General features: G+C 62.1%; 96 protein-coding genes and 2 pseudogenes (1 of these 98 only partly in view). 46 read left to right on the forward strand and 52 right to left on the reverse strand.

The genetic code is table 11. The annotated features are described in order from the left end of the window. From ACMUVN_RS19675 to ACMUVN_RS19700, 6 genes are all read right to left on the reverse strand, one after another. On the reverse strand, positions 1–1,096 hold the 5' portion of the coding sequence (locus ACMUVN_RS19675; protein WP_132575812.1) for a gamma-aminobutyraldehyde dehydrogenase. 332 nt of this gene lie to the left of the window's left edge; 1,096 of the gene's 1,428 nt are visible here — the first part of the coding sequence; its start codon is at positions 1,094–1,096; the stop codon falls past the left edge of the window. A 13-nt stretch (positions 1,097–1,109) separates the two neighbouring features. After that, entirely contained in the window at positions 1,110–1,922 is an 813-nt protein-coding gene (locus tag ACMUVN_RS19680) for an ABC transporter permease (RefSeq protein ID WP_132575814.1), read from the reverse strand. After that, positions 1,912–2,874 (reverse strand): ABC transporter permease, encoded by a 963-nt coding sequence (locus tag ACMUVN_RS19685; RefSeq protein WP_132575816.1) that lies wholly within the window; start codon positions 2,872–2,874, stop codon positions 1,912–1,914. Before ACMUVN_RS19685 ends, ACMUVN_RS19680 begins: the two co-directional genes overlap by 11 nt. Continuing rightward, positions 2,871–3,857 (reverse strand): ABC transporter ATP-binding protein, encoded by a 987-nt coding sequence (locus ACMUVN_RS19690; RefSeq protein WP_132575818.1) that lies wholly within the window; start codon positions 3,855–3,857, stop codon positions 2,871–2,873. Before ACMUVN_RS19690 ends, ACMUVN_RS19685 begins: the two co-directional genes overlap by 4 nt. Before the next feature lie 206 nt (positions 3,858–4,063). Next, positions 4,064–5,224, reverse strand: a complete 1,161-nt coding sequence (locus ACMUVN_RS19695) for an ABC transporter substrate-binding protein (RefSeq protein ID WP_414815401.1) — start codon at positions 5,222–5,224, stop codon at positions 4,064–4,066. 118 nt (positions 5,225–5,342) lie between these two features. After that, positions 5,343–6,251 carry a LysR family transcriptional regulator gene (locus tag ACMUVN_RS19700; protein WP_047616258.1) on the reverse strand — a complete coding sequence of 303 codons (909 nt, stop codon included), beginning with the start codon at positions 6,249–6,251 and terminating at the stop codon, positions 5,343–5,345. 179 nt (positions 6,252–6,430) lie between these two features. On the opposite strand from ACMUVN_RS19700, the gene ACMUVN_RS19705 reads away from it, so the two are divergent. Then, positions 6,431–7,180, forward strand: a complete 750-nt coding sequence (locus ACMUVN_RS19705; RefSeq protein WP_414815402.1) for a hypothetical protein — start codon at positions 6,431–6,433, stop codon at positions 7,178–7,180. An 83-nt stretch (positions 7,181–7,263) separates the two neighbouring features. Here ACMUVN_RS19705 and lysS read toward each other — a convergent pair whose 3' ends face one another. From lysS to ACMUVN_RS19730, 5 genes and pseudogenes are all read right to left on the reverse strand, one after another. Further along, positions 7,264–8,760 carry a lysine--tRNA ligase gene (gene lysS, locus ACMUVN_RS19710; RefSeq protein WP_097543071.1) on the reverse strand — a complete coding sequence of 499 codons (1,497 nt, stop codon included), beginning with the start codon at positions 8,758–8,760 and terminating at the stop codon, positions 7,264–7,266. 22 nt (positions 8,761–8,782) lie between these two features. Further along, the gene (gene gltX, locus ACMUVN_RS19715) at positions 8,783–10,249 is read right to left on the reverse strand and encodes a glutamate--tRNA ligase (protein WP_414815403.1); all 1,467 of its coding nucleotides are present in this window, start codon (positions 10,247–10,249) and stop codon (positions 8,783–8,785) included. 245 nt (positions 10,250–10,494) lie between these two features. Beyond that, a complete protein-coding gene (locus ACMUVN_RS19720; RefSeq protein WP_414815404.1) occupies positions 10,495–11,244 on the reverse strand; it encodes a TerC family protein in 750 nt (249 codons plus the stop codon). A gap of 106 nt (positions 11,245–11,350) precedes the next feature. After that, positions 11,351–12,189, reverse strand: a pseudogene (locus ACMUVN_RS19725) (AraC family transcriptional regulator). 104 nt (positions 12,190–12,293) lie between these two features. Continuing rightward, the gene (locus ACMUVN_RS19730) at positions 12,294–12,974 is read right to left on the reverse strand and encodes a TetR/AcrR family transcriptional regulator (protein ID WP_132575824.1); all 681 of its coding nucleotides are present in this window, start codon (positions 12,972–12,974) and stop codon (positions 12,294–12,296) included. Positions 12,975–13,126: 152 nt separating this feature from the next. On the opposite strand from ACMUVN_RS19730, the gene ACMUVN_RS19735 reads away from it, so the two are divergent. The 5 genes from ACMUVN_RS19735 to xylA all read left to right on the forward strand — a co-directional run bounded on the left by ACMUVN_RS19735 (position 13,127) and on the right by xylA (position 20,150). Then, positions 13,127–14,341, forward strand: coding sequence for an HlyD family secretion protein (locus tag ACMUVN_RS19735; protein WP_063475291.1), 1,215 nt, complete (start codon positions 13,127–13,129; stop codon positions 14,339–14,341). A 27-nt stretch (positions 14,342–14,368) separates the two neighbouring features. Continuing rightward, on the forward strand, positions 14,369–15,967 hold the full coding sequence (locus ACMUVN_RS19740) for a DHA2 family efflux MFS transporter permease subunit (RefSeq protein ID WP_047616274.1): 1,599 nt from the start codon (positions 14,369–14,371) through the stop codon (positions 15,965–15,967). Between the two features lie 208 nt (positions 15,968–16,175). Further along, entirely contained in the window at positions 16,176–17,201 is a 1,026-nt protein-coding gene (locus ACMUVN_RS19745; RefSeq protein ID WP_047616276.1) for a LacI family DNA-binding transcriptional regulator, read from the forward strand. A 21-nt stretch (positions 17,202–17,222) separates the two neighbouring features. Further along, positions 17,223–18,677, forward strand: coding sequence for a xylulokinase (gene xylB, locus ACMUVN_RS19750; RefSeq protein ID WP_132575828.1), 1,455 nt, complete (start codon positions 17,223–17,225; stop codon positions 18,675–18,677). Positions 18,678–18,839: 162 nt separating this feature from the next. Further along, on the forward strand, positions 18,840–20,150 hold the full coding sequence (gene xylA / locus ACMUVN_RS19755) for a xylose isomerase (protein ID WP_047616280.1): 1,311 nt from the start codon (positions 18,840–18,842) through the stop codon (positions 20,148–20,150). Between the two features lie 63 nt (positions 20,151–20,213). Here xylA and ACMUVN_RS19760 read toward each other — a convergent pair whose 3' ends face one another. Beyond that, positions 20,214–21,245: a LacI family DNA-binding transcriptional regulator gene (locus ACMUVN_RS19760; protein WP_047616282.1), complete on the reverse strand. Its 1,032-nt coding sequence runs from the start codon at positions 21,243–21,245 to the stop codon at positions 20,214–20,216. Between the two features lie 170 nt (positions 21,246–21,415). Between ACMUVN_RS19760 and ACMUVN_RS19765 the strand changes: the two genes are divergently transcribed. The 5 genes from ACMUVN_RS19765 (at position 21,416) to ACMUVN_RS19785 (ending at position 27,726) form a co-directional block, all read left to right on the forward strand. After that, entirely contained in the window at positions 21,416–22,942 is a 1,527-nt protein-coding gene (locus tag ACMUVN_RS19765) for a sugar ABC transporter ATP-binding protein (protein WP_063475292.1), read from the forward strand. 77 nt (positions 22,943–23,019) lie between these two features. After that, the gene (locus tag ACMUVN_RS19770; protein ID WP_047616285.1) at positions 23,020–24,024 is read left to right on the forward strand and encodes an ABC transporter permease; all 1,005 of its coding nucleotides are present in this window, start codon (positions 23,020–23,022) and stop codon (positions 24,022–24,024) included. Between the two features lie 69 nt (positions 24,025–24,093). After that, entirely contained in the window at positions 24,094–25,041 is a 948-nt protein-coding gene (locus tag ACMUVN_RS19775) for a substrate-binding domain-containing protein (RefSeq protein WP_063475293.1), read from the forward strand. A 250-nt stretch (positions 25,042–25,291) separates the two neighbouring features. Next, a complete protein-coding gene (locus ACMUVN_RS19780; RefSeq protein WP_414815405.1) occupies positions 25,292–26,347 on the forward strand; it encodes a sugar phosphate isomerase/epimerase family protein in 1,056 nt (351 codons plus the stop codon). A 191-nt stretch (positions 26,348–26,538) separates the two neighbouring features. After that, positions 26,539–27,726, forward strand: a complete 1,188-nt coding sequence (locus ACMUVN_RS19785) for a Gfo/Idh/MocA family protein (RefSeq protein WP_047616291.1) — start codon at positions 26,539–26,541, stop codon at positions 27,724–27,726. Between the two features lie 75 nt (positions 27,727–27,801). On the opposite strand, the gene ACMUVN_RS19790 is transcribed toward ACMUVN_RS19785, so the two are convergent. Next, entirely contained in the window at positions 27,802–28,206 is a 405-nt protein-coding gene (locus ACMUVN_RS19790) for a DoxX family protein (RefSeq protein WP_047616294.1), read from the reverse strand. A gap of 265 nt (positions 28,207–28,471) precedes the next feature. Here ACMUVN_RS19790 and ACMUVN_RS19795 point away from each other — a divergent pair, with 265 nt between their 5' ends. Continuing rightward, complete coding sequence (locus ACMUVN_RS19795; RefSeq protein WP_063475294.1) at positions 28,472–29,845, forward strand: GH1 family beta-glucosidase; 1,374 nt, start codon at positions 28,472–28,474, stop codon at positions 29,843–29,845. 201 nt (positions 29,846–30,046) lie between these two features. Next, a complete protein-coding gene (locus tag ACMUVN_RS19800; RefSeq protein WP_063475295.1) occupies positions 30,047–32,260 on the forward strand; it encodes a putative bifunctional diguanylate cyclase/phosphodiesterase in 2,214 nt (737 codons plus the stop codon). A gap of 49 nt (positions 32,261–32,309) precedes the next feature. Here the strand turns inward: ACMUVN_RS19800 and ACMUVN_RS19805 are convergent, their stop codons facing one another. The 4 genes from ACMUVN_RS19805 to ACMUVN_RS19820 form a co-directional block, all read right to left on the reverse strand. Further along, on the reverse strand, positions 32,310–33,239 hold the full coding sequence (locus tag ACMUVN_RS19805; protein ID WP_414815406.1) for a rhodanese-related sulfurtransferase: 930 nt from the start codon (positions 33,237–33,239) through the stop codon (positions 32,310–32,312). Between the two features lie 72 nt (positions 33,240–33,311). Then, positions 33,312–33,788 carry a VOC family protein gene (locus tag ACMUVN_RS19810; protein WP_047616302.1) on the reverse strand — a complete coding sequence of 159 codons (477 nt, stop codon included), beginning with the start codon at positions 33,786–33,788 and terminating at the stop codon, positions 33,312–33,314. A 150-nt stretch (positions 33,789–33,938) separates the two neighbouring features. Further along, positions 33,939–34,850, reverse strand: coding sequence for a CHAD domain-containing protein (locus ACMUVN_RS19815; RefSeq protein WP_047616304.1), 912 nt, complete (start codon positions 34,848–34,850; stop codon positions 33,939–33,941). After that, positions 34,828–35,316: a CYTH domain-containing protein gene (locus ACMUVN_RS19820; RefSeq protein WP_414815407.1), complete on the reverse strand. Its 489-nt coding sequence runs from the start codon at positions 35,314–35,316 to the stop codon at positions 34,828–34,830. Before ACMUVN_RS19820 ends, ACMUVN_RS19815 begins: the two co-directional genes overlap by 23 nt. Positions 35,317–35,470: 154 nt before the next feature. On the opposite strand from ACMUVN_RS19820, the gene ACMUVN_RS19825 reads away from it, so the two are divergent. The 4 genes from ACMUVN_RS19825 (at position 35,471) to ACMUVN_RS19840 (ending at position 37,903) form a co-directional block, all read left to right on the forward strand. Beyond that, positions 35,471–36,109, forward strand: coding sequence for a 2-dehydro-3-deoxy-phosphogluconate aldolase (locus ACMUVN_RS19825; protein WP_047616308.1), 639 nt, complete (start codon positions 35,471–35,473; stop codon positions 36,107–36,109). 112 nt (positions 36,110–36,221) lie between these two features. After that, a complete protein-coding gene (locus ACMUVN_RS19830; RefSeq protein WP_047616310.1) occupies positions 36,222–36,941 on the forward strand; it encodes a tellurite resistance TerB family protein in 720 nt (239 codons plus the stop codon). A gap of 63 nt (positions 36,942–37,004) precedes the next feature. Next, the gene (locus ACMUVN_RS19835; RefSeq protein WP_063475297.1) at positions 37,005–37,700 is read left to right on the forward strand and encodes a GNAT family N-acetyltransferase; all 696 of its coding nucleotides are present in this window, start codon (positions 37,005–37,007) and stop codon (positions 37,698–37,700) included. Next, on the forward strand, positions 37,697–37,903 hold the full coding sequence (locus ACMUVN_RS19840; RefSeq protein WP_047616314.1) for a hypothetical protein: 207 nt from the start codon (positions 37,697–37,699) through the stop codon (positions 37,901–37,903). The genes ACMUVN_RS19835 and ACMUVN_RS19840 overlap by 4 nt, the downstream gene beginning before the upstream one ends. A 10-nt stretch (positions 37,904–37,913) precedes the next feature. Here ACMUVN_RS19840 and ACMUVN_RS19845 read toward each other — a convergent pair whose 3' ends face one another. The 3 genes from ACMUVN_RS19845 to ACMUVN_RS19855 all read right to left on the reverse strand — a co-directional run bounded on the left by ACMUVN_RS19845 (position 37,914) and on the right by ACMUVN_RS19855 (position 40,626). Continuing rightward, positions 37,914–38,990, reverse strand: a complete 1,077-nt coding sequence (locus tag ACMUVN_RS19845) for a nickel/cobalt transporter (protein ID WP_063475298.1) — start codon at positions 38,988–38,990, stop codon at positions 37,914–37,916. Further along, on the reverse strand, positions 38,984–39,625 hold the full coding sequence (locus tag ACMUVN_RS19850) for a DUF1007 family protein (RefSeq protein ID WP_047616317.1): 642 nt from the start codon (positions 39,623–39,625) through the stop codon (positions 38,984–38,986). The genes ACMUVN_RS19845 and ACMUVN_RS19850 overlap by 7 nt, the downstream gene beginning before the upstream one ends. A gap of 107 nt (positions 39,626–39,732) precedes the next feature. Then, entirely contained in the window at positions 39,733–40,626 is an 894-nt protein-coding gene (locus ACMUVN_RS19855) for a LysR family transcriptional regulator (protein WP_047616318.1), read from the reverse strand. Between the two features lie 529 nt (positions 40,627–41,155). Between ACMUVN_RS19855 and odc2 the strand changes: the two genes are divergently transcribed. The 4 genes from odc2 to ACMUVN_RS19875 all read left to right on the forward strand — a co-directional run bounded on the left by odc2 (position 41,156) and on the right by ACMUVN_RS19875 (position 45,512). Further along, positions 41,156–42,289: an ornithine/lysine decarboxylase gene (gene odc2 / locus ACMUVN_RS19860; RefSeq protein ID WP_016737287.1), complete on the forward strand. Its 1,134-nt coding sequence runs from the start codon at positions 41,156–41,158 to the stop codon at positions 42,287–42,289. A 94-nt stretch (positions 42,290–42,383) separates the two neighbouring features. Then, a complete protein-coding gene (locus tag ACMUVN_RS19865) occupies positions 42,384–42,974 on the forward strand; it encodes a GNAT family N-acetyltransferase (protein ID WP_028757641.1) in 591 nt (196 codons plus the stop codon). A gap of 228 nt (positions 42,975–43,202) precedes the next feature. After that, positions 43,203–44,231 (forward strand): serine hydrolase domain-containing protein, encoded by a 1,029-nt coding sequence (locus ACMUVN_RS19870; RefSeq protein WP_063475379.1) that lies wholly within the window; start codon positions 43,203–43,205, stop codon positions 44,229–44,231. Positions 44,232–44,354: 123 nt separating this feature from the next. After that, positions 44,355–45,512 (forward strand): GGDEF domain-containing protein, encoded by a 1,158-nt coding sequence (locus ACMUVN_RS19875; protein ID WP_063475299.1) that lies wholly within the window; start codon positions 44,355–44,357, stop codon positions 45,510–45,512. Positions 45,513–45,543: 31 nt separating this feature from the next. Here ACMUVN_RS19875 and cysE read toward each other — a convergent pair whose 3' ends face one another. From cysE to ACMUVN_RS19900, 5 genes are all read right to left on the reverse strand, one after another. After that, positions 45,544–46,362, reverse strand: a complete 819-nt coding sequence (cysE, locus tag ACMUVN_RS19880) for a serine O-acetyltransferase (RefSeq protein WP_063475300.1) — start codon at positions 46,360–46,362, stop codon at positions 45,544–45,546. A gap of 89 nt (positions 46,363–46,451) precedes the next feature. Then, entirely contained in the window at positions 46,452–46,949 is a 498-nt protein-coding gene (locus ACMUVN_RS19885) for a GNAT family N-acetyltransferase (protein ID WP_063475301.1), read from the reverse strand. Between the two features lie 16 nt (positions 46,950–46,965). Further along, positions 46,966–47,955, reverse strand: a complete 990-nt coding sequence (locus tag ACMUVN_RS19890; protein WP_063475302.1) for a WD40 repeat domain-containing protein — start codon at positions 47,953–47,955, stop codon at positions 46,966–46,968. Further along, positions 47,955–49,049: a CobW family GTP-binding protein gene (locus tag ACMUVN_RS19895; RefSeq protein WP_047616331.1), complete on the reverse strand. Its 1,095-nt coding sequence runs from the start codon at positions 49,047–49,049 to the stop codon at positions 47,955–47,957. The genes ACMUVN_RS19890 and ACMUVN_RS19895 overlap by 1 nt, the downstream gene beginning before the upstream one ends. A gap of 147 nt (positions 49,050–49,196) precedes the next feature. Next, positions 49,197–49,985, reverse strand: a complete 789-nt coding sequence (locus tag ACMUVN_RS19900; RefSeq protein WP_063475303.1) for a creatininase family protein — start codon at positions 49,983–49,985, stop codon at positions 49,197–49,199. A gap of 85 nt (positions 49,986–50,070) precedes the next feature. Here ACMUVN_RS19900 and ACMUVN_RS19905 point away from each other — a divergent pair, with 85 nt between their 5' ends. The 3 genes from ACMUVN_RS19905 to ACMUVN_RS19915 all read left to right on the forward strand — a co-directional run bounded on the left by ACMUVN_RS19905 (position 50,071) and on the right by ACMUVN_RS19915 (position 52,710). Beyond that, positions 50,071–50,583 carry a MarR family winged helix-turn-helix transcriptional regulator gene (locus tag ACMUVN_RS19905; RefSeq protein ID WP_047616336.1) on the forward strand — a complete coding sequence of 171 codons (513 nt, stop codon included), beginning with the start codon at positions 50,071–50,073 and terminating at the stop codon, positions 50,581–50,583. Positions 50,584–50,701: 118 nt separating this feature from the next. Further along, positions 50,702–51,724: a LacI family DNA-binding transcriptional regulator gene (locus tag ACMUVN_RS19910; protein WP_003590238.1), complete on the forward strand. Its 1,023-nt coding sequence runs from the start codon at positions 50,702–50,704 to the stop codon at positions 51,722–51,724. A 29-nt stretch (positions 51,725–51,753) separates the two neighbouring features. Further along, on the forward strand, positions 51,754–52,710 hold the full coding sequence (locus ACMUVN_RS19915; protein ID WP_063475304.1) for a 2-hydroxyacid dehydrogenase: 957 nt from the start codon (positions 51,754–51,756) through the stop codon (positions 52,708–52,710). Between the two features lie 172 nt (positions 52,711–52,882). On the opposite strand, the gene ACMUVN_RS19920 is transcribed toward ACMUVN_RS19915, so the two are convergent. Next, a complete protein-coding gene (locus tag ACMUVN_RS19920; RefSeq protein WP_414815408.1) occupies positions 52,883–53,662 on the reverse strand; it encodes a gamma-glutamyl-gamma-aminobutyrate hydrolase family protein in 780 nt (259 codons plus the stop codon). Between the two features lie 292 nt (positions 53,663–53,954). Between ACMUVN_RS19920 and ACMUVN_RS19925 the strand changes: the two genes are divergently transcribed. Further along, a complete protein-coding gene (locus ACMUVN_RS19925) occupies positions 53,955–55,061 on the forward strand; it encodes a TRAP transporter substrate-binding protein (protein WP_063475305.1) in 1,107 nt (368 codons plus the stop codon). Positions 55,062–55,145: 84 nt separating this feature from the next. Here the strand turns inward: ACMUVN_RS19925 and ACMUVN_RS19930 are convergent, their stop codons facing one another. Then, complete coding sequence (locus ACMUVN_RS19930; protein WP_063475306.1) at positions 55,146–56,639, reverse strand: TRAP transporter large permease; 1,494 nt, start codon at positions 56,637–56,639, stop codon at positions 55,146–55,148. Positions 56,640–56,660: 21 nt separating this feature from the next. Continuing rightward, a complete protein-coding gene (locus ACMUVN_RS19935; RefSeq protein ID WP_047616344.1) occupies positions 56,661–57,200 on the reverse strand; it encodes a TRAP transporter small permease subunit in 540 nt (179 codons plus the stop codon). A gap of 326 nt (positions 57,201–57,526) precedes the next feature. Here ACMUVN_RS19935 and ACMUVN_RS19940 point away from each other — a divergent pair, with 326 nt between their 5' ends. The 6 genes from ACMUVN_RS19940 (at position 57,527) to ACMUVN_RS19965 (ending at position 64,298) form a co-directional block, all read left to right on the forward strand. Beyond that, positions 57,527–59,830, forward strand: coding sequence for a putative bifunctional diguanylate cyclase/phosphodiesterase (locus ACMUVN_RS19940; protein WP_047616347.1), 2,304 nt, complete (start codon positions 57,527–57,529; stop codon positions 59,828–59,830). 144 nt (positions 59,831–59,974) lie between these two features. Beyond that, a complete protein-coding gene (locus ACMUVN_RS19945; RefSeq protein ID WP_047616349.1) occupies positions 59,975–60,727 on the forward strand; it encodes an N-acyl amino acid synthase FeeM domain-containing protein in 753 nt (250 codons plus the stop codon). A 243-nt stretch (positions 60,728–60,970) separates the two neighbouring features. Then, positions 60,971–61,195 (forward strand): aa3-type cytochrome c oxidase subunit IV, encoded by a 225-nt coding sequence (locus ACMUVN_RS19950; RefSeq protein ID WP_047616350.1) that lies wholly within the window; start codon positions 60,971–60,973, stop codon positions 61,193–61,195. A gap of 154 nt (positions 61,196–61,349) precedes the next feature. After that, positions 61,350–62,498, forward strand: a complete 1,149-nt coding sequence (locus ACMUVN_RS19955; RefSeq protein WP_047616352.1) for a Re/Si-specific NAD(P)(+) transhydrogenase subunit alpha — start codon at positions 61,350–61,352, stop codon at positions 62,496–62,498. Then, entirely contained in the window at positions 62,498–62,896 is a 399-nt protein-coding gene (locus ACMUVN_RS19960; RefSeq protein ID WP_003542949.1) for a proton-translocating transhydrogenase family protein, read from the forward strand. The genes ACMUVN_RS19955 and ACMUVN_RS19960 overlap by 1 nt, the downstream gene beginning before the upstream one ends. 7 nt (positions 62,897–62,903) lie before the next feature. Further along, positions 62,904–64,298 carry an NAD(P)(+) transhydrogenase (Re/Si-specific) subunit beta gene (locus ACMUVN_RS19965; protein WP_097595173.1) on the forward strand — a complete coding sequence of 465 codons (1,395 nt, stop codon included), beginning with the start codon at positions 62,904–62,906 and terminating at the stop codon, positions 64,296–64,298. A gap of 63 nt (positions 64,299–64,361) precedes the next feature. Here ACMUVN_RS19965 and ACMUVN_RS19970 read toward each other — a convergent pair whose 3' ends face one another. The 5 genes from ACMUVN_RS19970 to ACMUVN_RS19990 all read right to left on the reverse strand — a co-directional run bounded on the left by ACMUVN_RS19970 (position 64,362) and on the right by ACMUVN_RS19990 (position 70,123). After that, the gene (locus ACMUVN_RS19970) at positions 64,362–64,844 is read right to left on the reverse strand and encodes a DUF992 domain-containing protein (RefSeq protein ID WP_047616357.1); all 483 of its coding nucleotides are present in this window, start codon (positions 64,842–64,844) and stop codon (positions 64,362–64,364) included. Between the two features lie 102 nt (positions 64,845–64,946). Beyond that, on the reverse strand, positions 64,947–66,599 hold the full coding sequence (locus ACMUVN_RS19975) for a sensor histidine kinase (RefSeq protein WP_097543080.1): 1,653 nt from the start codon (positions 66,597–66,599) through the stop codon (positions 64,947–64,949). Positions 66,600–67,127: 528 nt separating this feature from the next. Further along, positions 67,128–67,997 (reverse strand): tetratricopeptide repeat protein, encoded by an 870-nt coding sequence (locus ACMUVN_RS19980; protein ID WP_047616361.1) that lies wholly within the window; start codon positions 67,995–67,997, stop codon positions 67,128–67,130. A 134-nt stretch (positions 67,998–68,131) separates the two neighbouring features. Next, positions 68,132–68,344: a 30S ribosomal protein S21 gene (rpsU, locus tag ACMUVN_RS19985; RefSeq protein WP_003585885.1), complete on the reverse strand. Its 213-nt coding sequence runs from the start codon at positions 68,342–68,344 to the stop codon at positions 68,132–68,134. Between the two features lie 177 nt (positions 68,345–68,521). Next, entirely contained in the window at positions 68,522–70,123 is a 1,602-nt protein-coding gene (locus tag ACMUVN_RS19990; RefSeq protein WP_047616608.1) for an adenylate/guanylate cyclase domain-containing protein, read from the reverse strand. A 288-nt stretch (positions 70,124–70,411) separates the two neighbouring features. Here ACMUVN_RS19990 and ACMUVN_RS19995 point away from each other — a divergent pair, with 288 nt between their 5' ends. Continuing rightward, positions 70,412–72,583, forward strand: a complete 2,172-nt coding sequence (locus ACMUVN_RS19995) for an adenylate/guanylate cyclase domain-containing protein (RefSeq protein WP_132575861.1) — start codon at positions 70,412–70,414, stop codon at positions 72,581–72,583. A gap of 5 nt (positions 72,584–72,588) precedes the next feature. Here the strand turns inward: ACMUVN_RS19995 and ACMUVN_RS20000 are convergent, their stop codons facing one another. Next, positions 72,589–73,635 carry a FecR domain-containing protein gene (locus ACMUVN_RS20000; RefSeq protein WP_414815409.1) on the reverse strand — a complete coding sequence of 349 codons (1,047 nt, stop codon included), beginning with the start codon at positions 73,633–73,635 and terminating at the stop codon, positions 72,589–72,591. A 247-nt stretch (positions 73,636–73,882) separates the two neighbouring features. Between ACMUVN_RS20000 and ACMUVN_RS20005 the strand changes: the two genes are divergently transcribed. The 5 genes from ACMUVN_RS20005 (at position 73,883) to ACMUVN_RS20025 (ending at position 79,574) form a co-directional block, all read left to right on the forward strand. Further along, positions 73,883–75,136 carry a sarcosine oxidase subunit beta family protein gene (locus ACMUVN_RS20005; protein WP_028756873.1) on the forward strand — a complete coding sequence of 418 codons (1,254 nt, stop codon included), beginning with the start codon at positions 73,883–73,885 and terminating at the stop codon, positions 75,134–75,136. A gap of 115 nt (positions 75,137–75,251) precedes the next feature. Beyond that, the gene (locus ACMUVN_RS20010; RefSeq protein WP_028756872.1) at positions 75,252–75,593 is read left to right on the forward strand and encodes a sarcosine oxidase subunit delta; all 342 of its coding nucleotides are present in this window, start codon (positions 75,252–75,254) and stop codon (positions 75,591–75,593) included. Continuing rightward, positions 75,590–78,583 (forward strand): sarcosine oxidase subunit alpha, encoded by a 2,994-nt coding sequence (locus ACMUVN_RS20015; protein WP_132575838.1) that lies wholly within the window; start codon positions 75,590–75,592, stop codon positions 78,581–78,583. Before ACMUVN_RS20010 ends, ACMUVN_RS20015 begins: the two co-directional genes overlap by 4 nt. Further along, the gene (locus ACMUVN_RS20020) at positions 78,576–79,124 is read left to right on the forward strand and encodes a sarcosine oxidase subunit gamma (RefSeq protein WP_132575840.1); all 549 of its coding nucleotides are present in this window, start codon (positions 78,576–78,578) and stop codon (positions 79,122–79,124) included. The genes ACMUVN_RS20015 and ACMUVN_RS20020 overlap by 8 nt, the downstream gene beginning before the upstream one ends. Before the next feature lie 48 nt (positions 79,125–79,172). Further along, positions 79,173–79,574, forward strand: a complete 402-nt coding sequence (locus tag ACMUVN_RS20025) for a VOC family protein (RefSeq protein ID WP_047616370.1) — start codon at positions 79,173–79,175, stop codon at positions 79,572–79,574. A 302-nt stretch (positions 79,575–79,876) separates the two neighbouring features. Here ACMUVN_RS20025 and ACMUVN_RS20030 read toward each other — a convergent pair whose 3' ends face one another. From ACMUVN_RS20030 to ACMUVN_RS20095, 14 genes are all read right to left on the reverse strand, one after another. Then, positions 79,877–80,365: a MaoC family dehydratase gene (locus ACMUVN_RS20030; protein WP_047616372.1), complete on the reverse strand. Its 489-nt coding sequence runs from the start codon at positions 80,363–80,365 to the stop codon at positions 79,877–79,879. A gap of 90 nt (positions 80,366–80,455) precedes the next feature. After that, on the reverse strand, positions 80,456–82,435 hold the full coding sequence (gene glgX / locus ACMUVN_RS20035) for a glycogen debranching protein GlgX (protein ID WP_097543085.1): 1,980 nt from the start codon (positions 82,433–82,435) through the stop codon (positions 80,456–80,458). A 12-nt stretch (positions 82,436–82,447) separates the two neighbouring features. Then, positions 82,448–84,079 (reverse strand): alpha-D-glucose phosphate-specific phosphoglucomutase, encoded by a 1,632-nt coding sequence (locus ACMUVN_RS20040; RefSeq protein ID WP_028756866.1) that lies wholly within the window; start codon positions 84,077–84,079, stop codon positions 82,448–82,450. A gap of 6 nt (positions 84,080–84,085) precedes the next feature. Beyond that, positions 84,086–85,528, reverse strand: a complete 1,443-nt coding sequence (glgA, locus tag ACMUVN_RS20045; RefSeq protein ID WP_063475318.1) for a glycogen synthase GlgA — start codon at positions 85,526–85,528, stop codon at positions 84,086–84,088. A 3-nt stretch (positions 85,529–85,531) separates the two neighbouring features. Continuing rightward, a complete protein-coding gene (gene glgC / locus ACMUVN_RS20050) occupies positions 85,532–86,794 on the reverse strand; it encodes a glucose-1-phosphate adenylyltransferase (RefSeq protein ID WP_028756864.1) in 1,263 nt (420 codons plus the stop codon). A 19-nt stretch (positions 86,795–86,813) separates the two neighbouring features. Continuing rightward, positions 86,814–89,021: a 1,4-alpha-glucan branching protein GlgB gene (gene glgB, locus ACMUVN_RS20055; RefSeq protein ID WP_063475319.1), complete on the reverse strand. Its 2,208-nt coding sequence runs from the start codon at positions 89,019–89,021 to the stop codon at positions 86,814–86,816. Next, positions 89,018–91,480, reverse strand: a complete 2,463-nt coding sequence (locus ACMUVN_RS20060) for a glycogen/starch/alpha-glucan phosphorylase (protein ID WP_063475320.1) — start codon at positions 91,478–91,480, stop codon at positions 89,018–89,020. Before ACMUVN_RS20060 ends, glgB begins: the two co-directional genes overlap by 4 nt. Before the next feature lie 275 nt (positions 91,481–91,755). Continuing rightward, on the reverse strand, positions 91,756–92,976 hold the full coding sequence (locus tag ACMUVN_RS20065; protein ID WP_063475321.1) for a TadE/TadG family type IV pilus assembly protein: 1,221 nt from the start codon (positions 92,974–92,976) through the stop codon (positions 91,756–91,758). A gap of 115 nt (positions 92,977–93,091) precedes the next feature. Further along, on the reverse strand, positions 93,092–93,970 hold the full coding sequence (locus ACMUVN_RS20070) for a transglutaminase family protein (RefSeq protein ID WP_063475322.1): 879 nt from the start codon (positions 93,968–93,970) through the stop codon (positions 93,092–93,094). 5 nt (positions 93,971–93,975) lie between these two features. Further along, on the reverse strand, positions 93,976–96,390 hold the full coding sequence (locus ACMUVN_RS20075) for a circularly permuted type 2 ATP-grasp protein (protein ID WP_047616384.1): 2,415 nt from the start codon (positions 96,388–96,390) through the stop codon (positions 93,976–93,978). Positions 96,391–96,429: 39 nt separating this feature from the next. Continuing rightward, positions 96,430–99,756: a DUF2126 domain-containing protein gene (locus ACMUVN_RS20080; RefSeq protein ID WP_414815410.1), complete on the reverse strand. Its 3,327-nt coding sequence runs from the start codon at positions 99,754–99,756 to the stop codon at positions 96,430–96,432. A 112-nt stretch (positions 99,757–99,868) separates the two neighbouring features. Then, entirely contained in the window at positions 99,869–101,251 is a 1,383-nt protein-coding gene (locus ACMUVN_RS20085; protein WP_063475324.1) for a sensor histidine kinase, read from the reverse strand. Further along, positions 101,248–101,925, reverse strand: a complete 678-nt coding sequence (locus tag ACMUVN_RS20090; protein ID WP_025570656.1) for a response regulator transcription factor — start codon at positions 101,923–101,925, stop codon at positions 101,248–101,250. Before ACMUVN_RS20090 ends, ACMUVN_RS20085 begins: the two co-directional genes overlap by 4 nt. A 193-nt stretch (positions 101,926–102,118) precedes the next feature. Continuing rightward, the gene (locus ACMUVN_RS20095; RefSeq protein ID WP_025570654.1) at positions 102,119–103,987 is read right to left on the reverse strand and encodes an adenylate/guanylate cyclase domain-containing protein; all 1,869 of its coding nucleotides are present in this window, start codon (positions 103,985–103,987) and stop codon (positions 102,119–102,121) included. Between the two features lie 427 nt (positions 103,988–104,414). On the opposite strand from ACMUVN_RS20095, the pseudogene ACMUVN_RS20100 reads away from it, so the two are divergent. From ACMUVN_RS20100 to ACMUVN_RS20125, 6 genes and pseudogenes are all read left to right on the forward strand, one after another. Further along, positions 104,415–105,283, forward strand: a pseudogene (locus ACMUVN_RS20100) (ornithine carbamoyltransferase). Between the two features lie 62 nt (positions 105,284–105,345). Continuing rightward, positions 105,346–106,392 (forward strand): ABC transporter substrate-binding protein, encoded by a 1,047-nt coding sequence (locus tag ACMUVN_RS20105; protein WP_029868252.1) that lies wholly within the window; start codon positions 105,346–105,348, stop codon positions 106,390–106,392. A 286-nt stretch (positions 106,393–106,678) separates the two neighbouring features. After that, entirely contained in the window at positions 106,679–107,623 is a 945-nt protein-coding gene (locus ACMUVN_RS20110; protein WP_127430741.1) for a Bug family tripartite tricarboxylate transporter substrate binding protein, read from the forward strand. Beyond that, positions 107,620–108,111 (forward strand): tripartite tricarboxylate transporter TctB family protein, encoded by a 492-nt coding sequence (locus ACMUVN_RS20115; RefSeq protein ID WP_025570435.1) that lies wholly within the window; start codon positions 107,620–107,622, stop codon positions 108,109–108,111. Before ACMUVN_RS20110 ends, ACMUVN_RS20115 begins: the two co-directional genes overlap by 4 nt. A gap of 87 nt (positions 108,112–108,198) precedes the next feature. Continuing rightward, a complete protein-coding gene (locus ACMUVN_RS20120) occupies positions 108,199–109,716 on the forward strand; it encodes a tripartite tricarboxylate transporter permease (protein ID WP_025570437.1) in 1,518 nt (505 codons plus the stop codon). Between the two features lie 258 nt (positions 109,717–109,974). Next, complete coding sequence (locus ACMUVN_RS20125; RefSeq protein WP_088930351.1) at positions 109,975–110,145, forward strand: hypothetical protein; 171 nt, start codon at positions 109,975–109,977, stop codon at positions 110,143–110,145. A 99-nt stretch (positions 110,146–110,244) separates the two neighbouring features. Here ACMUVN_RS20125 and ACMUVN_RS20130 read toward each other — a convergent pair whose 3' ends face one another. Continuing rightward, complete coding sequence (locus ACMUVN_RS20130; RefSeq protein WP_183908540.1) at positions 110,245–111,336, reverse strand: DUF475 domain-containing protein; 1,092 nt, start codon at positions 111,334–111,336, stop codon at positions 110,245–110,247. A 353-nt stretch (positions 111,337–111,689) separates the two neighbouring features. Here ACMUVN_RS20130 and ACMUVN_RS20135 point away from each other — a divergent pair, with 353 nt between their 5' ends. Next, positions 111,690–111,920 (forward strand): hypothetical protein, encoded by a 231-nt coding sequence (locus tag ACMUVN_RS20135; RefSeq protein ID WP_025570441.1) that lies wholly within the window; start codon positions 111,690–111,692, stop codon positions 111,918–111,920. 58 nt (positions 111,921–111,978) lie between these two features. Next, positions 111,979–112,158, forward strand: a complete 180-nt coding sequence (locus tag ACMUVN_RS20140) for a hypothetical protein (protein ID WP_029868306.1) — start codon at positions 111,979–111,981, stop codon at positions 112,156–112,158. A gap of 53 nt (positions 112,159–112,211) precedes the next feature. Here ACMUVN_RS20140 and ACMUVN_RS20145 read toward each other — a convergent pair whose 3' ends face one another. Next, positions 112,212–112,724 (reverse strand): MgtC/SapB family protein, encoded by a 513-nt coding sequence (locus ACMUVN_RS20145; protein ID WP_029868307.1) that lies wholly within the window; start codon positions 112,722–112,724, stop codon positions 112,212–112,214. 231 nt (positions 112,725–112,955) lie between these two features. Between ACMUVN_RS20145 and ACMUVN_RS20150 the strand changes: the two genes are divergently transcribed. Then, positions 112,956–113,681, forward strand: coding sequence for a hypothetical protein (locus ACMUVN_RS20150; protein WP_029868308.1), 726 nt, complete (start codon positions 112,956–112,958; stop codon positions 113,679–113,681). Between the two features lie 104 nt (positions 113,682–113,785). On the opposite strand, the gene ACMUVN_RS20155 is transcribed toward ACMUVN_RS20150, so the two are convergent. Further along, a complete protein-coding gene (locus ACMUVN_RS20155; protein ID WP_244604806.1) occupies positions 113,786–114,277 on the reverse strand; it encodes a hypothetical protein in 492 nt (163 codons plus the stop codon). A gap of 122 nt (positions 114,278–114,399) precedes the next feature. Next, entirely contained in the window at positions 114,400–114,594 is a 195-nt protein-coding gene (locus ACMUVN_RS20160) for a hypothetical protein (protein WP_028755908.1), read from the reverse strand. Positions 114,595–114,754 lie beyond the last annotated feature (160 nt).

The raw sequence follows: 114,754 nt of genomic DNA on the forward strand, positions 1-114,754 counted from the left end.
CTATGACGGTCGGGGCGAAGAAGAAGCCTTTGTCGCCGGAAACCTTGCCGCCAGTGGTGATCTCCATATGCTTGTGTTCGGAAGCGCGGGCGACGAAGCTTTCGACACGGTCGCGCTGGCGCCTGGAGATCAGCGGCCCGATCTCATTTTCGGTATCGTCGGCCTGGTTGAAGCGGATGCTTCCGACGGCTGAGGAGAGATCGGCGACGAAATTGTCGTAGATCCTGGCATCGGCATAGATGCGGCAGGCCGCGGTACAGTCCTGACCGGCGTTGTAATAGCCGAAAGTGCGGATGCCGGCGACGACGGCATCGATATCGGCGTCGTCGAAGACGATGACCGGCGCCTTGCCGCCGAGTTCCAGATGGGTGCGCTTGACCGTCTTGGCGGCGGCCTGCAGCACCTTCTTGCCGGTGGCGACATCGCCTGTTATCGAGACCATGCCGATCTTGGCATGGTTGATCAGGGCGTTGCCGACGCTTTCGCCGCGCCCGAGGATGACGTTGACGACACCTTCGGGAAGGATTTCGGAGAGCAGTTTCGCCATTTTCAGCGACGTCAGCGGCGTCTGTTCCGATGGTTTGAAGACGACGGTGTTGCCGCCGGCGATCGCCGGCGCCAGCTTCCAGGCCATCATCATCAGCGGATAGTTCCATGGCGCGATGGAGCCGACGATGCCGATCGGATCGCGGCGGATCATCGAGGTGTGGCCAGGCAGATATTCGCCGGCGGCCGGGCCGTGCAGGTTGCGCACGGCGCCGGCGAAGAAGCGATAACAATCGACGATCGCCGGGATTTCGTCGTTCAGCACCGCATTGATCGGCTTGCCGCAGTTCAGCGCTTCCAGAGTCGCGAAGCCGACCGCATCCTTCTCGATGGCGTCGGCGATCTTCAGCAGGTAGCCGGAACGCTCGCCCGGCGTCGTCTGCGACCAGCTTGCGAAGGCCTTTTCAGCAGCGTCGACGGCGGCGTCGATCTGGGAAAGCGAGGCTTCGGGAAGGTCGATCACCGTCGCGCCCGTCTTCGGGTTCAGGATGTGCTCTTCCGTCTCCGTGCCTTTTTCGAAGCGGGAACCGATCAGCATTTGGGTATCCATGATGTTCTCCCTGTTATTTGCCGGCGCCGGCGATCTGGTCGCCGTCGCGGGTGAGGTAGTAGGCTGCCAGGATCGGCAGGAAGGTGACGAGCACCACGACCATGGCGACCACGTTGGTGACCGGGCGCTGGCGCGGGCGGATGAGTTCTTCGAGCATCCAGATCGGCAAGGTCGATTGCTGGCCGCCGGTGAAGGTGGTGACGATGACCTCGTCGAAAGACAGGGCGAAGGCAAGCATGCCGCCGGCAAGAAGAGCGGTGCCGATATTCGGCAGGATGACATGGCGGAAGGTCTGGAAGCCGTCGGCGCCGAGATCCATCGAAGCCTCGATCAGCGAGCCGGAGGTGCGGCGGAAGCGGGCGACCGCATTGTTGTAGACGACGACCACGCAGAAAGTGGCGTGGCCGAGCACGATGGTCCAGACCGAAAACGGGATGTCGAACAGGCTGAAGGCGGAGCGCAGCGCAATGCCGGTGATGATGCCGGGAAGGGCGATCGGCAGGATGACCAGCAGCGAGATCGCCTCGCGGCCGAAGAATTTCGTCTGACTGACGGCCGCCGCACAGAGCGTGCCGAGGACCAGCGCGATCGCCGTGGCGATGACGGCGACCTGTACGGAGAGGCTGAGCGCCGACCAGACGTCCGGCCGGTTCCAGGCAACGGCAAACCATTGCAGGGTCAGCCCGGGCGGCGGCCATTGATAGCTTTTTTCCTCGGTCGTGAAGGCATAGACGAAGATCAACAGGATCGGCAGGTGCAGGAAGAGCAGTCCGACGGCCGCGGCGATCTTCAAAGCCAGCGGCGATGTCTTGAGGTCAGAGCGCATCGAAGGCCCCCATCTTCTTGGCGAGCGACAGGTAGAGCGCCATGATGACGATCGGCACGATGGAGAAGGCGGCCGCCAGCGGCACGTTGCCGGCTGTCCCCTGCTGGGCATAGACGGCCTGGCCGATGAACAGCCTGGACGAGCCGATGATCTGCGGGATGATGTAATCGCCCAATGTCAGCGAGAAGGTGAAGATCGAACCGGCGACGATGCCGGGCAGTGCCAATGGCAGCAGCACGGTGCGGAAGGTCTGGCGCGGCGTGGCGCCGAGATCCGCCGAGGCCTCGATCAGGTTGCCGGGCACGCGCTCGAGGGCTGCCTGTGTCGGCAGGATCATATAGGGAAGCCAGATATAGACGAAGACGATGAAGGTGCCGAGGTAGCTCACCGACAGCGAATTGCCGCCGACGACGGGCAGGGTCAGGACGGCGTCGAGCAGCCAGGAGAAATGGAGTTTTTCGAAGATCCAGGTGAGGATGCCTTCCTTGGCGAGGATCAGCTTCCAGGCGTAGATCTTGACGAGATAGCTCGACCAGAGCGGCAGCATGACGCCGAGATAAAAGAGCGCCTTCCATTTGCCTTGAGCATAACGCGCCGCGTAATAGGCGATCGGAAAGGCGATCAGGGCGGAAGCGACGGTGACCAGCGCCGCCATGACGACGGTGCGGATGATGATGTCGAAATTCGCAGGATTCAGCAGCTGGGCATAGGTCGAGAGGGTGAATTCGTAATTCACCAGGCCGGAGAAATCGTCGATCGAGAAGAAGCTCTGCAGAAGCAGGGCGATCAGCGAGCCGATATAGATGATCCCCAGCCAGAGCAGCGGCGGCGTCAGCATCAGCAAGAGCAGCAGCTTCGGGTGCCGCCAGAAGGCATCCGACAACTGGCCGAAGAAGCCGCCGCGCCCCGGAAGGATCGATGTCTTGCCGCCTGGCATGGTGAGTGCCGTCATGCCGCATCGTCCATATAGTGGATATCGGCCGGCTGCCAGGCGAGGTGGATGCCCGCTCCGACATCCGGCACCGGCGTGCCTGCCGGCAGCATGACATGAAGCCGGCTGCCCTTGAGGTCGACGCTGAGACGCGTGGCTGCGCCGAGGAAACTTGCGTTTTCGACTTTCGCCTCGACGCCGTCGCCTGTCAGCCGGATCGCCTCGGGACGCAGGCTCGCCCAGCGTTTCTCACCGCCGAGCAAGGCCATGAGATCAGGCGCGATGACGTTCGAGGAGCCGACGAAATCGGCGACGAAGCGGGTCTTCGGGCAGCGATAGATATCCTGCGGCGTGCCTTGCTGGACAATATTGCCATCGTTGAAGACGGCGACGCGATCGGCCATCGACAGCGCCTCGCCCTGATCGTGGGTGACGAAAACGAAGGTGATGCCGAGCGAGCGCTGCAGGCTCTTCAATTCCTCCTGCATCTGCTCGCGCAGCTTCAGGTCGAGTGCGCCGAGCGGCTCGTCGAGCAGCAGCACCTTCGGCTTGTTGACCAGCGCGCGGGCAAGCGCCACGCGCTGCCGCTGGCCGCCAGACAGCTGACCGGGGCGGCGGCCGCCATAACCTGGCAGCTTGACGAGCTCGAGGGCATCGCCTGCCGCCTTCATCCGCTCCGCCTTGCCGACGCCCTTGACCATCAGCCCATAGGCGACATTGTCGAGGATATTGAGGTGCGGAAAGAGCGCGTAGTCCTGGAACACGGTGTTGACGTTGCGGCGATAGGGCGGAACGCCATCTGCCGTCTCGCCGAAAATCTGGATATGACCCGATGTCGGCTGCTCAAAGCCGGCTATCAATCTGAGACACGTCGTCTTGCCGGAGCCGGAAGGTCCGAGCATGGCGAAGAATTCGCCCGGCGCAATCTCGAGATCGACGCCGTCGACGGCGCGAACCTGGCCGAAATGGCGCGATACCTGCTGGAAACGGACAGCTGACGTCATGGGGGCTCCGGGTCGTGTGTGTTCAGTGAGAGGCTCGGTCTTGGTCAATAAAGACCCGGCCCCAAACCCCTCCCCCACAAGGGGGAGGGGCTTAACCTGCCGTACCCTTTCGCAAATACCTTGGTGTTTCGGCAGGATTCGGCGGTGCCGTTCAGCACCCCTCTCCCTTATGGGAAGGGGACCTTATGCGCGCGGACCGGCCCGGTTCATCGCCCGCCGATCACGCCGATATAATCCGACACCCAGCGATGATAGGGCACGCATTCGCTCTGCGTCGCGCATTTGGCCACGGGGGTCTTCCAGAACTTGATCTTGTCGAAATGATCGAAGCCGTTGGTGGCGCAGCCGGCCTCGCCCATCAGCTCGTTGCCCTTGCAGGCTGCGGGAACGGAGGGCACGGCGCCGAACCAGGCGGCGGCATCGCCCTGGACCTTGGCCTTCAGCGAATGTTCCATCCACATATAGGCGCAGTTCGGATGTTCGCTGTCGGCATGCAGCATGGTGGTGTCGGCCCAGCCGGTGACGCCTTCTTCCGGAAAGGTGGAGGCGATCTTCTGCTTGTCGGCCTGCAGCAGGTTCACCTGGAAGGGCCAGGAGCCGGAGGCGACGACGCCTTCGTTCTTGAAGTCGTCGATCTGGATCATCGCGTCGTGCCAGTAGCGCGAGACGAGCTTGCGCTGGCCGCGCAATAGGTCGAGGGCGGCCTTGTACTGGTCCTCGGTCAATTCGTAGGGATCCTTGATGCCGAGATCCGGCTTGTGGGCCATCAGATACATGGCTGCGTCGGCGATGTAGATCGCGCCGTCATAGGCCTGGACGCGGCCCTTGTTCGACTTGCCGTCGGGCAGCGTCTGCTCCTCGAAGACGACGCCCCAGCTGGTCGGTGCCTTTTCCTTGAAGGCATCGGTATTGTACATCAGCACGTTCGGGCCCCAGAGATAGGGCACGCCGTAATGGACGCCGCCGACCGTATACCAGGGACCGTTCTGCAGACGCTCGTCGACGGTCTTGAAGCTCGGGATCAGATCGGTGTTGATCGGCTGGACGCGCTTGCCGGCGATGAGGCGCAGCGAGGCGTCGCCCGATGCCGTGACAAGATCGAAACCGCCTTCGTTCATCAGCGAGACCATTTCATCCGAGGTGGCGGCGGTCTTGACGGAAACCTTGCAGCCGGTCTCCTTTTCGAAATCGGTGACCCAGTCATAGTTCTTGTCGGTTTCGCCGCGTTCGATATAACCGGCCCAGGCGACGATGCTGACCGCACCTTCACCCTTGCCGAGCGCCTTCAGCGGTTCGGCGGCGATCACCTGCGTCGCGACGCTGAGGCAGGCAAGCGCTGCCGTGCAGGATTTCAAGAGATTCGTCATCATCGTCTCCCGGTCTGATGCCACTTCTGTGGCGGTTTGTTCCCGGATGAAAAGGTGACGCGAAAAGGTCGCTTTCGCAAATTCATTTATCAGAAGGGCGTTATCGGAAATTCCGATATCAGCGGATGCGGCCGGAACGCAGGCTTTCGGCGATGCCGACGAAATCGCGCGCCGCCTGCGGCAGGCTGGAGCCCTTCCGCCAGACCATGCCGACCTGGACGACCGGCAGCGAACCGGAGACGTCGCGGCTCTCGATGCGGTCGCCTTCGAGCGACCATGGTCGGTAGACGAGATCGGGAAGCAGCGCCACGCCGGCGCCCGTTGCAACCAGGCTGCGCACTGCCTCCACCGAGCGGGTGCGGAAGGCGACATGCGGGCGGGCGCCGAGTGCCGAGAGCAGCTTGCCGGTATTCTCCTCGATTTCGTCGACCGTCAGCATGATCAACGGTTCGCGGGCGATGTCGGCGACCGAGATGATGTCGGCCGACACCAGCGGATGGCCCATCGGCAGCCACAGCCGATAGGGCGAGGTTTCGAGGATTTCCGCCTGCAGCGCCATGCGGTCGCGCAGGTTTGAGATCACCATGACGGCGACATCCAGTTCGCCGCCGACCAGGAGATGTTCGAGGTAACCGCCATTGTCCTCGATGGCGCTGACCTCGATGCCCGGGCAGGCGCGCCGGTATCGCGCCAGGAGATCGGAGAGGACGTAGCCGGCGACGAGCGACGTGACGCCGATGTTCAGCGTGCCGGAAAGGGTGCTTTGCTGACCGGAGAAGCTGGTCCGCGCATCGGAGACGGAGGCCAGGATCTTTGTCGCGTGGCGCAGGAACTGATGGCCGTTATGGGTGATCGTCAGGCCGCGCGGATGACGCTCGAAGAGTTCGACGCCGAGGTCGGTTTCGAGCTCCTTCAGCGCTTCCGTCACCGAGGATTGCGAGATCGAAAGGTTCTGCGCGGCGCGCGTCACCGACCCCTGTTCGGCGACGGCGACGAAATATTGAACCTGGCGAAGCGTGAAAGCCATGGGCGTTTAGAGCATGGCGAAACAGGCCGTGGCAAGCGGCCTAAAAAAGTGGACCTTTTTTGGTGTTTTTCCAAAATGGCGCAGGCTTTGCGCGCCCACTTAAACTTTCTGAAACGTCATTTCCTTAGCGTTCTCAGCACTAGTCCTGCGTTGGAGTTTCAGATGGCGGAGCAGTTGGCGTGAAGGCCTTACTGCGCATCTTCCGGCCTTCCCGGAAATTGGCAATCATCATCGGTGGAGTCGCTCTTCTGGCGGGCGTTTCCGGCGGCGCGGCGGTCTATGTCGGCAAGGACAGGCTGATCGGTGCAACTGGCGGTGGCTACGGGCTCGAATGCAGCGACGTAAACCTCGTGACCATCCGCAAGCAGAACCACATCTGGATACGGAAATACATCAAGACCGAACCGACCGACGGGATGACACGCGTCAAGACAGCACTTCGCGTCGCCCAGGCCGTCTACGCCGCGCAAAAGCCGGATCTGGTGCAGGTGGTGGTGCTCGACGAGAACGGGCCGACGCTGCGTGCCGACATTCGCGGCCGGGCGATCGGCGCCGATGTCGTCTATATCCCGCATCCCGATCAGACCGTTCCAGGCCTTAACGACAAGTCTTATACGGCGCGCTATTATGACGGCAAGGCCAGCGAAAACGGGCTGTTCTTCGGCGAACGGATAGAGATGCCGTCCGAGGAGGTCGCCATGATCAGCGCTGCCTTCAAGGACCCCGAGGATTGCGTCGATCCGGTCGCGGTGGGCTCGACGAAGAATGGGGAAAAAGCCAAGGAAACGAAGGCCGCCGGCGGCGGCCATGGTGCCGCACCGGCGGGCGAAAGCGAAGCTGCGCCTGCCACAGAGGGCGGGAGTGCCGATGTGGTGGCGGAAGCCCCGGCCGAAGAGCCGCCGGAGCCCGCGCCTGCCAAGGCACACTGAACAAACGGCATTAAAACAGCGGAGCGCCGGCGACAGCACCAGGACTCTTCAATTCCGCTTCATTCTTTGCCTGTTTTCTTCCGTCAGTCGGCCTTGTTGCGGCGGGCCGGGAACAGGATGACGTCGCGGATCGACGGCGCGTTGGTCAGCAGCATGATGAGGCGGTCGACACCGATGCCGAGGCCGCCGGCCGGCGGCATGCCCTGATCGATCGCGTCGAGGAATTCCTCGTCCAGTTGCTTTTCCTTCTCGCCGCGTGCATGCGCCTGTTCGAGCTGCTCGACCATGCGGCGGCGCTGCTCTTCGGGATCGTTGAGTTCCGAGAAGGCGTTGCCGAGTTCCCAGGCGTTGCAATAGGTCTCGAAACGTTCGACGAGGCGCGGCTCGCCCGGCACTTCCTTGGCGAAGGGCGAGATGTCCTTCGGGAAATGCGTGACATGCGACGGCTGAATCAGTGTCGATTCAACCTTTTCCTCGAAGATGAAGGCGAGGCATTCGCCCCAGGTCCAATCCTTCTCGACCGCGAAGCCGGCAGCCTTGGCGGCGGCGCGTGCCTCGTCATCGGTCTTGATGGCGCGGAAATCGATGCCGGTGGCTTCCTTGACGGCATCGGGCATCGGCACGCGCTTGAACGGTCCCTTGAAGGAGATCCGCTTGTCGCCGAAGTCGAATTCCGTCGTGCCGTGAATGGAGAGCGCCAGGGTCTCGAACAGCCGCTCGACGAGGTCCATGACGTCCTCGTAGTCGGCATAGGCCCAATAGCATTCCATCATGGTGAATTCGGGATTGTGCCGGGTGGAGACGCCCTCGTTGCGGAAGTTCCGGTTGATCTCGAAGACCTTGTCGGTGAGGCCCGAGACCAGCGTGCGCTTGAGGAACAGTTCCGGCGCGATGCGCAGATACATGTCGAGCTTGAGCGTGTTGTGATGCGTCTTGAACGGCTCGGCGGTGGCGCCGCCATAGACCGAATGCAGCATCGGCGTCTCGACTTCCATGAAGCCGTCATTTTCCATGAAGCGGCGGATGCCGGAGACGATCTTCGAGCGCTGCTGGAAGCGGAGCTTCGAATCCTCGTTGGTCATGATGTCGAGATGGCGCTTGCGGTACCGCAGCTCGATGTCGGAGAGGCCGTGCCACTTCTCGGGCATCGGCAGCAGCGACTTCGTCAGCATTTCGATCTTCTGCGCATTGATCGTCAGCTCGCCACGCTTGGTGCGGCGGACGATGCCGGTGACGCCGATGATGTCGCCGATGTCGATCATCGGCAGCAGGGCGCGGGCCTCCTCGCCGGTGACGTCCTTGTGCGAGAAGATCTGGATCTTGCCGGAGGCGTCATGGATATCCATGAACATGCCGGAGTTGCGCGAGGAATAGACGCGGCCGGCGACGGTGACGACATCCTGCGTCTCTGTATCCGGCTCCAGGCTCTCGTATTTCGCGGTCAGCTCGGCATTGCCCATCGTCCGATGGAAATGCGCCGGATAGACCTCGCCGATCTGTTCGCGCAGCAGCTTCAGCTTCTGGGCGCGCACCTCAGTCGCGTCGGAGGAGAGGGTGTTTTCGGTCTTGTTGTCAGCCACTGTCGAAATCCTCTGACTGTTCTTACTTCGAGCCGACGAGGGCGGCGACCGCCTGTGCGGCGAGCTTCAGGCGCTGGCGTACGACGGAGCGGCCGAGGATCGCCATGGAATCAAAGAGCGGCAGGGACCGCGACGAGCCGGACACGGCGACGAAGAGCGGCGAGACCACGACCTTCAGTTTCTTGCCCATGCGGTCGGCGATCGCGCGCAGCTCGGCCTCGATCGTCTCGACATTCCATTCCAGGATCTTTTCGAGATCCGGCTGAACGGTGTTGAGGATCTCGAGGATCTCCTCCGGCGGCGACTTGATCTTGGCAAAGTCGGAAGGCTGCAGGCCGAGATCGGACTTCAGCAGGAAACCGGCGAGATCGGGCAGCTCGCCGAGCTTGGAGATGCGCGTCTGCGACAGCCGCAGGCCTTGCTTCAGACGATCGTTTTCCATCGCCCAGCTCAGCACGCGCGCCTGGAATTCTTCTTCCGACAGCTTCTCGCGGATCCAGCGGCCGTTCAGCCAGTCGAGCTTCTGAATATCGAAGATCGCACCGGCCTTGGAGAGGTTTTCCGGGTCGAATTTCTCGGAGAGCTCGTCTATCTCAAGCAGTTCTTCGCCTTCGGCGATCTGGATGAAGAACAGGCCGAGGAAGTTCATCAGCGCTTCCGGGATATAGCCGAGCGCGGAGTAATAGGAGATCGAGGTCGGGTTCTTGCGCTTCGACAGCTTCGACTTGTCGGCATTGCGCATCAGCGACAGATGCATGAAGATCGGCTGATCCCAGCCGAAGTAGCGATAGAGCAGGATGTGCTTCGGCACCGAAGCCAGCCATTCCTCGCCGCGCGCCACATGGGTGATCTTCATCAGATGGTCGTCGATGACGTTGGCCATATGATAGGTCGGCATGCCGTCGGCCTTGATGAGGACCTGCATGTCGACCGAATCCCACAGGATGGAAACATCGCCGTAGACGCCGTCCGTGAAGTCGCAGGAGCCTTCGGCCGGGATCTTCATGCGGATGACGGTCGTTTCGCCGGCGGCCATGCGTGAGGTGACTTCCTCGGCCGTGAGGCTGAGGCAGAGACCGTCATATTTCGGCGGCTTGCCGGCGGCGCGCTGGGTTTCGCGCATCTGCTCCAGCCGCGCGGGCGTGCAGAAACAGCGGAAGGCATGGCCCTTGTCCAGCAATTCCTGCCCGTAAGGCTGGTACATTTCCTTGCGGTCGGATTGGCGATAGGGGCCGTAGGGGCCGCCGATATCCGGGCCTTCCTTCCATTCCAGCCCGCACCATTTCAGTGCGTCCAACACCTTCGTTTCGAATTCCGGCGTCGAGCGCGTCGCATCGGTATCCTCGATGCGCAGGATGAACTCGCCGCCATGCTTCTTGGCGAAAAGATAGTTGAAGAGAGCGATATAAGCGGTGCCGACATGCGGCTCGCCGGTCGGCGAGGGAGCGATGCGGACGCGGACGCCGGTAGCTGTCCCGGAAACTGTCATTGTGTGTGCCCGTCAATGAATGCCGGACGGCTTTCATGGGAAAGCGACGTTCGGCCGGAAGGATGCAGATATCTTCATCGGCAAACCGGCCGGAAAAGGGCATGCGCCCGCACTCTCCGCCGATCGTCCGTTCGGCTGGCCTTAGGCCATATTCAACCGGGCGCGTCAAGAAAAACCACGTTTGCAAAGGCCTGATGGCGGCGGGTGAGGGCGCGGCGGTTCGGCCGCGCCCTCCAGTCCAAGCCTCAATGGGCGGCGTCGCGTTTTCGCTTGCGGGCGTTGCGCGCGAACATGTTCAGCACCTCGACCAGCGCCGAGAAGGCCATGGCGGCGTAGACGTAGCCCTTCGGCACGTGGAAGCCCATGCCTTCGGCGATCAGCGTCGTGCCGATCATCAGCAGGAAGGCGAGCGCCAGCATGACGATCGTCGGGTTCCTCTCAATGAAGTTGGCCAGCGGGGTCGCCGCAACCAGCATGACGGTGACGGCGGCGACGACTGCGACCACCATGATCGGCAGATGCGGCGTCATGCCGACGGCGGTGATGATGCTGTCGACTGAGAAGACGAGATCGAGCAGCAGGATCTGGCCGATGGCCGATGCAAAGCCGGTCGTTGCCGACGTGGCGATGAAATCCTCCTGATGGTCTTCCGGGTCGACGGTATGATGGATTTCCTTGGTGGCCTTCCAGACGAGGAACAGGCCGCCGGCAATCAGGATCAAATCCTTCCAGGAGAAGCCGTGGCCGAAGGCTTCAAATAGCGGTTCGGTCAGTTGCACGATCCAGGCGATGGTGCCGAGCAGAGCCAGGCGCATGACGAGCGCAAGGCCGATGCCGATCTTGCGGGCCTTCTCCCGGTGCTCGGGCGGCAGCTTGTTGGTGAGAATGGAAATGAAGATCAGGTTGTCGATCCCGAGAACGACTTCCATCACCACCAGCGTGATGAGCGCCACCCAGGCGGCCGGATCCTGAATGAGCGTGATGATTTCCTGCATCAGCGTATATCCCTTTTGCGTCATATGGATAAATGACGCTCGCAATGTAATGACACCGGCCTGCCAGACAAGCGCCGCAAGGGGGTATACGAAAGTGATGTGACTTTTATTCCTTGATCGGCAACCAGATTTCGGTGACGCCCATGCCGGTATAGGGATCGAAGCGCTCGTCGTAGCGTTCGAACATGTCGGGTATCTCGCCGTGCTCCAGGCCGGATGTCGGCCACCATGCGCCAAAAATCCGGTTCATCGTCGCCGGAATGCCCGAGACATGGCCGCGATGGCTAAAGACGACGTAACGCTGGCCGGGAAGCTTGAGCGTTGCAAAATCCGCCGGCAGATCGCCAGCATCGGCGATTTCGGCGGCGGCCATATAGCGGAATTTCTCCGCTTCGCCGGTGTATGCGTGCAGATGCCGTAGGCGACGTTGCCCTTCTGGCCGGGGATATGACCGAAATGGGCATTGAACTTCTGCCAGAGGGAGGGAATGGCGGCATTGCCACCATAGGGATAGATCTCCTGCAGGCCGGCAAAGAGCATCGGCGGAAGGGTTTCGAAGCGGGGCGGTTCGAGGTCGTTGAGGTGGGCGGGGTCCATTCTGATCGGCTCCAGCAAGATAAGGTTACGGGCGTGTCCCTGTCTGCGCACCGCATCCGGCGTCATGCCGAATTGGTCGCGGAAGGCACGGGTGAAAGCCTCGTGCGAGCCGTAGCCCGCGCAAAGCGCAACCTCGAGAATGGTCGATGAACCGCCGACCAAGGCCGGCACGGCGCGGCTGAGGCGCCGCCCTCTGATATAGCCGCTGATCGAGTGGCCGGTGACGAGCCCGAAGACGCGCGACAGATGGTAGCGCGACAATCCGGCGGCTTCCGAAATCTCTTCCAGCGATATATCGTTTTCGAAATGGCTCTCTATGAACCAGATCGCCCGTCCAACGGCGCTCATCCTCACTCCCCTGGTTGCGGCTTCTTCCTTAAAGAAAAGCCTGCAGCCGGGTTTGATCGCAGTTGCGGAATTTTGGCCGATGGAGGCGGGCAGTCAAGGTGCGGTCAGTCGGTCTTGTGCCGGGGCGCACCGTAGGCGGCCATGAAGACCCGGATGGCGCCGCGGATGACGCGCTCGATTTCGTCGCGAGACGGCGGTTCTTCCATGCTTCCGAACAGGCGGAGCTTGAAGAAACTGCCGCTGGCGAGATCGAGAAACTGGCCGGCGGCCAGATCGATGTCGTCGATCTCAAATCTGCCTCCGGCGATGTGCCGTTCCAGGAAGTCGCGCATGATGGTGCGCAGGTTTTCCGGACCCTTGAAGAAGCGTTGACAGAGAACCGGCATGCGGTCGCGAACGCCGAGAACGGTGCGCATCGCGTTGATGACCTTTTCATCGGTCATATGGGTGACGAAGCTTATCCCGAATTCATACAGGCCGGCTTCGGGATCGTCATGTTCGGCAAGCGCCGTGCGCACGGCCGCCACGAAGGCGGCGCGCTCTGCCTCGATCATCGCCGAAAACAATTCTTCCTTGTTGGTGAAATAGACGTAGAGCGTTCCCTTGGAGACACCGGCCTCGCGCGTCACGTCGTTCATGCTGGCGGCGTCGAAACCCATTTTCATGAAGACACGCTTGGCGCCGGCGAGAATCTGCTGGCGCTTGGCCGGATCTTCGCCTGCGGCAAATCGGCCTCCGGGCGCGGGAGGGCTGAAGACGGCGGCGTGGTCGGGGTTCAGCGTCATGTCTCCTTAACCGTGTTGACGGTTTCGTATTTTCTTTAAAAGAAATCGAACCGATTGGTTCTATACATCTTGATATGACGGTAAAACAGGTTTAAGTCAACTGAACCGAACCGTTCAGTTCGATTATTTACTCCAAGATCGGTAAAGTGGCCATGTCGAGCAACCAGAAGAGCAACGTCGCGCGGATTGTCAGCGAAAACGCCGAGACCGAAGAGGTCAAGGCCGAGGTCGCGGCAGTTGCGGAAGCTCCGACGGCTGAAGCCCGCGAAGTCCCTTCCACTCCCGCGCAGTCGGCGCCGGCTTCGGTCGCCGCACCTGCGGCTGCGAAGAAGCGCCGTAGCCCGGTGCTGCCGATCGTCGTGCTCGCCCTTCTCGCGGGCGGCGGCTGGTATGGTTATGAATGGTGGACGAACGGCCGCTTCATGGTGTCGACCGACGACGCCTATATCGAGGGCGATATTGCAACGATTTCGCCGAAGGTCACGGGCTACGTCGCGAAGGTGAATGTTGTCGCCAACCAGGAAGTCAAAGCGGGCGACGTGCTTGCCACGCTTGATAACGGCGACTATCAGAACGCCCTCGACCAGGCCCAGGCCCAGATCGCCACCGAACAGCTTTCGCTGCAGCGTATCGACGCGCAGATCGAAGGCGCCAATGCGAGCCTTGTGCAGGCGCGGGCGCAGAAGGTGGCACTCGAAGCGGCCGTTCGCGGTGCCGAGATCACCCAGAAGCGCCAGAGCGAGCTTCAAGCGAAGTCGGTCGGCACCGCCGCCGATCTCGACAACGCCAATATCGCCCTCGATCAGGCCAAAGCCAATCTTTCCGGCGGCGATGCCAACATCGTGGTTGCGCAGGCCAATGTCACCATTCTCCAGGCCCAGCGCAAAGAGGCCGAAGGTTCGGTCCGTTCGCTCGAGATCTCGCGCGACAAGGCTGCCCGCGACCTTTCCTTCACCGTGCTGAAGGCGCCTTATGACGGCATTGTCGGCAACCGCTCGGTCCAGGAAGGCGATCTCGTCTCGCCCGGCCAGCGCCTGATGGCGCTCGTTCCGGTGCGCCAGCTCTATATCGACGCCAATTTCAAGGAAACGCAGATCCAGCATCTGGTGGCGGGATCGAAGGTCAACGTGCATGTCGATGCCTATAGCGATCATCCGATCGTCGGCACCGTCGAATCGATCTCGCCGGCATCCGGCTCGGTCTTTTCGCTGCTGCCGCCGGAAAACGCCACGGGCAACTTCACCAAGGTGATCCAGCGCGTGCCGGTGCGCATCGCGCTGCCGCAGGATGCGCTCGATAGCGGCCGTCTGCGCGCGGGCCTGAGCGTCGTCGTCGACGTTGACACCCGTACGGCGCCGAGCAAGTAAGCCTTCAGGAAAGGCAGAGGTGATCTGATGGCCGGCAGCGCGACAGCAACGGCGGGGACGATGCCGGCGGCACCCGCCCATGCCGACGAGCGCATGGATCCGAAGAAGCTCATCGCCTTCTTTGCGATGGTGCTCGGCATGTTCATGTCGATCCTCGACATCCAGATCGTCTCGGCCTCGCTTGCCGAAATCCAGGCCGGCCTTTCGGCCGGCAGCGACGAAATCGGCTGGGTGCAGACATCCTATCTGATCGCCGAAGTGATCATGATCCCGCTGTCCGGCACGCTGGCGCGCATCATCTCGACGCGTTACCTCTTCGCGATCTCGGCTGCCGGCTTCACCATGGCGAGCGCGCTGGCGGCGACGGCGACGAATATCGACCAGATGATCGTCTACCGGGTCATCCAGGGCTTCATCGGCGGTGGTATGATCCCGTCGGTCTTCGCAGCCGCCTTCACCATCTTCCCGCCGTCGAAGCGCAGCATCGTCTCGCCGATCATCGGTCTGATCGCGACGCTGGCGCCGACCATCGGCCCGACCGTCGGCGGCTACCTCAGCCACGCCTTCTCCTGGCACTGGCTGTTCCTCGTCAACATCGTACCCGGCATCATCGTCACGATCGTCACCTGGAACTTCATCGATTTCGACAAGCCGGAACTGTCGCTCTTCAAGAAGTTCGACTGGTGGGGGCTGATCTCGATGGGCGTCTTCCTCGGCGCGCTGGAATATGTGCTCGAAGAGGGCAATTCGAACGACTGGTTCAACGACAGCTCGATCACCATCGCAGCGGTCGCTTCCGGCGCTGCCGCCATCATCTTCTTCTATCGCGCCTTCACGGTGGAATTCCCCGTCGTCGACCTCAAGGCCTTTGCGAACCGGAATTTTTCCTTCGGCTCGGTCTTCTCCTTCGTCATGGGTATCGGCCTCTATGGCCTCACCTATATCTACCCGGTCTATCTCGGCCGCATCCGCGGCTATGATTCGCTGATGATCGGCGAGACGATGTTCGTCTCCGGGCTTGCGATGTTCTTCACCGCGCCGATCGCCGGCCGGCTGTCGACCAAGATGGACCTGCGCCTGATGATGGTGATCGGCTTCGTCAGCTTTGCCGCCGGCACCTTCATCATGATGCATCTGACGGCGGATTGGGATTTCTACGAACTCTTCATCCCGCAGATCCTGCGCGGCTTCGGGCTGATGATGTGCATGGTGCCGATCAACAACATCGCGCTCGGCACGATGCCGCCTTCGCGCATTCGCGGCGCGTCCGGCCTGTTCAATCTGACCAGAAACCTCGGCGGCGCCGTTGGCCTTGCCGTCATCAACACCGTGCTCACCAACCGGCAGGACGTGCACTACGAGCGGCTGCGGGAGAATATGGATTGGGGCAATCCGGCGGCGGTCGACCAGATGAACAACATGGCCGCCAATTTCAACACCTACGGCATGGATGGCGCCTCGGTCGCAGTCAAGCAGATGGTCGGCCTTGCCACCAAGCAGGCGATCATTCTCTCCTTCAGCGACGTATTCCTGATCCTGACCGCGCTTTTCCTGGCGATGATCCTCGGTGTCGCCATGATCAAGAAACCCGCGCCGCAAGGCGGGGGAGGCGGTGGCGGCCACTGACCTCCGGCCTGCCGCCCCTTGAAAAGGCCCTCTTCGGAGGGCCTTTTTGTTGCTGTTTTCCGGCCGTCGTGTCATCAGGCGAATGATCGCCGGTCGGATCGATCCGAATCGGGTAGGCCATGCCGGAAAACCACGCGGAAACCGGCCCGTTCGATTTTTTGATTTACGTACATCAAAATTGGCGCTAATGGTCTCGTCAGGAGGAATGATGAGACCAACCGTTCACGATATCGCCGCCGCCGCCGGTGTCAGTCTGGCGACTGTCGACCGGGTTCTCAACCAGCGGCCCGGTGTGCGCCACGTCACGCGGGAAAAGGTCGAGACCGCGATCCGCGAGCTCGGTTATGTCAGAGACGTCGCCGCCGCCAATCTTGCCAAAGGGCGCACCTATCCGCTGGTCTTCATCCTCCCGGCCAGCGACAACTCCTTCATGCACGGGCTCAATGCCGAGATCCGCCAGGCAGTCCTCCGATCGTCGGCCGAGCGCACCGATATCCGCACGATCGAGGTGCCGGCTTTCGATCCCGCAGCGCTTGTCTCGGTGCTCGAGGAGCTTTCCCGGGAAAAGCCCTGTGGCATCGCACTGGTTGCGACCGATGCGCCTGGCGTGCGCGCCGTCGTCGACAGGCTGGTGCGCGAGCGTTTTCCCATCGTCACCTTGGTTTCCGATCTCACCGGCTCGCTGCGCCATCACTATGCCGGCGTCGACAATATCGCCGCCGGGCGCACGGCGGCTCGCCTGCTCGGCCGATTCCTCGGACCGAAAAAAGGCGAGATTGCCGTGCTTGCCGGCTCCATGCTGGTGCGCGACCATCGCGAGCGGCTGGAGGGCTTCACCGCCGTCATGGCCGAGGAATTTCCCGATCTGGCGATTCTGCCAGTCCTCGAAGGCCGCGACGACCCCGAGATCGCCCATATGCTCGTTGCCGACGCGCTTTCCAGGAATGCCGGCATCATCGGCGTCTACAGCCTTGGCGCCGGCAATCGCGGCCTCATCCGGGCGTTGAAGGAGAAGGCCGTCGATCGCGTGCTGACGGTGATTGCCCACGAACTGACCGCCCACACGCGCGCAGCCCTGATCGACAATACGATCGATGCGATCCTCAACCAGGATGCCGGCCATGAGGTGCGCAGCGCGATCCGCGTGCTGAAAGCCAAGGCGGACGGGCTTGCCGTCATCGAGGCGCAGGAGCGCATCCGCCTCGACATATTTCTGAAAGACAATCTGCCGTAGCGGCAAAGGGAGAAATACCACATGTATCTGGGTCTCGATCTCGGAACCTCCGGCGTCAAGGCGATGCTGATCGATGGTGATCAGAAGATCGTCGGCTCGGCCAATGGTTCGCTCGACGTCTCACGTCCGCATTCCGGCTGGTCGGAGCAGGAGCCGGCCCACTGGGTGCGGGCCACCGAGGAGGCTATCGCCGGTCTCAAGGCGAAACATCCGAAGGAGTTCGCCGCGGTCAGGGGCATCGGCCTTTCCGGCCAGATGCACGGCGCGACGCTCATCGATGCCAGCGATAAGGTCCTGCGCCCCTGCATCCTCTGGAACGATACGCGCAGCTACGTCGAGGCCGCGGCGCTCGATGCCGATCCCCGCTTTCGCGCGCTGACCGGCAACATCGTCTTCCCGGGCTTCACGGCGCCGAAGCTCGCCTGGGTCGCAAAGCATGAGCCCGATGTCTTCGCCAAGATCGCCAAGGTGCTGTTGCCGAAGGATTATCTGCGTCTTTGGCTGACCGGCGAATATATTTCGGAAATGTCGGATTCGGCCGGCACGTCCTGGCTCGACACCGGCAAACGCGCCTGGTCGTCGCAACTGCTCGCCGCCACCAACCTTTCCGAGGAGCAGATGCCGGCGCTTGTCGAAGGCACCGCGCAGGCCGGCAAGCTGCGGTCTGAACTCGCGGCGCAATGGGGTATATCAGGCGATGTCGTCGTTGCCGGCGGCGCGGGCGACAATGCGGCCTCGGCCTGCGGCATGGGCACGGTCAGCGATGGCGCCGCCTTCGTCTCGCTCGGCACGTCAGGCGTGCTTTTTGCCGCCAACGGTTCCTATCTGCCGAAGCCGGAAAGCGCCGTGCATGCCTTCTGCCACGCGCTGCCGAACACCTGGCACCAGATGGGAGTCATCCTGTCGGCGACCGATGCGCTCAACTGGCATTCCGGTGTGACCGGCAAGTCGGCCGCCGATCTCACCGGCGAACTTGGCGAGACGCTGAAGGCGCCCGCCGGCGTCACCTTCCTGCCCTATCTCTCCGGCGAGCGCACGCCCCACAACGATGCCGTCATCCGCGGCGCCTTCATCGGCCTTGAGCATGAAAGCAGCCGTGTCGTGCTTACCCAGGCGGTGCTCGAAGGCGTCGCCTTCGCCATCCGCGACAATCTCGAAGCGCTGCGTTCGGCCGGCACCGGCATATCCCGGGTCACGGCAATCGGCGGCGGGTCGCGCTCGCGTTACTGGCTGGCCTCGATTGCGACCGCGCTCGGCGTTCCCGTCGACCTGCCGGCCGACGGCGATTTCGGCGCCGCCTTCGGCGCTGCCCGCCTCGGCCTGATCGCGGCAACGGGGGCAGATCCCATTGCCGTCTGCACGCCGCCGGTAACGGCCGGAACGATCGAGCCGGTGTCGGCGCTGAGCGGCGCTTACGAGGATGCCTACAAGCGCTATCGGGCGCTCTATCCGGCGATCAAGTCGCTGGCGCATTGAGATCGAGGCGCCCCTCACCCTACCCTCATTCGAGGGAGCCGCGACGTTGCCACAAGTTTCTTCTCCCCGCCGGCGAGAAGGTGCGGCAGGCGGATGAGGGGGCCTCTGGCATAGACTAACAATTCAGAACTTCGAAAAGATACGAACCCAAGGAGACCCAACATGAGCACCGGATTTTTCGGCGATATCCAGAAAGTGAAATACGAAGGCCCCGACAGCACCAATCCGCTGGCCTTCCGCTATTACCAGCCGGACGAGATCGTCATGGGCAAACGCATGGAAGACCATCTGCGCTTTGCGGTGGCCTATTGGCACACCTTCACATGGCCGGGCGGCGACCCCTTCGGCGGCCAGACCTTCCTGCGTCCCTGGTTCGAGGACACGATGAAGGCCGCCAAGCTCAAGGCCGACGTCGCCTTCGAATTCTTCTCGCTGCTCGGCTCGCCCTACTACTGCTTCCATGACGCCGACGTGCGTCCGGAGGGCAAGAATTTCGCCGAGAACACCAAAAACCTCAACGAGATCGTCGATTATTTCGCCGAGAAGCAGGCCGCAACCGGCACCAAGCTGCTCTGGGGCACGGCGAACCTCTTCTCTCACCGCCGTTACATGTCGGGTGCGGCGACCAATCCGGATCCAGATGTCTTTGCTTTCGCAGCCGCGACGGTCAAGACCTGCATCGATGCCACGCAGAAGCTCGGCGGCGAAAACTACGTGCTCTGGGGCGGCCGCGAAGGTTACGAGACGCTGCTCAACACCGATATCAAGCGCGAGCTCGACCAGCTCGGCCGCTTCCTCAACCTCGTCGTCGAATACAAGCACAAGATCGGCTACAAGGGCACGATCCTGATCGAGCCGAAGCCGCAGGAGCCGACCAAGCACCAGTACGACTATGACGTCGCGACCGTCTACGGCTTCCTCAAGAAGCACGGCCTTGAAAACGAGGTGAAGCTCAATATCGAGCAGGGCCACGCAATTCTTGCCGGCCACTCCTTCGAGCACGAGCTGGCGCTTGCCAATGCGCTCGGCATCTTCGGCTCGATCGACATGAACCGCAACGACTACCAGTCCGGCTGGGATACCGACCAGTTCCCGAACAATGTTCCCGAAATGGCGCTGGCCTATTATCACGTTCTGGCAGGCGGCGGCTTCAAGACCGGCGGCACCAACTTCGACTCGAAGCTTCGCCGTCAGTCGCTCGACCCGGCGGATCTACTGATCGGCCATATCGGCGGCATGGATTGCTGCGCCCGCGGTCTGAAGGCCGCTGCTAAGATGATCGAGGACAAGGCTCTGTCGCAGCCGCTCGCCGATCGTTATGCCGGCTGGGAATCCGCCGAGGCGCAGAAGCTCTTCCGCGGCGAGTATTCGCTGGATGAGATCAGCCATTATGTCGAAAGCCACGACGTCAACCCGCAGCCGAGATCCGGCAAGCAGGAGCTGCTGGAAAACGTCGTCAATCGTTACGTCTGATAAAGCGCGCCGGCGGTCATCGGCCGCCGGCGCAGCCCTCTCCGGCCGGAAGCCTATATGGATTTACCGTTTCAACCAGTTGCGCGACGGCGCCGAGACGGAGTTTCGAACCACCAGATCCGGCCTCAGCAGGATTTCCGTTTCGGTCGGCCGGCCATCGGACAGCAGTTCCAACAGCAGCGCCATTGCCTGTTTGCCGATTGCCGTTCTCGGCTGGCGGATCGTGGTCAGTGGCGGGGATATGAAGACGGCCTGCGGCACGTCGTCGAAACCGGTCACCGAGAAATCCCGCGGAATGTCGTAACCCCGCGCGCCGAGCCCGACCATGACGCCGATCGCCGTCTGGTCGTTGACGCACATGAAGGCTGTGGGAAGCGTGTCACGCATGAAAAGCTGTTCGACCGCATGCCGCCCGCTTTCGATCGTGCCGTCGCCTTCGAGCACGATCCTCAAGTCGGGCGGGATGCCGGCGGCGTCGAGACCGGCATCGTAACCCATGCGGCGCCTGGTATAGGCAAGCCGGGTGCGTGAATCGCCGATGAAGGCGATCTTGCGATGCCCTTCGGCCAGCAGCAGATCCACCGCTTTCCTGGCGCCTTCGGTATCGTCGACACCGACATAGGGAATGCCGCCGTTGAAGACAGGCTCGAAAACGCCGACGCTCGGCGGCAGCCGCGCAGTCATCGTCTGATGCCCGAAGGGCAGGATGCCGGTGAAGAGGATCAATCCGGCCGCCTGGTTGGAATTGAAGAATTTCAGATATTCGAGGCCGCGCTGGGCGTCGTTCTGCGTGTGGCCGATCAGGATGCCGTAGCCATGCGCGCGCGCCTCGTTCTCCAGCCCGACGAGAATGTTGGAGAAATTGGGATCGCCGATATCCGGCGCCACCACCAGGATCATGTTGGAGCGGCCAAGCCTCAGGCTGCGCGCCATCGCATTGGTCGTATAACCGGTGATGGCGATCGCCTGGTTGACCTTGAGCCGTGTGGAGTTGGCGACCTTCTCGGGCATATGGATCGCCCGGGACACCGTCGCGATGGAGACCTCGGCGATCCGGGCGACGTCTTCGATGGTTGCGGGCGTGGAATTCGACACTGGGCTCTGCCTTGGGGCTGTCTTCGCCGAGACACTACACAGACTTGTCGAGAGGTCAAAGGCAGGCTTCAACTGATCTGTGTAAATCAACGATGTAAACCTTTACACGATGTATGTAAAGGTTTACATAGGGTCCAGAGCGGATGGAGAGCCGCTTTGGGGAGGATCAGATGACCGTGGAAGCCGCCGACACCGCACCCGTGGTGCTGTCCGCCAGGCGCATATGCAAATCCTTCAGTGGGGTGCAGGTCCTCTTCAGCGTGAACTTCGATCTTCGCGCCGGCGAAATCCATGCCCTGATGGGTGAAAACGGGGCCGGCAAATCCACGCTTGTCAAGGTATTGTCCGGTTTCGAACAGCCGAGTTCCGGCGAGATCCTGCTCGACGGCAAGCCCGTCGTCCTGCCGCCCAATGGTGCTGCCGAGGCGCTCGGCATCGTCATCATTCACCAGGAATTCAACCTCGCCGACCACCTGACCGTAACGGAGAGCCTCTTCCTCGGGCGAGAAGTCACGCGCTTCGGTGTGCTCGACCGCAAATATATGCGGTCGGAGACCCGCAAGGTTCTCGACGTGCTCGGTTCGCATGTCGACGAGAACGCATTGATCAGCACGCTTTCCATCGCCGACAAGCAGATGGTCGAAATCGCCAAGGCGATCAGCCGCGATGCGCGGGTGGTGTTCATGGACGAGCCAACCGCGGTGCTGTCGCGGGAAGAGACCAGCATGCTCTTCAAGCAGGTTCGCAAGCTGCGCGACCAGGGCACGAGCTTCGTCTTCGTGTCCCACAAGCTCGACGAGGTGATGGAATTGACCGACCGCGTCACCGTGCTGCGCGACGGCCAATGGATCAAGACGTCGCCGACGTCCATTCTGGACGGGGAATCGATCGCCCAGCTGATGGTCGGCCGCGAACTTTCCAGCCTCTATCCCGCCAAGGTCGAGCCCGATATCGACGAGGAGGTCGTTCTCAGCGTCGATTCGGTGTCGACCGGTTATGTGAAGGATGCGAGTTTCGAGGTGCGCAAGGGCGAAATTATCGGTTTCTCCGGCATGATCGGCTCCGGCCGCACCGAACTGATGGAAGCGATCGCCGGATTGCGGACCCGTCTCGAGGGCGAGGTGGTCATCAAGGGCGAAACGGTTCCCTCCGGCGACGTGCATGCCGCCAATCGCTGCGGGCTCGCCTATATGACCAAGGACCGCAAGTCGAAGGGCCTGCTGCTGCGCTCCGGCATGGTGACCAATCTGACGCTGCAATCGCTCGGAAGGCATGCGCGTCACGGCTATCTCAGCCCGGGAAGCGAGGCGGCCGCCATGGCAAAGGCCAAACGCCGCTTCGACATCAGGGTTCGCGACGGCAATATCGTCGCCGGGCGCATGTCGGGCGGGAACCAGCAGAAGCTGCTGCTGGCCAAGGTCATGGAGACCGATCCTGATATCATCATCATCGACGAGCCGACGCGCGGCATCGATGTCGGCACCAAGCAGCAAATCTATCATTTCATTTCGGCGCTCGCCCGGGACGGGCGGTCGATCATCGTCGTGTCGTCGGAGATGCCGGAGGTTATCGGTCTCTGCACCAGAGTGGCGGTGATGCGCGAAGGGCGTATCGTCGGCATGCTCGAAGGAGACGAGATTTCCGAGCAGGAGATCATGCGTTACGCCGCCGGGCTCAAGAAGAAGGCGGCCGCCTGAGGCTGAAGCAGGGCTTCGCCGATCAGGACGACAGATAAGATGCCCAGAAAATATGGGACGGGAGGTTGGTTTTGGAAATGAGTGTCAACGAGGAGACCAGGGAAATCCGGCGCCGATCCTGGCGGGATGTCGACCTGCGTGCGGTCGCGCCCTTTGTCGCCCTGGCCCTGCTCCTGATCGTCGGAGCCCTGGTCAATCCCAATTTCATCGGCATCACCAACCTTGCCAATGTCGCGACGCGTAGCGCCTTCATCGCCATCATCGCGGTCGGCGCGACCTTCGTGATATCAGCGGGCGACCTCGATCTGTCTGTGGGCTCCATGGTGGCCTTCGTCGCCAGCCTGATGATCCTGCTGATGAATTCGGGCGCCGTCGAAAACCCGGCTTTGATGCTGACGGTCGCGGTCGCCTTCACCATCGTCGCCGGCGCGCTCTGCGGCCTGGCAAACGGCCTGATCACCACAGTGGGCAAGATCGAGCCGTTCATCGCGACGCTCGGCACGATGGGCATCTATCGCGGCCTGACGACATGGCTGTCGCAGGGCGGCGCCATCACGCTTCGCTCCGCCGATATCCAGACGCTCTATCGTCCTGCCTATTTCGGCAATATCGCCGGCGTGCCGATACCGATCGTGGTGATCCTGGCGGTGACGGCGGTTGCAGCCTTCATCCTCTATCGCACCCGCTACGGGCGCCATGTCGTCGCAGTGGGATCGAACAGCGATGTCGCCCGCTATTCGGGCATCGCGGTCAACCGCGTCAGGACGATTGCTTTCGTCATCCAGGGACTGTGCGTAGCCATTGCCGTGCTGCTCTACGTTCCGCGTCTCGGCTCGACCTCGGCGACGACGGGCATCCTGTGGGAGCTGCAGGCGATCACCGCCGTCGTCGTCGGCGGCACGGCGCTCAAGGGCGGCGCGGGCAGGGTCTGGGGCACGATCTGCGGCGCCTTTATTCTCGAACTCGTCGGCAACATCATGCTGCTTTCGAATTTCATCAGCGAATATCTGATCGGCGCCATCCAGGGTGCGATCATCATCATTGCCATGTTCGTCCAGCGCTCGCTGGTGCGCAAATCATGAATTGACCGGGCTGACAGGGCGTCCGGTCCCGATATGGAAAAGTCCCTGAAGTTAGTGGGAGGAAATAGCATGCGTAGATTGATGTTGGGTCTCGCGGTTGCGGCGGTGACGTTCGCCGGCGCCGCTCACGCCCAGGACAAGAAATTCACCATCGGCGTCTCCATTCCGGCGGCCGACCACGGCTGGACTTCGGGCGTGGTGTTCCATGCCGAGCGCGTCGCCAAGCTGCTGATGGCCGAACATCCCGGTCTCAACGTCATCGTCAAGACCTCGCCGGATGCCGCCAGCCAGGCGAACGCCGTGCAGGATCTCGATACGCAAGGCATCGACGCCCTCGTCATCCTGCCGTCGGATCCGGATCCGCTCGTCAACGCCATCAAGGAAGTCAAGGGCAAGGGCAAGTTTGTCGCCCTCGTCGACCGTGCGCCGAGCAACAACGACAATTCCGTGCGCGACCTCTATGTCGCCGGCAACAACCCGGCTCTCGGCGAAGTCGCCGGCAAATACATCAAGGACAACACGCCTGATGCCGAAGTGGTCATCATCCGCGGTCTGCCGATCCCGATCGACCAGCAGCGCCAGGATGGTTTCGACAAGGGCATTGCCGGCTCGAACGTCAAGGTTCTCGACCGCCAGTACGGCAACTGGAACCGCGACGATGCCTTCAAGGTCATGCAGGACTACCTGACGAAGTACCAGAAGATCGACGTCGTCTGGTGCCAGGACGACGACATGGCCGTCGGCGTTCTGCAGGCGATCGAGCAGGCCAAGCGCACCGACATCAAATATGTTGTCGCCGGTGCCGGCTCCAAGGATATGGTCAAGAAGGTCATGGACGGGGATAAGCTGATCCCGGTCGACGTCCTCTATCCGCCGGCAATGGTCGGCACGGCGATGGAACTGACGGCGGCAGCCCTTTACGATCAGGTCCCGGTTCACGGCAGCTATATCCTCGACGCGACGCTCGTCACCAAGGAAAATGCCAAGGACTTCTACTTCCCGGATTCACCGTTCTGATCCATCGATTGGAGACATGCGCCCATTCGTAAGGATGGGCGCATTTTTAATGCTTCCACACAGTGTGCGGCCGAAAATGCTGCACGTACCTCTTGCCCGCCAAAGCCCATCATGATTAGCTCGCGGCCATACCGCATATGGCTTTGCGCCAAATCCGCTGGCAAGGGCGAGGAGGCGCCTTGCGCCCGCAAAATAGCGTGCTACAACACTTCAGAAACGTTTACGGTCCATATTCAGGGAGGAATCTGACATGAAGACGATCAAGGGCCCGGGCCTTTTTCTTGGCCAGTTCGCGGGCGATACTGCCCCTTTCAACTCCTGGGACGCCATCACCAAATGGGCGGCCGACATCGGCTATAAGGGTGTCCAGGTGCCGACCTGGGCCCGTCAGCTGATCGATCTGAAGAAGGCTGCCACGTCGAAGGATTATTGCGACGAATTCGCCGGCAAGGCGCGCGAAAACGGCATCGAGATCACCGAACTCTCCACCCATCTGCAGGGCCAGCTCGTCGCCGTTCATCCGGCCTATGACGAAGCCTTCGACGGGTTCGCGGCACCGGAGGTGCGCGGCAATCCGAAGGCGCGCCAGGAATGGGCTGTCGAGCAGGTCAAGATGGCGCTGACGGCATCCAAAAATCTCGGCCTCAAGGCGCATGCGACCTTCTCCGGCGCGCTTGCCTGGCCGTTCATCTATCCCTGGCCGCAGCGCCCTGCCGGTCTGGTCGAAACGGCCTTCGACGAACTCGCCCGCCGCTGGACGCCGATCCTCAACCATGCGGACGAAAACGGCATCGACGTCTGCTACGAGATCCATCCCGGTGAAGACCTGCATGACGGGATCACCTTCGAGATGTTCCTGGAGCGCGTGAAGAACCATCCGCGCGCCAACATGCTCTATGACCCCTCGCACTACGTCCTGCAGTGCCTGGATTATCTCGACAACATCGACATCTACAAGGACCGCATCAAGATGTTCCACGTCAAGGATGCGGAGTTCAATCCGACCGGGCGCCAGGGCGTCTACGGCGGCTATCAGGGCTGGGTGGAACGCGCCGGCCGGTTCCGCTCGCTCGGCGACGGCCAGGTCGATTTCGGTGCGGTGTTCTCGAAGATGACCGCCAATAATTTCGACGGCTGGGCCGTGGTCGAATGGGAATGTGCGCTGAAGCATCCGGAAGACGGTGCCCGCGAAGGCGCCGAATTCGTGGCCGCTCATATCATCCGCGTCACCGAGAAAGCCTTCGACGATTTCGCCGGCAGCGGCACGGATCAGGCGGCGAACCGGCGGATGCTGGGGCTTTCCTAAAACAGGGCATCTCGTGGGTGCCTCTCACCCTAACCCTCTCCCCGTAAACGGGGAGAGGGGAGTTGCCGCACCAGCCGTCGAGATGGGCGTAAACATCGCGGCATATCCCCCTCGCCCCGTTTACGGGGAGAAGGTGGCGGCAGCCGGATGAGGGGCGCATCCGCACCAAGTTTAAATTTCAGGAGGACAGAATGGCAATCGAAGCATCATCCGAACAGACCCGCGAGCCGCGCATCCGGCTCGGCATGGTGGGCGGCGGCGCGGGCGCGTTCATCGGCGCGGTGCACCGTATAGCGGCGCGCATCGACGATCAGTACGATCTCATCGCCGGCGCGCTGTCGTCAACGCCCGAGAAGGCCGTGCAGTCCGGCCGCGACCTCGGCCTCGATCCGTCGCGGACCTATTCCAGCTATCGCGAGATGGCGATCCGCGAGGCGAAGCTGAAGAACGGCATCGAGGCGGTGGCGATCGTGACGCCGAACCATGTGCATTACGATGCGGCCAAGGAATTCCTGAGGCGCGGCATCCATGTGATTTGCGACAAGCCGCTGACGTCAAACCTGGCCGATGCGAAGAAGCTGAAGAAGATCGCCGACGAGAGCGGTGCGCTGTTCGTGCTGACGCATAATTACACCGGCTATCCGATGGTCCGCCAGGCGCGCGAGATGATCGCGAACGGCGAACTCGGCGATATAAGAGTCGTTCAGGCCGAATATCCGCAGGACTGGCTGACGGAAGCGGTCGAGCAGACCGGCCAGAAACAGGCCGCCTGGCGCACCGATCCGGCGCAATCCGGCGTCGGTGGGTCCACAGGCGATATCGGCACGCATGCCTATAATCTTGCCGCCTTCATATCGGGCCTGGAACTCGACAGCCTTGCCGCCGATCTCGACAGCTTCGTCCCGGGCCGCCGGCTGGATGACAACGCCCATGTCTTGCTGCGCTTCAAGGCAAAAGGCTCGGAGAAGCCGGCCAAGGGCATGCTCTGGTGCAGCCAGGTGGCGCCCGGCCATGAAAACGGCCTGATGGTGCGCGTCTACGGCACCAAGGGCGGGCTGGAATGGACCCAGAAGGACCCGAACTATCTCTGGTACACGCCTTTCGGCGAGCCGAAGCGGCTGATCACCCGGGGCGGCGCCGGTTCGGGCGCGGCTGCCGGCCGTGTCTCGCGCGTGCCGTCAGGGCATCCGGAGGGGTATCTTGAAGCCTTTGCGACGATCTATACGGAAGCGGCGCATGCCATCAACGCCCGCAAGAAGGGCAAAGCTGTCGACAAGGCGGTGGTCTACCCGACGGTCGATGACGGCGTGAAGGGCGTGGCCTTCGTCGAGGCTTGCGTCGCATCTTCGAAGAAGAACGGCGCCTGGGTCAAGGTCTGAATTTGACGTTCCCAGTCACTCAATGAAAAACGCCGAGGCGGGCTCGAGTCGCCTCGGCGTTTTGTTTATTCTCGATCAGGCCGCAGCCGTGCGGCCACGCTTCAGCAGGTTGTCGACGCTGAAGGGTCCGGCGCCTGCCGCCACCAGATAAAGAAATACGAAGCAGAACAGGATTGCCGCGACGCCGCCGTTCTGCGCGGGATAGATGCCCTTCGACGCATGCCCGATGAAATAGGCGAAGGCCATCAGGCCCGAGAGCACGAAGGCGGCGATACGGGTCTGGAATCCGACCAGCACCAGGAAGCCGAGGGTGAGTTCGAGAAGACCGGCAACCCAGGACAGCGAGCCGACGGGAGGCACGCTTGCCGCAACCGGAAAATGCAAAATCTTCTGCGTTCCGTAGCTAAAAAGCACAAGTGAGGAGATGATGCGCAGCAAGCTCAACAGATGCGGCTGCAGCAGATGGATCGAAGACAGCATTGGATTCCTTTCCTGTTTGTGATGTCTTGGCTGTGCAACGATCGCGGGCGCGCCGGCAAGTCACGACTTCTGACGTTCACGTTATGGGAGCAGTCCGCGCCGGAAAGTGCGGCAGGTCAGGGCGACCGAATACTGCAGTCGCCGCCGCTTCGCGGCCGTACTGTAACGTTGCAGTTTTTCTGCGTCCGGGCCTGTACTTTGCTTTTCGGCTTGGCTAAATCCGAACCCAAACGGTTCACCCACACGCCGAGAACGGGATTTACAGATGATCGATCCGAAAAAACTCGCAGACCGCTTTCCAGGCGATTTCACTTTCGGCGTTGCCACCGCCGCCTTCCAGATCGAAGGCGCCAGCAAGGCAGACGGCCGCAAGCCGTCCATCTGGGATGCCTTCTGCAATATGCCGGGTCGCGTCTATCATCGCCATAATGGCGACGTTGCCTGCGATCACTACAATCGCCTGGAGCAGGATCTCGATCTCATCAAGGATATGGGCGTCGAAGCCTACCGGTTCTCCATTGCCTGGCCGCGCATTATCCCCGACGGCACAGGTCCGGTGAACGAGGCCGGCCTCGATTTCTACGACCGGCTGGTCGACGGTTGCAAGGCGCGGGGGATCAAGACCTTTGCGACGCTCTACCACTGGGACCTGCCTCTGCTGCTCGCCGGCGACGGCGGCTGGACGGCGCGCTCGACCGCCTATGCCTATCACCGCTATGCCAAGACGGTGATGAACCGCCTTGGCGACCGCCTCGATGCCGTCGCGACCTTCAACGAACCCTGGTGCATTGTCTGGCTGAGCCACCTTTACGGCATCCATGCTCCGGGCGAGCGCAACATGCAGGCCGCCCTTCACGCCATGCACTACATGAACCTTGCCCATGGCCTCGGCGTCGAGGCGATCCGCTCGGAAGCCCCTGATGTGCCTGTCGGGCTCGTGCTCAACGCCGCCTCGATCATCCCTGGCTCCGACAGCCCGGCCGATCTTGCCGCCGGCGAGCGTGCGCATCAGTTCCACAACGGCGCCTTCTTCGATCCTGTCTTCAAGGGCGAATATCCGAAGGAATTCGTCGAAGCGCTCGGCGACCTCATGCCCGTCATCGAAGATGGCGACATGAAGCTCATCAGCCAGAAACTCGACTGGTGGGGCCTGAACTATTACAAGCCCGAGCGAGTCACTGATGATGCCGATCGCAAAGGCGATTTCCCCTGGACGGTGGAGGCGCCGCCGGCAAGCGACGTCAAGACCGATATTGGCTGGGAAATCTATGCGCCGGGCCTGAAGCTCTCCGTCGAGGACCTCTACCGCCGCTACGAACTGCCGGAATGCTACATCACCGAGAACGGTGCCTGCGACAACACCGATGTCGTCGATGGCGAGGTCGATGACGCGATGCGCCTCGACTATGTCGGTGAGCACCTCGATGTCGTCGCCAACCTCGTCAAGGACGGCTATCCCCTGCGCGGTTATTTCGCCTGGAGCCTGATGGACAATTTCGAATGGGCGGAAGGCTACCGCATGCGCTTCGGCCTCGTCCACGTCGATTACGAGACCCAGCAGCGCACGGTGAAGAAGAGCGGCAAATGGTATCGCGACCTTGCGGCTCAATTCCCGAAGGGCAATTACAAAGCGGGTTAGCGCCATTCCTCGCGCGGGCAGTTGATAAGGCGCCTCTTGAACTCGAACTACCGGCCGGCACGGCAAGCTGACGCTGCCTGCCGTCAATGTCACGGCGGCCGGCGGCACGCATAAAAATAGATTGTCAGAAACGTACAACAGGCGGTTGCTTAAACGTTTTTGAACCCTTGACTGGCAAAGTCCAACGGTCAGGGAGTCGTAATGCAGACAGTCGGAAAGTCGCAAAGCAAGGGATCGGGAATAGGCCGCCACATCGCCGTCACCGGCGTGCTTTTCTCCTTCGCGGTCGTCGTCGCCGTCGTCACCATCATGGTGCTGACGGCGCTTGAACGCGTGGCCGAAAATGCCAATCTCCTCGATGACGAGCGCTCGCGCGAAACGACGATCGGCGCGGTGAAGACTTTCGAGGATCAGCTCGGCGCGACACTCGACGATTATGCCGCCTGGGACGACGCTGCCGTCAACGTCTACGCGCCTGACGGTATGGACTGGACGGTGAGCAATTACGGCGAGATGTCGCTCAACAGCTCGCTGTTCGACATGGCGATCGTCATCGATGACGCGAAGAAGGCGATCATCGCCTATCGCGACGGCAAACCGATGGAGGAGCCGCTCACGGATTTCTTCGCGCCGTCGCTCTGGACCCTGCTCGACACGGTGAAGGCGGCCGGCCCGGCAGATCGTCCTCAAGCGGTCGGTTTCATCACCACCAAGCGGGGCATTGCCGCTGTCGGCGTGGCATTGGTTCGGAAGAAGTCCGGTGCGCTTGACGTGCCCGCCGGCCAGCACCGCTATCTCGTTTTCGCCCGCCATCTCGATGACGACAGGGTGACCGCTCTCGGCCAGACCTATGTCATTGGCGGCCTGAGGCTGGCGCCACCCAGCTTTGCGGCCGACTATCGCGTCCCGATCGTCGATCCGACGGGGGCAACGCTCGGCAAGCTCGTCTGGACCTCGCGTTCACCCGGCGACATCGCCTATGCGCAGGTGCGGCCGATGGTCATCCAGGCGCTCGGCCTCGTCGGATTGTTTTTCGCGGTATTGCTGGTCATCGGCTTGCTTGCCGGCCGCCGCCTGAAGGCAGAGGAAGGCAGCGCCCGCGAGGAGGCGTTGCGCGACAGGCTGAGCGGCCTTTCCAATCGCGACGGGCTCGGGCTCGCCGTCGATCGTTTTGTCGTCGAAGCACGCCAGACCAGGCGCAACGTGCTGCTCCTCTATCTCGACCTCGATGGCTTCAAGGAAGTCAATGACAGCTATGGCCATGGCACCGGCGACCAGTTGATCCGTGCGGTCGCTGCCGGGCTGGAAGTGCTCATTCCACAGGATGCGGTTCTGGCGCGCATTGGCGGCGATGAATTTGCGATCGCCTTTCTCTCCGACAGCGAGAATGCCGCCGCCCTGCAGCTTGCCGAGCAGATCCTCGATTTTCTTGTCGAGCCATTGGAGATCGGCCGCCGCGTCGTCGTCGTCGGGGCCAGTATCGGCATCGCCATGTCACCCTTCGGTTCGATCGGCCGCGAGGAGCTGGTGCGCCGCTCCGATCTTGCCATGTACAAGGCGAAGGAGGCCGGCCGCGCGCGCATGACGCTCTACGATCCGTCGATGGATGCTGATAGAGAGCAGCGCAACGCGCTGGAACTCGATCTCCGGATCGCCATCGAAAGCGGTGACCTGACGCTCGCCTACCAGCCGCTGATCGATGCGACCACCCAGGCGATGACCGGCGTCGAAGCACTGGTGCGCTGGAATCGCCCGGGCCACGGTCCTGTTTCGCCCGAGCTGTTCATCCCGATCGCGGAGACCAGCGGCCTCATCGAATCGCTTGGCCTGTTCGTGCTGCGCAAGGCCTGCGAGACGGCCAAGCAATGGCCGGAACTCAACGTCTCGGTCAACGTCTCGCCCGGCCAGTTCCGCAATCCCGCCTTCAGCGACTATGTGCGTTACGTGCTGAAGCAGACGGAGATCGAAGCCAGCCGCATCACGCTCGAGATTACCGAAGGCTACATGATCCAGAATCCGCAGCGGACCCGCCAGTCGATCGAACGGCTGAAGGGGCTGGGGGTCAAGGTGGCGCTTGACGATTTCGGCTCCGGATTCTCCTCGATCGGCTATCTCAGGCAGTTCGGCTTCGACCGCATCAAGATCGACCGCTCGCTGGTCATGGGCGTCAACGAGGATAAGCGCCAGCGCGAGATGCTGCAGGCGACGGTGGCGCTTGCCCGTTCGCTCGACATTCCGGTGACGGCCGAAGGTATCGAGACCGAGGAGCAGGCGATCGCCATGCGCCTTTTCGGCTGCGACTGCCTGCAGGGCTATTTGTTCGGAAAGCCTGTTACAGCAGACCTCATCACCAAGATGCTGAACGAACGACGGGCAGCGGAGCCGACAGGCCGGCGTCGTATCGGCGCCGCCTGACCGGCGGCCTGATCTTCAGAAAGCAAATTTGATTCACACAGAATCCGGCTCAGCTGCCGATATGCCGCTGGCCGCGCTTTTTGGCGAGGGCGATCTGGTGCTGCCGCTGACGGTAGCGCAGCCGGTCTTCTTCCGTGCGCTTGGGATAACAGTGGCTGCAGGAAACGCCTTCCTCGTAGAGCGGCGAGGTGATCTCCTCTGATGTGATCGGGTTACGGCAGGCATGGCACAACCTGTGTTCGCCTTCCGTCAGCCCGTGCTCGACGGAGACGCGCTCGTCGAAGACGAAGCAGGCGCCATCCCAGAGGCTTTCCTCCTGCGGCACTTCCTCCAGATATTTCAGGATGCCGCCCTTCAGATGATAGACCTCGTCGAAGCCCTCAGCCTTCATGAAGGCCGTGGCCTTCTCGCAGCGTATGCCGCCGGTGCAATACATGGCGACCTTCGGCTTGTTGTGCAGGCCGGGATTGTTGCGCACCCAATCCGGAAATTTACGGAAGGTCTTGGTCTTCGGGTCGAGCGCGCCGCGAAAGGTGCCGATTGCCGTCTCATAATCGTTGCGGGTGTCGATGACGATCGTATCGGGATCGGATATCAGCGCGTTCCAGTCCTTGGCGGCCACATAGGTACCGACCACCTTGTTGGGGTCGATATCCTCGACGCCCATGGTGACGATTTCCTTCTTCAACTTCACCTTCATGCGCAGGAAGGGCATTTTCGAGGCGCGGCTTTCCTTGTGCTCCAGGCCCGAAAATTCCGCCTGGGCGCGCAGGAAGGAGAGCACGGCGCCAATCCCGGCATCCGGTCCGGCGATCGTGCCGTTGATGCCCTCATGCGCCAGAAGCAGCGTTCCCTTGACGCCGTTCTCCTCGCAAAGCGCCTGCAGCGGTGCCTGCAGGCTGGCAAAACGCGGCACGGAAACGAAATGGTAGAGGGCCGCCACGAGGAACGGGCTGGTGTGTGTGAGGCTGTCGGTCATAGGCCTGGAAATACAGAAAATCGGCGGGCCACGCAATTGCCTTCGCCAGAGGCGATTTCGACAGGTGGCGGACTACGCTCGCGCCTGCCATTCGGAAAACGGCCGCACGCCGAAACTCCGGTCGGGGATGGCGTCGAGAATGCTGATGAACTCGATCGAGTGCCCGTCCGGATCCTTGAAATAGATCGACAGCGCCGGCATCCAGCCGAGAACCACCGGTTCCGTTGCCGGTTCACCGTTAAAGCCGAGAGGCTCCACGCCCTTTGCCTTGAGCAAGGCGGGAGCCTGCAGCACACTATCGGCGGTCATGCGGAAGGCGATATGCAGCCGCATCTTCAACGGTCCGGTTCCGGTTTCCCAAAGGCCCAGCATGCCGGTCTTCCGGTCGTCCACCCAGAGGAACGTGACTTTGCGCTCCTCGAACGATGCTGCGGGCTCTAGCCCGACGACATCGCGGTAGAAATCCGTAGAGGTCTTGAGATCGGCAACGGTCAGATGGGTCTCGTAGAGTCCGAGCACCTTCGGCATAGCGGCATTTTCGGCGGTCATTTTTTCCTCGCAGCGTCAGGTCTTTGCTTGTTCGACCACCGGAGGCTAGGACCTCAAGACTGGTTGAGGTCAATGGGTTTGCCCATGATATTTCAGATGCGCTGAGGCATTCGGAAATGCAGCGTTCGCAAGCACTGCCGGTGTCGCCACCTATCGATTCCCGGCGGCCAGCCAGAGAAGCTCGATGCGGTCGGCTTCCTCGTCGGGATCATCGGTGAAGACGATTTCGGCTTTGACAAGCGCCTGCCGCCGGTCTTCCTGCTGGCGGAAGATGATGGCGTCAAGCAGGTGTGCGAGATCGTCGTTGCGGGTGAAGAGCTGCGGTTCGGCCTCCACCAGTTCGGAGAGCACGGCGAGATCGTGTATATGGCCGAGATCTTCGACAAGTTCCGTGGCGGCATCGCGCTTGGCCTTCATCGCGCCCGGCCAGACGTCACGCAGAAGAGCATGGTAGAGCCGATAGTCGTAGGCGCGCTTGCGCAGATCGTGGAAATCGTCGGCCGATGCCTCGCCGTGGCAGGCCGCAAGCGCGGTCTTCGCCTTGCGCGCGGTGCGGCGCCAGCTCTTTGCCAGCATGCGGGCATTCTTGCGGTGGCTGCCGTCGAAGGACACTTTATCCAGGGCTGCAATCGCCGCCGTCAGGACCGCAGAGGTTTCCGTCAGCCGCTGCTCCAGGCCGCTTTCGGCTTCGGCCATCCAGTCACGGCGTCCTTCGAGAACAGTGACGATGCGGCCGAGCGCCTCGCTTTCCTCGTTCCCCCGGGCTGATTGTTGGAGATATTGTGCGGTGCCGATGAGGGCGGCAGCGTCGCGGATCGCCGAAAGCGACGCTGCGGCATCGCGCAGCCTCGTGTTTTCCTGGGCCTGGAAATCCGGCACCTTGCGACGAACGAGGCGGTACAGCGAGCGCAGTCGTTTCACGTTCTTGCGGAAGGAATGGATTGCCTCATCGGTGCCGTCCGGCCGTTCCTCGATAAGCGTAATGGCACGTTCCAGCTGCTGTGTCGCGACGCTGCGGAACGCGTCCGTGAAATCGGCGTCAGGCCGAATGCGATAGGCCATGCCTGTCGTGCTCATATTCTGTGGCAAGGGCCTGGTTGGAATAGCGGAAATCGCCGGTCACTTCGCGGCCAAGCCAGCTGGGTAGGGCCGGATTGTCGGTTTCCGCCGTCATCTCCACCTCGGCGATGACAAGGCCACGATGCTCGCCAGTAAAGACGTCGACCTCCCAGACGAAACCCTGATGTGGAACGCGGTAGCGCGTCTTCTCGATGACGATGCCGATCGCATTCTGCAGCAGCTCTTTGGCATTGGCGATCGGGATGTCGTATTCGAATTCGTCGCGGGTAATCGTGCTGCGGCCGATCTTGATCGTCAGCTTCGCTTTCCTGTCGTCGAGGATGCGCACCCGGACGGAACGGTCGTCCATCGAAGCGATGTAACCCTGCCGGAGAACAGACTTCGTCTCGACGGCGGAACGCCATCCATCGCTGCGTACAAGAAACTTCCGCTCGATCTCTTTCGCCATATCGGTGAACCTTTTGTGACGATTGCGGCACGGTAGACCAATTTCCACCCATTTCCTACCCATCTTGTCATACGGTCTGGTTTTATCTCGACAAGGGTCGGCGGGGGCGTTATTCGGGATCCGAATTCAATCGTTTCAAGGAAGTCGCACGACCATGGGCGAGAAAACAGAAAAGCTCCTTTCCATCCTGAAACTCCAGCCGGTCGTTCCGGTCTTGATCGTCGACGACGCCAAGTCGGCGGTATCGCTGGCCCGGGCGCTCGTCGCGGGAGGCCTGAAGGCGATCGAGATCACCATGCGCACGCCGGCGGCACTCGATGCCGTGCGCGCCGTCGCAGCCGAGGTCGAGGGCGCCGAAGTCGGCGCCGGCACGATCCTGAATGCCGCCCATTGGCAAGCCGCCGTCGAGGCCGGTTCGAAGTTCATCGTCAGCCCGGGCACGACACAGGAACTGCTCGATGCCGCTGCCGACTCCGATGTGCCCTTGCTTCCGGGGGCTGCGACCGCCAGCGAAGTGATGGCTTTGCGCGAAGAAGGCTACCAAGTGTTGAAATTCTTCCCGGCGGAGCAGGCCGGTGGCGCGGCCTTGCTGAAGGCGCTCTCTTCGCCGCTCGCCGGCACGCTGTTTTGCCCGACCGGCGGCATTTCGCTGAAGAACGCCAATGATTATCTCTCGCTGCCGAACGTCATCTGCGTCGGCGGCTCCTGGGTAGCGCCGAAGGAACTGGTCGCGGCCGGCGACTGGGCTGGTATTACCAGGCTCGCGGCAGAAGCGGCGGCACTGAAGGCCTGAGTTTCGGCAGGGGTGGGGTCGGCCTTCGGGCATAATCCCCACTCCTCAATTTGTATTTCACCCGTCGCAAACCTATGTACCTCTCCAGCTTCAAACAGGGAGATGACGAGGAATGTTCGACGCAAAGAAGCTTCTCGACCAGTTCTTGGGTTCGCAGGTGCCGGGTCTCGGCGGTTCGGTCCGCGACAGGGCGGGCGACGCCGTTCAGACGGCTAAAAACAACCCGCTGGCGACAGGCGCGATTGCAGCCGCGCTTCTCGGCACCAAGACCGGCCGGGGTATTGCCGGCAATGCATTGGCGATCGGCGGTCTTGCCGCCATTGCCGGCCTCGGCTACCAGGCCTACAAGAATTACCAGGCGGGGCAGGCGCCCGCAGCCCCCTCGGATGCGCCCTCGGCCAACAATCCGGTTCTCTTGCCGCCGCCCGCCGAATCCGGTTTCGGACCGACATCCCCTGCCGGCAGCAATGAATTCGTGCTGGTGCTGATCCGCGCGATGATCGCCGCCGCCAAGGCCGACGGCCATATCGACGATGCCGAACGCGCCCTCATCATGGACAAGGTCAAGGCCGCCGACGTCAGTGGTGAGGCCGCGGCCTTCATCGAGCACGAACTCGCTTCGCCGACGGATATCGATGCGCTGGTGGCCGCGGCGAGGACCGAAGAACAGCGCGTCGAACTTTACACCGCCTCGCGGCTCACCATCGAGCCGGATTCGCGCGCCGAGCGCGGTTATCTCGATCTGCTCGCCGGCCGCCTCGGTCTTGCCGACCAGTTGGTCGACCATATCGAGGCGACGGTGTCCTCCGCCAAGGTGACCTTGTCACAGTGACAAGCAGGCCGGTTGCCTTTGTCGGGCGGCTGGCCTATCCACTCCTAGACAAGGGGAGTGAACATGCGCGATCTAGCAAATTTCAACGGTTGTCCGGCGCCGACGCCGGTCACGCTCAAGGGTCGTTTCGTCACCGTCGAGCCCTATCGGCGCGCGGAACATCTCGAGGCGCTGTGGGACGGGCTCGGCGGTATGGGCATCAACCCGCTGCTTCTCTATTTCGCGCAGGACGATTTCTCCGGTATCGACGATTTCGCCAACTGGCTGGAAGCCGTCCACACCAAGTCCGGCTGGCTCACCCATATCTTCCGTGACAACGCCACCGGCAAGATTGTCGGTATGGCGAATTACATGCGCGCCGACCCGGCAAACGGCGTCGTCGAGATCGGCGGAGTGGCGCACGGCGCCGAGATGAAGCGGTCGCCGCTTTCGACCGAGGCGCATTATCTGATGGCCAAGCACGTGTTCGAGGATCTCGGCTACCGCCGCTACGAATGGAAATGCGACAATAAGAACGAGGCGAGCAAGACGACGGCCGCGCGTTACGGCTTCAGCTTCGAAGGCGTCTTCCGCCAGCACATGATTTCCAAGCATCGCAACCGCGATACCGCCTGGTTCTCGATGATCGATGTCGAATGGCCGATGATCAACGATGCCTTCGAGGCCTGGCTTTCGCCTGAGAATTTCGACGCCGCCGGCAACCAGATCCGCCGCCTGCAGGATATCCGCGCCGATCTCGAAAAGGAAAGGCTCGTATGAGTCCGGAGAGCCGCTCGCAGGCGACAGCCGCCGGCATCATCCTGCTTGGTGCCGCCTTGGTCATCTATTTCCTGCCGACCATCGTGCTGTGGATCGGCAATTTCTCGCCGACACTGGCGATTGCCGTCGGCGTCTGCCTGATCATGGCGTTCTTCGCGGTGTTCTGGCTGCGGGCGCGCTATCAGCGCGGCAGAGAGAAATAGGGCTACAGCTCTACCCCTGCAGCGAGGCCCCGAGCAGCAGGGCGCCCATCAGCATGACGAGCACGGCGCCGAGGATTTCGATGGCGTTGCCGACCCAGATCGAGGCGGTCGAGCCGCGTCCGGAGAGTCGGACGGCCGCCCCCTTGGCCGTGACGGCAAGTGTGGCAAGCAGGGAAACGGTGATCGCCGTGCCGAGCGACATGGCGGCGACGGAAAGCACGCCGCCGAGATAGAGCCCGTTCAGCAGCGAGAAGGTCATGACCAGCAGTGCGCCCGAGCAGGGGCGCAGACCGACGGCAACGATCGCCGACCAGGCCTCGCGGGCGCTGAACCTGTCGCCGGCGAGCAGGGCCGGATCAGGCACATGGGCATTGCCGCAGGTCTCGCAGGCCATGCCGGGAACGAAGGTATGGCCGGCGTCGATGGCCTGTGCCTTGCCGTTGAAGGCATAGACCTGGCGCTCGGCCGCATTGTCCTTCCAGTCGAGCATCATGCTGACCGGGCCGGCGGACGTCGCCATCAGCCGGCGGCGCGGCATGTTGCCCACCATCGAGCGCAGTTTGCGGAACAGCAGCCAGCCGCCGAAGAGGATGACCATGACGAAGCTTGCGATTTCCATCGCATGGGTCGCCGCCGTCAGCGTGATACCGGTGCCGCGCAGCACCAGCCAGGCGCCGCCGACCAGCGCTACCGCCATCACGCCCTGGACGAAGGCCGAAATGAAGGAAATCACGACGCCGCGTTTCAACTCGACCTCGTTGGCGATCATGTAGGAGGAGATGACCGCCTTGCCGTGGCCGGGGCCAGCGGCATGGAAGACGCCGTAGGCAAAGGAGAGGCCGATCAGCGATGCCAGCTGCCACGGGTCCTGGCGCATGGCCTTCAAGGCACCGGTCAGCGCCCGGTAAAAGGCCTGCTGCTCATAGTTCACGTAGAGCAGAAGCGGTGCGAGCGGCCCGCCGGTCGGCTGGAAGCTCGGCTCCGCCGTGCCGATGCCGAGCGGCGATTGCGCATGGGCGAGGCTTGCCGCCGTCAGCAGCGCGAGAGCTGCAGCGGAAAGGGTGAGGGGTAACCGTTTCGTCAGCATGTGACCTCCAGCCGGGTGGCGAAGAGTTTGGACATGTTGGTGCCGGTGGGATCGTTGAAGAAGGCGTCCGTCAGTGACTGCTTGTTTTCCGAGATCACCTGGTCGGCATCAGGCCTTACCACCTGATGCTTGCAGGCCTTGAAACCGTCGCCGACCGTTGCCAGTTCACCGTCTGTGGGAAAATCGATCGAGGTATAGAGCGTCGGGTCGTAGACGCCGAAGGTGAGCCTGCCCTTGAGTGGCATCTTCTCCACCGGCTTCACCGCAAAGAACATCAAGAGCTGGCCGTCCTTGTAGTCGACATGGATGATGTCGGGCTTCTGGACGGTGATGTTCTTCCCGTTGATCGTCAGGTTCATGTAGTAGTCGTAATCGGCGAGCGATTGCTTCACCGTCTTTCCGACCTCGGCGAGTTCGTTCGGCTCCAGCTTCAGATCGGTGTTCTTGTCGAAATCCATGACGACGGAGGAGGAGAAGACCTCGTCGAAGCGCCAGACATTGCGCAGTTCCTCGACGCTGCCGTCCTTGCCGGCCACGACTTCGAGACGCGCCTCCACAAAGATGTGCGGATGGGCAAAGGCGGCGGCCGGCGCCAGCGAAAGAAGCGCGGCCATCAATATCGTCGAATGTTTCATCTGTTCCGCTGCCCTGTTCGGTGACCCTGACTTCTTGCCAGAAATTGGGACGGAATTGGGACCGGGTTAGTGGTGGCTGGCGCGGACGGAATGTCGCATCCGCCCCATTATGGATGTTTCTTGAACCAGTTGTGCAGGTAGTCGACGAAGATCCTCACTTTGGCCGGCAGATAGCGCCGATGCGGATAGACGGCGTAGATGCCGCGGTCGGTCGGGAGGTAGTCGTTGAACAGCGTCACCAGTGCGCCGCTCTCGATCGGCTTGCGGGCGATGAAATCCGGGATGAGGGCGATGCCGATGCCGGCGAGCGCTGCGCGCAATGTCGCATGCGGGCTGTTGACCTCGATCGGTCCGCTGACGGCGACGGCGAACGAGGTGTTGTCGGGATTGTGGAAGCGGATGCTTGCCTGGGTGCGCGCATTGGTGTCGACGATGAAGGGGACGTTGGAAATGTCGCTGGGGTGCTCGAGATCGGGATGGCGTTCGAGAAATTCCGGGGTGGCGCAGAGATGGACGCGGAAATCCGAGATCTTGCGGGCGATCATGCCGGAATCCTCGAGTTTGGTGACGCGGATCGCCACGTCGAAACCTTCCTCGATCAGGTCGACGAACCGGTCGTCGGCGGCGATCTCCAGCGAAAGGTCCGGGTTCTCCTTGGCGAAATCGATCAGCGACTGGCCGACATCGGCATCGACGAAGGTGCGCGGCACCGAGATGCGAAGCCGCCCTTTGAGCTGTGCATTGTTTTCACGCACGAGATCGGCGAGGTTGTCGATCTCCTTCAGGATATCGGAGGCGGTGCGGTAGTAGGTATGGCCAGCCTCGGTCATTGAGAACTGCCGGGTGGTGCGGTTGAGCAGCAGGGCGCCGAGCTCATCCTCCAGTTCGCGCACATATTTGGAGAGCAGCGCCTTCGAGCGGCCGGTGCGCCGCGCCGCGGCGGAAAAGCCTTCGGCCTCGACGACATCGATGAAGGCCCGTATGCGTGTCAAGGTGTCCATGGCTGTTCCCGAAGCTGTTTCGGAATGTTGAACAAATTGGGCGATTTTGTTCAATTATTTTTTTGGCCCCAGATTAAAAAATCGCTTGATTATGAAGGCGAATATTCTTATTTCCCACTCAGCCCAAAGTCGCACGTGCCCATGGGTGTCCGCCGAACCCTCGAATTGGTGAGGAAATCGGTAAGGTACCTGGAATTAACCCCTCCAGTCGCTATTCCGGCCAACCGGAAAATGCGAGGACGCCTGAAGCAACGACGGTGCGGGCCTTTTTGTTCTCTCCCTGCTTTCCATCAGCGGGGGTTACTGAAGAGGCACACCATCATTGCCGGAAGTGCGGTTGGGATTCTCCCTCCAATCCATGGCAGACAAAGCCGAACTTACACCGCGTCCGCGGCGTTGGTTCACTATCCGCGCATCGAGCGCTCGCTATGGTTCCGGGGTCTCCACCGGCTGGTTCCAATGCGAGCTATCGTATGCCCTTTGTCCTCCGGTTCATGCCGGAGCTCTGGAATTGGAAGAGGGAATCGATATGACCACCCAGCGCATCCGCGACTTTCTCGCAACCCGACGTCCCGACGGTCCCTGCCTCGTGGTTGACCTCGACGTCGTTCGCGACAATTTCCACGCCTTCCGTCACGCCATGCCGGACAGCGCCATCTACTACGCCGTCAAGGCCAACCCGGCCCCGGAAGTGCTGAAGCTGCTTGCAGGCCTCGGCTCCAATTTCGATTGCGCATCCGTAGCCGAAATCGAAATGGCGCTCGAAGCCGGTGCGACCGCCGCCCGCATCTCCTACGGCAACACGATCAAGAAGGAACGTGACGTTGCCCGCGCGCATGCGCTCGGCGTCAGCCTCTTTGCGGTCGACAGCCACGAGGAAGTCGAGAAGATCTCGCGCGCCGCTCCCGGCGCCCGCGTCTTCTGCCGCGTGCTGACCGATGGCGAAGGCGCTGAATGGCCGCTGTCGCGCAAGTTCGGCTGCGTTCCGCAGATGGCCGTCGACGTTCTCGTCTACGCTCATCAGCTTGGCCTGCAGTCCTACGGCGTCTCGTTCCATGTCGGTTCCCAGATGACCAAGGTCGATGCCTGGGATTCGGCGCTCGCCGATGCCAAGCGTGTCTTCGTATCGCTTGCCAAGCAGGGCATCCACCTGCAGATGGTCAACATGGGCGGCGGCTTCCCGACCAAGTACCTGCGCGACGTTCCGTCCGCAGAAGCTTACGGCAAGTCGATCTACCAGGCGCTGCGCACGCATTTCGGCAACCAGATCCCGCAGACGATCATCGAGCCGGGCCGCGGCATGGTCGGCAATGCCGGTGTCATCAAGGCGGAAGTCGTTCTGATTTCGAAGAAGTCGGACAATGACGATGCCCGCTGGGTCTTCCTCGACATCGGCAAGTTCGGCGGTCTCGCCGAGACGATGGACGAAGCCATCCGCTATCCGATCCGCACGGAGCACGACGGCGACGAGATGGAGCCCTGCGTCATCGCCGGCCCGACCTGCGATTCGGCCGACGTGCTCTACGAGAAGAACCTCTATCCGCTGCCGATCTCCCTTTCGATCGGCGACGAGGTCCTGATCGAAGGCACCGGCGCCTATACGACGACCTATTCGGCGGTCGCTTTCAATGGTTTCGAACCGCTGAAGGCCTACGTCATCTGAGGTCGTTTCCGCCGGCCCCGTAACCAGCCGGGGCGGCAACTTCACAATTTTCCTTCATCGCCGCTGATAACGGTATTGGGTACGGGAGGCCAAGATGGCCGCTGTTCTTGATTCTGTCCGCGCATTCTTTGCGCCCACCACTTTCACCATCGACGCCGAGAATCCCTCGGATGTCGTTGCTCGCGAAAACCTGCTCGACCGCGTCATGGGCGCGGATCGCCGCAAGAAATCGTCGGAGAAGATCCGCCGCAACCGCGTCCCGGCCGAGGGTCTTGCGCTCGTCGCGCGTGACCGCGACGGCCGGATCATCGGTACGGTGCGGCTCTGGAACATCGAGGCCGGCGTCAATGACGAAGGTACGCCGATCAATGCGCTGCTGCTCGGGCCGCTTGCCGTTGCCTCGCAACATGGCGGCAAGGGCATCGGTGCGGCGCTGATGCGGGCTGCGATCCTTGAAGCGAAGAACCGCGGGCATGGCGCCGTCCTGCTCGTCGGCGATGCTGCCTATTACGAGCGTTTCGGCTTTTTTGCCGAAAAGGCTCGCCATCTTGTCATGCCGGGTCCGTTCGAACGCTCGCGCTTTCTTGCGCTCGAGCTCACGGAAGGCTGGCTTGACGGCGCGGCCGGCATGATCGTCCCCTCGGGGCGCATGCTGGCCAGCGCGCCGGTTCGCCGCGCGGCCTGAGCTGTGTCGATGGGTCGGTCGGGGTTGGACGTCCTTTCGCCGTCCGGCAATATCCGCGCCGCTTGACCATGGAGGCAGGCGGGCCTGTCGTGGTTGCGGCGCGGATTATTCTTTTGGGCGCGAGCCCAGCTGCGGTCACCTGGGTAAGCATCGCGCGCGGAAACACAATCGCGTGAAAAGTGCCGCAGTCACGCGAACATGGCGCGGCGATATCCTATCTTGCGCCAGATGATCCGTCTTCTCTCCCTTCTGCTTCTCTTCTGCATGCCGCTTGCAGCGGCGGAATCGGCGGTTGCCCAGAGCACGGCTTCCACCGCCGGTGGGCTTGGGCCGCGTCTCGATCGAGTGGCGACCGATCCTGCGATGCGGCCTCTAAAGACGGTGATTGTTGCTCGCGATGGGCGTGTGCTTACCGAACGCGGATTTCATGGTCATTCGCCGGCGGAATCGACCAATATCAAATCCGCTTCGAAATCGATCATTTCGGCGCTGGTCGGTATCGCCATCGACAAAGGCCTGCTTTCGGGGCCGGATCAGAAGATCGCGCCGATCCTGAAGGTCGATCTCCCGCTAACGCCGGATCCGCGCCTCAACGACATCACCATCGGCAATCTTCTCTCCATGCAAGCCGGGCTCGATCGCATGTCGGGGGCGAACTACGGCCGCTGGGTTTCCTCGCGCAACTGGGTACGTTTTGCGCTCTCGCAGCCTTTCGTCGATCAGCCCGGTGGCGAGATGCTCTATTCCACCGCGTCCACGCATCTGCTCTCGGCCATTCTCACGAAGGTCAGCCGGCGGTCGACGCTGGCCTTGGCGCAGGAATGGCTCGGTCCGGTCGATGGTTTCCGCATCGGCGCATGGGAGCGCGATCCGCAGGGCATCTATCTCGGCGGCAATCAGATGGCGATGAGCGCCCGGTCCCTGCTTGCCTTCGGTGAACTCTATCGCAACGGCGGCAAGACTGCCGACGGCCGCCAGATCGTATCTGCCGACTGGATCTCCCAGTCGTGGCAGCCTCGCACCAACTCGCGCTTCTCCGGCGATGCATATGGCTATGGCTGGTTCACGCGGCAGATCGGCGGCGAAGAGGTGCATTTCGCCTGGGGTTACGGCGGGCAGATGCTCTACATCGTCCCGTCGCTCGATCTCACCGTCGTCATGACTTCGGAAGAGAGCGGTCCGTCTGCCCGAAACGGCTACCGGGATCTGTTGCATGGTCTGTTGGCTGATATCATCGGCACGGTGCGGGCCGCCTGACGGCAGCATCCCTTGAATTGTGCTGCAGCGGAAAAACCGCGATCGTTAAAGTCTTAGCGAAGCCTCCAATCAAACCGCAAAGCGCTTGCTGTAGCTTCCCCGCCAGAACTTCGGGAAAGCGCCATGTTGCTGGATCTCAGGACAATCTATTTCATTGTTGCCGTGAGTTGCTTCGTACTGGGCATTCTCCAGCTTGCAGCCTATGCGACCGGTCGCTTTGAGCGGTGGCCGCTCTGGTGGGGCTTGAGCAACCTTCTTGTCGGCATCGGGTCTTTCCTCGTCGCGTTGCGCAATCTCGTTCCCTATTCGGTCTCGATCGACGGCGGCAATATCGTCACCATCGCCGGCTACATGCTGATGTTCTTTGCCGTACGCGTGTTTTCGGGGCGAGCGCTCGACCAGCGTTCTTTCTGGTTGGCCATCTTGCTCGTCAGCGTGCCTGTCGTGCTCATCGTCAGCGATCCCTCGGCGGTATCGGCGAGGCTCCTCTACGTCTCGGTCATCTGCTGCCTCTGTGATCTTGCCGTCGCAAGGGAGGCAATCAGCATTGTCCGGCGCGAGAGGCTTTATTCGGCAGCCCTGCTTGTCGGCCTCTATGTCTGCACTGCCGCGATCTTTGCGGCTCGCAGCATTCTCGCGGCGACCGGCGAGATCGGCGGGCCGGATCCTTTCGGCGCCAATGTGGTCCATAGCTGGATGGCGGTATCGGCGGTCGCGTTCATCATGCTCCGCAGCATGGCGATGGTGCTGATGGCCGCCGAGCGCAGCCGAAATCAGCTGATGGAACTCGCTCACCACGATCCGCTGACCGGCGCGCTCAATCGCGGCGGCCTTGCGCAGCGTCTGCCCGCTCTCGGTTCTCAGCCGGCATCGCTGCTCATCATCGATATCGATCATTTCAAGCAGTTGAACGACCGGCATGGCCACGCCGCCGGCGACGATATCCTGCAGCTTTTCGCCCGTGTTGCGAGAGGCATCATGGGGTCCGGCGATCTGCTCGCCCGTCAAGGCGGGGATGAGTTCCTGGCGGTGCTGAAAAATATCTCCTGCGAAGATGCGGTGGCGATTGCCGAGCGCATCCGTCTCACCTTCGCCGCCGCCGTCATGCAGCGGCCGGATCTGGCGATCTTTCCGACGCTCAGCATCGGCGTTGCCGCGCGTCGGGAAAACGATGAAGATTTTGAACGGCTGATGCAGAAGGCGGATGAGGCGCTCTATCGTTCGAAGCGCGAAGGCCGCAACCGGGTCGAAGCCTTCGGAGAGAATCAGCAGGCCGCGTAGGATCGGGCGAATTCCCCATCTCAGAGCGACCCTAGATATTCTGATCCATCGTCTCGGCCGGGATTTCGTCGGCGCGGTGGACGCGCACGAGCGTTGCCGGCACGCCGGCGACCGTGCAATGGGTGGGCACCGGCTTCAGCACGACGCTGCCGGCGGCGACCTTGCTGAAGGCGCCGATTTCGATATTGCCGAGGATCTTGGCGCCGGCGCCGATCATCACACCGTGGCGGATCTTCGGGTGGCGATCGCCGGTCTCCTTGCCGGTGCCGCCGAGCGTGACGTTCTGCAGGATCGACACTTCGTCCTCGATGACAGCCGTTTCGCCGATGACGATGCCCGAACCATGGTCGAGCATGATCGACGCGCCGATCGTTGCTGCCGGATGGATATCCGGGCCGAAGACCAGCGAAACCAGATTGGCGAGCCAGCTGGCGATCTCCGGCCGGCCGGCGATCCACAGCGCATGGGCGATGCGGTGCGTCTGCAGCGCATGAAAGCCCTTGAGATTGAGAAGTGCGTGCAGAAATGTCGTGCAGGCCGGATCGCGTTCGCGCACGGCGATGAGATCGGCCTCGACCTGCCGCATGATATCGTCGTTCAATGTGGATCGGATGAGATCGAAGATATCCCCCGTTTCCACCTGCGCCACCGAAAGCCGGGCGGCCAGCACGCGGGCGATGATATCCTCATTGCCGGCGGTGTCCGTCACCTGCGCGGCCAGCAGCCGCTGCAATATCGGTTCGCGTGCGGCAAGCTCGGCCGCTTCGGCGCGGATCACCGCCCAGACGGATGCGCCGCCCAAAGCCTGCGTCTGTTGCTCGGCCAAACCGAGGCCGGTTGATTTCGGCATTTCCGTTTCCTCTGTCAGCCAGGCGCCGGCGCAAGCGCTTGCTGCGTGGTTCATGTTTCGCCCGGGCAAGGCATTTGGCAAGCTTTATTCTAGTTGCTGGACGGTTGCAGGGCCGGTGTCAGCGTCGGACGCCGGCGCCAATGATAGAGCACATCCGGCTCTCTTTCCTCGTTATCGGCACCGTCGGTCTCCTCCTCGGCGGTAAAGCCGTGTTTCTCGTAGAAAGCGCGTGCACCGATATTGCGCCGGAACGTCCAGAGCCTGATCTCGTCCATCTCCTCCTTGGCGCGGCCGAGAAGCAGAGAGCCGATGCCCATGCCCTGAAAGCCGGGAAGGATGTAAAGCTGCTCTATCCAGTTGTCGCCATAGGCGATGACGCCGACCAGCCGGTTGGCCATGGCAGCACCTAAGATGGTGCAGTTCGGCAGCAGATGCATGCGCCAATACTGCTCTTCTTCGGCCGGCGTATGCAGGTCCGGCAGCCAGGGCAGCCGCTGCCACAAGGAGACACGTCTGATACCGGCGGCCGCCTGCATGTGGTCGGCCGCGAGCGCCACGATGTCCGGCTCGATCGAAATGTCATTCATCGCCGGCTATGTGGCCTCAAGCCGAAATATCGATGACGCCGCAATCGCCGGCTTCGGAGGCGAAGGCAAGCAGCTTGCCGTTTTTGCTCCAGCTCATCGCCGTGATCGCCCCCTTGCCGGGGCGGCGCAGCAGCGCCTCCTTGCTGTCGGCAATGCGCACGGCCAGGATCATGCCGTCGATGAAGCCGATGGCGAGGATGTCCTCGAGCGGATGGAATTTTACGGCGGTCGCCATGATATTGGCGCGGGTGCCGAGTTCCAGCGGTGCCTTGCCCATCGGCCCGTCCTTGCCCTGGAAGGGCCAGACGATTGCCGCCGGCGCGCCCGAAGAGGCGAGCCATTTGCCCTTGACCGACCAGGAGAGCGATTTGACCTTGGCGGGGTAACCGGTCATGCGCATGTGGCGGGCCTCAGCGCCGGGCTTGATGTCGAGCTTCCAGCCGTGCAGCGCGTTTTCCTGCATCGAGGTGACGAGGAAATTACCATCCGGCGAGAAGGTGACGCCGGTATGCGCACCCTTCCATTCCAGATCGACCGGCTTGGCGTTCATGCCGATCCAATGCAGCGACACACCGTTGTAGCGCGCAGCCGCAATCCGCAGGCCTTTCGGCGCAAAGGCCAGGCCTTCGACCGTGCGCTCTTCGGGGAATTCCTTGGTCGTGCCGTCGGCAAGGCGGACGAGCGAACTCTTGCCGTAGGAATAGGCAACGGCACCCTGCGGGCCGGCTGCGACCTGCGAAATCCACTTGCGCGGCGCGGTGGCGATCTCGCTGACGCTACCGTCGGCGGCAATGCGCAGCACCTTACCGTCCTCGCCGCCCGAGATCAGACTCTCGCTATAGGGATCGCGGATGACGGTGAGCATGCCCTGATGGGCTTCGGACACCCTGTCGCCGCCGTCCAGCCGGTGGAATGTACCGTTTGCGCTTGCGAAGAAGGGAACATCACCTAAAAATTCGACGGCCAGAACGTGGCCGTCGAGATCAAGCGGTGCAACTGTCGGCATCAGGCGGCTGCCTCACAGGCCTTGAAGGAGGCTTCAAGCTTTGCGCGATCAAGATCGCGGCCGATGAAGACGAGACGGCTCTCGTGCTTCTCGCCTTCTTTCCACGGCCGCTGGTGATCCCCCTCGATGATCATGTGCACGCCCTGAACGACGTAGCGCTCGGGATCGTCCTTGAAGGCGATGATGCCCTTGAGCCGCAGAATATTCGGCCCCTGTGTCTGGGTAATCTTCTGGATCCAGGGGAAGAAACGCTCCGGGTTCATCTGGCCGCCGCGCAGCGACACCGACTGCACGGTGATATCGTGGATCGCCGACATCGCACCATGATGATGATCGTGGTGATGGTCATGACCGTGGTGATCATGATGATCGTGGTCATGATGGTGGTGGTCGTGATCACAATCGGGGCCGCAGACATGGTCGTCATGGCCGTGCTCCAGGAAATGCGGATCGTTTTCGAGCGCGCGCTCCAGGTTGAAGGCGCCCTGGTCGAGCACGCGGGCGAGATCGACGCCGGAGCGGCTGGTCTTGTAGACGCGGGCGGCCGGGTTGATGGCGCGGACGATGTCCTCGATCACATCAAGTTCTTCCGGGGTCACGAGGTCGCTCTTGTTGATGATGACGACGTCGGCGAAGGCGATCTGGTCTTCGGCTTCGCGGCTGTCCTTCAGACGCAACGGCAGGTGCTTGGCGTCGACGAGGGCGACGACGGCGTCGAGCTCGGTCTTGGCGCGCACATCGTCATCCATGAAGAAGGTCTGGGCGACCGGGACCGGATCGGCAAGGCCCGTCGTCTCGACGATGATTCCGTCGAAGCGGCCGGGGCGGCGCATCAGGCCTTCGACGACGCGGATCAGGTCGCCGCGCACCGTGCAACAGACGCAGCCATTGTTCATCTCGTAGATTTCCTCGTCCGACTCGACGATCAGGTCGTTGTCGATGCCGATTTCGCCGAACTCGTTGACGATGACCGCATATTTCTTGCCGTGATTTTCGGACAGGATGCGGTTGAGCAAGGTCGTCTTGCCGGCGCCGAGATAACCGGTGAGCACGGTAACGGGAATAGGCTTCTGGGTGGAGATCGCGTCGGTCATGAGAACCTCTAGGATTAGGCGTGCGGCCGAGCGGCTGGGATCGGCTGCTTGAACGGTTGGTCTCATATAATGGCTTGGGCGTGGCAGTTCAAAGGGTTTTATAATGTTATAAGATCACATCGTCTGGCCGGTGCAGGTGACGCATCTTCATCGGAGTTGCGTGACGTCGAATGCATCGACATCTTCGAGCAATTCCGCCAGTCCCTTCACCGCGTGGGTAATCAGCGCTTCACCCTTTTCTGCCGTTGCGGCCGCGGCGTTGCCTGCTGCGCCTGCGGTATTGAGATCCGACATCTTCCAGCCGAAGGCGTGCGGCCCGTAGGCGCGCAGATGTTTGAAACGCGCGGCAAACTCCGTCTGCCGCGAGGAAAAGTCCGCCGCCTTCGCCATATCAACCTTGTCGGGATGAAGCGCCAGCATCACCGAGGTCTCGATATCGCCGCCATGGATGCCGATCGCCTTTTCCTCCGGCGCGACCACGCCATCGGGCATGCCGAAGCGGGTCCAGCTCGTCGCCACCGCCAGCATGGCAAAGCGGATCCGCGCCTCGGTCGCGACGATTGATATCAAGGGCGAATTGCCGCCATGGGCGTTCAGCATCACGAATTTGCGGATGCCCTGCTTCGCCACGCCTTCAGCGATGCCGAGCCAGCGGTTCACCGCTTCGTCGAAAGCAAGCGACTTCGTTCCTTCAACATCCATATGCTCTATGGAGTAGCCGACGGATTCGGCGGGCAGAAAGGTGACCGGCCGGCCGGCAGGCAAGGCCATCTTCAATCGTCCGGCGATACCTTCGGCAATCAGCGTGTCGGTTTCAAAGGGCAGGTGAGGGCCGTGCTGTTCATGGGCGCCGAGCGGCAGCACGGCGATCAGACGGCCTCCGTCCGGGGCAAAGGCCGGGTTGCTGTCCTCGAAGCGCGGCGAAGGCGTCATCATCCGGTCGTAGCCTCTTGTTTATGACGAGATCCTGGGCAATGTCATATCGCAGCGGCGCCGGGGCTTAAAGATCAAAGGGATGGCTATGGGAAAGAAGCACAAGGACGGCAAAAAGAACAAGTCCAAGAAGAAGGACCAGACCGAGTATACGCTCGTCGATCTCTCTCCGGCGCTCACCCAGGCGGCGCGTTCCATGCGTACGGTGCTGTCGCGCAACCTGCTTGAAAGCGGCCTCTATGCCGGCCAGGACGGCGTCATTCTCGCGCTTGCCGAGAGCGACGGCATGACGGCTGGCGGCCTTGCCCAGAAGCTCGGCGTCAAGGCGCCGACGATGACGCGCACGATCGGCCGCATGGAGGCGCAGGGCTTCCTCGAGCGCAAGCCCGATGCCGAGGATGCCCGCCTCACCAAGGTCTATCTCACTGAACTCGGCCGCGGCAGCGTGCAGGGGATCGAGATGGCGGCTTCGGCCTGCGACAAGCTGGCGACGCAGGAGTTTTCCGAAAAGGAAATCCGAAATCTCGTCCGCCTGCTGAAGGCGATCGATGCCAATCTGCAGGCCGAAGCCATTCATATCGAAGAACCGGACGAAGACTGAAATTTCCCTGAAAGACGAATTGCTTCCGCCGATTAAATCTTTTAATTAAACATTTTAAGGGCCGCGCCGGTTTCCGGCGGGGTCTTGCCTGTCTTGCGTGCTGCCTGGAGGAGGACACGTGGTCCAGAAAATCAAGCTTTCGACAATCGCCGAAACACTCGGCATTTCAACGGCGACCGTATCGCTTGCCTTACGCGACAGCCCGCTCGTCGCCGGTAATACCCGGGAGAAGATCAAGGAACAGGCGCGCGCGCTCGGCTACATCTACAATCGCCGCGCCGCCAGCCTTCGCACCTCGCGCTCCGGCATCATCGGCGTCGTCGTGCATGACATCATGAACCCCTTCTACGGGGAGATCCTGAAGGCGATCGAAAGCGAGCTCGACCGCAGCCGCCACACCTTCATCCTGTCCAACCATTACGACAATGTCGAGAAGCAGCGCACCTTCATCGAGACGCTCCTGCAGCTCGGCGGCGACGGCGTCATCATGTCGCCGGCGATCGGTACCCCGCCTGAGGACGTGCAACTGGCCGAAGAGAACGGCATGCCGGCGATCCTGGTCGCCCGCTCGATGGAAGGGCAGGACCTGCCGACCTATCGGGGTGACGACAGCTACGGCATCTCGCTTGCCACCAATCACCTGATCGGCCTCGGCCACCGCTCGATTGCCATGATCGGCGGCACGGACCAGACATCCACCGGCCGCGATCGTTACCAGGGTTATGTCAATGCGCTGCGCAAGGCCGGCATCGAGGTCGATCCGAACCTGCGCATTCCCGGCCCGCGCTCGAAGCAGGGCGGATTCGAGGCCGCCGTGCATTTCCTGTCGCTGCCGCAAAAGCCGACGGCAGCCGTCTGCTGGAACGATCTCGTGGCGATCGGTCTGATGAACGGCATTGCGCGCGCCGGCCTGGTGCCCGGACGCGATATTTCCGTCACCGGTTACGACGATCTCGAGGAGGCCTCGATCGCCACTCCGGCGCTGACGACTGTCTGGAACGGCCAGACCGAAGTCGGGCGCCTGGCCGCCCGGGCGCTGCTCGATCGCCTTGCCGGCAGCCATGAGCCCGACGGCATGCATCTGATCAAGCCAGAAATGCGCATTCGCCAATCCACCAGTCCCCATCGGCCCCGCGCCTGAACCAAGACCGTCATCCAAGAGGAAAAGCCATGTCCCGCATTGCCATTCTCGTCCCTGGGAAGATACACGAGCGTGTTCTCGAAAGGCTGAAGGATCGTTTTGATATCATCGCCGTCGCACGCGAGGAAAGGCTTGCGCTTGAGGGCGAGACTGCCGGCCGTATCCGCGGCGTCGCCGTTTCCGGCCCGTTTCCGGGCGCCTGGATGGACCAACTGCCTGGAGTCGAGGTGGTCGCCAATTTCGGTGTCGGTTATGACGGCGTCGATGTGAAACATGCCGCCGAGAAAGGCATCGTCGTCACCAATACGCCTGATGTCCTGAACGACGAGGTCGCCGATACGGCGATCGGCCTGCTGCTGAATACGGTCCGCGAGTTGCCGCGGGCCGAAGCCTGGCTGCGGGCGGGCAACTGGAAGCCGGGCACGGCCTATCCGCTGTCGCGCTTCTCGCTCAAGGGCCGCCATGTCGGGCTTTATGGTCTTGGCCGCATCGGGCTCGAAATCGCCAAGCGGCTCGAGCCGTTCAAGGTGAAGATCAGTTATCACACGCGGTCGCGCCATGCCGATGTGGCCTACGATTATCACCCGACATTGAAGGGGCTGGCGGAAGCGGTGGATACGCTGATCGCGATCGTTCCGAAGACGCCGCAAACGCACAAGACGATCGATGCCGATATTCTGGCCGCACTCGGCCCGAACGGCATTCTCGTCAATGTCGGTCGCGGCTGGACGGTGGACGAGCAGGCGCTGAGTGCTGCCCTCGCTTCCGGCGCGCTCGGAGCGGCCGGCCTCGACGTTTTCTATGAAGAGCCGACCGTGCCGGCCGACTTGCTGGTGCCGGCCAATGCCGTGCTGCTGCCGCACGTCGCCTCCGCGTCGGTGCCGACGCGCAATGCGATGGCCGATCTCGTCGCTGACAATCTCATCGCCTGGTTCGAGAACGGTGCGGCGCTGACGCCGGTGCCGGAGACGCCGCAGAAGGCTTAGGCGTGTCGCATAGACTCTGCGGCCGGCTCACGCACGCTGTCTAGAGCAATTCCAGGAAAAGTGCGGAGCGGTTTTCCGTCCGGAATTGTGTAAAAACAAAAAGTTAGAGCGGTTCTGCGTTTTCGTGAAAAGCTGAAGCGCTCTAACGCACGGCGCGTCGGCGCCGCGCCGATCAAGCGATTGCCTGCGCGGGGATGGCTGGCAGCTTGCCGGCGGCATAGGCGCGGACGGCGTCGCCGAAAGCGGCGAACAGCTTGTTCGAAGGCTTGTCGGTTTCAGCCCAATATTCCGGATGCCATTGCACGCCGACGGCGAAGGCCTTGGCGTCGATGACGGAAACGGCTTCCACCGTGCCGTCCTCGGCGGTCGCTTCCACCTGCAGGCGCGGGGCGGTCCTGGCAATCGCCTGGCGATGCAGGGAATTCACGCGGACCTCGCCCGGGCCGAGAATGCCGGCGATGCAGGATCCTTCCTTGACGTGGACGCTCTGGCGAACGGCGTACATGCCGTCCCGGTCGACGCCTTCCGGCCGGCGATGGTCCCAGATGCCGGGCTGCTCCTGGATCTCGCTTGCCAGCGAGCCGCCGAGGGCGACATTCAGCTCCTGGATGCCGCGGCAGATGGCGAGCATCGGGATGGCGCGGTCGATGGCGCGGCGGATGAGCGGCAGGCTGGTGGCGTCGCGGGCAGGGTCGAAAGGGCCGTCCTTGTCACTCGCCTCGGCGCCGTAGAGCAAGGGATGAACATTGCTGGCCGAGCCGGAAACCAGCAGGCCGTCGACGCGGTCGAGAATCGCGTCGGTATCGTAGCCTTCCTCGAAAGCGGGGATGATGAAGGCCATGACGCCCGCCGCATTCAATGCAGCACGCAGATATTGATGCTGCGCGGCGTGCCAGGTGGCGCCGTCGAAGCTACGGATATCGGCAGGAATGGCAACGATCGGTTTCGTCATATCAGCCCCGGTCAAAAATCTTATGCTGGTCATTTCTGCCGCCAGAACAGCCGTCAAGTCAACGTTTGGCTGTATCAGCCAGGCAAATTGCGGCGGAGGCGGTGCCGCCGCTGGCGTTTGCCGCTAAGCCGCTGATTCTGATGGGTACGTGTGCGCCGTCCTATTGCCATCTTGATGCCAAAGGCTAATAGACTAAAGCTTGAATCGCGGCCACTGCCATGCTTAGCTTTGCCCTCGCTGCGGGTAGGGGTGAAGACTGGCCGCGCAGTGCCATCTATATGGGAGGTTTTTGATGGATCGTCGTTCGTTTTTCAAGAAGGCGGGAACCGCCAGCGCCGGTGCGGTCGCCGCAACGGCATTGGCAGCGCCTGCGATCGCGCAGGAGAATCCGAAGATCGCGTGGCGCATGACATCGTCGTTTCCGAAGAGCTTGGATACGATCTATGGCGGAGCCGAGGATATCGCCAAGCATGTTGCCGCCGCCACCGACGGCAATTTCACGATCCAGCCCTTTGCGGCCGGTGAAATCGTGCCGGGCCTGCAGGCCGTCGATGCCGTCGCCGCCGGTACGGTCGAGGCAGCCCACACCACCTCCTATTATTTCGTCGGCAAGGACCCGACCTATGCCATCGGAACGGCCATTCCGTTCGGCCTGAACAGCCGCCTGACCAATGCCTGGTATTACGAAGGCAACGGCAACAAGCTGATGAACGAATTCTATGCCACACAGGGCATGTATGCGCTGCCGGCCGGCAATACCGGTGCGCAGATGGGCGGCTGGTTCCGCAAGGAAATCAATACGCTCGACGACCTCAAGGGCGTCAAGATGCGCATTGCCGGCCTTGCCGGCCGTGTCATGGAAAAGGTCGGCGTGATCCCGCAGCAGATCGCCGGCGGTGACATCTATCCGGCACTGGAAAAAGGCACCATCGATGCGGCCGAATTCGTCGGTCCCTATGACGACCTGAAGCTCGGCTTCCACAAGGTGGCGAAGTACTACTATTATCCGGGCTGGTGGGAAGGTGGCCCGACGGTGCACGGATTCTTCAATCTCGAAAAATGGAGCAGCCTGCCCAAGCATTATCAGGCAGCCCTGACCGATGCCTGCGCCTTCGCCAACACCAACATGCTGGCGAAGTACGACACGAAGAACCCGACGGCGCTGAAGCAGCTCGTTGCGGAAGGCGCGACGCTGCGCCCGTTCAGCCAGGAGATCATGGAAGCATGCTTCCAGGCTGCGACCGGCATCTACAGCGAAATCTCGGGCACCAACCAGTATTTCAAGAAGATCTTCGACGATCAGGCCGCCTTCAAGCGGGATGCCTATCTCTGGATGCAGCTTTCGGAATACACCTTCGACACGTTCATGATGATCCAGCAGCGGGCCGGGAAGCTTTAAGCTTTCCGCCGGCAAGCTCGGCAGTTGAGATGAACGCAATGGCAGAACCCCGGATTCCGTCCGGGGTTTTGTTTTTCTGGGCTGCTATTTGGCAGGTGGCGGCGGTGCTCCGGGCAGGCCGTTCAGTGGCGGCAGGGTCAGGCCGGGGATCTGCGGTGAGCCGTTGCCGCCGCCGCCCAGCGGCGGCAGGCCGAGCTGGCCGCCGAAGCCCGGGACTTCGATCTTGATCGAGTTCGGATCGACCTTCGGGCCGCGATCCAGCCAATAGGTTACCGATTGCGGCCAGAAAATCACGATCGCCACCAGGATCAGCTGCATGCCGACCCAGGGGAGTGCGCCCATGTAGATATCCGAGGTCTTGACGTCTTTGCTGGCGATCGAGCGCAGGTAGAAGAGCGCGAAGCCGAAGGGCGGGTGCATGAAGCTCGTCTGCATGTTGACGCAGATCAGCACGCCGAACCAGATCAGGTCGATGCCGAGACTGGAGGCGACGGGGGCGAGCATCGGGATGACGATGAAGGCGATCTCGAAGAAATCGAGGAAGAAGGCGAGCACGAAGATGAAGATGTTGACGAAGATCAGGAAGCCGACCGGGCCGCCTGGTATGCCCGACAGCATGTGCTCGATCCAGCGCGAGCCGTCCATGCCTTGGAACACAAGGCTGAAACAGGTGGAGCCGATGAGGATCATCACCACCATCGAGGTGATATGCGTGGTCGATGTCATCGCCTCGCGGATCAGCGGCCAGGTGAGGCGACGATTCATGGCGGCGAGCAGCATGGCGCCGACAACGCCGAGCGCGCCGGCTTCGGTCGGCGTCGCGAGGCCCATGAAGATCGTGCCGAGCACCAGGAAGATCAGCACGATCGAGGGCACCATGCCCATCAGGACCTTCGCGAGCAGCGCCCAGTTGAAGTCGCCGCGCACCTCTTTCGGCAGCGGCGGCATCGACTTCGGCCGAATGATCGACATCACCAGGATGAAGAGCACGAAGATCGTCACCTGCAGGATCGAGGGACCGATCGCGCCGAGATACATGTCGCCGACCGACCTGCCGAGCTGGTCGGCGAGAACGACGAGCACGAGCGAGGGCGGGATCACCTGGGTGATCGTGCCCGAGGCGGCGATGACGCCGGTGGCAAGGCGGGGACTGTAGCCGTAGCGCAGCATGATCGGCAGCGAGATCACCCCCATGGTGATGACGGAGGCGGCCACCGTGCCAGTGATGGCGCCGAGCACGGCGCCGACGAGGATGACGGCATAGGCGAGGCCGCCGGGTATGCCACCGAAGAGCTTGCCGGTGCCTTCGAGCAGATCCTCGGCCAGCCCGCAGCGCTCCAGCACCGCGCCCATGAAGGTGAAGAAGGGGATGGCGAGCAGCAGGTCGTTGGAGACGATGCCGAAGAAGCGCAGCGGCAGAGCCTGCAGGAAGACCTCGCCGAAATGGCCGGTGACGATGCCGATAATGCCGAAGAACAGGCCGACGGCGGCGAGCGAAAAGGCGACCGGAAAGCCGTAGAGCATGAAGATGACCATGCCCAGGAACATGGCCGGCGGGATGATGCCGAAATCAAACAAATCCGTTTCTCCCAGCCCGCGCTACTGCAGCGGCTTTTCGTATTTCATATCGATGCTGATATGGCCGGTAAGGGCTGCGATCCGCTTGATCAGTTCGGAAACGCCCTGAAGGGAAAGCAACCCGAAACCGGCGACGAGGACCAGCTTGACGGGCCAGCGGATCAGCCCGCCGGCATTGCCCGATATTTCCCCCTGCTGGTAGGAAAGCGCGAAGAACGGCCAGCAAATCCAGGTGAGGAAGATGCATGCGGGAAGGAGGAAAACGATAAGGCCGACAATGTCGATCCAGATCTTCGCCCTGTCGGAAACCGAGCCATAGATCAGATCGACGCGGACATGCTCATTGTTGCGCAGCGCATGCGAGGCGCCGAGCAGGACGACGAAGGCGAAGAGATACCACTGGATCTCAAGCCAACCGTTCGAACTGTAGTTGAAGGCATAGCGGACGATGGCGTTTCCGGCGCTGATCAGACAGCAGAACAGCACCATATATTCGGAAATTTTGCCCATGAACTGGCTGATCGAGTCGATCAGCCGACTGGCGGCCAGAAGTACCGACATTTTCTCCCCTTGTTCTTATCCTGCCGGTTTTCCGGCAGTTTTCCCTTTGCAACCGATGTAGACTACGGCCTTTGAAATTGAAAGGATAAATGCCTGGCCTTGGAGTATAGTCTTATCCGCGCCGGTCGTGCTTTAGCGCCGTCGAATATTTCGACAACCCAGGCGTGGATAAATTATTTCAATAAACTCGCGAGAAGGATGCATTATCTCGCGTAGGCTGTGCTGTTCATCCTCTGGTTTTAGAAAATTTGACCAAATGTTTGATTCCATTGAAATCAATTTTTAAAGGGTTGGGCTTAGAATTCCCGCGCACAGGGAAAGTGTGGATGAAGCCAGATAACCCGAACAGGGTCCCTATAGATGTGTATCTGTCGTTTGTGAGTTCCCTTTCCGGGAATCGCATGACGCTTCTTGCTGGCGTGATCGTGCATGTCGCCACGTGCCTTGCCGTTGCCGCCAAGACGCAGTTCTTCGTCTATATCCCGCTGGCGGCCGCCTTCCTTCTGGTCTTCTGCGTTCGCATGGTCATCTTCCGGCAGTTCGATTGCGTCGACAAGGAAAGCCTGTCGCGCGCCGGAATAGAGCGTTGGGAGCGGATCCTGGTTGCCGGTGCGGCCTGCACCACCGCCTTGCTTGGCATCGCCAGCGGCTATGCCATCTTCGTCGTGCACGATTCCTTTGCGGAGCTTGCCTGCATTGCCGTCACGATGGCGACGATGGTCTCCGTCGTCGGCCGCAATTACGGTTCACGCCTGGCGGTCGACCTCCAGACCTTCTCCTGCTGTCTGCCGATGATCGTCTGCAGCCTGTTGGCGCTGGATTTTTATCGCGGCCTGCTGTCGATCTTCCTCATTCCCTTCTGGCTGACGACGCGGGCGATGGCAAACGGTGTGCGCGAGTTCCTCTATGAGAATGTCATCGCGCGCCGGGAAATCACCATCATCGCCGACCGCTTCGATACGGCGCTCAACAACATGCCGCATGGCCTGGTCATGGTCGATGCCGAAAACCGTATCCAGGTCGTCAATCGCAAGGCCTGCGAGCTTCTGAAGATCGGTGCGCCGGAGCGGTTGAAGGACCGCGACCTCGGCGCCGTGCTGCGCTATGGCGCGCGCTACAGCTTCATGGACGCCTCGCAGCCGGAGCTGATCCTGCGCCAGCTCACCCAGGTTGCCGAAGGTAACCTGTCGCGCACGCTCATTCATTTCCCCGAGGGCCTGTCGCTCGAATTTTCCGCCAGCCGTAGGGCCGATGGCGGCGCCGTGCTGATCTTCGAGGACGTGTCGAGCCGGGTGAAGGCAGAGCAGAAGATCATGCACATGGTCCGCTTCGATGCGCTGACCGGCCTGCCGAACCGCGAATATTTCGGGCAGCTTGTGCAGGAGTATCTCGGCAAACATCAGAGGAAGTCCGGGCCGCTCGGCTTCATGGTCCTCGATATCGACGAGTTCAAACATGTCAACGACATGCGCGGCCACGTCACCGGCGACCATCTGCTCTGTGCCATCGCCGCCCGCATCAAGCAGGCCTCCGGCAACGCCATCCTCGGCCGGCTGATGGGAGACCAGTTCATCCTGTTCTTCCCGCATGCCAAGGAGCCGGCTTCGCTCGACATCGAGATTCGTCGCGTGCACGCCGCGATCCAGGGTCATTATGAGGTCGACGAGCTGACCTTCCTCGTTTCGCTCAGCGCCGGCTACGCGATCCTTGAAAGCACCGCTTTTGCGATGGATGAATGGAGCGTCAAGGCGGATCTGGCGCTGTTTGAAAGCAAGTCGCGCTTCAGGGGCGGCATATCAGGCTTCGAGCGGGAGATGGACGGCCGTTATATCGAGCAGCAGAAGCTGAAGGCGGATCTGCGCGACGCAGTGTCGGCGCAGGCGCTGCATCTGGTCTTCCAGCCGATGTTCCGGGCCGACGGCTCGCGCATCGAATGCGCCGAGGCATTGGCGCGCTGGGTGCATCCGGAGAAGGGCTCGATCCCGCCCGACGTCTTCATCCGGCTCGCCGAAGATATGGGCATCATCTCCGACATCACCCGTTTCGTCCTGTTCAAGGCGTGCAGCGAATGCATGAACTGGCCGGACCATATCGCCGTCTCGGTCAACCTCTCGGCGCGGGACCTGCGCGATGCCGACATCCTTGCGGTGGTTGCCGATGCGCTTGCGCATTCCGGCCTCGATGCGGCGCGGCTGCATCTCGAAGTCACCGAAAGCTGCCTGATCGACGAGCCGGCGGCGGTACGCGCCATCCTGGCGGAGCTCAGGGCTCGCGGCATCACCATCGCCATCGACGATTTCGGTACCGGCTTCTCCAGCCTCAGCTATCTCGACACGCTGCCGCTCGATATCGTCAAGATCGATCGCTCCTTCGTGCGCAACATCGTCGAGGATACCCGCCGGCTCAAGCTGTTGCGCGGCACCGTCCATCTCGCCCGCGAACTGGGCCTGAAGATCGTCATCGAAGGCGTCGAGACCGAGGAGCAGCTCGCACTGCTCAACAAGCACCGCAGCGCCGATCTTGTGCAGGGCTACGTTTTCTCGCAGCCTGTGCCTTCCCAAAATATCCCGCTGCTGCAGCAGGGCATCGGCCGCCGCGTCGTTCAACGCCGTCGCAACAAAGTCGCCTGAGCGCTCTTCATCGGCCGATTTTCTCCACTGAAAGTCACGCGCCGCGTTAACCTTAACAATTTAAAAACGGCCGAAATTATCGGATTTCCTTGCCTAAATTTCACTGGCGTATGATTAATGATCCGTTAACGAGCGGATCGAGAAATGTCAGAAACACTGTTCAAGCGTAGCGATTTCAGCACAAAAATTTTGGAAATTTTGGATCATGTCGAGTATCGCCGCGTCGAAAGCAGCGAAGACATGGAAGAGGTGGAACGGTTGCGCTACAAGGCCTACAAGGCCCATGACGTGCTGGCGCTCGCCCCGAAGGGGCTGCTGGACGATAGCGATTTCGACAGCCACGCCTATATTTTCGGACTGTATTATTATGGTGAGCTGGTCAGTACGATCCGGGTTCATTATGTGACACCCGAGCATCGCCTCAGCCAGTCCGGCGGCGCCTTCCCCGAGGCGATGGACGAGCTTCTGGATGCAGGACTGACCCTGATCGATCCGGCGCGTTTTGCGGCCGACCCCGAGCTCACCGCCGATCTGCCCTGGATCCCTTATCTGACGCTGAGGCCGACCATCGTGGCGGCAGCGTATTTCCGTGCGGACCGCGTTCTTCAGTTCGTTCGGCCGCCGCATGCGGCTTTCTACAAGCGGGTCTTCTACGCCGATACGGTCGTGCCCGGCCGGCTGGCGAAGAATTACGGGATCGACATGACGCTGATGGCGACGAATGTGATCGAGGTGGGGCGCAAGCTGTTGACGCGTTATCCCTTCTTCATCTCCAGCGCCAGCGAGCAGCGCATGATGTTTTCGCGCAATCCCAACGACACCTTGCCGCCGCTCACCATCATTCCGACGGCACGCTTCGTGCCGCAAGGCGAACTCGGCACCGACCTGCCGCTGTGATTTGTCCTTGCCCCGACGGAGGGACGATGTCCGCGGGGCCGATGAATTGGGCGACGAATGCAGGGATATCAGCCGCTCTTCAGGCTCTTTCCGGGCCTCTGACATAGTGGTTGTCACCCGCGCCTGCGGCATTCTCATGCATTGCGCTTTCGCCTGTCATTGTGTAATCCCTGCACGTAGGGACTTCCCTCGCAAGAGCGGGGGAATCAGGCAGAGCAGAGGCATTTCAGGGAGACGATATTTATGGCCGAACATCATACCGGACCGGTCGAGACCGGCGCGCCGATGGATTACAAGGAACATGAAAAGACCTACGACATGTTCATCGCCGGCGCGAAATACGGCTCGATGCTCCTCATCGTCCTCCTGCTTGCAATGACAGCCGGTTTCTTCGGCGGCGCCGGTCTTTTGGGCGGCCTCTTCGTCTTCATCATTCTTCTCGCCATCGGCATCGTCCTGCTCCGCTAATCGCGTAGATTCGGAGGGTCAGAGCGTCCTTTGTGCGTCCGAAAGGTGCACGGCGCTCTGAGGGGAGGAGAGCTTCTCCGAAGCTTTGTGAACTAGGTGCTTGGCCCGCGCAGGCTAGCCTGTGGCGGTCCGGCTGACCCGGAGGAGGGGGCAGTTGGGCAATATTGTTTTCGTTGCGAGAGAAACTGAGGGCGAGGAGACGCGTGTCGCCGCTTCCGCCGAGACCGTGAAGAAAATGAAGAGTTTCGGCTTCGACGTTGTCGTCGAAGCCGGCGCCGGTGCGGCTTCGCGCATTCCGGACGGGGAGTTCGAGGCTGCTGGGGCCAGGATCGGCAGTTTTGCCGATGCGGCCTCCGCCGACGTGGTGCTGAAGGTGCGCCGTCCCAGCGGATCGGAAATCTCAGGCTATAAAAGCGGTGCTGTGGTCATCGCCATTATGGATCCCTACGGCAATGACGAAGCGATCGCGGCTCTGGCAAGTGCCGGGCTTTCGGCTTTCGCAATGGAGCTGATGCCGCGCATTACCCGCGCCCAGTCCATGGATGTGCTTTCGTCCCAAGCCAATCTCGCCGGCTACCAGGCCGTCATCGAGGCGGCTGGTGTCTATGACCGCGCCATGCCGATGATGATGACGGCGGCCGGCACCGTCCCTGCCGCCAAGGTCTTCGTCATGGGCGCCGGCGTCGCCGGTCTCCAGGCGATCGCGACCGCGCGTCGTCTCGGCGCGGCGGTCTCAGCCACCGACGTTCGCCCCGCCGCCAAGGAGCAGGTCGCTTCGCTCGGCGCCAAGTTCATCGCCGTCGAGGACGAGGAATTCAAGGCGGCGGAAACGGCCGGTGGCTACGCCAAGGAAATGTCCGCCGACTATCAGGCGAAACAGGCGGCCCTGGTAGCCGAACACATCGCCAAGCAGGATATCGTCATCACCACCGCGCTGATTCCCGGTCGTGCGGCGCCGCGGCTCGTTTCGCGCGCCATGCTTGCCGGGATGAAATCAGGGGCGGTCGCCGTCGACCTTGCGGTCGAGCGCGGCGGCAATATCGAGGGCGTCGTCGCCGGCGAGATCGCCGATGTCGAAGGCGTCAGGGTGATCGGTTTCGCCAATATGCCGGGCCGGGTTGCGGCCAGCGCCTCGGCGCTTTACGCCAAGAATCTCGTCACCTTCCTCGAGACCATGGTCAACAAGGAAACCAGCCGCGTCGTTGTCAATCTCGACGACGAACTGGTCAAGGCGACGATGCTGACCTATGCCGGCGATGTGGTTCATCCCGCCTTCGGCGGCGCGAAGAAGGGAGACATCTGATGGCCAGTGAAGCAATGGACAGAGCGCTGGAGCAGCTTGACCAGGCGGTGACCGCCGTCATCACGGCGGCGGCCCAGGCACCGGAAGCGGCAAGTGCTGCGACCGGCGGGGCGATCGATCCTTTCGTCTTCCAGCTCGCCATCTTCGTATTGTCGATCTTCGTCGGCTATTACGTCGTGTGGTCGGTGACGCCGGCACTGCATACGCCGCTGATGGCCGTCACCAATGCGATCTCCTCCGTCATCGTCGTCGGCGCGCTTCTGGCGGTCGGCATCTCCACAAGCGGGCTTGCGACCGGCTTCGGTTTCGTCGCCCTCGTGCTCGTCTCGGTGAACATCTTCGGCGGCTTCCTCGTCACGCAGCGGATGCTTTCGATGTACCGCAAGAAGGACAGGTAAGGGACCGATGACCAATATCGCAGCCTTTCTCTACCTCGTCTCCGGCGTTCTCTTCATCCTGGCGCTGCGCGGCCTGTCGCATCCGGCCACCAGCCGCAAGGGCAATCTCTACGGCATGATCGGCATGGGGATCGCAATCCTGACGACGCTCGTGCTGGCCACGCCGAATTTTGGCGGCTTCGTGCTGATCGTCCTCGGCCTCGCCATCGGCGGCAGCGTCGGCGCCTATGTCGCCCGCACCATCGCCATGACCTCGATGCCGCAGCTCGTCGCCGGTTTCCATTCGCTGGTCGGCCTTGCGGCCGTACTGGTCGCGGCCTCCGCACTCTATACGCCTGCCTCCTTCGGCATCGGTGAGATCGGCCACATTCACACCGAGGCGCGTGTCGAAATGGCGCTCGGCGTGGCGATCGGAGCGCTGACCTTTACCGGCTCGATCATCGCCTTTCTGAAGCTCGACGGACGCATGTCCGGCAAGCCGATCCTGCTGCCCTACCGGCATGTGATCAATGCCAGCCTGCTGGTGCTGATCGTGCTCTTCATCATCGGGCTTGCCGCCACCGAAAGCCATTTCGACTTCTGGGCCGTCGTGGCGCTGTCGCTGGCGCTCGGCGTTCTGCTGATCGTGCCGATCGGCGGGGCCGATATGCCCGTTGTCGTCTCGATGCTGAATTCCTACTCGGGCTGGGCTGCGGCCGGGATCGGCTTCACGCTCGGCAATCTGGCGCTGATCATCACCGGCGCGCTTGTCGGCTCCTCCGGCGCGATCCTCTCCTACATCATGTGCAAGGGCATGAACCGCTCCTTCGTCTCCGTCATCCTCGGCGGTTTCGGGGGTGAGACGGCCACCGGCGGGCCGGACACATCCGACAGGACGGTGAAGCTCGGCTCGGCCGAGGATGCAGCCTATCTGATGGCGAATGCTTCAAAGGTCATCATCGTGCCGGGATACGGCATGGCGGTCGCCCAGGCCCAGCATGCATTGCGTGAACTCGCCGACAATCTGAAGAAGAACGGCGTCGAGGTGAAATATGCCATCCATCCGGTCGCAGGCCGCATGCCCGGCCACATGAACGTGCTGCTCGCTGAAGCCAACGTTCCCTATGACGAAGTCTTCGAACTCGAGGACATCAATTCGGAGTTCGCTCAGGCCGATGTCGCCTATGTCATCGGCGCCAATGACGTCACCAATCCGGCTGCGCGCGACGACAAGACCTCGCCGATCTACGGCATGCCGATCCTCGATGTCGACCGGGCAAAGACCTGCCTCTTCGTCAAGCGCTCGCTCGGCTCGGGCTATGCGGGCATCGACAATACGCTGTTCTATAAGGACGGCACGATGATGCTGCTCGGTGACGCGAAGAAGATGACCGAGGATATCAACAAGGCGATCGCGCATTGATCGACAAAGATGCAGCCGCCCTCGGGGCGGCTGTTCGATTTGCGGCAGACCTGGCTAGTTTCCTCAGGTCTCGCCCGGCACCAGCGTCATCTTCTCGACGCCGATCGCCAGGTTCAAACCTTCCTGCGCCTGAACGTTCAACGGCTGCAGCATGAAGGCCTTGTCGGTGCCGCCGGCGATGACCTTGGCGCCGGCGCCTGCACCGATGCTCGCATCGGCGCCGATCCCGTAATATTCGCCGGCGAGGGCGAATTGCGGGATATCCGTGCCGGTCTTTGCCAGCACCTGCCAGATCATGACGCTCTTGCCGGTCTGGCCGATATCGAGCCCGAATTTCTCGATCTTTCCGGCATAGACCGCCTTGGCGCCGCCGGATGCCGGTGTGTAGGTGCAGATGAGGTTCTTCTGCGAGGTGACGATCAGACCCTGGCCGCCATCCGATCCGCAGACCAGACGGCCAAGCGTGACATAGTTTTCCGCGCCCGCCGGGCTCGCCCAGGCAGCGGCCGTCAGTGCCGCGGCTGCGATCATGATTTGCTTGAACATGGTCTTTCTCCTTTGGAACGACCTGTCCGAAACGGGTGGAAATAGCGATTGTTCCGGGCGCAGATTCAAAGTGACAGCGCGTCTGCAGAGACGCGCAGCGCTCTATTCCCGCTCCAGCGTGGCGCGTTGCGCCGTCAGCACCCACAGCAGACCTTCGGGGCGGAAATCGATCTCAACCGTGCCGCGGAAGGCGGAGGCGGCATGGGCTTTGATCACGGTCGTGCCGAAGCCCGAGCGTGATGGCTCGGTGACCGTCGGGCCGCCTTGCTCCTCCCAGGTGAAGCGGAGCAGGGCATCCGGCTTGTCTTCCTCCCTGATATCGCGCCATTCGAAGCGGACGCGGCCTTGCGGCACCGAGAGCGCGCCGTATTTCACCGAATTGGTGGCAAGTTCATGCAAAGCGAGGCCGAGATTCTGCACGGCATCCGGCTTCAGCACGAAGTCTTGCCCGCTGATGTCGATCTGCTCGCGCGATTGCGGGAAGGCCTGCAGATGAATGTCGACCACCCGTCGCAGCGACACCCCGCCCCATTGCTCGCTGGTCAGGAGCTCGATCGAACGCACCAACCCCTCGAGGCGGTCGGCGACGGCGGCGCGGAAGGTCTCGACGCTGTCGGACTGCTTGGCGAGCTGGCGCATCATTGCCTGGGCTAGCGTCAGAAGATTCTTGGTGCGGTGGACGAGCTCATGCATGACGAAACGCAGTCGGTCCTCGGTCTGGCTGCGATCGAAAGAGGCATTCGAAAGAGCAATCGCCACCTGGTTCGCCTCGATGACGCTGGTCTCGACCGGCGAGACGATATGGCCTTCGCCCATGCGGTTCGCCATTTCGGCGATATCGCGGATGGTGGTACGCACCTGCCTTGCGACGGCATAGGCGCCCAGCACGGCGACGAGCACCAGGGCGACGCCGCCGATGATGAGGAAACGCCAGGTGCTAAGGATCGAAGCTTGGGCGATCGGTCCCCAGATCACTGTCTTCCACGACCAACCTGGGATTTGGGCATAACCGAGGAGCATGTGCGGCAGGATCGTCTCGTCCCGGAAGACGCCACGCGGCGCGGTGAGTGCCGGCAGGATGCGCGGATCGAAAGCCGTGCCGGGTTCTAGATTGGCGGGGCCGGTGGCCGCGACGACATGGCCGCTGTCATCGATGACGGCAGCCGACCAGCCGGTTGCAAGACCCTCGGTGGTCACGAGCTTGCGCAGATCCTTGGCATCCTGGGTAATGATGAGGGCAGCAACGGGATCGTTCTTCCGCGGCAGGGTGACGTTATAAACCCAATCGCCGCTGGTCCGGCCGCGAAAGACGTCCGATGCTTCGATGCGACCGGAAGCCATGACCGCCTCGAGGGCAGGCATGTTCGCCGTCTTGTCGAGCGGTGTGCCGAATGCCCGGCGTGTGTTCAACAACTGCTGGCCGCTGCGATCGACGGCGATGACGAAAAGCGTATTGTCTCGAAGGGCCGTTTCGGTGCGTTCGTGGAAGGCGGCGAGATTGCCATTTTCCAGCTCCGGCGAGCTGGAAAGCAGCCGCAGCGTCGTTGCCATATCCTGAAGCTGGCGATCAATGATGCGCGAAAGGGCGAGCGCATCCTGGGCCGTCTCGCGCCTCAGCGCCGAGCGCTGGTTGTCTTCCAGCTGCAGCAGAAGCAGCGTCACAAAGGCGAAGATCGGCAGTGCGATCGCCACCGCCATGGCGACGAGGTAGGTGCCGATCGAGGCTTTGGGAAAGAACAGTGCGACGATCTTCATCTGCCGCGCCACATGACGTGGGCTACGGCATAATTCCTTAAATCGGATCGATCTAACGGTACAATTATGCAGCCATTCACAGGGTGACTGCATCCTTTACGCGCCTGAAAAGACGCGCGGCGCCGGAATGCGCGTGGCCCGCAACGGTTTTCGCTTGCGGCCAGGAAAGCAAAGATCCGCATCTCTCGCAAACCGCCCCCAACACGTGTTCGAACGCCCGATAGCGGGCTATCGAAGCAGCGCCATGTTAGGGGGAGCAAGAGCAGGTTGCAACATGGTATGACACGCGATCGACGGTGACGGACGCTTTTTCCGGCGTCTCTTCTGAAGGAGGTGCGCGGCTGCTTTTTTTGGCGGGGATCGCTTCCGCCGCCCGGCGCGACACAATCTCACATTGACGATATCGGCAGGGTGCTTCCGCAAGATTCGTTTGAATCTTCAGGGCTTTGGCCGGCGCCCCGATGGGCGGTGCGATCGGCAGGGGCTGCTACGGGCGGCCGATGTTTTCGGGCCGCCCGATTCATATCCTTAGCCGGCTGGGGCAACGCCGACTCGGGCAAGACCGTCGCGTGCCGGCTGGTATTTGGGATCGAGGCCGATCGCGTGGCGATAAGAGCGGGCGGCCTTCGCCTTATCGCCACGACGTTCGTAGACGAGCGCTTGGTTGGCCCAGGATTCGGCGAGGTTGCCGTTGAGCTCGATCGCATGGTTGAAATCGGCAAAGGCGTTGTCGTCGTCGTTCAGCGCGATATAGGAAATGCCGCGGCCATTATAGGGTTCGGCAGAATTCGGCGCGAGCGAGATGGCTTTCGAGAAATCGTCGATCGCCTTGTCCTGCTGATTGCGCTTCTGATAGATCAGGCCACGATTGTGATAGGCGCGGCCATCGGTGGTGCCGAGCTGGATCGCCTTGTCGAAATCGTTGAAAGCCTGATCGTCCTGGCCAGCCATGCGATAGACATTGCCGCGGCCGATATAGGCGACGTCGTAGCTCGGATTGATCTGCAGGGCGGCATTGTAATCGCCAATCGCCTGAGCCTGCTGGCCCATGTTGCGATAGACAAGGGCGCGGTTGGCGTAGGCCTGGAAAAACCGCGGATTGATCTGCAGCGCCGTGTTGAAATCGTTCAACGCCTGGCGGAACTCGCCGGCGCGGCCATAGGCGGAGCCGCGGACGTTGTAACCTTCTGGATCTCTCGGATTGGCATTGATAACAGCCGTCAGCGAAGCGATGTTCTCTTCCGAACCTTGCGCCTTGTCGATGCGGATCACGGCATCCGAGGTGTTGGTCGTCTCGCAGCCGGCGAGGCCGAACATCGCCGCCAGCGCCAAGGCGGGCAGGAATGCGGTTTTCTGCAAGCGCAAAGCGCGGGACGGATTGAAGGTGTTGACAGCCATTCGGGCTCGCTTTCCCCATGCGGCATATCCGGTGCGCGGATATGCGATCTTCAGCGGCAAACTAAAAAGGCGGCGGCGAACCCATCGCCCCCGCCACAATGCATCTGAAAACGTCGAAAAAACGACGGCAACGCTCAGCGTGCGACCAGACCTTCGCGCTGGGCGCGCTTGCGGGCCAGCTTGCGAACGCGACGAACAGCCTCGGCCTTCTCGCGAGCACGCTTCTGCGACGGCTTCTCGTAGTAGTCGCGCATCTTCATTTCGCGGAAAATGCCTTCGCGCTGCATCTTCTTCTTGAGAGCGCGGAGAGCCTGATCAACATTGTTATCGCGGACAAGTACCTGCACGAGAATCACGTTCCTTTGGTTGGTTGATGCCGGAGGCGGCGCAGCGGCCAGAGGCAAAACAATAACGTTCGCGCGGCCGCAGCCTTGCGATTGGTGATGCGAAATAGCAGATCGGGTATGGGAAGTCCAGATGGATATGGGAGGCAGGTGGAAAAATCACGCCTGCCCCGAATCCGCTCACGATCCGGCCGTTTCGGGCGCGGCTTCATCCAGCGCGGCAATGGCCTCCTTGAGAGCCGTCCTGACCCGGAGGCGGTCGGCCGGCTCCAGCCGGCTCATATCCAGATGCAGGTCAAGGCCGGAGAGATGCTCGCTGAGAACACGGCTCTTGTGATCCGCGCCGAGCGTCAGCCCATCCACCGCATAGGGCACGATTTCGCGCTGGATGCCCTTCATCGTGATCGGCGGCAGGGGATGGGCGTCGACGATTTCGTTCACCAGCGCATAGGTTTCGTAGCTGATGACGATCTCTCCTCCTTGGGCGATCGATTGCAGCCGGGCCGCGAGGTTGGCCTCCGCCCCGATAATCGTATAGTCCATACGGTCATTGCTGCCGAAATTGCCGACATTGCAATAGCCGCTGTTGATGCCCATGCGGACGACGAAGGGCTCTTCGGTGCCGTTTCTGCGCCATCTGTCCTTGAGTTCGCCGAGACGGTGCTGCATGGCGACGGCCATGCGCAGACAGGCTTTGGCGTCCTCCTCCGGTCCCTTGGTTTCGGGATCGCCGAAGAAGACCAGCATCGCGTCGCCGATGAACTTGTCCACCGTGCCGCCATGCTCCAGGGCAATATTCGACATTTCGGTCAGATATTCGTTGAGCATCTCCGTCAGCGCTTCCGGCTGCAGGCGCTCGGTCGTCGCCGTGAAATCCTTGATGTCGGAGAAGAAGATCGTCAGGCGCTTGCGCTCGGTATGCACGACCACGTCCTTCTGCCCGGAGAAGATGCTCTTGTAGATCTGCGGCGAGAGATAGCGCGATATCTTCAGGGAAACGCTGGCGAGAAACTCGTTCGCCGCTTCCAGATCCTGGTTGGCGCTATGGATCGCGCGCGCCTGCTGCCGCTGGAGCAGAATGAAGCTGATGCCGATGATGGCGACGAAAAGAAAATAGCAGAGCAGGTATTTGAAGGCGAAGACGTTGCCCGCATAAGGCTGCCGGATGATGACCTCCTGAATGCCGCGCACATCGCCCACCTTCCAATCAGTCTTCGGGCTTTCGGGATGGCTATTGTGGCAGGCAACACAGGCCTGGCCCATGACGACGGGGGTGATGAACCGCAAGGTGTCGGTCAATCCGACGCGGGTGAGATCGTTCAGCGTCTGCTGCGGATTGGCGCGCAACGCGGCGAGCGATTTCTTCTCGAAGTCGTCGAGCTCGTGAGAGGCGCGGCTCTTGAACGGCAGGTCGGAGACGAAACGGTAGGTGATATTGGCCTGCTGTTCCTTGATGACGTCGCCGAGCTCCAGGGACAATGTGGCCGGCAGCGGAATGGCGCCTGGTATATTCGCGTAGTTGTGAGAGACGATCGTGCCTTCGGTCGCGCCGCTGGCATGGGCGGCCAGCACGCGCCCCACGACATTGGCGGAATAGTAGGAGCGGATGCTCGATATCAGCGAGCTCATGTCGCGCGCCTGACGCCGCAGGGTGTTTCCGGAGAGATCGCTGATATCGAGCCAGACGGCCAGCGGCAGCCCTGCGAGCATTGCCAGCACGACGACAATCAGCCAGTGGCCGCTGCGACGCGCGGCGGTTTCGGAAATCACGGCGACCTCCATCGCTTTCGAAAGCATCCGATTTTTCGGTCGCTACAAGAACATTTCGCCGCGCGCCGAGCAAGGTCGAAGCCTTGTCATCCAAGCAAAAGCACGGCCAAAATTGGAGGTGTGTTGGTATTGAAGAGGTTTGCCGGCCGCCGGCCGGAAAACGAAATGCGGGAGGCGGAAAAGACACTGCTCGGGAAGCATGTGCGAATGGCGTTTGAACTGAAAGCGGCGTAGCCTGTCTGACGGCAGGTTCGGTCCGCTCTACCCTGTCTGCCGTGGGAGGGGACGCCCGGTGAGATGATGACGCGCGTGCAGCAAATCGGTGTCGTTATCGGCCTGGCGATCGTGGCTGCGCTGACGATCCTCCGGGCCGGCGATCCCGGGATTTTCAAGCTGATCCGCGGCGTGACGTTCGACGAGTATCAGCGGCTGGTTCCCAGAACCTTCGAGCCGATGCCGGTCCGCGTGATCGACATCGACGAGGCATCGTTGCGCGAATTCGGCCAATGGCCATGGCCGCGGGACCGGATCGCCCTGCTGGTGGACCGGCTTTCGCAGATGGGGGCTGCGGCCATCGCCTTCGATATTCTGTTCGCCGAGCCGGACCGGCTGTCGCCGCGCAACGTTGTCCGCGAGGTTGCCGGCGTCGATCCTTCCCTTGCCGAGAAGCTGCCTGACAATGACGAGATATTCGCCAGCGCAATTGCCGAGAAACCCGTCGTCCTCGGCTTCGGTCTTTCCAACGAGGGCAATTACCGGCCGCCTGTCAAGGCGGGCTTTGCCTTCACCGGCGAAAGCCCCGTCTCGGCTCCACCCTATCTCCGCGCCTCGACACCGCTCAGGCCGCAATTGGAGGCCAAGGCGGCGGGGCTGGGTCATATCAGCCTCAACCCCGGCAATCCCTCGCCGGTGGTGCGGGCGGTGCCGCTGTTTCTGACCGACGGCACGCAGCTCTATCCGAATCTGGCGATCGAGGCCCTGCGCGTGGCGCAGGGAGTGTCGACCTATGTGCTGTCAGGCGCGCCCGATCGCGCCGGCATCATGACATCGGTAAAGATCGGGGATTTCGTCGTGCCGCTGACGGCGGCGGGCGAACTCTGGCTTTATGTCAGTCCCGACCGGGCCGAGCGGTACATATCCGCCCGGCAGGTGCTCGCCGCCGAAGGGGCCGCTCCCGAGGTCGCGGCCGCCATCGACGGCAGCATCGTCTTCGTCGGCACGTCGGCGGCCGGCCTGCAGGACATTCGCGTCACCGCGCTCGGCGAGAACGTTCCCGGCGTTTCGCTGCATGCGCAGGCTGTGGAGCAGATCCTCTCCGGTCATTACCTGTCGCGGCCCGACTGGGCGGACGGCCTGGAAATCCTGATGATTGCCGTGCTCGGATGCCTGCTCGTCGTGGTGACGACCTTCGTCAGCCCGGCGGTCGCGCTGATCTGCGGCCTGCTGATCACGGCAATGGGGTTGGTGGCGTCCTGGCTCTCGTTTCTGTATGCAGGACTTCTCTTCGATCCGCTGGCTCCAATCGTCAGCGGATCAATCATCCATTTTGCCGCGACCTCCTTCCGGATCCTGGTGATCGACCGGGAGCGGCGGGCGGTGCGGCGGGCCTTCGGCCATTATCTTTCTCCGTCGCTGCTGCATCGCATCGAGCATACCCGCGACGCGTTGCGCCTCGGCGGCGACGACCGCGAGCTGACGGTGATGTTCGTCGATGTCAGGAGCTTTACCGAGATCAGCGAGCGGCTGGCGCCGACGGATGTCGTTGCGTTCCTGAACACGTTGCTCGATGCGCTGAGCCGTCATGTGGTGGCCAATGAAGGCACGCTCGACAAGTTCATCGGCGATTCGATCATGGCATTCTGGAATGCGCCCGTCGATGTGGCCGATCATGAAACCAAGGCGGTTCGCGCTGCACTTGCCATGCGTGAAACGCTGGCCGAATTGAATGCCGGCGACGCCTTCGGCTTCGGGCCTGAACAAAAGGTCGGGATCGGCATCGGCATTCATACCGGCCTTGCCTGCGTCGGCAATATGGGCGCCAAGACCCGCTTCAACTATTCGGCGGTCGGCGACGCCGTCAACGTCGCGGCGCGGCTCGAATCATGCTGCAAGGAGGTTGGCTTCGATATTCTGATATCCGACAGCACGGCAAAGTCGGTGCAGGGGATGGCGCTGATCGAGGCCGGCGCCATTCCGCTCAAAGGCAAGAGCAGCCGAACGCAGATCCTTGCCGTCGTCGGCGACGAACGTGTTGCCGCATCTGCCGAGTTTGCAGCACTTGTTGGCGTTCATCAGCAACTGATGCAGGCCCTGCTTTCGCATTCGAAGAACACCCGCAAGCTTATCGGCACGGCAAAGCTCAGGGCGGTGCAGGTGATCGACGGACTGGCGGAATTCTATCAACGAATATCCGGCAGGACGGATCATTTTCGCGAGGCGCCTGATGGATTGGAGAAGAGTGCGGCCGACTGAGGGTGTCAGCGGTTGCGATTGAGACCCCAGCCCTTGCCATGGTTCCGATCCCTGTTGTGATCCCGATCTTTATCGTGATCGCGGTCACGATCCCGATGATCCCCTCGATCGTGATAGTCGTGATCATCGTGCTGATCGTGATGTTCATGCCGACCACGGCCATCATGCTTATCGGGTTTATCCGGTTTGTCGTGATGCGGCTTGTCAGGCTTGTCAGGCTTGTCAGGCTTGTCGGGCTTGTCGGGCTTGTCGGGCGTGGCCGGCCGCTCTTTCTGCGGCTCGGCCTGCCGCTGCGGCGGATCTTGTCGCTGCGGATTGGGCGCCGGCTCGGTTGAAGACGGAGGCGAGGGCTGGTTTCTCTCTTTTCTTTCCGGCGCGACGGAGGCCACATTGCAGCCGCCGAGCATGCCGATGCCGCCCGAAAGTCGCTGATTGCCGGAGAGGAAGGGGAGGGCGCGCGGATTTCCGAGCGTCTCGAGAACACTGGGATCGACCCGGCGTGCCGCCGACATATTGCCGTTCGGCTTGGCCACCACGCAATCGCAGCGCTGCTGCAACTGCCGGCAGCCGCCCGGGCCGCAAAACTGGGCCGCGCCGTTCAGCAGCACGACGGCGGTCGTGCCGTCAGGGCCGACGTAGAAATCGAAAGCGGTGCCGCGTACGCCGATCGTGCCGGCCGGCGTCAGGATCTGGTAGGCCGAGGAGTTGGAACTGCCGCTGACCCAGCGGAACGTCCCTTTTGCCGCTCTGATGGTCAGTTTCTTGACCGATTGGGAATCATCGAAGACATATTTGTCGATGACAACCGACGAACCCCAGCCGACCGCGAGCTTCGTGCCGTCACGAAACAGGAACTGGCCGAGCCCCGATTGCGATGTCTTGATGCGCTCGTTGCGATGAACTTTGGTGTCGACCTCGATCGGGCCGCTTTGTCCCGTCACCTCGGTCTTGATGACGACAGCCTGGCCGACCGGCTCGGCGGCGGGTGCCGGCCATGCGCTGCTTAACGCGACGCAAAGCGTCGCGACGGATACTGAGCGCCAACCCCACATGATACACATACCCCAGAACATGCGATGATTAGCATTTTAGCAATTGCTTGTCTTCTCACCCTGTTGGGCTAGGACGGAGGAGGCAGAGCATGGCGTCGACCGAAAACCGCGCAGTTTTTCGCCATCATGTCGTTTAGTGTCAAAAGCAAAGCTCTCGCGCGTCGCAAAAGAACCGTTGTGCCGCATTTGGATTTGCGATTTGTATGGGCGCGGAGAACAGCCCCTTGCCCGAAGGAGAAGAAGGCGGATGCGGAAATATTCGGTTTTTGCCGTGGCGCGGGAGGCCCTTCGTGGCCACAAGGGCTGGGAGAAGCAGTGGACTTCGCCTGAGCCGCGCGCTGAATACGACGTCGTCATCATAGGCGCCGGCGGCCACGGGCTGGGTGCCGCCTACTACCTCGCCAAGGAACACGGCATCACCAATGTTGCGGTGATCGAGAAGGGCTGGCTCGGCGGCGGCAATACCGGGCGCAACACCACCATCATCCGCTCGAACTATCTCTATGAAGAGAGCATGCACATCTACGAGCATTCGATGAAGCTCTGGGAAGGGCTTTCCCAGGAGCTCAACTACAATGTGATGTATTCGCCGCGCGGCGTGATGATGCTTTCGCACAATATTCACGACCAGCAGTCCTTCAAGCGGCATATCCATGCCAACCGGCTCTACGGCATCGACAATGAATGGCTGACGCCGGAGCAGGCGAAGGCCTATTGTCCGCCGCTCGATATCTCGGCCAGCGCGCGCTACCCGATCAACGGCGCAGCACTGCAGCGCCGCGGCGGCACGGCGCGGCACGACGCGGTCGCCTGGGGTTATGCGCGAGCGGCCTCGGACCGCGGCGTGCACATCATCCAGAATTGTGAAGTGACCGGGATCCGGCGCGGTGCGGACGGACGGGTGACCGGGGTCGAGACCTCGCGCGGTTTCATCGGCGCCAAGAAGGTCGCCGTGTCGGCGGCCGGCCATACGACAACGGTCATGCAGATGGCCGGCGTGCGTGTGCCGCTGCAATCGAGCCCGCTGCAGGCGCTGGTCTCCGAGCCGTTGAAGCCGATCTTTCCCTGCGTCGTCATGTCGAACACGGTGCATGCCTATATCTCCCAGTCCGACAAGGGAGAGCTGGTCATCGGCGCCGGCACCGACCAGTATAATTCCTATTCCCAGACCGGCGGGCTGCAGATCATCACCCACACGCTCGATGCCATCTGCGAGCTCTTCCCGATGTTCCGGCGCGTCAAGATGATGCGGCAATGGGGCGGCATCGTCGACAATACGCCGGATCGTTCGGCGATCCAGTCGAAGACGCCGGTTCCCGGGCTCTACGTCAATTGCGGCTGGGGCACCGGCGGTTTCAAGGCGACGCCAGGCTCGGCCAATCTCTTCGCGCATCTGATTGCCCGCGACGAGCCGCATAAATTCAATGCCGGGCTGACGCTGGAGCGTTTTCGCAGCGGCCGGCTGATCGACGAAGCAGCGGCGGCGGCGGTGGCGCACTGATGACAAATGTTATGGCTGAGCCTCGGACGCTCACTCCTTTCGTCGCTTACCCCCTCATCCGCCTTTCAGGCACCTTCTCTCTGCTGGGGAGAAGGGGAGGAGAAGGAAATCCCACATGCTGCTGATCCATTGCCCTTACTGTCAGGAAGAGCGTTCCGAGCTCGAATTCCGCGGCGCGGGTGACGCGCATATCGCGCGGCCCGCCGAGATCGCCTCGATCTCGGACGAGGAATTCGAGGCCTATTTCTTTCTGCGCGACAATCCGAAGGGGCTGATCTTCGAACGTTGGCGACACATTCACGGCTGCGGGCGTTTCTTCAACGCGGCGCGAGATACGGTGACCGACAAGTTCATCGTGACCTACAAGGCGGGCGAGCCGAAGCCTGAGATCGGGGCTGCGGCCAAGCAGCATGGGCCTGTCGAGACATATGAAGCCGTGGAAGGAGAGGCGCAATGAGCGGCGTGAACCGTATCGCCGGCAAGGGGCGCCTGACACCGGCCAAGACCGCACGCTTCAGCTTCGACGGAAAGAGCTATACGGCGCTCGAAGGTGATACCGTCGCCTCGGCGCTGATCGCCAACGATGTGCATCTTCTGGGACGTTCGTTCAAATATCACCGGGCCCGCGGTATTCTGTCTGCAGGGGCCGAGGAGCCGAACGCGCTGATCGACGTCGCCCGTGATACGGCGCGCAAGCAGCCGAACGTGCGCGCCACCGTGCAGGAAGTTTTTGACGGCATGATCGTCAACTCCCAGAACCGCTGGCCCTCGCTCGCCTTCGATGTCGGCGCCGTCAACAATCTGATGTCGCCGTTCTTCGCCGCCGGTTTCTACTACAAGACCTTCATGTGGCCGCGCGCCGCCTGGAAACACGTCTACGAACCGCTCATCCGTCGCGCCGCCGGCCTCGGGGTCGCGCCGACGGAAGAGGATCCGGACCATTATGCCAGCCGCTATGCCCATTGCGACGTGCTGGTGGTCGGCGCCGGCGTTGCCGGGCTTTCGGCTGCGTTGGCTGCGGCTGAGACCGGTGCCCGGGTGTTCCTTTGCGACGAGCAGGCGGAAGCCGGCGGTGCGTTGCGCTACGATGCCGGCGTGACGATCGACGGACAGGACGGCTATGCCTGGGCCCAGAAGGCCGTGGCGCGGCTGAAGGCGATGGACAATGTCGAAGTGCTCACCCGCACGACCGCCTTCGGCTACTACAACCACAATTTCGTCGGTCTTGCCGAGCGCGTCACCGACCATATCGCCAAGCCCTCCCACGATCTGCCGCGCGAGCGGCTCTGGCAGGTCCGGGCCAAGCGGGTCATCCTCGCCACCGGCGCGATCGAGCGGCACATGGTATTTCCGAACAACGACCGGCCGGGCATCATGCTCGCCTCGGCGGGGCGGATGTATCTCAATCATTACGGCGTCGCCGTCGGCACCAAGGTCGGCATCTACACGGCGCACGATTCAGCCTATGAAGCGGCTTTCGATCTGAAACGGGCCGGTGTTTCGATCGCCGCCATCGTCGACAGCAGGCAAGCGCCGGGCGCGGCGGTGCTGGAAGAGGCGCGTGCGCTCGGCATCGATGTTCTCACAGGCCAGTCTGTTATCAACACCGCGGGACGGCTGCGCATCTCATCGATGACGGTGGCGCGCAACGGCGGCGGTTCATCGCGCAAGATCGCGGTCGATGCGCTCCTGGTTTCGGCTGGCTGGACGCCGTCCGTCCATCTCTTCTCGCAGTCGCGCGGCAAGGTGGCCTTCGATGCCGAAAGCCAGCGTTTCCTGCCAGGCTCTTACGCGCAGGATTGCCTTTCGGTCGGTGCCTGCAACGGCACCGACGACCTGCAGCGGACGATCGAGGAATCGCTTGCCGCCGGCGAGCTGATGGCGCAGGCCACCGGCAAAAGCAGCGGCGAGAAGATCGCAATTTCGGCCGAGCAGGCCTATGACTGGACGGGCGGCATGATCGGCGCTGCCGAAGGCGCCGGTCCGAAGACCAACGCCAAGGCCTTCATCGATTTCCAGCACGACGTCTGCGCCAAGGATATCCGCCTTGCCGTGCGCGAAGGCATGCATTCGATCGAGCATATCAAGCGCTTCACGACCAACGGCATGGCCTCGGACCAGGGCAAGCTCTCCAACATGCATGGCCTGGCGATTGCCGCCGAAATGCTCGGCAAGGAAATCCCGCAGGTGGGGCTCACCACGTTCCGTGCGCCCTATACGCCGGTCACCTACGGTACGCTGATCGGCCATTCGCGTGGTGAGCTGTTCGACCCGACACGCAAGACGCCGCTGCACGATTGGGAGGAGGCCCATGGCGCGGTCTTCGAAGATGTCGGCAACTGGAAGCGCGCCTGGTTCTATCCGCGGGCTGGCGAGACCATGCATCAGGCGGTTGCACGCGAATGCCGGACGGCGCGCGAGTCGGCCGGTATCTTCGACGCCTCGACGCTCGGCAAGATCGAGGTGCTCGGTCCGGATGCGGCGAAGTTCCTCAACCTCATCTACACCAATGCCTGGGATACGTTGAAGCCCGGTAAGGCCCGCTACGGCATCATGACCCGCGAGGACGGCTTCGTTTATGACGACGGTGTCGTCGGACGCCTGGCGGACGACCGTTTCCATGTCACGACGACGACCGGCGGCGCGCCGCGCGTCCTGCACCACATGGAAGATTACCTGCAGACGGAATTCCCCGATCTGAAGGTATGGCTGACCTCGGTGACCGAGCAATGGGCTGTCATCGCCGTGCAGGGGCCAAAGGCGCGCGAGATCGTCGCGCCGCTGGTCGAAGGGCTCGATCTTTCGAACGAGGCCTTCCCGCATATGAGCGTTGCCGAGTGCACGGTCTGCGGGGTGCCGGCGCGGCTCTTCCGCGTCTCGTTCACCGGCGAAACCGGCTTCGAAATCAACGTGCCGGCCGACTACGGCCAGTCGGTGCTCGAAGCGGTCTGGGCCAATGCCGAACCGCTCGGCGCCTGCGTCTATGGAACGGAGACGATGCACGTGCTTCGCGCCGAGAAGGGTTACATCATCGTCGGGCAGGACACCGATGGAACCGTGACCCCCGATGACGCCGGACTTTCCTGGGCGGTTTCGAAGAAAAAGACGGATTTCGTCGGCATTCGCGGATTGAAGCGGCCGGATCTCGTCAAGGACGGGCGCAAGCAGCTTGTCGGCCTCGTCACCAAGGACCCGAAGCTGGTGCTCGAAGAAGGCGCGCAGATCGTCGCGAGCCCGAACGAGCCGAAGCCGATGACCATGCTCGGCCACGTCACATCAGCTTACTGGTCGGACAATTGCGACAGGTCGATCGCCTTTGCACTCGTCGCCGGCGGCCGGGCGCGGATGGGCGAAACGCTCTATGTGCCGATGCCGGATCGAACGATCGCCGTCGAAGTGACGGATCTGGTATTCTTTGACAAGGAAGGAGGCCGGATCCATGGCTGAAGTCGCAATTCGCAAACCGGCGCTTGCCGGCCGTCTCGGCGGCTCCGCAACGGTGCGGCTGACGACCGCACCCGCTGCCAGCCGGGTGGCGCTGCGCGCGCCGGCGGAATCGCTCGCAGCACTTTCCGGTGCTCTCGGCCTGTCTGTGCCGGCCGCCTCGAAAACATCCGGCCGGGCTGGCCCCCGCTCGGCGCTGTGGATCGGGCCGGACGAATGGCTTGTCATCGATGAGGACGGCGCCGACCTGATGGCGGCATTTTCCGGTGCCGGCGCGCTGCATTCGGCGACCGACGTGTCCCACCGCAATGTCGCGATCATCGTCTCGGGACCGGGTGCGGAGGCAACGCTTTCGGCCGGCTGCCCGCAGGATCTGTCGCTTGCTGCCTTTCCGGTCGGAGCCGCATCGCGCACGATCCTGGGCAAGGCGGAGATCGTGCTTTTCCGCACGGAAGAAGACACGTTCCGGGTGGAATGCTGGCGGTCGTTCTCGGACTACGTCTTCGGGCTGCTGAACGAGGCGGCTCACGACGCCGGGCATTGAACCCGCGCCAATCCCGGCTGGGTCAGCCTTCATTCAAGGGGTAGGCCAATGCTGCACCATGCTTCTCTCGGCGTTTCCGATATTGAACGGTCGGCGGCATTTTACGATACCACGCTGGCCGCGCTCGGTTACGTCAGGGTCTGGGACGATATCCGGCCGGGGCAAACGGGGCAGGCAATCGGCTATGGCCTTCCCGGCGGCGGGGACAAACTGGCGATCAAGCATCGCCCGGATGGCCAGCGTCCAGCCGGCCCGGGTTTTCATCTGGCCTTTGCCGCCCCGAACCGCCAGGCGGTCGATCGGTTTCATGCGGCGGCCATCGCGCATGGCGGCGGTGACAATGGCCGGCCCGGCCTGCGGCCCCATTACGGTGAGCACTATTACGCGGCGTTCGTCACGGATCCCGACGGACATGCTCTCGAAGCCGTGTTTAGAGTCTTTCCGGGTTAGATTGCAGCATTCTGTTGGCTCAAACGGAGTCGGATGGTCGACCGGCCGGCGCGCGTCGTAGCCCAGTTCTACGGCCAAGCCGGCCGGTCGATCAGCCGACCCGTTTCAGCCAACCCTCCCGCAGATTTTCGGGGAAAATCTGCAAGACTTTAGAATCGCCGGACGCACCTGTTGCTTCGCATGGCGAAGCAGTGCGGCCGGTGGGCCGGGCATCTTTGCCCTGACGAAAACCTGCTCCGGCAGAATGCTGCAATCTAACCCGGAAGGGCTCTAATTCGGCCGAGTAGCAAAAGCAGTTTTGCTCAGATGTCCTCGGGGCGGTCCTTCGGGTCGAATTGGATGATGGTGATCCATTTTGCCGTCAGCGCCGGCTTCTTCTCGTTTTCAATCTCAATCGAGACGTCATAGGTGGTCATCAGCATGCCGGCGCCGCGGAAGCGGGCCTCGGAGAGCAGGAAGCGGCCGCGGACGCGGGCGCCGCTCTTCACCGGCGTCATGAAGCGGACGCGCTCGAAGCCGTAGTTGATGCCCATGGTCTGCTCGCGCACTTTCGGCAGGCAGTTGTAGTTCATCGTCGACAGCAGAGACAGTGTCAGGAAGCCGTGGGCGATGGTACCACCGAAGGGGCTCTCGGCTGCCGCGCGTGCAGGATCAACGTGAATGAACTGATGATCGTCGGTCGCCGCCGCGAAGGCGTCGATCATCGACTGGTCGACGGTGATCCAATCCGATAGGCCCGTTTCCATGCCGATCAATCCCCGCACGTCGGAGAGTGAAATTTCCGTGACCATAAATTCCTCGTGAAACAAGCCGTCGCGGCAAAGCCTTATCGCGCATTTGTGACGATTGCGACAAGGATTTGCGCAAGCGAAGGCAGGCGGTCAATTTTCTACGAAAAAGGCGACGGAGCGCGGCTCGACGGCTGCACTCTTGCCGGCTTTCTGCGCTCCTTCAGGCGTCAACTGGCGCCAGCCCGGTTCGCCCCGGGAAGGGAGCGTGAAAAATTGGCGGCTCCCCGAGCGGTTGAAAAGCACGGCAAGCCGGGTCTGCCTGCCGCGTGTGGAGCGGTCCCCGGTCGAAAGCAGCATGCCGAGGGTGGAAAGTGACGGCGTCTCCCATTCGGCAACGGTCATCGGCTCGCCGGAGAGCGAAATCCATTCGACATCACCATTTCCTGACAGGAAACCCATTTCGGAGAAGACGGTGAAGCGGCGACGCAGTTCCGCAACGAAGGCGGTGTGGGCGATGAGATTCCCGTCCAACGCCTTCCAGTCCAGCCAGGTGATCTCGTTGTCCTGGCAATAGGCGTTGTTGTTGCCGTGCTGGCTGCGGCCGCCCTCGTCGCCTGCCGTCAGCATGATGCTGCCGCGGGTGGCAAAGAGGGTTGATATCAGCGCCATCACGTCGTCACGGCGACGCTTGCGGATGGTGGGATAGAGGGTTTCCCCCTCGACGCCGTTGTTCCAGGAGTGGTTCTCGTTGTGGCCGTCGCGATTGTGTTCGCCGTTGGCATCGTTATGCTTTCCGGCGTAGGAGACGAGATCGATCAGCGTGAAGCCGTCATGGGCGGCGAGGAAGTTGACGCTGCGCGTTTGCCTGCCGTCGTTGCGGGAGAAGATGTCGGAGGAGCCGGCGAGTGCGGTTGCCAGCGCGCCGCTCTTCCAATCGTCGCCGCGCCAGTAACAGCGCAGGTCGTCGCGGACCCGGTCGTTCCATTCCAGGAAGGACGCCGGGAAATTGCCGAGCTGATAGCCGCCCGGGCCGATATCCCAAGGTTCGGCGATCATGATCCGGTCGGCAAGCACATCGTCGGCGAGGATCGCGGCAAGCGTTCCGCCGTCGCGCTCGAAGCCCGTTGCGGTGCGGCCGAGCACGGGGGCGAGATCGAAGCGAAAACCGTCGACGCCGGCGTTGAGCACGAAATGGCGCAGGCTGTCGATGACGAGGCGGCGGACCTCGGGATGATCGCAGGCAAGCGTGTTGCCAGTGCCTGTGTCGTTGATGAGCTCGCCCGGCCAATTCTGGGCGTGGCGATAATAATGCAGATTGTCGAGGCCGCGCAGCGACAGCGTCGCGCCGTAACGGTCGCTCTCGCCGGTATGGTTGAAGACGAGGTCGAGGATGACGGCGATGCCTTCGGCATGGAGGGCCGCGACCGTCTCGCGCAGCTCCGTCATGCCGCCGGGGACAAGCCGCGGATCGAGCGCCATGAAGGCGACGGGATTGTATCCCCAGCCGTTGGTGAGGCCGAGCGGCGGCAGGTGGCGCTCGTCGATCCAGGCGGTGATCGGCATCAGTTCGACGGCGTCGACACCGATCCGCTTCAGGTGTGCGATGACGGAGGGATGAGCAAGGGCTGCAACCGTGCCGCGCTCTGCCTCCGGCACGTCGGGATGGAGAATGGTGAAGGGCCGCACCGCCACCTCATAGATAAAGCCGCCCGGATTGAAGAGCGGCTTGCTGACCAAGGCGGGTATATCGGCAGTGACGATCGCCTTCGGCATCAGATCCTGGCTGTCTTCGCCATAGATGCCGAGACGGGGATCGTAGCGGAACGGCCTGTCGATCTCCTTGGCATAGGGATCGATCAACAGTTTGGAGGGGTCATACCAGAGACCGTTATCGGGCGCGTAGATGCCATCGGCGCGATAACCATAGCGCGCGCCGGCCTTCAGCCCGTCGACAAAGAGACGATGGATGTGATTGCTGTCGCGCGCCATCGGCAGGCGCGCGAATTCCCTGTTGCCGTCATCCTCGAAGAGGCAGAGCTCGATCTGTGCGGCATCACGCGACCACACCGCAAATTCGACGCCGGTCTCGAAAACGATCGCGCCGGCTTGCGCCGCACTGCTTCCCCGCATGTTCCCCCCGGATCAGGTGATCACGGTTGGCGCGTCGCGTCCCGTGCGTTCCCGAATGCTGGCAATGCTTTCGGCGGCCGCGATCAGATCGGCGAGCGCTTCCTGCGTTTCGATGTTGTGGCGAGTCGAATCCGGCTCGTAACGCTCGATATAGACACGCAAGGTTGCGCCAGACGTGCCAGTGCCGGACAGGCGGAAGACGACGCGGGAGCCGCCCTCGAAGAGCACGCGGATACCCTGATGTTCGCTGACCGATTTGTCGATCGGATCGTGATAGGCGAAGTCGTCTGCCTTCTCGACCTTCAGGCTGCCGAAGCTCTTGCCGGCCAGGGTGGAAAGCTGGCTGCGGAGATTGTCGACCAAGCCGTTTGCCGCATCGGTGTCGAGGCCTTCATAGTCATGGCGCGAATAATAGTTGCGGCCGTAGGTCTGCCAGTGCTGGGTGACGATATCGGCGACACTCTCGCCGCGCACGGCAAGAATATTCAGCCACAGCAGCACGGCCCAGAGGCCATCCTTTTCGCGGACATGATTGGAGCCGGTACCGGAGCTTTCCTCACCGCAGATCGTCGCCATGCCGGCATCGAGCAGGTTGCCGAAGAATTTCCAGCCGGTTGGCGTCTCGTACATACCGATGCCGCGCTTTTCGGCGACGCGGTCGGCAGCACCCGATGTCGGCATCGAGCGGGCGATGCCGGCGAGGCCGCCGGAATAGCCGGGGGCGAGATTGGCGTTGGCGGCAAGGATCGCCAGGCTGTCGGACGGCGTGACGAAGATGCCGCGGCCGATGATCAGATTGCGGTCGCCGTCGCCGTCGGAAGCGGCGCCGAAATCGGGCGCATCATCGCCCATCATCTCGTCGAAGAGTTCCTTGCAGTGAACCGGGTTCGGGTCGGGATGATGGCCGCCGAAATCCGGCAGCGGCATGAAGTTGCGCACGGAGCCCGAGGGAGCGCCGAGACGATTTTCGAAGATTTCCTTGGCATAGGGGCCGGTGACGGCGCTCATCCCATCGAAGGCAATGCGGAAGCCGAGGCTGATCAGGTTGCGGATGGCGCCGAAATCGAACAGTTCTTCCATCAGTGCGGCATAGTCCTCGACCGGGTCGATGACCGAGAGGATCGTGCCGCCGGGAAGCTCGTCCTTGCCGATGCGGTCGAGATTGACGTCGGCGAAATCGGCGATCTTGTAGCTGTCGATCGTCTTGGAACGCGCATAGATCGCGTCGGTGATCTTTTCCGGCGCCGGGCCGCCATTGTTGATGTTGTATTTGATGCCGAAGTCTTCGGTCGGGCCGCCGGGATTGTGGCTGGCGGAGAGGATGATGCCGCCGAAAGCCTTGTATTTGCGGATGATGTGGGAGGCGGCCGGCGTCGACAGGATGCCGCCCTTGCCGACCATGACCTTGCCGAAGCCATTGGCAGCGGCCATCTTGACGGCCTTCTGGATGACTTCGCGATTGTAGTAGCGTCCGTCGCCGCCGATGACGAGGCACTTGCCCTGATAGCCTTCCAGCGAATCGAAGATCGACTGGATGAAGTTCTCCGCATAATTCGGTTGCTGGAAGACTGGAACCTTCTTGCGCAGGCCCGACGTGCCGGGTTTCTGGTCCAGATAGGGCGTGGTGGGTACGGACTTGATCATTTTAGGTCACATGCCTTTCGAGACGAGGCTTGAATAGAGGGCAGCGTAGCGTTCGGCGCTCTTCTCCCAGGAGACATCCGATTTCATGCCCTGCTTTTGCAATTGGGTCCAGAGTTTTCGGTCCTGGTAAAAATGCATCGCACGGCGGATTGCCTGTAGCATGCCTGTTTCTGTCACGGGGGCAAATTGTATGCCGGTTGCGACTTTCGCTGCAAGTGCGGCGTGATTGGCGTCGATCACCGTGTCATTCAATCCGCCGGTGCGGGCGACGATCGGCACGCAGCCGTAACGCAGCCCGTAAAGCTGGGTCAGGCCGCAGGGTTCGAAGCGCGAGGGGATGATGATCGCATCGCAGCCGGCCTGCATCAGGTGCGACATCGGCTCGTTATAACCGATCGAGACGCCGATGCGGCCGGGATGGCGGCTGGCGGAGGCGAGCAGCGCGCCTTCAAGCGCCGCTTCACCGGAGCCGAGCACGACGAGCTTGCCGCCCATGGCGACGATCTCATCGGCGACGTTGGCGACGATATCCATGCCCTTCTGCCAAGTGAGACGGCTGATGACGCAGAAGATCGGGGCGTCGTCATTGTCGAGATGGAAGAATTCGGCGATCGAGCGACGGTTCTCCTCGCGGTTCTTGAGCGTCGTCGGGCCGTAATGGGTGTGGACGACGGGATCGGTCGCCGGGTTCCAGACATCGGTGTCGATGCCGTTGACGATGCCGTGCAGATTGTCGATGCGGCTGGCGATGACGCCCTCGAGCCCCATGCCGAATTCCGAGGTCAGGATCTCATCGGCATAGGTCGGGCTGACCGTCGTGATCGCATGAGCGGTCTTGAGGCCGCCCTTGAGGAAGCCGACAGTGCCGTAATATTCGATGCTTTCGGTGGCAAAGGCATGGGCGGGCAGGCGCAGGCCGGGAAAGATCTCGGAACCGAACTGGCCCTGGAAGGCGATATTGTGGATGGTCAGCACGCTCGGCAGTTCCGGCGTCGGGTAATAGCGCATATAGACCGACGTCAGCGCCGCCTGCCAGTCGTGGGTGTGGACGAGATCCGGCCGCCACCCGGGCATCAGGCCGGCGGCAATCTCGGAGGCGGCAAGCGACAGAGCGGCAAACCGGCGCCAGTTGTCCGGATAGTCCTTGCCGAGCGGATCGAGATAGGGGCCGCCCGGCCTGTCGTAATAGGCCGGCGCATCGAGGATGAGCAGATCGAGGCCTTCGTGCTCAACCTCGAGCACCGTCGCCCGCTCGCCGAGCAGGTCGGCGAATTCGAGCCTGGCGACCGGGTTGCGAATGACCTTCATGACGGCGGGATAGCCGGGCAGAAGGGTCTTGGTCTCGACCCCGAAGGCTTTGAGAGTAATCGGCAGGGCGCCTGACACATCGGCCAGGCCCCCTGTCTTGATCAAAGGGAAGACTTCGGACGAAACCGAAAGAACTTTCATAAGTCAGATATCCAGCTTGTCGATCATCGGTTGCGTGATCAGGCAGATGCCGCTTTCCGTCCGCCGGAAACGCTTGGCGTCGAGCTCGGGATCCTCGCCGACAACCAAGCCTTCCGGAATGACGACACCATGGTCGATCACCACATTCTTGAGCTGCGCGCGCCGTCCGATCTTTACGTTCGGCAGGATGACGGCGCCTTCCATCTTGGAGAAGGAGTTGGCCCTGACACCGGTGAAGAGCAGGCTGTTGTTCAGGCTGGCGCCGGAGATGATGCAGTCGCCCGATACGACGGAGGAGGTGGCCGAGCCGCGGCGATCCTCGTCGTCATGGACGAATTTCGCCGGCGGGGTGATCTCGGCATAGGTCCAGATCGGCCAGGACTTGTCGTAGATGTCGAGCTCCGGAACGATCGCCGTCAGGTCGATATTGGCCTGCCAATAGGCGTCGATCGTGCCGACGTCGCGCCAGTAAGGCTCGTGCTCGAAATCGGACCGGACGCAGGACTTGGCGAAGCGGTGGGCGACCGCCTTACCGTTCTTGACGATATAGGGGATGATGTCCTTGCCGAAGTCGCGGCTCGAGTTCGGATCGGCGGCGTCGCGGCGCAGCGCATCGAGCAGGAACTTGGTGTGGAAGACGTAGATGCCCATCGAGGCGAGGGCGAAATCCGGCTTGTCGGGAATGGGCGGCGGATCGGCCGGCTTCTCGACGAAGGCGATGATCTCGTCCTTCGCGTTGACATGCATGACACCGAAGCCGGTCGCTTCCATGCGCGGCACTTCCAGGCAGCCGATGGTGACGTCGGCGCCGGAATCGACGTGCTGCTGCAGCATCCATTCATAGTCCATCTTGTAGACGTGGTCGCCGGCAAGCACGACCATGTATTCGACGCCGTAATCCTGGATGATGTCGATGTTCTGATAGACGGCGTCGGCGGTGCCCTCGTACCATTGCGTCTCGGAGACGCGCTGGCTGGCGGGCAGGATGTCGAAGCTCTCGTTGCGCTCGGGGCGGAAGAAGTTCCAGCCACGCTGCATGTGGCGGATCAGCGAATGCGCCTTGTATTGCGTGGCGACGCCGATGCGGCGGATACCGGAATTCAGGGCGTTCGACAGGGCGAAATCGATGATGCGAGCCTTGCCGCCGAAATAGACGGCCGGCTTGGCACGCCGGTCGGTGAGTTCCTTGAGACGGCTTCCCCTACCGCCCGCCAGAACATAAGCCATTGCATCGCGGGCAAGTGGCTGAACGCGTTTTTCTACCATTTTCTCCTCCCACCAGTCACTAATTTTCAGGTTCAAGCATGATTGTCGCCAAGGGCGGCAAGGTGATCGAGCAGGTGATGTTGCCGCCGGCATCGACGGCCTGCACGCGCCCGCCATTGCCCTTGCCGCTGCCGCCGTAGATGTCGGCATCGGTGTTCAGGATTTCCCGCCAGCGGCCTGCGGACGGCAGGCGGATCGAGTAGTTCTCGCGGTAGACAGGGGTGAAATTGGTGATGACGGCGACCGGCTTCTGGCCCGGCGCCTTGCGCAGCCAGGCAAAGACGGAATTCTGATGGTCGTCGGCGACCAGCCATTCGAAGCCTTCGCCTTCGCAGTCACGCTCATGCAGAGCCGGCTTGCTGCGATAGGTGAAATTGAGGTCGCGCACCAGGCGCCGCATGCCCTCGTGCATACGATACTGAAGCAGGTTCCAGTCGAGCGACTTCTCCTCGCTCCACTCGCTCCACTGGGCGAATTCCTGGCCCATGAACAAGAGCTTCTTGCCGGGATAGCCCCACATATAGGCGTAGTAGGCGCGCAGATTGGCGAATTTCTGCCAGTCGTCGCCCGGCATCTTGGCGATCAGCGAACCTTTTCCATGGACGACCTCGTCATGCGAGAGCGGCAGGACGAAATTTTCCGAATAGGCGTAGAGCAGGCCGAAGGTCAGCTCGTTGTGATGGTGCCCGCGGTAGATGGGATCGCGGCTCATGTAGCTCAGCGTGTCATGCATGAAGCCCATGTTCCACTTGAAGCCGAAGCCCAGGCCGCCTTCATGAACGGGCTGCGAGACCTTCGGCCAGGAGGTCGATTCCTCGGCGATGGTCATGACGTTGGAATGCTGGCCGTAGATGCGGATGTTGAGATCCTGCAGAAAGCGGACCGCTTCGAGGTTCTCGTTGCCACCATATTCGTTGGGGATCCATTCGCCGTGTTTGCGCGAATAATCGAGATAGAGCATCGAGGCGACGGCATCGACGCGCAGGCCGTCGAGATGGAATTTTTCGGCCCAGTAAAGCGCATTGTTGACGAGATAGGAAACGACCTCGGTGCGGCCGAAATTGTAGATCGCCGTGCTCCAGTCGGGATGGAAGCCCTTGCGCGGGTCTTCGTGCTCGTAGAGTGCGGTACCGTCGAACCAGCCGAGGCCGTGTTCGTCGGTCGGGAAATGCGCCGGCACCCAGTCGAGAATGACGCCGATGCCGACCTTGTGGCAGCCGTTGACGAAACGGGCGAAACCTTCCGGTTCGCCGAAACGAGCGGTCGGCGCGTAGAGGCCGGTCGTCTGGTAACCCCAGGAGGGGTCGTAGGGGTGCTCGGTGATCGGCAGGAACTCGATATGGGTGAAGCCCATATCGGCGCAATAGGGGATGAGGCTGGAGGCGAGCTCGTCCCAGGACAGCATCGTGCCGTCCTGCCGGCGCTGCCAGGAGGCGGCATGCACCTCGTAGATCGAGATCGGCTGGCGGCGCTTGTCGGTTTCGCGCCAGTGCTTGAGGTGGGCTTCGTCTTCCCACTCCTGCACCAGTTCGGCGGCGGTGATGGAGGCGGTCTTCGGCCGGAGTTCGCTGCGCCGCGCGAAGGGGTCGGCTTTCAGGGGCAGCAATACGCCATCCTGGCCGCGGATCTCGAACTTGTAGCCAACGCCGATCGGCACATCCGGGGCGAAGATTTCCCAGATGCCGCTATCGGCGCGGAAGCGCATCACGTGGCGGCGGCCGTCCCAATTGTTGAAATCGCCGACGACCGAGACGCGCTGCGCATTCGGGGCCCAGACGGCGAAATGGATACCCTGGGCGCCATCATGCTTGATGAGATGGGCGCCCATCTTGTCGAACAGGCGCAGGTGCGAGCCCTGGCGGGCGAAATAATCGTCCATCGGCCCGAGCACCGGACCGAAACTGTAAGGATCGGTGACAGCCCATTCGGCATCGCCGCGCCGGGCGCGATAGCGCACCGGCTGGAGCTTGGTCAGGGAAACCGGGCCGGCGAAGACGCCGTCGGCATGGAGCTGTTTCAACTCGCCGATGACGCTGCCATCGAGCGTCATGGCGGTCACTTCCTCGGCGCCCGGGATGAAACACCGGGCGACGAAAACGTCGCCGGCCTGGTGCACACCGAGGACGGCAAAGGGATTGGAATGCGAGCCGGCAAGGATCGCCGCGATTTCATCTGCCGAAATTTCCCAGGAAAGCTTTACTTCAGGGACGGTTTTCGGCGTTTTCATCCGGCTCTCCAGATTTCGTCTGCATATTGCCTGATCGTACGGTCGGAAGAAAACCAGCCCATCCGCGCCGTATTGTTGATCGTCTTTGTGTACCAGGCGGACTGGTTGGTCCAGATCTGGTCGACTTCGCGCTGTGCCTGGGCATAGGCGTCGAAATCGGCGGCGACCATGAACCAGTCGTGCGAATAGATGCCGTCGATCAGTGCGGTGTAGCGATTGCGGTCATCAGGCGAGAAGACGCCGGAGCCGATGGCGGCGAGCGCCTGGGCGAGCTCGCGCGACCCCTCGATGATGGCGCGGGGATTGTGGCCATCACTGCGGACCTTCGACACCTCGTCGGCCTTGAGGCCGAAGATGACGATGTTGTCCTCGCCGACATTGTCGCGCATCTCGACGTTGGCGCCATCGAGCGTGCCGATCGTCAGTGCGCCGTTGAGGCCGAACTTCATGTTGCCGGTGCCGGATGCTTCCATGCCGGCGGTCGAAATCTGCTCGGACAGGTCGGCGGCCGGAACCATGACTTCGGCGAGCGAAACATTGTAGTTCGGTACGAAGACGACCTTCAGGAGGCCGCGGACCGACGGGTCGTTGTTGATCGTGCGGGCGACGTCGTTGATCAGCTTGATGATCAGCTTGGCATTGTAATAACTCGGCGCTGCCTTGCCGGCGAAGAGTTTTACACGCGGCACCCAATCCAACTCCGGATGCGAGCGGATCTGGTCGTAGAGCGCGACGGCCTCGATGATGTTCAGCAGCTGGCGCTTGTATTCGTGGATGCGCTTGATCTGGATGTCGAACATCGCCGAGGGATCAAGCTTCACGCCCATGCGGCTGGCAACGAGATTGGAGAGCGCTACCTTGTTGGCCCGCTTCACCGCGGCGAACTTCTGCTGGAAGGTCGGGTCGGAGGCGAACTTGTCGAGCGGCGTCAGCTTCTCGGCATCGTCAAGGAATTCGTCGCCGATCGCCTCGCGAATCAGGCTGGTGAGACCCGGATTGCACTGCTGCAGCCAGCGGCGCGGCGTGATGCCGTTGGTCTTGTTGTTGATACGGTCGGGATAGAGCTTGTGCAGGTCGGCAAAGACCGTGACCTTCATCAGGTCGGTGTGCAGGGCCGAGACGCCGTTGATCGAATGCGAGCCGACGAAAGCGAGGTTGCCCATGCGCACGCGGCGGTCGCCGCTTTCATCGATCAGCGAGATCGAGCGGATTTCCCCATCGGTGAAATTCTTGCCCTTGCGCGCGTCGATCAGGATCTTGGCATTGATCGCATAGATGATCTGCATGTGGCGCGGCAGCAGACGCTCGAACAGCGGCACCGACCAACTTTCCAGCGCTTCGGGCAGAAGTGTGTGGTTGGTGTAGGAGAAGGTATGGCGGGTGATTTCCCAGGCCTGGTCGAAATCCATTCCGTGGACGTCACAGAGCAGGCGCATGAGTTCGGCGACCGAGACGGCGGGATGGGTGTCGTTCAGCTGGATTGCCACCTTGTCCGGCAGCGAGGTGAAATCGTCATATTGCTGCAGATGGCGGCGCAGGATGTCCTGCAGCGAGGCCGACGAGAAGAAGAATTCCTGGCGCAGGCGCAGTTCCTGACCGGCCGGGGTGGCGTCGGCGGGATAGAGAACCCGGGTCAGGCTTTCGGCCTTGTTGCTTTCACGCAGCGCTCCGATGTGGTCGCCGGCGTTGAAGGCATCGAGCAGGATCGGATCGATCGGCTGCGCCGACCAGAGGCGCAGCGTGTTGACGCGCTTGCCGCGCCAGCCGACGGCCGGCGTGTCGAAGGCGGCGGCGATGACGCGCTCGGCCGGTTTCCAGACGTAGCGCGGCTGGTCGTCATGGGTGGTGATGAATTCGACGGCGCCGCCGAAGCCGATTTCATAGGAGCTTTCGCGGCGCTCGAACTCCCAGGGATTGCCGTGGGCGAGCCAGTTTTCCGGCAGTTCCACCTGCCAGCCGTCGGCCATCTGCTGGCGAAACAGGCCGTGGACATAGCGGATGCCGTAACCATAGGCGGGCACGTCGACGGTTGCCATGCTTTCCATGAAACAGGCCGCCAGACGACCGAGGCCGCCGTTGCCGAGTGCGGCATCCGGCTCCAGCCCGGCGATGACGTTGACGTCGACGCCGAGCGAGGCGAGGGCATCGCGCACCTCCTCCATCAGGCCGAGGTTCGAGACGGCGTCGCGCATCAGGCGGCCGATCAGGAATTCGAGGGAGAGATAATAGACGCGCTTGGCGCCGGTCGCATAAACCTCGCGGGTGGAGGCCATCCACCGATCGATGATGCGGTCGCGGACCACCAGGATCGTCGCCGTCAGCCAGTCATGCGGCTTTGCCACCTTGGCGTCCTTGCCGATGCGGTAGGTCAGGCGTTCGATGATTTCTTCGGCGAGAATTTCCGGCCTTGAACTGCGGGGAGCGGGAGAGGGGATAACCGGCTTGGAAACGGTATTCATGGTCAGATCTCGCCAATTTTAATTTGGTTTCAGGATGTTATGCCTGATTTAATCGATTTGTCGCCTGTGCTCCGACAGTTTATGCATCGTTAGGAAGCACTTGCAACAAAGGATTTGGACAAACGAAAAATTTGCGAAACCTTCATATTCACGGGGCTTGAGGGTATTGATTTCAATCGCTTTTCCCGATCAGATGGGTTGGACGAGAATAACGAAAAGCCGCGCCGGTTTGTTCCGGAGCGGCTTTTCCTTTGCCCTTTTTCGTAGCGGTATGCTCAGTTCGTCAGACGTGTCAGCTGAGCGGAGGCTTTCGCACCGATCGCCTGAAAGGCCGCAAGGAGGTCTTCCATTTTTTCAGCCTGGAAATAATGGGAGTCGTCGGAGGCGCAATAATGCAACAGCGCCTGTCCGCCTGCGGGTGCCATAAAGGCAATCGTATAGATTTCGATGCCTTTAGATTTCGCGTCGTCGCATGTCTTCTTCGTCGCGGTGTCGTAGGAACGGCCGCCGCCGCTATCATTGTTATTGTCGCCGTCGGTCATAAAGACGATGTACTTCTTGGGCACTTGCCCGGTCTTCTGCCGGTGGGCGGCGTCTTCGGCGTCATTGCCCGCGGCGTTCTTGGCGGTGAGAGACGTGTAAGCCGTGTTCACTGCGCCGCTGGAATTCGTGCCACCTCCCGACTGAAGCGCGTTGACATAGCTCGTGACAGCGGCAGTTCCCCAGGCGAGGCTGCTGGCGGGGTATTCAACAATATCATAGGATACCGCGCCTGTGCGCACATATTCGGCATTGGGATCCGCGCTATCGAGCTGACCAAAGAGTTTGTCGGCGGCGAGCTTCAGCGCTTCTATCTTTGTGTAATAACGCGTACGCGTGCCGGTGCAGGTGTCGTAGATTGTCTTACCGTTTTTGTTGGGGTGAGGGTTGCATTTGTAGGTGTACGATTCCGTCGTGAGGGTCGCGGTATCCTCTCCCATCGACCCCGACTTATCGAGTGCGAGGAACATAGAGATCGAGCCCTGGGTCTGTGAGTGACCACCGACCGTCGTGCCTGACGTCGAGAGATGCTGCGTGCTGAAGCCGACCGCCTGCATCAGCGGGTTGACCGTGAGGTCGTAACTCGGTGAAACCGTCACCTGATAGGATGTCGACTTGCCCGATGTCGTCGTCTGGACACTGACGCTCGTCGTGTTCTTGATATCGGTGCCGCTCTGCAGGTAATTCGCCATTTGCCCGGCAACGAAATTCTGCGCAAAGGCCTCGGCCTGCGACGTTTGGATCGTGCCGTTCGCCAGGGCGGTGGCGGTCGCGAGCGCCGCCGAATCAGCGGCCTCCTGCAACTGCTGCTTCGAGAGCAGCATATCGCCCACCTGGATCGCCATGCCGGCTGCTCCGAAAAGGACGGGCAGCAGGATAGCCGTCATCATACCGAAATTACCGCCACGGTCGCTCAACATGCGACGCAGGCAGGGATGCAAAAAGGAGGTGCTCATCATGTTCACCCAACTGGAAACCCTGTGAGGTGATATTAGGCACGTCTCTCCTTTCCGCGGGCCTTACGGCGTCAATAGAATTTTAACGAATCGGCGGATTTTTCCAGTTTTGGGATTATTTCAGCGGGATGACGTCGACCGCCTGGACAGCGCGCTGGCCGCCATAGCTTTTCAGCACGCCGATGACGGGAACGACGTCGGAATAGTCCCGGCCATAGGCGACGACGATGTGGTCCATGCCAGCGGGGATGTTGTTGGTCGGGTCGAGTTCGATCCAGCCGATCGTCTCGCCGCACCAGATCCGCACCCAGGCATGCATGGCGTCGGCCCCTTCCAGCCGCTCCTTGCCGGGTGGCGGGATGGTGCGCAGGAAGCCGGAGACGTAGCCGGCCGGAATGCCGAGGCTTCGAAGCGCCAGGATCATGATGTGGGTGAAATCCTGGCAGACGCCGCGCTTCAATCGGAACGCCTCGAGCGGTGTCGTGTCCACCGTCGTCGCATCGGGATCATAGGTGAAATCCTTGTTGATGCGGGCACAGAGCGCATGGGCGATCTGCATGGCTGTCAGCGTCGGCAGGGCACAGCCTCGCGCATAGTCGCTGATCTCGCGTGCCTGGGTGAGGCGCGGGCTGTCGCCAAGGAAGTGGTGCGGCGAATCCGGTGCCAACGACCAGATGCCTGATATCTCCTCCGGCAGGTCGGCAAGCAGCGGCGAGAAATCGGCGGCGATCGGCTGGCTTTCCACCTGCACGCGGGCCTGCATGCGAATGTCGAGTGTTTCGTGCGGCGCACGCAGCATGAAGGAGGTGGCGGGATGATGGAAGAAATCGACGAAATGCGCCTGCTCATCCGGCGTCGGCGAGACGGTGATCGAGCCGGCGACCAGGCGCTGGCGGTTGGTCAGCGACAGCGGCATCAGCCGCATGACGTGGCGGGCGCCGGAGGCCGGCACGTCGTAGCTGTAACCCATGCGGAGAGTGAGATCGTAGAGCATTGATGTCACCCGAGATAGGTCTGGGCGAGCAGATCGGAAAGCTGTTCCAGTTCGCGTTCGAGCCGTTGATAGACCTCGACACCCATGCCCTCCGGGGTCATCACCGCCAGGCCGGAATGGAGCCGCATCGCTTCGCGGTAGAAGGGTGACATCTGGCCGTTGATCAGGGCATTGGGCAACTGCTCGACCTCGTGGTGGATCTCGTTCACCTGGAAGAGGACCGAGCGCGGGTTGAGGGGGTCGAGCGCCAAGAGGTCGGTGACCGTCAGCCGCGCCGTGTTGACGTTGTAGCGGCGGCGGTGGGTCATGACGCTGTCGCCGATCTCGAGCAGCATGTCGAGGGCGCCGTCCGGCGCTTCCGGGCCGGACATGTGGCCGAGCAGGCGCGTCATGTGCAGGCCGCGCTCGATATAGCGGCCGAGCGAGAGGAAGCGCCAGCCGGTGAAGCGGTACATGTTCTCGTGCACAAGGCCGGCGAAGCCCGCGAGCTTGCGCAGAAGGATCGTCATCGCATGGCTGGCGTCATCGCCGGCAGAGACGGTGACGTGAAAGCGGCGGGCGGTCTTGGCGAGGTCGTTGAGGGCCAGCCAGCCGTCCGGCGAGAAACGGTCGCGGATGTTGCTTGCCGAATAAACGGCGCTGTCGATGTTGCGCAGGAGCGTTTCCGGCACGGGTTCGGCGGTATCGATATCGACGGCCGTCAGATATTCGGAGACATCGGCTAGCAGCGGCTGGCTTGGATCGGCGGCTTCGGCGAAACGTGCATGCCAGGCGCGCAGGATGCGCAGCGCCCCTTCGGCGCGTTCGATGTAACGGCCGAGCCAGAACAGATTGTCGGCCGCCCGGCTCGGCAAGCTGCCCGGCATGTTGCGGGTGAAGCTGCCCTCGGCCGGCAGCAGCGTGTGGCGTTCGACCGGCTTGTCGCTGACGATCCAGACGTCGGCGGCCGCGCCGCCCGACTGCATGGCGATCGCCGCGACATCGGCGCCGGAGCCGATACGGGCAAAACCGCCGGGCATGATCTGCCAGCCGTTTGCCGTGCGGGCGGCGAAAACGCGCAGCGACATCGGCCGCGGCACGAGCTTGCCGTCCACCCAGGCGGGCGTGGTCGAGAGCGTGACGACTTCCTGGCCGACCAGTTTCGGGCCGTCCGAACTCAGCCAGTCGGTGATGGAATCCTTGGCCGTCGCACGCAGCGACGAGCCGAGCACGGATTCGCCGTTGTCGTCGAAGAAGGGTGCCCGGGAATAGGCCGGGCCGATCACCATCTTCTCGATGTTTTTTGCGACGTGCTCGCGCTCTTCCTTCTGGCCGCACCACCAGGTGGCGATCGAGGGGAGGTGCAGATCCTCGCCCAGCAGGCGGCGACAGATGGTCGGCATGAAGGCCAGAAGCGCCCGGGTTTCGAGAACCCCGGTGCCGAGCGCATTGACGATGGTGACGCTTTCGGCGCGCAGCGCTTCCACGAGGCCGGGCGTGCCGATATGCGAATTCTGGTTCAACTCCAGCGGGTCGGCAAAGGCCGAATCGAGACGGCGCCAGAGCACGCCGATCGGCTTCAGGCCGGCGACGGTGCGCACCATGACGCGGCCCTTGACGACGGTGAGGTCCTCGCCCTCGAGCAGCATGAAGCCGAGGTAGCGTGCGATGTAGGCGTGCTCGTAATAGGTCTCGTTGGCGGGGCCGGGCGTCAGCACGGCGATGCGGTCGTCGCCCGAATGTTTCATGCCCTGCAGCGCGTCGCGGAAGGCGCCGAAGAAGGAGGCGAGGCGGTGGACCGGCGTTTCGGCGTAGATATCCGAGAAGGCCCGGGTCGTCGCAACGCGGCTTTCCAGCGCGAAGCCGGCGCCTGACGGCGCCTGCGTCCTGTCGGCCAGCACCCACCAGTTGCCGTCAGGTCCGCGGCCGATCTCGAAGGCGCAGAAATGCAGATAGTGGCCGGAACCCGGCCGGATGCCGGCGAGCGGTCGCTGGAATTCGGGATTGGCGGCGATCAGTGCCGGCGGCAGGACGCCTTCCTCCACCAGCCGGTTGTCGCCGTAGATATCGGCAACGATCGCCTCCAGCAGGTCGGCGCGCTGGACGAGGCCCGCCGACAGCGTCTGCCATTCGCGCTCATCGATCAGCACGGGGATGTGCGAAATCGGCCAGGCGCGTTCGCCGGTGCCCTTGCTGCCATAGGCGCGGTAGAAGACGCCGGCATCGCGCAGGTAGCGGTCGGCGCGGGCGAAGCGCTCGGCGAGATCCTTTTCCGGCATTGCGCTCAGATGCGAGAGGAAACGCTGCCAGACGGGGCGGACCACGCCTTTGTTGTCGACCATCTCGTCAGCGGTACCAGGAAGCGGCGCATAGTCGAAGGCCGCATCCTTGATGCGGTCCTCTGCCTCTCCCCTGCGTTCCACTGCCGGCCTCTTACCCATCAAAACCCAAGCCCTAAACCCCCGGCCCTCACCTCAGCCTTAAATTCCGGCGGGCCGCCGCAGATCCAGCGTCAGCGGGAATTCAAGCGAACCCGTCTCGGCGCGCGGGATATAGCCGCCCGCCGTATGTCCCCACGGCTCGAAGCGGGCGAGCCGCCTTGCTTCCGCCTCGTTGCCGTTGACCGGGAAGGTGTCATAGGTCCGGCCGCCCGGATGGGCAACATGATAGATGCAGCCGCCGATCGAACGCTTCGACCATGTATCATAAATGTCAAAAGTCAAAGGTGTGTTGATCGGCAGGACGGGATGCAGGCCGGAGGCAGGCTGCCACGCCTTGTAACGGACGCCGGCGACCGACACGCCCGACGTGCCGGTTGGTGTCAGCGGCAGGGTGCGGCCATTGCAGGTGACGGTATAGCGCGCCGTATTGCTGGTTTCGAGCCGCACCTGAAGGCGTTCGACAGAGCTGTCGACGTAGCGCACGGTGCCGCCCGGCGCGCCTTCCTCACCCATGACGTGCCAGGGCTCCAGCGCCTGGCGCAGTTCCAGCTTCGAGCCCTCATATTCGACTTCGCCGCAGAAGGGGAAGCGGAATTCAAGCTGGGCCTTGAACCATTCCGGGCTGACGTCGAAGCCGTTTTCGCGAAGGTCGGCCAGCACGTCGAGGAAATCGGTCCAGACGAAATGCGGCAGCATGAAACGGTCGTGCAGGGTCGTGCCCCAGCGGACGAATTTGCCGTCGACGGGATTGACCCAGAAGCGGGCGATCAGTGCCCGCACCAGCAATTGCTGGGCAAGCGACATGCGGGCATTCGGCGGCATCTCGAAGCCGCGGAACTCGATGAGGCCGAGCCGTCCGGTCGGGCCCTCGGGCGAGAACAGCTTGTCGATGCAGATCTCGGCGCGATGGGTGTTGCCGGTGACGTCGGTCAACAGGTTGCGGAACAGGCGATCGACGAGCCAGGGCAACGGCTGCTGGCCGCGGCCGGGGGCAGCGATCTGCGCCATGGCGATCTCCAGCTCGTAGAGGCTGTCGTGACGGGCCTCGTCGATGCGCGGCGCCTGGCTGGTCGGCCCGATGAACATGCCGGAGAAGAGGTAGGAGAGCGAGGGATGGCGCTGCCAGTGGAGGACGACGCTCTTTAAGAGATCGGGACGGCGCAGGAAGGGACTATTGTTCGGATTGGCGCTGCCGACGACGACGTGGTTGCCGCCGCCGGTGCCGGTGTGGCGGCCGTCGATCATGAACTTGTCGGCGCCGAGACGGGTGGCGCGCGCCTCTTCGTAGATCGCCGTGGTGATATCGACGCACTCCTTCCAGTTCGATGCCGGATGGATGTTGACCTCGATGACGCCGGGATCCGGGGCGACGCGGATGACGTTGATGCGCTCATCCTGCGGCGGCGGATAACCTTCGATATGGACGGGAAGCTTGAGTTCGGCGGCGGCGTTTTCGGCAGCGGCAATCAGCTCGAGATAGTCTTCGATGCGTTCGACCGGCGGCATGAAGACGCAGAGCCTGCCGTCGCGCGGCTCGACCGACATGGCGGTGCGCACGGCGCCGCCGATTTCACCGAGCGTCTGTTCGATGCGGCCGCGATTGCTCTCGTCGGCGTGGAAGGAGGCTTCCGGCATGGCGCGACCGGCCGGCACGAAAACATCGGGCAGCGGTTCGCGCGGGATGGTCGGATCGGCGGGGTGGATATAGGGATAACGCGCCGGGGGAACATAGGGCAGCGTGCCGAGCGGCAGGCGGTAACCGATCGGGCTGTCGCCTGGAACGAGGAAGATCTTGCCGCGGCGAGTGCGCCATTTCTCGCTGATCCAGACGCGTGTTTCGGCCGCCCTGGCGTTCCATGCCTGAACCGGAAGGAGGTAACCTGTGGGGCCGGTGAGGCCACGGGCAAAGACGCGAGCGATGCGGTTGCGCTCCTCGGGATCTTTCAGTTTCGAATTCGCGGGATCGACATTGTCGGGAAGATTGCCTTCCTTGATAATCCAGTCGGCAGTATCCTCATAGGCCGGCTGCACCATGTCAGGCTTGATCGCCAGTTCCTTGGCGATCGCCGTCAGGAGCTTTTCGGCATCCTCGGCCGCAACACCGGTATCCTTGCCTTCGGCGGCGACCAGATCGAGGTTCTGCCAGATCGGCTTGCCGTCGCGGCGCCAGTACAGCGAGAAGGTCCAGCGCGGCAGACTTTCGCCCGGATACCATTTGCCCTGGCCGTAATGCAGGAAGCCGCCGGGGGCGAAGCGTTCGTGCAGCCGGCGGATCAGGCTGTCGGCCTTTTCGCGCTTGGTCGGGCCGACGGCGGCGGTGTTCCATTCCTCGGACTGGAAGTCGTCGATCGAAACGAAGGTCGGCTCGCCGCCCATCGTCAGATGCACGTCCTCGGCTTCGAGGACACGGTCGACCTTCTCGCCGAGTTCGTTGAGCTCGTCCCAGCTTTCATCGGAGAAGGGCTTGGTGATGCGCGGGTGTTCGGCAACGCGCGAGACCTTCATGTCGAAGGCGAATTCGGTTTCGGCCTCGCCGAAATAACCGCCGGAGATCGGAGCGGCGTTGCGGTAATGCGGCGTGGCGGCAAGCGGGATATGGCTTTCGCCGGTCAAGAGGCCGGAGGTCGGATCGAGGCCGACCCAGCCGGCGCCGGGCAGATAGACTTCCGCCCAGGCATGCAGGTCGGTGAAATCGACTTCGGTGCCGGAGGGCCCGTCGAGCGCCTTCAGATCAGGCGTCAGCTGAATGAGGTAACCGGAAACGAAGCGGGCGGCCAGGCCGAGATGGCGAAGGATCTGCACGAGCAGCCAGCTGGTGTCGCGGCAGGAGCCTTTGGCGCTTTCCAGCGTCTCCTCCGGCGTCTGCACGCCGGTTTCCATGCGGATGACATAGCCGATCTGCCGCTGCAGACGGGCATTCAGGCCGACGATCATATCGACCGTCGGCTGACCGGGCGACCAGTCGAGCGTCGGCAGCAGCGCCTTCAGGCGCGGGCCGGCCGGCTCCGGCGTCATGTAGATCGACAGATCCTCCTGGATCGTTTCCGGATATCCGAAGGGCCACTTGGTCGCCTCTTCCTCGACGAAGAAGTCGAAGGGATTATAAACCGTCATGTCGGCGACGAGATCGACCTCGATCTTGAACTCCGTCACCGGATCCGGAAAGACGTAGCGGGCAAGGTAATTGCCGTAGGGATCCTGCTGCAGGTTGACGAAATGGTTGGAGGGCGTGATCTTCAGCGAGTGGCTGAGCACCCGTGTCTTCGAATGCGAGGCAGGTTTCAGCCGGATGATCTGTGGGCCGAGGCGGACCGGCTTGTCATAGGTGTAATGCGTCAGATGATAGATGCTGGCTTTGATCGACATATTTCTCTTTTTATCCGGCTCGCATCGTCGTGCGGCTTGCTGTTCCCGAAAATCAGTGTGTGCAATGCAGCGAAAGAAAGCAAGGTGGAAAGGTCAAACGAGCCGAAGGCTTTTACGCTGCCTTGGCGAAGGTGACGGCCGCCTTCAGGCCCTTGCCGTCCGTACCCGGCTCCAGCGTCAGGTCGGCATTGAAAAGATTGGCGATTTCTTCGACGATCGGCAGGCCGAGGCCGGCGCCGGGCGCGCCGGAATCATGGCCGCGCGAAAAACGCTGGCGTACCGCCTCCAGCTTCTCGCGCGGAATGCCGGGGCCATTATCCTCGACTTCGAGGCGGATCGTCTCTGACGCAGCGATAATGCGGACGGTGACCTCAGCCCCGTTGCCGGCATAGGCGATGGCATTGCCGGCGAGGTTGCGCAGCATTTCGCCGATCAGCAGCGGCTCGGCGCGGATCATCGCCGGGCTCTCGCCCTCGAAGCCGAGATCGATGCCGGCGACGGCCGCCGTCGGGATCTGCTCGCCGGTGATTTCCTGGGCGATTGCGGCAAGATCGATGGCGGAGGCGGTCAGCGCTTCCTTGGCTGTGGCGGCGTCGATCTTGGCCATCAGGAGCAACTGGGCGAGGATGCGCTCGGCATGCGCCACCGCCTGATCGCCCTTCAGCGCCGCCGCCTGCGCCTCATCCAGCGAGCCGGCGCGGGCGGAAAGAGCAAGCTGGGTGCGGATGATCGCCAGCGGTGTGCGCAGCTGATGGCTGGCATTGCCGGTGAAATGGCGCAGCGCATCGAGCGCCGATTGCAGGCGGACCATGAAGGAATTGACCGTATCGACCAGCGGCTCGACCTCGCTTGGCACAGTCTGCTTGATCGGATGCAGGTCATCGGGGCTGCGTTCGCCGATGGCGTCGCCGAGCTTATAGAGCGGGCGGAGCGCCACCGTGACCGAAATCCAGACGATGACGGCCGCGCCCGCAATCATGAAGGCGAGGCGCAATGCCGAGCGGACGAGGATTGCCCGCGCCAGCTGGCGGCGGGCGATGGTGGTTTCGGCGACCGTTACCACGAAGGGCACGGAGCGGATGCCCGTCGAGGCTGAGCGTTCGAGTGTGGCGACACGGATCGGCTCGCCGCGGAAGGTGTCGTCGGCGAAGGCGGCAGCATTGGGCGGCGTCTTCTTCAGGACCGGCAACGACTGGTAGCCGGTGATGAATTGGCCCGGCGGGCCGTCGACGCGATAGAAGACGCGATCCTGCGCGGCAGAGGTCAGCATTTCAAGCGCGACATAGGGGATATCGACCTGCAGCGTGCCGTCCTCGGCGACGACGACGCGTTCGGCGATCGCCAGCGCCGAACCGGCGAGCACGCGGTCGGAGACGATGTTCGAGGTCTGGACCGCCTCGCGATAGGTATCGGCAAGCGCCAGCGTGCCGATCACGGCGGTGGAGACGAGCAGCCAGAAGAGCAGCCGGCGCCGGAGGGAATAGGCGGCTTTCATGAGGCCTCGGGCAGCTTGTCGAGATAATAGCCGATGCCGCGGGCAGTCTTGACGGTCAGGCCGTGCGGCGAGAGACGCTTTCTCAAGCGGCTGACATATTGCTCGATGGCGTTTGCGGAAATGTCGTCGTCGAAGGCCGTCAGCGACTGGATGATCGCTTCCTTGGCGACGACCTTGCCGGCCCGCATGAAGAGGATTTCGAGCAGGCCGAGCTCGCGGGCGGGAATATCGAGGGGTGCGGCGCCTGATGAAAAGGTGCGGGAATTGAGATCGAAAGAAATGCCGCCGAAACCGACGGTCGCCGAACGCAGCCCCGCCTGGCGGCGCAGTAATACCCGCACACGCGCCTCGAATTCGGCGATGTCGAAGGGTTTGATCAGGTAATCGTCAGCGCCGAGGTCGAGGCCCTTCACCCTTTCTTCCGGCGTGCCGCGCGCCGTCAGGATGAGGACGGCAGCCTGGTTCTGGCGGGCGCGCATGGCACGCAGCACGTCGAGCCCGTCCATCTCGGGCAGGTTGAGGTCGAGAATCACCAGATCGAAATTTTCCGCAGCAATGACCGCATTGGCGGATGCGCCGTCATGGACGACATCGACGGCGTGGCCCGTGCCGCGCAAGATCGCCGACAGGCCGTCGGCCAGCGCGATATTGTCTTCGGTGAGCAGGATGCGCACGAATGTCCCCCTGTTTTTCAAAGGAGATTACAGAGGTGGCGGAGCGATGTCACAGCGATTTTGCAGCTTACAGCGCAGCGGGTCCTTCAGACGCGCAAAATACGCTGTGGCACTTTAATCCTCGCATCGAGCTTTTCGAAAATCGATTCCGATTTCCGGCCGATGCGCCACCGAATGCCGGGAAAGACCGGCGTCAGCTCCCGGTCCTTTCGATTCGTTCGCGCTGCGTCATTGCGGCGTTGAGGAGTCTTCGGAAGCGGGGATCGTCGCGGATGTTGTCGAGGTCGGAATCATTGTCGAACCATTTGATATGGTAGACGGAGCTGTTCGGCAGCAGCTTCTCGAGAAGGTCGATCGCCTGGTCGGCGTCGCCGAGGACGGAATAGACGCAGGCGAGATTATACTGGGCGACGATATCGTCGGGATCGATGGCGATCGCGCGGGCCGCCCAGTCGCGGGCTCTCGTCACATCGCCCATATGGGCAAGCGCCAGCGCGCCGCGATGGGCGGGGCCGGAATTTTCCGGATTGAGGTTCAGCGCGCGTTCGGCGCGCAGCAGGCCGAGCCGCGCCCAGTTTTCCGTGTCCAGCACACGGCCGAGCGAGCGGTAGGCGGACATCAGGTGGATCGGCGAGACATAGTCGTCAGGGCGGATCTCGGCGGCGCGGGTGAAGTATTGAACCGATTCGGCAAAGTTGCCATGCATGAAGAAGAACCGGGCATAGTGGAAATTCGCCTCGAAGAGGTTGGGGTCGAGCGCCAAAGCCCGTTCGAAGGCCGCCGCCGCCCTGTCGTCATAGCCGCTCTGATGCAAGGCGAGACCATGGGAAGCGTGGGCCTCGGGAAGGTCGGGATCAAGTTCCAGGGCGCGGGCGCTCATCTCGAGGATGCGCCTCAGCGGCACGTCGTCCGGTGCCCAATCGCGGATCGCCGCATCGCAGTCGGCGATGCCGGCATAGGCGCGGGCATAGTCCGGGTCGAGCTCGACCGCCTTGCAGAACATCCGCCTTGCAAGCTGCAGATAGGATTTGGTCCAGGTGTGGGAGAGCTGGCGGCCCCTGAGGTAATAGGTATAGGCCTCGACATTGGCGGTCGGCTCATTGGCGATCGCCTTCTTCTCTTCCGGCAGCAGACGCACCTTCAACTGGCCGACGATCGCGTGGGTGATCTCGTCCTGAATGGCGAAGATGTCGGTCAGGTCGCGGTCGTAACGCTCGGCCCAGAGATGGTCGCCATTGGCGGTGTCGATCAGCTGACCGGAGATGCGCACGCGATTGCCGAAGATGCGCACGCTTCCCTCGAGCACGTAGCGCACGCCGAGTTCCTGGGCGAGCCGCTTCACTTTCACCGATATGCCCTTGTAGGTGAAGATGGTGTTGCGCGGCACGACGTGCAGGCTGGAGATCTTGGAGAGATCGGTGATGATGTCTTCGGTGATGCCGTCGGAGAAATAGTCCTGGTCGGCATCGCCGCTCATATTGGTGAAGGGCAGCACCGCAATGAAGCACGTGTTGCGGTTCTGCGCGACCAATTTCGCCGAGGAGGGCGGCGCCAAGCTGACAGTATAGACCTGAACGGGCTGCCTGATGTTCTTCAGCGTATGTTCGCCGATGAACTCGAAGCCGAGATTGAGGCGCGAGCCGACCTGATCGCGCACCGAGGCGGACACGGCGATGCCGCCTGGCGCCGCGATACGCTCGAGTCTGGCGGCGAGATTGACGCCATCGCCGAATATGTCGCCATTCTCGACCACGACGTCGCCGAGATTGATGCCGATGCGGAATTCGACGCGCTCGTCCTTGGGCACGCTCTCGTTGCGGGCCGCCATGCTGCGCTGGATCTCGGCGGCGCAGGCGACCGCATTCACCACGCTCTGGAATTCGGCAAGGATGCCGTCGCCGGTGAGTTTGACGATCCGGCCCTTGTAGTCGGCAATACGAATATCGACCAGTTCGCAGCGATGGCGGTTCAGCGCCTGCAACGTGCCGGATTCATCGATGCCCATCAGTCGGCTGTAGCCGACGACATCCGCAGCGAGAATAGCGCTCAGTCGTCGTTCCATGACCCCTCCCAGGATCTTCCCAGTTTAGTCTAGCTTTTTATAGAGTTTTTGTTGCGCGGAGTCGTCCCCCGAATAAGAAATTCGGGCGGTTTCGACGTTTTGACGCGGCAGGGCGACCATATAAGGTCGCCGATCTTCATCAATACTCTGAATGGGTGAAGGGTGGCGTTCGGCTCTAATCCTTTGTGATGAAAAGGTAATTCTAATCGAAGAAATGCGGGTTTATTTCATCGCTCGATGCTTCGGGCGTGGCACTATAAAAGTGGCGGTCGATCGGTTTGGGGCTTGAAGCGGAGCCAGGGGTTGGGCCGGAAGACTATTGCGAGGGGTATCCACCGTATGATTGTGATTCGCGGCTGCTTCGATGGTTGCGACGAGGCCGGCGCCGGCTATTGTGGCGATGTTTCATGCGCGGCGGAGATTTTGGATGACAGGTTCGGCCCGGAATTTTCTGGAGTTTCACGATATTCCGGAGGCCGGGCTCCGATCGATTGTCGCCCGCGCCGGCGAACTCGCCAAAAGCTGGGATGAGCGCACCGTGCCGCAGAGCCTTGCGGGCAAACGTGTCGCGCTGATTGCCGACGACGGCGGCTGGCGTAATACCACCGCCTTCGATCTCGGCATCCAGGCGATGGGCGGTATCTGCGCGCATGTGCCGATCGGTTTCGATGTCAGGGAGCAGACCGGCGACCTTGCGGGCTATCTCGGCAACTGGTTCGATATGCTGGTGATCCGCACCAAGGCGCTTGCGACATTGAAGGCGACGGCGGCAGTCTCGCCGGTGCCTGTCATCAATGCGCGCACACGCTCCAACCACCCTTGCGAGACGCTCGGTGACCTTGCCTATATTAGGAGCCGGCGCGGCTCGATCGACGGGTTGAAGGTCGTTGGCGTGGCGGCGGACGCAAATATCCTCCGCTCCTGGGCCGAAGCCTCGATTGCGCTGCCGATAGAGGTTGTGCAGGTCTACCCCGAACGCTGGCACATCCGTGACGCTGCACTGCTCAACGGGCGTTTCCGCGTGAGCGCCGATATGGGCGAGCTATCGGACGCCGACGTCGTCATCACCGATTCATGGCCGGGCGATGCCGCCCGGAGGCGCTCGCCGGCTACCGGATCGGCGCCGACCTGCTCGATCGTTTGTCGGAGGATGCGATCTTCCTGCCGTGCCCGCCGGTCAGGCGTGGCCAGGAGGTGACGGCCGAAGCGATGGAGCATCCGCTCTGCCAGAGCCACATCGCCAAAGCCTTTCTGCTGCACGCGCAGAATGCGCTGATGGAGTGGGTCGCCGCCTAGTCGGCGGCCTTGCTCCTCCCGGCGCGCTCAGGCATTGTTGCGGCATGAGGAGAGTTTTCATTTTGCTGCTGGCCTTCTGGCCGGGCTTCGCGCTCGCCGATCAGGCCTTCTATCCGGCGAAGTCGGGTCAGGCCGATGCGGCGGTGCTGACGGTTTACTCCTCGCTCGACGAGCCGCTGGCGCGGCCGATGATCCGCGGTTTCCAGGATGCCAATCCCGACGTTGCGGTCAAATACGAGGATATGCTGACCGGCGACATCTACGACCGGATCGTCAAGGAGACGGATGCCGGCGAGAAGACGGCGGATTTCGCTTTTTCCTCGGCGATGGATCTGCAGGTGAAGCTTTCCAACGACGGATATGCGCAGGTCAGCAACCTGCCGATGAGTGCAGCATGGCCGAAATGGGCGAACTGGCGCAACACCGCCTATGCGCTCACCTTCGAGCCGGCGGTGTTCGTCTATCACAAGCCGAGCTTTGTACATGAGCCGGTGCCGAGTTCGCGGGCGGAATTCGTCGACTATCTGAAACGCAAGGGCAACAAGGTCTATGGCCGGATCAGCACCTACGATATCGAACGCTCCGGGGTCGGCTTTCTGTTCATGGCGCGCGACCAGGAGCAATTCGGCGACATCTGGTCGGTGATCGGGGCGATGGGGGCTGCCGGCGTCAAGCTCTATTCGACGAGCTCGGCAATCCTCGAGCGCGTCGCCGACGGGCGCTTCGTGCTCGGCTACAACATTCTCGGCTCCTATGCGGCGGACTGGGCCTCGCGCTATCCCGATGTCGGCATCGTTCTGCCGAAGGATTACACGGTGGTGATGTCGCGGATCGGGCTGGTGCCGCAGGCGGCCGCCGAGCCGGAGCTCGGGCGGCGGTATCTCGCCTTCTTCATGTCGAAGGCGGGTCAGACGATCATGGCGCGGGAGCTGCAGATCCCGGCCGTCAGTCCTGAGGTGGCGGGGGAGAATACCGCCAATACGCTGCAGGAGCTGCTGGGCGCCCAGCTTCGGCCGGTGCCGGTCAGCCCCGGGCTGATGGTCTATCTCGACCAGGTGAAGCGGGCACGGCTCATCGCGCATTGGAATGAGGTCTTGCGCGCGCAGTGAAGGTGTTCCGCTTCCAGCTGCTTCGTCCTTTGAAGCTGGAAATCGGACTGCCGTCCGCCAATTACGGCAAAAAAGTGTCCGCTACTGCTGGATATCTTGCCGATGTCAGCTAAATGACAGCTTGTTGTGGTGCCTTTGGCTACTTCTTCTCCGTGGAGGCGGAGAGCTGAAGCCTTGGGAGGTATTCCGCTCGTCATTCAGGACACTTGTGTCCGCTGATCAGCCATCCTCCCGATTCCCTGGAGAATAACGGGCGGTTTGCTCAGCCGCCGACGGAGGACACATCGTGAAGCATACGTTCATCGCAACCCTTTTTGCAGCTGTTATCGCGCTGCCGGCCTATGCGGCCGACTACACCATCATCGCGCCGGCCGCTCCCGGCGGCGGCTGGGACCAGACGGCTCGTTCGCTGCAGACCGCGCTGCAGCAGGAGAAGATCTCCGGCAACGTGCAGGTCCAGAACGTTCCGGGCGCCGGCGGCACCATCGGGCTTGCGCAGTTCAGCAGCCAGGCTGCAGGCAACCCGAATTCGCTGATCGTCGGCGGCTATGTGATGGTCGGCGCGATCCTCACCAACAAGTCGCCGGTGACGCTCAAGGACGTTACGCCGATTGCCCGGCTGACCGGCGAGTACGAAGCCGTCGTCGTTCCCGCCGCATCCGAGATCAAGACCATGGCCGATCTGGTTGCGGCGCTGAAGAAGGATCCGGGTTCGGTTTCCTGGGGCGGCGGTTCGGCCGGCGGTACCGATCACATCACCGTCGGCCTGATCGCTAAGGCGTCCGGCGTTGATCCGACCAAGATCAACTATGTCGCCTTCTCCGGCGGCGGTGAAGCACTCGCCGCCATTCTCGGCGGCCAGGTCACGGCCGGCGTCTCGAGCTACAGCGAGTTCCAATCGCAAGTGAAATCCGGCACGCTCCGCCTTCTCGCCGTTTCCAGCGACAAGCGTATCGACGGCGTCGATGCCCCGACGCTGAAGGAAGCCGGCACCGACGTCACCATCCAGAACTGGCGCATGGTTGCGGCTGCCCCCGGCCTGTCGGCTGAACAGGTCGCCGCCGTCACCGCCGATTTCGAGAAGCTGCATAGCTCGGCCACCTGGCAGGAAACCCTGAAGACCAAGGGCTGGGCCGACACCTATCTGTCCGGCGACGCCTTCAAGGCGCAGCTCGAAAAGGACGTCTCCGCCACCGAAGGCATTCTCAAAGAGATCGGACTTGTTCAATGAGCGAGGATAACACCTCCTCGGCAACCGAGCGCCGCCCTGATTGGGCGGCGTTCATCATTGCCGTTTTCCTCTTCGTCGTCGCCGGCGTGATGGCCTGGGATGCCTCGCATCTGAAAACGATCGCGCAATACGACCGCATTGGCCCGGCAACGGTGCCTGAAGTGGTGGCGTTCGGGCTCTTCTGTCTTGGGGTCTGGACCGTCGCCGAAGCCTGGCGCGGCGAGTTTCCGGAACGCGACCGGCAGGAAGTGGCGCCGGTCATCTGGATCGTCGCCGGTCTTGCCGCCCAGATGCTGCTTCTGCGCACCGCCGGCTTCTCGATTGCCACCGGTGTGCTGTTCGCACTGACGGCGCGCGGCTTCGGCAAGCGCAAGCTCTGGATCTCGCTGCCGTTCGGCATCGTTTTCAGCTTCGTCGTCTGGGCGATCTTCTCGCAGTTGCTGCAGCTGACGCTGCCGGCCGGCCCGCTCGAACATCTGTTCTTCTGACCGCGCGAGGCGCTGTCAGCTCTTTTGATTTTGCGCGGCGCCTGACCCCGAAACCGCAGGGTCGGGAATGCCGCTTGGGACACCAAGATGAGCACATTCGAATTTCTATGGCAGGGTATCCTGGTTGCGATGCAGCCGATGAACCTGGTTTATGCGCTGGTCGGCGTCACACTCGGCACCGCCGTCGGCGTGCTTCCCGGTATCGGCCCGGCCCTTACCGTGGCGCTGCTGTTGCCCGCCACCTACAAGCTCGATCCCGGCGGTTCGCTGATCATGTTCGCCGGCATCTACTACGGCGGCATGTATGGCGGCTCGACGACCTCCATCCTGCTCAACACGCCGGGGGAAAGCGCCTCGATCGTCACCGCGCTCGAGGGCAACAAGATGGCGCGCGCCGGCCGCGGCGGACCGGCGCTGGCGACGGCGGCGATCGGCTCCTTCGTCGCCGGCCTGCTCGCCACGCTCGGGCTTGCCTTCATCGCGCCCTATATCGTCAAGCTGGCGCTGGTCTTCGGACCACGCGAATATTTCGCGCTGATGGTGCTTGCCTTCGTCACCGTCTCCTCGGCCTTCGGCGATTCGGCATTGAGGGGTCTGACCTCGCTGTTCATCGGTTTTGCGCTTGCCATGGTCGGCATCGACCAGCAGACGGGCCAGGCACGGCTTTCCTTCGGCATCCCCGACCTGCTCGACGGAGTCGAGGTCACGACGCTGGCGGTGGCCATGTTTGCCATCGGAGAGACGCTCTACATCGCCGCGCAGGGCAACCGGATCGCGGAGAAGGTCGAGGCGGTCAAGGGTTCGCTCTGGATGAACGCGCAGGATTGGTCGCGCTCGTGGAAGCCGTGGCTGCGCGGCACGCTGATCGGGTTCCCGATCGGTGCGATGCCGGCGGGCGGCGCCGAAATCGGCACCTTCCTCTCCTATGCCACTGAAAAGCGGCTGGCAAAGAACCCGGAAGAGTTCGGCCATGGCGCAATCGAAGGCGTGGCCGGTCCCGAGGCGGCGAACAACGCCTCGGCCGCCGGTACGCTGGTGCCGCTTCTGACGCTCGGCCTGCCGACGACGGCGACGGCGGCGATCATGCTTGCCGGCTTCCAGCAATACGGGCTGCAGCCCGGACCGCTGCTGTTTGCCACCAATCCGCAACTCGTCTGGGGCCTGATCGCCAGCCTGCTCATCGCCAATGCGATGCTCCTGGTGCTGAACCTGCCGATGATCGGGCTCTGGGTGCGGCTGCTGACCATTCCGAAACCGTGGCTCTACGCCGGCATCCTGCTGTTTGCAACGCTTGGGACGATCGGCGCCAATCCGTCGGTGTTCGAGCTCGGCATGCTGCTCGCCTTCGGCTTGCTCGGCTATGTGATGCGGCTCTTCGGCTATCCGATTGCGCCTGCCGTCGTCGGCCTGATCCTCGGGCCGCTGGCCGAACAGCAGCTGCGCCGTGCGCTGGCGATCAGCCAGGGCGACGTCACGACGCTGGTGATGTCGCCGATCGCGGCCGGTCTGCTCATCGTTGCGGCGGCCGCCTTCCTCATCCCGCTGATCCTGCGGCTGCGCGGCAGGGGCCAGGTGCTGTCGCAACTGGCGGCAAACGAAGACTAGCGCATCGGCCCGAAAATCGGAATCGATTTTCGGAAAACACGATGCGGGGATTGAAAGTGTTAGAGCGTCCTTTGTGGTCCGAAGAGACGCGGCGCTCTAAGAAGAAAAAGACGACCTTACCCCTCCCTCGAGGCCGGCCATGGAGACATGCGCCGGCCTCTCGTTTTTGCATGGCTGAGGTGATTTTCTGAGCATTGTGGAGGTATGGGCGCGATGCCATCTATAGGTAGTCAATCATAGAGCAAGAGGAAAAGGACAATGTCCGCCATCCGCAATTCAGTCCGTACAGGTTTCTTTGGCCGCGCCTTTGCCGTGCTGGGCGCCGCAAACGCCGTCAGCGCCGCCGTTGAAGCCGGCCGCCGCCCGCGTGCCAGCGACCTCAAGGAACTCGGCATCGACCCGGCCTCCTTCGGTCCGGCTTCCCGCTAAGGCCTTCAAGCCATGCATGAATGAATTAGCCCGCAACCGGATGGTCGCGGGCTTTGTTTTTAACCGCAAGGCTGTTGCGCACTGCGGCTTCCTGCATCGTCAGGCGTGAAGCTCCTCCCGCTCGGCGCCGTGCTCCTCCACTCGTTCGCGCCTGTTGTGGCGGATGGACGACCAGAGCGACAGGCCGATCAGGGCCGCGCCGCCGAGCCCGGTGATAACCTCGGGGATGTGCATCAGGGTCTGCGCATACATGATCACCGACAGGATCAGGATGGCGTAGAAGGCGCCATGCTCGAGATAGCGGTATTCGGCAAGCGTTCCCTTCTCCACCAGCATGATCGTCATCGAGCGCACATACATGGCGCCGATGCCGAGGCCGATCGCGATGACGAATAGGTTCTGCGTCAGGGCAAAGGCGCCGATGACGCCGTCGAAGGAAAAGCTCGCATCCAGCACCTCCAGATAGATGAAAGCGCCAAGACCACCCTTGGCGGCAGCGCTCATCGTCTGCTGCGAAGCATCGAGCAACTCGCCAACGACCTCGACCGCGAGGAAGGTGAGCAGGCCATAAATGGCGCAATGAACGAAGACGCTAGCCTCCTCGCCGCCGATCAACCAGGAGAAAACCAGCATCAGCGCCAGCACGAAAGCGATCTCGATACCTCGGATGGTAGCCGAGCGTGCCATCACCTTTTCCAGGCCGCGAAACCAATGGATCTTCTTTTCATGGTCGAAGAAATAGCTGAGGCCGACCATCATCAGGAAGGTACCACCGAAGGCTGCGATCGGCAGATGCGCGTCGTTCATGATGCGGGCATATTCCTCGGGTTCGCGGGCAGCCAGCACCAGCGCGTCCCAAGGGCCGATCCGCGCCGCGATCGCGACGATCGCCAGCGGAAAGACGATGCGCATGCCGAAGACGGCGATGATGATGCCCCAGGTGAGGAAGCGCTTCTGCCAGACGGGCGTCATCTCCTTCAGCTTGTTGGCATTGACGATGGCATTGTCGAAGGAGAGCGAGATCTCCAGCACGGCAAGCACCGTGCAGATGAAGAAGACGGTTGCCATGCCGCCGATCGTGCCGGTCGTCTGCCAGCCGAGCACGGCGCCGAGAACGAGGCCGAGCGCAGTGACGATGAAAGCCCAGCGGAAATAGCCGAGCGAGGATTGAGCGACTACGGGCTGATTCATGGCCGCACCTCGTGGCCGCAAATCGTGTTGAAGAGGGTGGATATATTGGAAAGACGTGGCACGCCACAACGGGCATGCCGGTCAGGCATGGTGAGTTTGTTCATCGATGAAAAATCCGCCGGCTAAGCTGCAGGCGGTACCGACATCACGAGAGCGCCGTAAAAACTCTCGCCAGAGGGGCCCGGCACCAAAGTTCCCCGTCAGCCGATGTCTGGAAGGCTGCGGGATAGGCTCTAGTTAATGAACTTCCCCGGCCAGTCAAGGCTCCGGGCACACCGGAGATCAGGCAATTTTTTTGGAACCATCCCGATGCCCGCCCGTTAGGCTCTGGTTGAGCTTAAAAAAGGAGGCCGATGATGCACACTTCGACCCATATTCCCGACAAACGCACGGAGGCATCCGACCGCATGAAGCGGGCGAAGCCGAACCGCATGCAGAAGGCGCAGGTGCTGCCGCCGCATCATGTCGACCTGACGCTGACGCCCGGTGTCTATCACGACATTCATGTGCCGGCCCATGTTACCGGTGCGGATCTTTCCAAGGGTGGCCCGGACATCAAGAGCAATGCAGAGACCAAGAAATAACCAGCATTCCCGCCTCTTTGGCGCGCTGACGGTCGATTTGAAACAGGGTGAGAAACATATGACGATCAACTTTGTGCCCCGCGAGATCTTCATCCGGCACGAAAAAGAATGGCAGGCCATACGCGAGGCGGCGGACGAGCGCATTCAGATCGGCAAACGGCAGAAGCCGCTTGCCTCGTCCATCGGCGACGCGACGCCGGTTGAGAAAAACGATCTTTCGGCCGCATGCTCCGAATAACCGACAGACAGTCACGCTGACACAAACGCCCGGCATGATGCCGGGCGTTTTTTCTATCGATGTTCATCCCGGTCGACCCGCTGTCCGGAATTATAGCCGAAGTGTTGTTCGAGTTTGCCGAAGGCGAAGAGCACGCAGATGGCGGCAATCGTCGTGAAGAAGGCGATCGGCCAATAGCCGAAGCCCATGGCGAGGCCGATCGCGCCGGAGAGCCACATGCCGGCGCCGGTCGTCAGCCCGTGCACCCGGCCTCTTGCAAAGACGATCATGCCGGCGGCAAGGAAGGCGACGCCGGCGGTCACCGCTTCGATGACGCGCAGCGGATCGATGCGCACCTGCTCATCATCGGCGAAACCCGGCATGTGCACGGCCTCGATCGAGATGATGGCGAAGAGGGCAGCGGCAAGACTGATCAGGATATGGGTTCGGAAGCCTGCCGGGCGGTCGCGGGCCTCGCGTTCGAAACCGATCAGTCCGCCGAAGAGGATGGCGCCGATCAGGCGGGCGAAGATGACAGGATAGTGGATGCGTGACGCCGGTATCATGTCGGCGATGATGAGATCCATGGATTTTCCCCAGAACATACGGAATTTTTCGCTGGCTAACGTATGAGCGCGGGATTTGTTCAGCTTTTTCCCCTCACGCGTTTCGGCCGCCACGCTGGCCTCCCCGATAGGCGCCGACGCTTGTATGCCATTCGAGGGAAAGATCGGCGGATCAAGCATCATCCTGCCGCCGCGCCAACCTTTCAGAAAGGATTGGGCGGCGATAATTGCGGCCTCACAGGAATCGGACAGATGGCCAAGACAGCGACACGCGGCCGCCGCAAGGCGCCGGCGAGAGGAAAGAGCAGAGCACGCAGCAGCGGTGGCGGATTGCTGCCCTGGGCGGTGATCGGCATTGCCGCGATCGGCGGCATCGTCGCCCACGACAATTGGAAGAGCATCCAGCCGATGCTTGCAAGGCAGGCAACGCCGGTCACGCGGGAAACGGCGGAGCTGAAACCTTCAGTCAGGAAGGACGTGCCGGCGAAGCAGGTGGCGCTGGCCACACCGACGCCGAAAGCTGCACCGCCGGTGCAACAGTCGCAACCGTTACCGCCAGCCGCGATCCCGACGCCGGCGATCCAGCCGATAAAGGCGGTGCCGTCGCCTGCCTCCCCGGCCGTGTCGGAAACTGGGACGGTGGCCTTCGGCTATTGCGGGCAGGGCGCCCATATCAATTGCGTCGGCGATGGCGGTGTCTTCTGGTACAAGGGCGAGAAGATCGTGATAGCCGACATGGCAAGCCCTGTCGTCGACCAGGCGCGTTGCGACGGCGAACGCCGGGTGGCCTTTGCCGCCAAGTCGCGGCTGCTGGCGCTTCTGAACGCCGGACCGTTCACGATGAATGCCGCGGGCAAAGCCGAGCCTTCAGGCGCGCCGCGCGTCGTCTCGCGCGACGGGCGCTCTTTCGGCGCACAGCTGATCAATGAGGGGCTGGCACGCAAGCCGGGGGCTGCCGGCGCCGCCTGGTGCGCCTAGACCGGTTCAGCTTTTAACGGAAGCGCCGAACCGCTCGATCCTTTTGTTTTTCGCATTCCCGGCAAAAGCGCTTCGCACTTTTCCTGGAACTGCTCTGACGGGGACTATTTGCCCTTCTTCACCAGCTTGCCGCCGGTGCGGAAGCTGCCGGTAAAGGAGGAATCCTTGCTTTCGGCGGTGCATTCGATTGCGATCGGCTTGCCGGAATAGGGATTGCCGAAGGTGCAGAAGCCAGCGACCTTGACCTCCCCGGTCATCTTGTTGCCGACACCCGTGGTGACAAGGCTGAGCGGCAGGCGGGCATTGCCGTTGGATGCGGGTTTGATGCCGGCGCCGTCGCCCTGGAAGCCGAGCGCCTTGCCGTCAGAGGTGAAGATGAAGGTCACCAGGCCATTGGCCAGCGTGACGCTGGCAAGCTCGTTCTTGCAGCCTTTGGTGGCGTCGAATTTGGCGACAACAAGCTTGGCGCATTTGCCGGAAAGGGTAATGACGCCGGGTGCGCCCGGAAACGTCTCGGGAGCAGCTGGTGCTGCAGAGACCGGCAAGGTGAAGGCGGCGGAAAAAATGGCGGCGGCTGCCGGTGCGAAAAATCTCATTCTCTGTCTCAACCCCATCTGTCTGCGACGGCGAATCGGCCATGCGTTGGATAATCAGGCATTGGCACCGTTCTGTGACTTATTTTGGTCTTGTCCGGCGCTGTTCGGCGTCGAACGGGGCGTTAGGGATTTTTGAAATCATCCCAGAGGATCGCCACCGCAGCCGCGAATATCGTGGTCGGAATCAGCCAAAACTTGATGCTGATCGGTTCGACGACATGAAACTGCATATAACCGAAACCGAAGAGGCCAGTCCCAACCAGGGCGAGGCCGAGGATTATCGATATCGCTTTCCGTGTCCGCGTTCTTTGCGCCATACATCCCCCCAATTTCCCACGTGTGCGGGTGACCGCACAGCCGACTGAAATCCGCCCGGACATAATCCGAGTTAAAAAGCCCTTGCGCCCGTAAAGTGTCGGATTGGGAGCGCATGCCAGCCGCAAGAACGAAAAATCCCCGAAGCGGGGATTTATCAAC

It is taken from the genome of Rhizobium sp. IY2 (assembly GCF_047532935.1).
Classification (GTDB): domain Bacteria; phylum Pseudomonadota; class Alphaproteobacteria; order Rhizobiales; family Rhizobiaceae; genus Rhizobium; species Rhizobium anhuiense.

What these genes read in the sequence shown, in the direction of transcription:
- ACMUVN_RS19680 (WP_132575814.1), bottom strand. Translation starts at nt 1,922, where the DNA reads ATGCGCTCTGACCTCAAGACATCGCCGCTGGCTTTGAAGATCGCCGCG.
- ACMUVN_RS19685 (WP_132575816.1), bottom strand. Translation starts at nt 2,874, where the DNA reads ATGACGGCACTCACCATGCCAGGCGGCAAGACATCGATCCTTCCGGGG.
- ACMUVN_RS19690 (WP_132575818.1), bottom strand. Translation starts at nt 3,857, where the DNA reads ATGACGTCAGCTGTCCGTTTCCAGCAGGTATCGCGCCATTTCGGCCAG.
- ACMUVN_RS19695 (WP_414815401.1), bottom strand. Translation starts at nt 5,224, where the DNA reads ATGACGAATCTCTTGAAATCCTGCACGGCAGCGCTTGCCTGCCTCAGC.
- ACMUVN_RS19700 (WP_047616258.1), bottom strand. Translation starts at nt 6,251, where the DNA reads ATGGCTTTCACGCTTCGCCAGGTTCAATATTTCGTCGCCGTCGCCGAA.
- gltX (WP_414815403.1), bottom strand. Translation starts at nt 10,249, where the DNA reads ATGACAGTTTCCGGGACAGCTACCGGCGTCCGCGTCCGCATCGCTCCC.
- ACMUVN_RS19720 (WP_414815404.1), bottom strand. Translation starts at nt 11,244, where the DNA reads ATGCAGGAAATCATCACGCTCATTCAGGATCCGGCCGCCTGGGTGGCG.
- ACMUVN_RS19730 (WP_132575824.1), bottom strand. Translation starts at nt 12,974, where the DNA reads ATGACGCTGAACCCCGACCACGCCGCCGTCTTCAGCCCTCCCGCGCCC.
- ACMUVN_RS19735 (WP_063475291.1), top strand. Translation starts at nt 13,127, where the DNA reads ATGTCGAGCAACCAGAAGAGCAACGTCGCGCGGATTGTCAGCGAAAAC.
- ACMUVN_RS19740 (WP_047616274.1), top strand. Translation starts at nt 14,369, where the DNA reads ATGGCCGGCAGCGCGACAGCAACGGCGGGGACGATGCCGGCGGCACCC.
- ACMUVN_RS19745 (WP_047616276.1), top strand. Translation starts at nt 16,176, where the DNA reads ATGAGACCAACCGTTCACGATATCGCCGCCGCCGCCGGTGTCAGTCTG.
- xylB (WP_132575828.1), top strand. Translation starts at nt 17,223, where the DNA reads ATGTATCTGGGTCTCGATCTCGGAACCTCCGGCGTCAAGGCGATGCTG.
- xylA (WP_047616280.1), top strand. Translation starts at nt 18,840, where the DNA reads ATGAGCACCGGATTTTTCGGCGATATCCAGAAAGTGAAATACGAAGGC.
- ACMUVN_RS19765 (WP_063475292.1), top strand. Translation starts at nt 21,416, where the DNA reads ATGACCGTGGAAGCCGCCGACACCGCACCCGTGGTGCTGTCCGCCAGG.
- ACMUVN_RS19770 (WP_047616285.1), top strand. Translation starts at nt 23,020, where the DNA reads ATGAGTGTCAACGAGGAGACCAGGGAAATCCGGCGCCGATCCTGGCGG.
- ACMUVN_RS19775 (WP_063475293.1), top strand. Translation starts at nt 24,094, where the DNA reads ATGCGTAGATTGATGTTGGGTCTCGCGGTTGCGGCGGTGACGTTCGCC.
- ACMUVN_RS19780 (WP_414815405.1), top strand. Translation starts at nt 25,292, where the DNA reads ATGAAGACGATCAAGGGCCCGGGCCTTTTTCTTGGCCAGTTCGCGGGC.
- ACMUVN_RS19785 (WP_047616291.1), top strand. Translation starts at nt 26,539, where the DNA reads ATGGCAATCGAAGCATCATCCGAACAGACCCGCGAGCCGCGCATCCGG.
- ACMUVN_RS19790 (WP_047616294.1), bottom strand. Translation starts at nt 28,206, where the DNA reads ATGCTGTCTTCGATCCATCTGCTGCAGCCGCATCTGTTGAGCTTGCTG.
- ACMUVN_RS19795 (WP_063475294.1), top strand. Translation starts at nt 28,472, where the DNA reads ATGATCGATCCGAAAAAACTCGCAGACCGCTTTCCAGGCGATTTCACT.
- ACMUVN_RS19800 (WP_063475295.1), top strand. Translation starts at nt 30,047, where the DNA reads ATGCAGACAGTCGGAAAGTCGCAAAGCAAGGGATCGGGAATAGGCCGC.
- ACMUVN_RS19805 (WP_414815406.1), bottom strand. Translation starts at nt 33,239, where the DNA reads ATGACCGACAGCCTCACACACACCAGCCCGTTCCTCGTGGCGGCCCTC.
- ACMUVN_RS19810 (WP_047616302.1), bottom strand. Translation starts at nt 33,788, where the DNA reads ATGACCGCCGAAAATGCCGCTATGCCGAAGGTGCTCGGACTCTACGAG.
- ACMUVN_RS19815 (WP_047616304.1), bottom strand. Translation starts at nt 34,850, where the DNA reads ATGGCCTATCGCATTCGGCCTGACGCCGATTTCACGGACGCGTTCCGC.
- ACMUVN_RS19820 (WP_414815407.1), bottom strand. Translation starts at nt 35,316, where the DNA reads ATGGCGAAAGAGATCGAGCGGAAGTTTCTTGTACGCAGCGATGGATGG.
- ACMUVN_RS19825 (WP_047616308.1), top strand. Translation starts at nt 35,471, where the DNA reads ATGGGCGAGAAAACAGAAAAGCTCCTTTCCATCCTGAAACTCCAGCCG.
- ACMUVN_RS19830 (WP_047616310.1), top strand. Translation starts at nt 36,222, where the DNA reads ATGTTCGACGCAAAGAAGCTTCTCGACCAGTTCTTGGGTTCGCAGGTG.
- ACMUVN_RS19835 (WP_063475297.1), top strand. Translation starts at nt 37,005, where the DNA reads ATGCGCGATCTAGCAAATTTCAACGGTTGTCCGGCGCCGACGCCGGTC.
- ACMUVN_RS19840 (WP_047616314.1), top strand. Translation starts at nt 37,697, where the DNA reads ATGAGTCCGGAGAGCCGCTCGCAGGCGACAGCCGCCGGCATCATCCTG.
- ACMUVN_RS19845 (WP_063475298.1), bottom strand. Translation starts at nt 38,990, where the DNA reads ATGCTGACGAAACGGTTACCCCTCACCCTTTCCGCTGCAGCTCTCGCG.
- ACMUVN_RS19850 (WP_047616317.1), bottom strand. Translation starts at nt 39,625, where the DNA reads ATGAAACATTCGACGATATTGATGGCCGCGCTTCTTTCGCTGGCGCCG.
- ACMUVN_RS19855 (WP_047616318.1), bottom strand. Translation starts at nt 40,626, where the DNA reads ATGGACACCTTGACACGCATACGGGCCTTCATCGATGTCGTCGAGGCC.
- odc2 (WP_016737287.1), top strand. Translation starts at nt 41,156, where the DNA reads ATGACCACCCAGCGCATCCGCGACTTTCTCGCAACCCGACGTCCCGAC.
- ACMUVN_RS19865 (WP_028757641.1), top strand. Translation starts at nt 42,384, where the DNA reads ATGGCCGCTGTTCTTGATTCTGTCCGCGCATTCTTTGCGCCCACCACT.
- ACMUVN_RS19870 (WP_063475379.1), top strand. Translation starts at nt 43,203, where the DNA reads ATGATCCGTCTTCTCTCCCTTCTGCTTCTCTTCTGCATGCCGCTTGCA.
- ACMUVN_RS19875 (WP_063475299.1), top strand. Translation starts at nt 44,355, where the DNA reads ATGTTGCTGGATCTCAGGACAATCTATTTCATTGTTGCCGTGAGTTGC.
- cysE (WP_063475300.1), bottom strand. Translation starts at nt 46,362, where the DNA reads ATGCCGAAATCAACCGGCCTCGGTTTGGCCGAGCAACAGACGCAGGCT.
- ACMUVN_RS19885 (WP_063475301.1), bottom strand. Translation starts at nt 46,949, where the DNA reads ATGAATGACATTTCGATCGAGCCGGACATCGTGGCGCTCGCGGCCGAC.
- ACMUVN_RS19890 (WP_063475302.1), bottom strand. Translation starts at nt 47,955, where the DNA reads ATGCCGACAGTTGCACCGCTTGATCTCGACGGCCACGTTCTGGCCGTC.
- ACMUVN_RS19895 (WP_047616331.1), bottom strand. Translation starts at nt 49,049, where the DNA reads ATGACCGACGCGATCTCCACCCAGAAGCCTATTCCCGTTACCGTGCTC.
- ACMUVN_RS19900 (WP_063475303.1), bottom strand. Translation starts at nt 49,985, where the DNA reads ATGATGACGCCTTCGCCGCGCTTCGAGGACAGCAACCCGGCCTTTGCC.
- ACMUVN_RS19905 (WP_047616336.1), top strand. Translation starts at nt 50,071, where the DNA reads ATGGGAAAGAAGCACAAGGACGGCAAAAAGAACAAGTCCAAGAAGAAG.
- ACMUVN_RS19915 (WP_063475304.1), top strand. Translation starts at nt 51,754, where the DNA reads ATGTCCCGCATTGCCATTCTCGTCCCTGGGAAGATACACGAGCGTGTT.
- ACMUVN_RS19920 (WP_414815408.1), bottom strand. Translation starts at nt 53,662, where the DNA reads ATGACGAAACCGATCGTTGCCATTCCTGCCGATATCCGTAGCTTCGAC.
- ACMUVN_RS19925 (WP_063475305.1), top strand. Translation starts at nt 53,955, where the DNA reads ATGGATCGTCGTTCGTTTTTCAAGAAGGCGGGAACCGCCAGCGCCGGT.
- ACMUVN_RS19935 (WP_047616344.1), bottom strand. Translation starts at nt 57,200, where the DNA reads ATGTCGGTACTTCTGGCCGCCAGTCGGCTGATCGACTCGATCAGCCAG.
- ACMUVN_RS19940 (WP_047616347.1), top strand. Translation starts at nt 57,527, where the DNA reads ATGAAGCCAGATAACCCGAACAGGGTCCCTATAGATGTGTATCTGTCG.
- ACMUVN_RS19945 (WP_047616349.1), top strand. Translation starts at nt 59,975, where the DNA reads ATGTCAGAAACACTGTTCAAGCGTAGCGATTTCAGCACAAAAATTTTG.
- ACMUVN_RS19950 (WP_047616350.1), top strand. Translation starts at nt 60,971, where the DNA reads ATGGCCGAACATCATACCGGACCGGTCGAGACCGGCGCGCCGATGGAT.
- ACMUVN_RS19960 (WP_003542949.1), top strand. Translation starts at nt 62,498, where the DNA reads ATGGCCAGTGAAGCAATGGACAGAGCGCTGGAGCAGCTTGACCAGGCG.
- ACMUVN_RS19965 (WP_097595173.1), top strand. Translation starts at nt 62,904, where the DNA reads ATGACCAATATCGCAGCCTTTCTCTACCTCGTCTCCGGCGTTCTCTTC.
- ACMUVN_RS19970 (WP_047616357.1), bottom strand. Translation starts at nt 64,844, where the DNA reads ATGTTCAAGCAAATCATGATCGCAGCCGCGGCACTGACGGCCGCTGCC.
- ACMUVN_RS19975 (WP_097543080.1), bottom strand. Translation starts at nt 66,599, where the DNA reads ATGAAGATCGTCGCACTGTTCTTTCCCAAAGCCTCGATCGGCACCTAC.
- ACMUVN_RS19980 (WP_047616361.1), bottom strand. Translation starts at nt 67,997, where the DNA reads ATGGCTGTCAACACCTTCAATCCGTCCCGCGCTTTGCGCTTGCAGAAA.
- ACMUVN_RS19990 (WP_047616608.1), bottom strand. Translation starts at nt 70,123, where the DNA reads ATGGAGGTCGCCGTGATTTCCGAAACCGCCGCGCGTCGCAGCGGCCAC.
- ACMUVN_RS19995 (WP_132575861.1), top strand. Translation starts at nt 70,412, where the DNA reads ATGACGCGCGTGCAGCAAATCGGTGTCGTTATCGGCCTGGCGATCGTG.
- ACMUVN_RS20000 (WP_414815409.1), bottom strand. Translation starts at nt 73,635, where the DNA reads ATGTGGGGTTGGCGCTCAGTATCCGTCGCGACGCTTTGCGTCGCGTTA.
- ACMUVN_RS20005 (WP_028756873.1), top strand. Translation starts at nt 73,883, where the DNA reads ATGCGGAAATATTCGGTTTTTGCCGTGGCGCGGGAGGCCCTTCGTGGC.
- ACMUVN_RS20010 (WP_028756872.1), top strand. Translation starts at nt 75,252, where the DNA reads ATGCTGCTGATCCATTGCCCTTACTGTCAGGAAGAGCGTTCCGAGCTC.
- ACMUVN_RS20015 (WP_132575838.1), top strand. Translation starts at nt 75,590, where the DNA reads ATGAGCGGCGTGAACCGTATCGCCGGCAAGGGGCGCCTGACACCGGCC.
- ACMUVN_RS20020 (WP_132575840.1), top strand. Translation starts at nt 78,576, where the DNA reads ATGGCTGAAGTCGCAATTCGCAAACCGGCGCTTGCCGGCCGTCTCGGC.
- ACMUVN_RS20025 (WP_047616370.1), top strand. Translation starts at nt 79,173, where the DNA reads ATGCTGCACCATGCTTCTCTCGGCGTTTCCGATATTGAACGGTCGGCG.
- ACMUVN_RS20030 (WP_047616372.1), bottom strand. Translation starts at nt 80,365, where the DNA reads ATGGTCACGGAAATTTCACTCTCCGACGTGCGGGGATTGATCGGCATG.
- glgX (WP_097543085.1), bottom strand. Translation starts at nt 82,435, where the DNA reads ATGCGGGGAAGCAGTGCGGCGCAAGCCGGCGCGATCGTTTTCGAGACC.
- ACMUVN_RS20040 (WP_028756866.1), bottom strand. Translation starts at nt 84,079, where the DNA reads ATGATCAAGTCCGTACCCACCACGCCCTATCTGGACCAGAAACCCGGC.
- glgA (WP_063475318.1), bottom strand. Translation starts at nt 85,528, where the DNA reads ATGAAAGTTCTTTCGGTTTCGTCCGAAGTCTTCCCTTTGATCAAGACA.
- glgC (WP_028756864.1), bottom strand. Translation starts at nt 86,794, where the DNA reads ATGGTAGAAAAACGCGTTCAGCCACTTGCCCGCGATGCAATGGCTTAT.
- glgB (WP_063475319.1), bottom strand. Translation starts at nt 89,021, where the DNA reads ATGAAAACGCCGAAAACCGTCCCTGAAGTAAAGCTTTCCTGGGAAATT.
- ACMUVN_RS20060 (WP_063475320.1), bottom strand. Translation starts at nt 91,480, where the DNA reads ATGAATACCGTTTCCAAGCCGGTTATCCCCTCTCCCGCTCCCCGCAGT.
- ACMUVN_RS20065 (WP_063475321.1), bottom strand. Translation starts at nt 92,976, where the DNA reads ATGAGCACCTCCTTTTTGCATCCCTGCCTGCGTCGCATGTTGAGCGAC.
- ACMUVN_RS20070 (WP_063475322.1), bottom strand. Translation starts at nt 93,970, where the DNA reads ATGCTCTACGATCTCACTCTCCGCATGGGTTACAGCTACGACGTGCCG.
- ACMUVN_RS20075 (WP_047616384.1), bottom strand. Translation starts at nt 96,390, where the DNA reads ATGGGTAAGAGGCCGGCAGTGGAACGCAGGGGAGAGGCAGAGGACCGC.
- ACMUVN_RS20080 (WP_414815410.1), bottom strand. Translation starts at nt 99,756, where the DNA reads ATGTCGATCAAAGCCAGCATCTATCATCTGACGCATTACACCTATGAC.
- ACMUVN_RS20085 (WP_063475324.1), bottom strand. Translation starts at nt 101,251, where the DNA reads ATGAAAGCCGCCTATTCCCTCCGGCGCCGGCTGCTCTTCTGGCTGCTC.
- ACMUVN_RS20095 (WP_025570654.1), bottom strand. Translation starts at nt 103,987, where the DNA reads ATGGAACGACGACTGAGCGCTATTCTCGCTGCGGATGTCGTCGGCTAC.
- ACMUVN_RS20115 (WP_025570435.1), top strand. Translation starts at nt 107,620, where the DNA reads ATGAGCGAGGATAACACCTCCTCGGCAACCGAGCGCCGCCCTGATTGG.
- ACMUVN_RS20120 (WP_025570437.1), top strand. Translation starts at nt 108,199, where the DNA reads ATGAGCACATTCGAATTTCTATGGCAGGGTATCCTGGTTGCGATGCAG.
- ACMUVN_RS20125 (WP_088930351.1), top strand. Translation starts at nt 109,975, where the DNA reads ATGTCCGCCATCCGCAATTCAGTCCGTACAGGTTTCTTTGGCCGCGCC.
- ACMUVN_RS20130 (WP_183908540.1), bottom strand. Translation starts at nt 111,336, where the DNA reads ATGAATCAGCCCGTAGTCGCTCAATCCTCGCTCGGCTATTTCCGCTGG.
- ACMUVN_RS20135 (WP_025570441.1), top strand. Translation starts at nt 111,690, where the DNA reads ATGATGCACACTTCGACCCATATTCCCGACAAACGCACGGAGGCATCC.
- ACMUVN_RS20140 (WP_029868306.1), top strand. Translation starts at nt 111,979, where the DNA reads ATGACGATCAACTTTGTGCCCCGCGAGATCTTCATCCGGCACGAAAAA.
- ACMUVN_RS20145 (WP_029868307.1), bottom strand. Translation starts at nt 112,724, where the DNA reads ATGGATCTCATCATCGCCGACATGATACCGGCGTCACGCATCCACTAT.
- ACMUVN_RS20150 (WP_029868308.1), top strand. Translation starts at nt 112,956, where the DNA reads ATGGCCAAGACAGCGACACGCGGCCGCCGCAAGGCGCCGGCGAGAGGA.
- ACMUVN_RS20155 (WP_244604806.1), bottom strand. Translation starts at nt 114,277, where the DNA reads ATGAGATTTTTCGCACCGGCAGCCGCCGCCATTTTTTCCGCCGCCTTC.
- ACMUVN_RS20160 (WP_028755908.1), bottom strand. Translation starts at nt 114,594, where the DNA reads ATGGCGCAAAGAACGCGGACACGGAAAGCGATATCGATAATCCTCGGC.